The 115,343-nt window shown below is 31.8% G+C and carries 117 protein-coding genes, 1 other RNA gene and 2 riboswitches (1 of these 120 running past the window's edge); of the genes, 21 read left to right on the plus strand and 97 right to left on the minus strand.

The window, feature by feature from the left end; translation table 11 throughout:
* Positions 1-7,523, minus strand: a 7,523-nt coding sequence (locus tag ACO6VN_RS06500) for a YSIRK-type signal peptide-containing protein (protein WP_422404404.1), incomplete at its 3' end; no start/stop codon positions are given.
* A gap of 880 nt (positions 7,524-8,403) precedes the next feature.
* Between ACO6VN_RS06500 and ACO6VN_RS06505 the strand changes: the two genes are divergently transcribed.
* On the plus strand, positions 8,404-8,805 hold the full coding sequence (locus ACO6VN_RS06505) for a ribonuclease HI family protein (RefSeq protein ID WP_017000962.1): 402 nt from the start codon (positions 8,404-8,406) through the stop codon (positions 8,803-8,805).
* A gap of 317 nt (positions 8,806-9,122) precedes the next feature.
* Here the strand turns inward: ACO6VN_RS06505 and ACO6VN_RS06510 are convergent, their stop codons facing one another.
* A complete protein-coding gene (locus ACO6VN_RS06510; protein ID WP_064205416.1) occupies positions 9,123-10,007 on the minus strand; it encodes a 5'-3' exonuclease in 885 nt (294 codons plus the stop codon).
* An 11-nt stretch (positions 10,008-10,018) separates the two neighbouring features.
* Positions 10,019-13,447, minus strand: coding sequence for a dynamin family protein (locus tag ACO6VN_RS06515; RefSeq protein WP_422404405.1), 3,429 nt, complete (start codon positions 13,445-13,447; stop codon positions 10,019-10,021).
* 117 nt (positions 13,448-13,564) lie between these two features.
* Between ACO6VN_RS06515 and ACO6VN_RS06520 the strand changes: the two genes are divergently transcribed.
* The 4 genes from ACO6VN_RS06520 to ACO6VN_RS06535 all read left to right on the plus strand — a co-directional run bounded on the left by ACO6VN_RS06520 (position 13,565) and on the right by ACO6VN_RS06535 (position 16,937).
* Entirely contained in the window at positions 13,565-13,720 is a 156-nt protein-coding gene (locus ACO6VN_RS06520) for a hypothetical protein (RefSeq protein WP_228086189.1), read from the plus strand.
* A gap of 12 nt (positions 13,721-13,732) precedes the next feature.
* Positions 13,733-14,212 (plus strand): cytochrome c oxidase subunit II, encoded by a 480-nt coding sequence (locus tag ACO6VN_RS06525; RefSeq protein WP_174700876.1) that lies wholly within the window; start codon positions 13,733-13,735, stop codon positions 14,210-14,212.
* Positions 14,209-15,861 carry a b(o/a)3-type cytochrome-c oxidase subunit 1 gene (locus tag ACO6VN_RS06530; protein ID WP_422404406.1) on the plus strand — a complete coding sequence of 551 codons (1,653 nt, stop codon included), beginning with the start codon at positions 14,209-14,211 and terminating at the stop codon, positions 15,859-15,861. Before ACO6VN_RS06525 ends, ACO6VN_RS06530 begins: the two co-directional genes overlap by 4 nt.
* A 242-nt stretch (positions 15,862-16,103) precedes the next feature.
* Positions 16,104-16,937 carry a nuclease-related domain-containing protein gene (locus ACO6VN_RS06535; protein ID WP_422404407.1) on the plus strand — a complete coding sequence of 278 codons (834 nt, stop codon included), beginning with the start codon at positions 16,104-16,106 and terminating at the stop codon, positions 16,935-16,937.
* Positions 16,938-17,242: 305 nt separating this feature from the next.
* Here ACO6VN_RS06535 and ACO6VN_RS06540 read toward each other — a convergent pair whose 3' ends face one another.
* The 5 genes from ACO6VN_RS06540 to ACO6VN_RS06560 form a co-directional block, all read right to left on the minus strand.
* Positions 17,243-18,364 carry a THUMP domain-containing class I SAM-dependent RNA methyltransferase gene (locus ACO6VN_RS06540; protein ID WP_017000955.1) on the minus strand — a complete coding sequence of 374 codons (1,122 nt, stop codon included), beginning with the start codon at positions 18,362-18,364 and terminating at the stop codon, positions 17,243-17,245.
* A gap of 84 nt (positions 18,365-18,448) precedes the next feature.
* Positions 18,449-18,819, minus strand: an RNA gene (gene rnpB, locus ACO6VN_RS06545) — RNase P RNA component class B.
* A 47-nt stretch (positions 18,820-18,866) separates the two neighbouring features.
* Positions 18,867-19,181 (minus strand): cell division regulator GpsB, encoded by a 315-nt coding sequence (gpsB, locus tag ACO6VN_RS06550; protein WP_017000954.1) that lies wholly within the window; start codon positions 19,179-19,181, stop codon positions 18,867-18,869.
* Between the two features lie 13 nt (positions 19,182-19,194).
* Positions 19,195-19,755 (minus strand): DUF1273 domain-containing protein, encoded by a 561-nt coding sequence (locus ACO6VN_RS06555; RefSeq protein WP_422404408.1) that lies wholly within the window; start codon positions 19,753-19,755, stop codon positions 19,195-19,197.
* Positions 19,752-20,081 carry a DUF1798 family protein gene (locus tag ACO6VN_RS06560; RefSeq protein WP_422404409.1) on the minus strand — a complete coding sequence of 110 codons (330 nt, stop codon included), beginning with the start codon at positions 20,079-20,081 and terminating at the stop codon, positions 19,752-19,754. Before ACO6VN_RS06560 ends, ACO6VN_RS06555 begins: the two co-directional genes overlap by 4 nt.
* 168 nt (positions 20,082-20,249) lie before the next feature.
* On the opposite strand from ACO6VN_RS06560, the gene recU reads away from it, so the two are divergent.
* Complete coding sequence (gene recU / locus ACO6VN_RS06565; RefSeq protein ID WP_216683632.1) at positions 20,250-20,876, plus strand: Holliday junction resolvase RecU; 627 nt, start codon at positions 20,250-20,252, stop codon at positions 20,874-20,876.
* Positions 20,873-23,236, plus strand: a complete 2,364-nt coding sequence (locus ACO6VN_RS06570) for a transglycosylase domain-containing protein (protein WP_194201176.1) — start codon at positions 20,873-20,875, stop codon at positions 23,234-23,236. Before recU ends, ACO6VN_RS06570 begins: the two co-directional genes overlap by 4 nt.
* 269 nt (positions 23,237-23,505) lie before the next feature.
* Here ACO6VN_RS06570 and ACO6VN_RS06575 read toward each other — a convergent pair whose 3' ends face one another.
* From ACO6VN_RS06575 to cmk, 30 genes are all read right to left on the minus strand, one after another.
* Positions 23,506-23,847: a YpoC family protein gene (locus tag ACO6VN_RS06575; RefSeq protein ID WP_194201177.1), complete on the minus strand. Its 342-nt coding sequence runs from the start codon at positions 23,845-23,847 to the stop codon at positions 23,506-23,508.
* The gene (gene nth, locus ACO6VN_RS06580; protein ID WP_016999965.1) at positions 23,844-24,512 is read right to left on the minus strand and encodes an endonuclease III; all 669 of its coding nucleotides are present in this window, start codon (positions 24,510-24,512) and stop codon (positions 23,844-23,846) included. Before nth ends, ACO6VN_RS06575 begins: the two co-directional genes overlap by 4 nt.
* Positions 24,502-25,194: a DnaD domain-containing protein gene (locus ACO6VN_RS06585; protein ID WP_016999966.1), complete on the minus strand. Its 693-nt coding sequence runs from the start codon at positions 25,192-25,194 to the stop codon at positions 24,502-24,504. The genes nth and ACO6VN_RS06585 overlap by 11 nt, the downstream gene beginning before the upstream one ends.
* Positions 25,195-25,363: 169 nt before the next feature.
* Positions 25,364-26,656, minus strand: a complete 1,293-nt coding sequence (gene asnS, locus ACO6VN_RS06590; RefSeq protein WP_016999967.1) for an asparagine--tRNA ligase — start codon at positions 26,654-26,656, stop codon at positions 25,364-25,366.
* A gap of 62 nt (positions 26,657-26,718) precedes the next feature.
* On the minus strand, positions 26,719-29,412 hold the full coding sequence (locus ACO6VN_RS06595; RefSeq protein ID WP_194201178.1) for a helicase C-terminal domain-containing protein: 2,694 nt from the start codon (positions 29,410-29,412) through the stop codon (positions 26,719-26,721).
* 10 nt (positions 29,413-29,422) lie between these two features.
* Positions 29,423-30,391: a biotin--[acetyl-CoA-carboxylase] ligase gene (locus ACO6VN_RS06600; RefSeq protein ID WP_194201179.1), complete on the minus strand. Its 969-nt coding sequence runs from the start codon at positions 30,389-30,391 to the stop codon at positions 29,423-29,425.
* Positions 30,378-31,589, minus strand: coding sequence for a CCA tRNA nucleotidyltransferase (locus tag ACO6VN_RS06605; protein WP_194201180.1), 1,212 nt, complete (start codon positions 31,587-31,589; stop codon positions 30,378-30,380). Before ACO6VN_RS06605 ends, ACO6VN_RS06600 begins: the two co-directional genes overlap by 14 nt.
* 1 nt (position 31,590) lies before the next feature.
* Positions 31,591-32,712 carry an N-acetyl-alpha-D-glucosaminyl L-malate synthase BshA gene (gene bshA, locus ACO6VN_RS06610; RefSeq protein WP_064204572.1) on the minus strand — a complete coding sequence of 374 codons (1,122 nt, stop codon included), beginning with the start codon at positions 32,710-32,712 and terminating at the stop codon, positions 31,591-31,593.
* 1 nt (position 32,713) lies between these two features.
* Complete coding sequence (locus ACO6VN_RS06615) at positions 32,714-33,049, minus strand: nucleotide pyrophosphohydrolase (RefSeq protein ID WP_194201181.1); 336 nt, start codon at positions 33,047-33,049, stop codon at positions 32,714-32,716.
* A 670-nt stretch (positions 33,050-33,719) separates the two neighbouring features.
* On the minus strand, positions 33,720-34,409 hold the full coding sequence (locus ACO6VN_RS06620) for a zinc metallopeptidase (RefSeq protein ID WP_016999973.1): 690 nt from the start codon (positions 34,407-34,409) through the stop codon (positions 33,720-33,722).
* A gap of 53 nt (positions 34,410-34,462) precedes the next feature.
* Positions 34,463-35,056 (minus strand): DUF1405 domain-containing protein, encoded by a 594-nt coding sequence (locus ACO6VN_RS06625; RefSeq protein WP_194201182.1) that lies wholly within the window; start codon positions 35,054-35,056, stop codon positions 34,463-34,465.
* A gap of 192 nt (positions 35,057-35,248) precedes the next feature.
* Positions 35,249-36,037: a menaquinol-cytochrome c reductase cytochrome b/c subunit gene (locus tag ACO6VN_RS06630; protein ID WP_064204570.1), complete on the minus strand. Its 789-nt coding sequence runs from the start codon at positions 36,035-36,037 to the stop codon at positions 35,249-35,251.
* Between the two features lie 37 nt (positions 36,038-36,074).
* Entirely contained in the window at positions 36,075-36,749 is a 675-nt protein-coding gene (gene qcrB / locus ACO6VN_RS06635) for a menaquinol-cytochrome c reductase cytochrome b subunit (protein ID WP_016912349.1), read from the minus strand.
* Positions 36,750-36,762: 13 nt separating this feature from the next.
* Entirely contained in the window at positions 36,763-37,266 is a 504-nt protein-coding gene (locus ACO6VN_RS06640) for a ubiquinol-cytochrome c reductase iron-sulfur subunit (protein ID WP_016999977.1), read from the minus strand.
* A gap of 280 nt (positions 37,267-37,546) precedes the next feature.
* Positions 37,547-37,981, minus strand: a complete 435-nt coding sequence (locus ACO6VN_RS06645; protein WP_422404410.1) for a DUF2487 family protein — start codon at positions 37,979-37,981, stop codon at positions 37,547-37,549.
* On the minus strand, positions 37,981-38,520 hold the full coding sequence (locus ACO6VN_RS06650; protein ID WP_016999979.1) for a YpiB family protein: 540 nt from the start codon (positions 38,518-38,520) through the stop codon (positions 37,981-37,983). Before ACO6VN_RS06650 ends, ACO6VN_RS06645 begins: the two co-directional genes overlap by 1 nt.
* Before the next feature lie 13 nt (positions 38,521-38,533).
* On the minus strand, positions 38,534-39,772 hold the full coding sequence (locus tag ACO6VN_RS06655) for a tetratricopeptide repeat protein (RefSeq protein WP_194201184.1): 1,239 nt from the start codon (positions 39,770-39,772) through the stop codon (positions 38,534-38,536).
* Between the two features lie 15 nt (positions 39,773-39,787).
* The gene (aroB, locus tag ACO6VN_RS06660; protein WP_422404411.1) at positions 39,788-40,861 is read right to left on the minus strand and encodes a 3-dehydroquinate synthase; all 1,074 of its coding nucleotides are present in this window, start codon (positions 40,859-40,861) and stop codon (positions 39,788-39,790) included.
* An 8-nt stretch (positions 40,862-40,869) separates the two neighbouring features.
* A complete protein-coding gene (gene aroC / locus ACO6VN_RS06665; protein WP_064204569.1) occupies positions 40,870-42,036 on the minus strand; it encodes a chorismate synthase in 1,167 nt (388 codons plus the stop codon).
* A 118-nt stretch (positions 42,037-42,154) separates the two neighbouring features.
* Positions 42,155-42,607 (minus strand): nucleoside-diphosphate kinase, encoded by a 453-nt coding sequence (gene ndk, locus ACO6VN_RS06670; protein ID WP_194201187.1) that lies wholly within the window; start codon positions 42,605-42,607, stop codon positions 42,155-42,157.
* Positions 42,608-42,681: 74 nt separating this feature from the next.
* Positions 42,682-43,644: a polyprenyl synthetase family protein gene (locus ACO6VN_RS06675; protein ID WP_194201188.1), complete on the minus strand. Its 963-nt coding sequence runs from the start codon at positions 43,642-43,644 to the stop codon at positions 42,682-42,684.
* A 12-nt stretch (positions 43,645-43,656) separates the two neighbouring features.
* Positions 43,657-44,364, minus strand: a complete 708-nt coding sequence (locus ACO6VN_RS06680; RefSeq protein ID WP_026023674.1) for a demethylmenaquinone methyltransferase — start codon at positions 44,362-44,364, stop codon at positions 43,657-43,659.
* On the minus strand, positions 44,365-44,856 hold the full coding sequence (locus ACO6VN_RS06685; RefSeq protein WP_016999986.1) for a hypothetical protein: 492 nt from the start codon (positions 44,854-44,856) through the stop codon (positions 44,365-44,367).
* 131 nt (positions 44,857-44,987) lie between these two features.
* Positions 44,988-45,260, minus strand: coding sequence for an HU family DNA-binding protein (locus ACO6VN_RS06690; RefSeq protein ID WP_016912122.1), 273 nt, complete (start codon positions 45,258-45,260; stop codon positions 44,988-44,990).
* Between the two features lie 126 nt (positions 45,261-45,386).
* A complete protein-coding gene (locus tag ACO6VN_RS06695; RefSeq protein WP_422404412.1) occupies positions 45,387-46,112 on the minus strand; it encodes a hypothetical protein in 726 nt (241 codons plus the stop codon).
* Positions 46,105-46,311, minus strand: a complete 207-nt coding sequence (locus tag ACO6VN_RS06700; RefSeq protein ID WP_016999988.1) for a DUF2768 domain-containing protein — start codon at positions 46,309-46,311, stop codon at positions 46,105-46,107. The genes ACO6VN_RS06695 and ACO6VN_RS06700 overlap by 8 nt, the downstream gene beginning before the upstream one ends.
* A gap of 17 nt (positions 46,312-46,328) precedes the next feature.
* Positions 46,329-47,333: an NAD(P)H-dependent glycerol-3-phosphate dehydrogenase gene (locus tag ACO6VN_RS06705; protein ID WP_194201189.1), complete on the minus strand. Its 1,005-nt coding sequence runs from the start codon at positions 47,331-47,333 to the stop codon at positions 46,329-46,331.
* Between the two features lie 19 nt (positions 47,334-47,352).
* Entirely contained in the window at positions 47,353-48,663 is a 1,311-nt protein-coding gene (gene der / locus ACO6VN_RS06710) for a ribosome biogenesis GTPase Der (protein WP_016999990.1), read from the minus strand.
* Between the two features lie 184 nt (positions 48,664-48,847).
* The gene (gene rpsA, locus ACO6VN_RS06715; protein ID WP_016999991.1) at positions 48,848-50,005 is read right to left on the minus strand and encodes a 30S ribosomal protein S1; all 1,158 of its coding nucleotides are present in this window, start codon (positions 50,003-50,005) and stop codon (positions 48,848-48,850) included.
* Positions 50,006-50,083: 78 nt separating this feature from the next.
* Complete coding sequence (gene cmk / locus ACO6VN_RS06720; protein ID WP_064204564.1) at positions 50,084-50,737, minus strand: (d)CMP kinase; 654 nt, start codon at positions 50,735-50,737, stop codon at positions 50,084-50,086.
* A 74-nt stretch (positions 50,738-50,811) separates the two neighbouring features.
* On the opposite strand from cmk, the gene ACO6VN_RS06725 reads away from it, so the two are divergent.
* Complete coding sequence (locus tag ACO6VN_RS06725; protein ID WP_194201190.1) at positions 50,812-51,780, plus strand: asparaginase; 969 nt, start codon at positions 50,812-50,814, stop codon at positions 51,778-51,780.
* A gap of 49 nt (positions 51,781-51,829) precedes the next feature.
* On the opposite strand, the gene ACO6VN_RS06730 is transcribed toward ACO6VN_RS06725, so the two are convergent.
* The 5 genes from ACO6VN_RS06730 to ACO6VN_RS06750 all read right to left on the minus strand — a co-directional run bounded on the left by ACO6VN_RS06730 (position 51,830) and on the right by ACO6VN_RS06750 (position 57,488).
* On the minus strand, positions 51,830-52,816 hold the full coding sequence (locus ACO6VN_RS06730) for a YpdA family putative bacillithiol disulfide reductase (protein ID WP_194201191.1): 987 nt from the start codon (positions 52,814-52,816) through the stop codon (positions 51,830-51,832).
* 105 nt (positions 52,817-52,921) lie between these two features.
* Positions 52,922-53,560 carry a CBS domain-containing protein gene (locus ACO6VN_RS06735; protein WP_194201192.1) on the minus strand — a complete coding sequence of 213 codons (639 nt, stop codon included), beginning with the start codon at positions 53,558-53,560 and terminating at the stop codon, positions 52,922-52,924.
* Positions 53,561-53,584: 24 nt separating this feature from the next.
* Positions 53,585-55,081, minus strand: a complete 1,497-nt coding sequence (locus ACO6VN_RS06740) for a LysM peptidoglycan-binding domain-containing protein (protein WP_422404413.1) — start codon at positions 55,079-55,081, stop codon at positions 53,585-53,587.
* Positions 55,082-55,177: 96 nt separating this feature from the next.
* Positions 55,178-56,551, minus strand: a complete 1,374-nt coding sequence (locus ACO6VN_RS06745) for a RecQ family ATP-dependent DNA helicase (RefSeq protein ID WP_422404414.1) — start codon at positions 56,549-56,551, stop codon at positions 55,178-55,180.
* Positions 56,538-57,488: a helix-turn-helix domain-containing protein gene (locus tag ACO6VN_RS06750; protein ID WP_228086191.1), complete on the minus strand. Its 951-nt coding sequence runs from the start codon at positions 57,486-57,488 to the stop codon at positions 56,538-56,540. Before ACO6VN_RS06750 ends, ACO6VN_RS06745 begins: the two co-directional genes overlap by 14 nt.
* A 104-nt stretch (positions 57,489-57,592) precedes the next feature.
* Between ACO6VN_RS06750 and ACO6VN_RS06755 the strand changes: the two genes are divergently transcribed.
* A complete protein-coding gene (locus tag ACO6VN_RS06755; RefSeq protein ID WP_016999149.1) occupies positions 57,593-57,841 on the plus strand; it encodes a ferredoxin in 249 nt (82 codons plus the stop codon).
* Positions 57,842-58,109: 268 nt separating this feature from the next.
* Here the strand turns inward: ACO6VN_RS06755 and ACO6VN_RS06760 are convergent, their stop codons facing one another.
* The 9 genes from ACO6VN_RS06760 to ACO6VN_RS06800 form a co-directional block, all read right to left on the minus strand.
* Entirely contained in the window at positions 58,110-58,658 is a 549-nt protein-coding gene (locus ACO6VN_RS06760) for an ECF transporter S component (protein WP_016999148.1), read from the minus strand.
* 78 nt (positions 58,659-58,736) lie between these two features.
* Positions 58,737-58,868: riboswitch (FMN riboswitch) on the minus strand.
* A 77-nt stretch (positions 58,869-58,945) separates the two neighbouring features.
* Entirely contained in the window at positions 58,946-60,685 is a 1,740-nt protein-coding gene (locus ACO6VN_RS06765; RefSeq protein ID WP_422404415.1) for an ATP-binding protein, read from the minus strand.
* A complete protein-coding gene (locus tag ACO6VN_RS06770) occupies positions 60,685-61,392 on the minus strand; it encodes a response regulator transcription factor (protein ID WP_016999146.1) in 708 nt (235 codons plus the stop codon). The genes ACO6VN_RS06765 and ACO6VN_RS06770 overlap by 1 nt, the downstream gene beginning before the upstream one ends.
* A gap of 31 nt (positions 61,393-61,423) precedes the next feature.
* On the minus strand, positions 61,424-62,641 hold the full coding sequence (gene ccsB / locus ACO6VN_RS06775; protein WP_016999145.1) for a c-type cytochrome biogenesis protein CcsB: 1,218 nt from the start codon (positions 62,639-62,641) through the stop codon (positions 61,424-61,426).
* Positions 62,634-64,283: a cytochrome c biogenesis protein ResB gene (gene resB / locus ACO6VN_RS06780; RefSeq protein WP_194201197.1), complete on the minus strand. Its 1,650-nt coding sequence runs from the start codon at positions 64,281-64,283 to the stop codon at positions 62,634-62,636. Before resB ends, ccsB begins: the two co-directional genes overlap by 8 nt.
* Before the next feature lie 13 nt (positions 64,284-64,296).
* Positions 64,297-64,833 carry a thiol-disulfide oxidoreductase ResA gene (resA, locus tag ACO6VN_RS06785; protein WP_016999143.1) on the minus strand — a complete coding sequence of 179 codons (537 nt, stop codon included), beginning with the start codon at positions 64,831-64,833 and terminating at the stop codon, positions 64,297-64,299.
* Positions 64,834-64,947: 114 nt separating this feature from the next.
* Entirely contained in the window at positions 64,948-65,685 is a 738-nt protein-coding gene (locus ACO6VN_RS06790) for a pseudouridine synthase (RefSeq protein ID WP_016999142.1), read from the minus strand.
* Positions 65,685-66,242 (minus strand): SMC-Scp complex subunit ScpB, encoded by a 558-nt coding sequence (gene scpB / locus ACO6VN_RS06795; RefSeq protein ID WP_194201199.1) that lies wholly within the window; start codon positions 66,240-66,242, stop codon positions 65,685-65,687. The genes ACO6VN_RS06790 and scpB overlap by 1 nt, the downstream gene beginning before the upstream one ends.
* On the minus strand, positions 66,229-66,963 hold the full coding sequence (locus tag ACO6VN_RS06800; protein WP_422404416.1) for a segregation and condensation protein A: 735 nt from the start codon (positions 66,961-66,963) through the stop codon (positions 66,229-66,231). Before ACO6VN_RS06800 ends, scpB begins: the two co-directional genes overlap by 14 nt.
* A gap of 97 nt (positions 66,964-67,060) precedes the next feature.
* On the opposite strand from ACO6VN_RS06800, the gene ACO6VN_RS06805 reads away from it, so the two are divergent.
* Positions 67,061-67,564, plus strand: coding sequence for a DUF309 domain-containing protein (locus tag ACO6VN_RS06805; protein WP_422404417.1), 504 nt, complete (start codon positions 67,061-67,063; stop codon positions 67,562-67,564).
* Positions 67,565-67,657: 93 nt separating this feature from the next.
* Here the strand turns inward: ACO6VN_RS06805 and xerD are convergent, their stop codons facing one another.
* The 3 genes from xerD to ACO6VN_RS06820 all read right to left on the minus strand — a co-directional run bounded on the left by xerD (position 67,658) and on the right by ACO6VN_RS06820 (position 69,738).
* Positions 67,658-68,563, minus strand: coding sequence for a site-specific tyrosine recombinase XerD (gene xerD / locus ACO6VN_RS06810; RefSeq protein WP_016999137.1), 906 nt, complete (start codon positions 68,561-68,563; stop codon positions 67,658-67,660).
* 92 nt (positions 68,564-68,655) lie between these two features.
* On the minus strand, positions 68,656-69,096 hold the full coding sequence (locus ACO6VN_RS06815; RefSeq protein WP_194201201.1) for a transcriptional repressor: 441 nt from the start codon (positions 69,094-69,096) through the stop codon (positions 68,656-68,658).
* 99 nt (positions 69,097-69,195) lie between these two features.
* Positions 69,196-69,738 carry an NUDIX hydrolase gene (locus tag ACO6VN_RS06820; RefSeq protein WP_016999135.1) on the minus strand — a complete coding sequence of 181 codons (543 nt, stop codon included), beginning with the start codon at positions 69,736-69,738 and terminating at the stop codon, positions 69,196-69,198.
* Between the two features lie 76 nt (positions 69,739-69,814).
* On the opposite strand from ACO6VN_RS06820, the gene ACO6VN_RS06825 reads away from it, so the two are divergent.
* Entirely contained in the window at positions 69,815-70,726 is a 912-nt protein-coding gene (locus tag ACO6VN_RS06825) for an aldo/keto reductase (protein ID WP_016999134.1), read from the plus strand.
* Positions 70,727-70,821: 95 nt separating this feature from the next.
* On the opposite strand, the gene ACO6VN_RS06830 is transcribed toward ACO6VN_RS06825, so the two are convergent.
* Positions 70,822-71,571 carry an SDR family NAD(P)-dependent oxidoreductase gene (locus ACO6VN_RS06830; RefSeq protein ID WP_194201202.1) on the minus strand — a complete coding sequence of 250 codons (750 nt, stop codon included), beginning with the start codon at positions 71,569-71,571 and terminating at the stop codon, positions 70,822-70,824.
* Positions 71,572-71,711: 140 nt separating this feature from the next.
* Between ACO6VN_RS06830 and proC the strand changes: the two genes are divergently transcribed.
* Positions 71,712-72,533, plus strand: a complete 822-nt coding sequence (proC, locus tag ACO6VN_RS06835; protein WP_016999132.1) for a pyrroline-5-carboxylate reductase — start codon at positions 71,712-71,714, stop codon at positions 72,531-72,533.
* Between the two features lie 88 nt (positions 72,534-72,621).
* On the opposite strand, the gene rnz is transcribed toward proC, so the two are convergent.
* Positions 72,622-73,539, minus strand: coding sequence for a ribonuclease Z (rnz, locus tag ACO6VN_RS06840; protein ID WP_216683390.1), 918 nt, complete (start codon positions 73,537-73,539; stop codon positions 72,622-72,624).
* A gap of 199 nt (positions 73,540-73,738) precedes the next feature.
* On the opposite strand from rnz, the gene zwf reads away from it, so the two are divergent.
* The gene (zwf, locus tag ACO6VN_RS06845) at positions 73,739-75,223 is read left to right on the plus strand and encodes a glucose-6-phosphate dehydrogenase (protein WP_194201204.1); all 1,485 of its coding nucleotides are present in this window, start codon (positions 73,739-73,741) and stop codon (positions 75,221-75,223) included.
* Positions 75,224-75,251: 28 nt separating this feature from the next.
* Positions 75,252-76,112 carry a helix-turn-helix domain-containing protein gene (locus ACO6VN_RS06850; RefSeq protein WP_194201205.1) on the plus strand — a complete coding sequence of 287 codons (861 nt, stop codon included), beginning with the start codon at positions 75,252-75,254 and terminating at the stop codon, positions 76,110-76,112.
* 37 nt (positions 76,113-76,149) lie between these two features.
* On the opposite strand, the gene ACO6VN_RS06855 is transcribed toward ACO6VN_RS06850, so the two are convergent.
* The 3 genes from ACO6VN_RS06855 to ACO6VN_RS06865 all read right to left on the minus strand — a co-directional run bounded on the left by ACO6VN_RS06855 (position 76,150) and on the right by ACO6VN_RS06865 (position 79,823).
* Positions 76,150-76,320 (minus strand): hypothetical protein, encoded by a 171-nt coding sequence (locus tag ACO6VN_RS06855; RefSeq protein WP_194201206.1) that lies wholly within the window; start codon positions 76,318-76,320, stop codon positions 76,150-76,152.
* Positions 76,321-77,184: 864 nt separating this feature from the next.
* Positions 77,185-78,588, minus strand: a complete 1,404-nt coding sequence (gndA, locus tag ACO6VN_RS06860; RefSeq protein ID WP_017000276.1) for an NADP-dependent phosphogluconate dehydrogenase — start codon at positions 78,586-78,588, stop codon at positions 77,185-77,187.
* 119 nt (positions 78,589-78,707) lie between these two features.
* Entirely contained in the window at positions 78,708-79,823 is a 1,116-nt protein-coding gene (locus tag ACO6VN_RS06865; protein ID WP_194201208.1) for a M20/M25/M40 family metallo-hydrolase, read from the minus strand.
* 95 nt (positions 79,824-79,918) lie between these two features.
* On the opposite strand from ACO6VN_RS06865, the gene prli42 reads away from it, so the two are divergent.
* Positions 79,919-80,020, plus strand: coding sequence for a stressosome-associated protein Prli42 (gene prli42 / locus ACO6VN_RS06870; protein WP_017000274.1), 102 nt, complete (start codon positions 79,919-79,921; stop codon positions 80,018-80,020).
* Positions 80,021-80,128: 108 nt separating this feature from the next.
* On the opposite strand, the gene ACO6VN_RS06875 is transcribed toward prli42, so the two are convergent.
* The 9 genes from ACO6VN_RS06875 to ACO6VN_RS06915 all read right to left on the minus strand — a co-directional run bounded on the left by ACO6VN_RS06875 (position 80,129) and on the right by ACO6VN_RS06915 (position 89,600).
* Entirely contained in the window at positions 80,129-81,094 is a 966-nt protein-coding gene (locus ACO6VN_RS06875; protein ID WP_194201209.1) for an aromatic acid exporter family protein, read from the minus strand.
* Positions 81,095-81,111: 17 nt separating this feature from the next.
* Positions 81,112-81,549, minus strand: coding sequence for a BrxA/BrxB family bacilliredoxin (locus tag ACO6VN_RS06880; RefSeq protein WP_017000272.1), 438 nt, complete (start codon positions 81,547-81,549; stop codon positions 81,112-81,114).
* Between the two features lie 74 nt (positions 81,550-81,623).
* Positions 81,624-82,907, minus strand: coding sequence for a dihydrolipoamide acetyltransferase family protein (locus ACO6VN_RS06885; protein ID WP_194201210.1), 1,284 nt, complete (start codon positions 82,905-82,907; stop codon positions 81,624-81,626).
* Between the two features lie 11 nt (positions 82,908-82,918).
* Entirely contained in the window at positions 82,919-83,902 is a 984-nt protein-coding gene (locus tag ACO6VN_RS06890; protein ID WP_422404418.1) for an alpha-ketoacid dehydrogenase subunit beta, read from the minus strand.
* The gene (locus ACO6VN_RS06895) at positions 83,895-84,893 is read right to left on the minus strand and encodes a thiamine pyrophosphate-dependent dehydrogenase E1 component subunit alpha (protein WP_017000269.1); all 999 of its coding nucleotides are present in this window, start codon (positions 84,891-84,893) and stop codon (positions 83,895-83,897) included. The genes ACO6VN_RS06890 and ACO6VN_RS06895 overlap by 8 nt, the downstream gene beginning before the upstream one ends.
* A 15-nt stretch (positions 84,894-84,908) precedes the next feature.
* Entirely contained in the window at positions 84,909-86,321 is a 1,413-nt protein-coding gene (gene lpdA, locus ACO6VN_RS06900) for a dihydrolipoyl dehydrogenase (RefSeq protein WP_194201211.1), read from the minus strand.
* Between the two features lie 11 nt (positions 86,322-86,332).
* Positions 86,333-87,394, minus strand: a complete 1,062-nt coding sequence (gene buk, locus ACO6VN_RS06905) for a butyrate kinase (protein WP_064211252.1) — start codon at positions 87,392-87,394, stop codon at positions 86,333-86,335.
* Entirely contained in the window at positions 87,394-88,494 is a 1,101-nt protein-coding gene (locus ACO6VN_RS06910; RefSeq protein WP_194201213.1) for a Glu/Leu/Phe/Val dehydrogenase, read from the minus strand. The genes buk and ACO6VN_RS06910 overlap by 1 nt, the downstream gene beginning before the upstream one ends.
* Positions 88,495-88,709: 215 nt before the next feature.
* Positions 88,710-89,600 (minus strand): phosphate acyltransferase, encoded by an 891-nt coding sequence (locus tag ACO6VN_RS06915; protein WP_194201214.1) that lies wholly within the window; start codon positions 89,598-89,600, stop codon positions 88,710-88,712.
* 121 nt (positions 89,601-89,721) lie between these two features.
* Here ACO6VN_RS06915 and ACO6VN_RS06920 point away from each other — a divergent pair, with 121 nt between their 5' ends.
* Positions 89,722-89,997, plus strand: coding sequence for a DUF2627 domain-containing protein (locus ACO6VN_RS06920; RefSeq protein WP_017000264.1), 276 nt, complete (start codon positions 89,722-89,724; stop codon positions 89,995-89,997).
* On the opposite strand, the gene ACO6VN_RS06925 is transcribed toward ACO6VN_RS06920, so the two are convergent.
* The 13 genes from ACO6VN_RS06925 to ACO6VN_RS06985 form a co-directional block, all read right to left on the minus strand.
* A complete protein-coding gene (locus ACO6VN_RS06925; protein WP_422404419.1) occupies positions 89,994-90,719 on the minus strand; it encodes a sporulation initiation factor Spo0A C-terminal domain-containing protein in 726 nt (241 codons plus the stop codon). The two genes, ACO6VN_RS06920 and ACO6VN_RS06925, sit on opposite strands and share 4 nt — an antisense overlap.
* A 28-nt stretch (positions 90,720-90,747) precedes the next feature.
* A complete protein-coding gene (gene recN, locus ACO6VN_RS06930) occupies positions 90,748-92,418 on the minus strand; it encodes a DNA repair protein RecN (protein ID WP_017000262.1) in 1,671 nt (556 codons plus the stop codon).
* Positions 92,419-92,435: 17 nt separating this feature from the next.
* Positions 92,436-92,888, minus strand: coding sequence for a transcriptional regulator AhrC/ArgR (ahrC, locus tag ACO6VN_RS06935; RefSeq protein WP_017000261.1), 453 nt, complete (start codon positions 92,886-92,888; stop codon positions 92,436-92,438).
* 146 nt (positions 92,889-93,034) lie between these two features.
* On the minus strand, positions 93,035-94,906 hold the full coding sequence (dxs, locus tag ACO6VN_RS06940; protein WP_422404420.1) for a 1-deoxy-D-xylulose-5-phosphate synthase: 1,872 nt from the start codon (positions 94,904-94,906) through the stop codon (positions 93,035-93,037).
* Positions 94,907-94,949: 43 nt separating this feature from the next.
* Positions 94,950-95,828, minus strand: a complete 879-nt coding sequence (locus ACO6VN_RS06945; RefSeq protein WP_422404421.1) for a polyprenyl synthetase family protein — start codon at positions 95,826-95,828, stop codon at positions 94,950-94,952.
* Positions 95,809-96,030, minus strand: coding sequence for an exodeoxyribonuclease VII small subunit (locus tag ACO6VN_RS06950; RefSeq protein WP_422404567.1), 222 nt, complete (start codon positions 96,028-96,030; stop codon positions 95,809-95,811). The genes ACO6VN_RS06945 and ACO6VN_RS06950 overlap by 20 nt, the downstream gene beginning before the upstream one ends.
* A 2-nt stretch (positions 96,031-96,032) precedes the next feature.
* Positions 96,033-97,358: an exodeoxyribonuclease VII large subunit gene (gene xseA / locus ACO6VN_RS06955; protein ID WP_194201217.1), complete on the minus strand. Its 1,326-nt coding sequence runs from the start codon at positions 97,356-97,358 to the stop codon at positions 96,033-96,035.
* A gap of 17 nt (positions 97,359-97,375) precedes the next feature.
* Positions 97,376-97,765 carry a transcription antitermination factor NusB gene (gene nusB, locus ACO6VN_RS06960; RefSeq protein WP_194201218.1) on the minus strand — a complete coding sequence of 130 codons (390 nt, stop codon included), beginning with the start codon at positions 97,763-97,765 and terminating at the stop codon, positions 97,376-97,378.
* 58 nt (positions 97,766-97,823) lie between these two features.
* Positions 97,824-98,183, minus strand: coding sequence for an Asp23/Gls24 family envelope stress response protein (locus tag ACO6VN_RS06965; protein ID WP_017000255.1), 360 nt, complete (start codon positions 98,181-98,183; stop codon positions 97,824-97,826).
* Between the two features lie 12 nt (positions 98,184-98,195).
* Complete coding sequence (gene accC / locus ACO6VN_RS06970) at positions 98,196-99,554, minus strand: acetyl-CoA carboxylase biotin carboxylase subunit (RefSeq protein ID WP_017000254.1); 1,359 nt, start codon at positions 99,552-99,554, stop codon at positions 98,196-98,198.
* Between the two features lies 1 nt (position 99,555).
* A complete protein-coding gene (gene accB, locus ACO6VN_RS06975; protein ID WP_194201219.1) occupies positions 99,556-100,002 on the minus strand; it encodes an acetyl-CoA carboxylase biotin carboxyl carrier protein in 447 nt (148 codons plus the stop codon).
* A gap of 227 nt (positions 100,003-100,229) precedes the next feature.
* On the minus strand, positions 100,230-100,787 hold the full coding sequence (gene efp / locus ACO6VN_RS06980; RefSeq protein ID WP_194201220.1) for an elongation factor P: 558 nt from the start codon (positions 100,785-100,787) through the stop codon (positions 100,230-100,232).
* Between the two features lie 24 nt (positions 100,788-100,811).
* On the minus strand, positions 100,812-101,867 hold the full coding sequence (locus ACO6VN_RS06985) for a M24 family metallopeptidase (RefSeq protein ID WP_422404422.1): 1,056 nt from the start codon (positions 101,865-101,867) through the stop codon (positions 100,812-100,814).
* A gap of 99 nt (positions 101,868-101,966) precedes the next feature.
* Here ACO6VN_RS06985 and ACO6VN_RS06990 point away from each other — a divergent pair, with 99 nt between their 5' ends.
* Both ACO6VN_RS06990 and ACO6VN_RS06995 read left to right on the plus strand, forming a co-directional pair.
* Complete coding sequence (locus ACO6VN_RS06990; protein ID WP_017000250.1) at positions 101,967-102,557, plus strand: hypothetical protein; 591 nt, start codon at positions 101,967-101,969, stop codon at positions 102,555-102,557.
* Between the two features lie 55 nt (positions 102,558-102,612).
* Positions 102,613-102,825 carry an SA1362 family protein gene (locus ACO6VN_RS06995; RefSeq protein ID WP_017000249.1) on the plus strand — a complete coding sequence of 71 codons (213 nt, stop codon included), beginning with the start codon at positions 102,613-102,615 and terminating at the stop codon, positions 102,823-102,825.
* Positions 102,826-102,909: 84 nt separating this feature from the next.
* On the opposite strand, the gene ACO6VN_RS07000 is transcribed toward ACO6VN_RS06995, so the two are convergent.
* Complete coding sequence (locus ACO6VN_RS07000; protein WP_064205409.1) at positions 102,910-103,740, minus strand: lipoate--protein ligase family protein; 831 nt, start codon at positions 103,738-103,740, stop codon at positions 102,910-102,912.
* A gap of 120 nt (positions 103,741-103,860) precedes the next feature.
* Between ACO6VN_RS07000 and ACO6VN_RS07005 the strand changes: the two genes are divergently transcribed.
* A complete protein-coding gene (locus tag ACO6VN_RS07005; RefSeq protein ID WP_064205408.1) occupies positions 103,861-104,241 on the plus strand; it encodes a rhodanese-like domain-containing protein in 381 nt (126 codons plus the stop codon).
* A 96-nt stretch (positions 104,242-104,337) separates the two neighbouring features.
* Here the strand turns inward: ACO6VN_RS07005 and gcvPB are convergent, their stop codons facing one another.
* The 10 genes from gcvPB to comGA form a co-directional block, all read right to left on the minus strand.
* Positions 104,338-105,813, minus strand: a complete 1,476-nt coding sequence (gene gcvPB / locus ACO6VN_RS07010; RefSeq protein ID WP_017000246.1) for an aminomethyl-transferring glycine dehydrogenase subunit GcvPB — start codon at positions 105,811-105,813, stop codon at positions 104,338-104,340.
* On the minus strand, positions 105,806-107,149 hold the full coding sequence (gene gcvPA / locus ACO6VN_RS07015; RefSeq protein WP_422404423.1) for an aminomethyl-transferring glycine dehydrogenase subunit GcvPA: 1,344 nt from the start codon (positions 107,147-107,149) through the stop codon (positions 105,806-105,808). Before gcvPA ends, gcvPB begins: the two co-directional genes overlap by 8 nt.
* Positions 107,150-107,160: 11 nt before the next feature.
* Positions 107,161-108,249, minus strand: a complete 1,089-nt coding sequence (gcvT, locus tag ACO6VN_RS07020; RefSeq protein WP_194201222.1) for a glycine cleavage system aminomethyltransferase GcvT — start codon at positions 108,247-108,249, stop codon at positions 107,161-107,163.
* Between the two features lie 80 nt (positions 108,250-108,329).
* Positions 108,330-108,425, minus strand: a riboswitch (glycine riboswitch).
* On the minus strand, positions 108,412-108,930 hold the full coding sequence (locus ACO6VN_RS07025; RefSeq protein ID WP_194201223.1) for a shikimate kinase: 519 nt from the start codon (positions 108,928-108,930) through the stop codon (positions 108,412-108,414). (Overlaps the previous riboswitch by 14 nt.)
* 235 nt (positions 108,931-109,165) lie before the next feature.
* Positions 109,166-109,561 (minus strand): competence type IV pilus minor pilin ComGF, encoded by a 396-nt coding sequence (gene comGF / locus ACO6VN_RS07030; protein WP_228086194.1) that lies wholly within the window; start codon positions 109,559-109,561, stop codon positions 109,166-109,168.
* A 13-nt stretch (positions 109,562-109,574) separates the two neighbouring features.
* Positions 109,575-109,850: a competence type IV pilus minor pilin ComGE gene (gene comGE, locus ACO6VN_RS07035; protein ID WP_194201225.1), complete on the minus strand. Its 276-nt coding sequence runs from the start codon at positions 109,848-109,850 to the stop codon at positions 109,575-109,577.
* On the minus strand, positions 109,834-110,262 hold the full coding sequence (gene comGD, locus ACO6VN_RS07040) for a competence type IV pilus minor pilin ComGD (RefSeq protein ID WP_194201226.1): 429 nt from the start codon (positions 110,260-110,262) through the stop codon (positions 109,834-109,836). The genes comGE and comGD overlap by 17 nt, the downstream gene beginning before the upstream one ends.
* 59 nt (positions 110,263-110,321) lie before the next feature.
* Positions 110,322-110,579: a competence type IV pilus major pilin ComGC gene (gene comGC, locus ACO6VN_RS07045; RefSeq protein WP_422404424.1), complete on the minus strand. Its 258-nt coding sequence runs from the start codon at positions 110,577-110,579 to the stop codon at positions 110,322-110,324.
* 13 nt (positions 110,580-110,592) lie between these two features.
* The gene (gene comGB, locus ACO6VN_RS07050) at positions 110,593-111,633 is read right to left on the minus strand and encodes a competence type IV pilus assembly protein ComGB (RefSeq protein ID WP_228064610.1); all 1,041 of its coding nucleotides are present in this window, start codon (positions 111,631-111,633) and stop codon (positions 110,593-110,595) included.
* Positions 111,630-112,526, minus strand: coding sequence for a competence type IV pilus ATPase ComGA (gene comGA / locus ACO6VN_RS07055; protein WP_017000235.1), 897 nt, complete (start codon positions 112,524-112,526; stop codon positions 111,630-111,632). The genes comGB and comGA overlap by 4 nt, the downstream gene beginning before the upstream one ends.
* A 152-nt stretch (positions 112,527-112,678) precedes the next feature.
* Here comGA and ACO6VN_RS07060 point away from each other — a divergent pair, with 152 nt between their 5' ends.
* Positions 112,679-112,927 carry a DUF2626 family protein gene (locus ACO6VN_RS07060; protein ID WP_017000234.1) on the plus strand — a complete coding sequence of 83 codons (249 nt, stop codon included), beginning with the start codon at positions 112,679-112,681 and terminating at the stop codon, positions 112,925-112,927.
* Positions 112,928-112,991: 64 nt separating this feature from the next.
* Here the strand turns inward: ACO6VN_RS07060 and ACO6VN_RS07065 are convergent, their stop codons facing one another.
* Positions 112,992-113,624: an MBL fold metallo-hydrolase gene (locus ACO6VN_RS07065; RefSeq protein ID WP_017000233.1), complete on the minus strand. Its 633-nt coding sequence runs from the start codon at positions 113,622-113,624 to the stop codon at positions 112,992-112,994.
* A 97-nt stretch (positions 113,625-113,721) separates the two neighbouring features.
* On the opposite strand from ACO6VN_RS07065, the gene ACO6VN_RS07070 reads away from it, so the two are divergent.
* Positions 113,722-113,961 carry a DUF2759 domain-containing protein gene (locus ACO6VN_RS07070; RefSeq protein ID WP_017000232.1) on the plus strand — a complete coding sequence of 80 codons (240 nt, stop codon included), beginning with the start codon at positions 113,722-113,724 and terminating at the stop codon, positions 113,959-113,961.
* Between the two features lie 29 nt (positions 113,962-113,990).
* On the opposite strand, the gene ACO6VN_RS07075 is transcribed toward ACO6VN_RS07070, so the two are convergent.
* The 3 genes in view from ACO6VN_RS07075 to ACO6VN_RS07085 are tightly spaced (each overlapping or abutting the next) and all read right to left on the minus strand, a layout consistent with a single transcriptional unit that may run on beyond the window.
* A complete protein-coding gene (locus tag ACO6VN_RS07075; RefSeq protein ID WP_017000231.1) occupies positions 113,991-114,305 on the minus strand; it encodes an MTH1187 family thiamine-binding protein in 315 nt (104 codons plus the stop codon).
* Positions 114,305-115,276: an ROK family glucokinase gene (locus ACO6VN_RS07080; RefSeq protein ID WP_194201284.1), complete on the minus strand. Its 972-nt coding sequence runs from the start codon at positions 115,274-115,276 to the stop codon at positions 114,305-114,307. The genes ACO6VN_RS07075 and ACO6VN_RS07080 overlap by 1 nt, the downstream gene beginning before the upstream one ends.
* A protein-coding gene (locus ACO6VN_RS07085; RefSeq protein ID WP_017000229.1) for a YqgQ family protein crosses the window boundary here: on the minus strand, positions 115,273-115,343 show its end. Its footprint extends 121 nt past the window's final position; the window shows 71 of its 192 coding nt (coding positions 122-192); its start codon lies beyond the right edge, outside the window; it ends in the stop codon at positions 115,273-115,275. The genes ACO6VN_RS07080 and ACO6VN_RS07085 overlap by 4 nt, the downstream gene beginning before the upstream one ends.

The following is a 115,343-nucleotide window of genomic DNA, read 5'->3' on the forward strand; positions in this document are numbered from 1 at the left end:
TTCACACCATCGCCGTCGATATCTGGATCTTGGTTATCCGGTGTACCGTCTCCATCTGTATCTTTCGGCGTTGTGATATCAGGTTTACCATCTTTATCTTTATCTGTTGGTGTAGTTCTATTCGGATCTGATTCATCTTTGTTTGGAATACCATCATGATCAGCATCTTCATCGCCATCTGGTGTACCATTTCCATCAGAATCAGGATTCTTCGGATCAGTGCCTGCGGCTTCTTCATCTTTATTGTTCACACCATCGCCGTCGATATCAGGATCTTGGTTATCCGGTGTACCGTCTCCATCTGTATCTTTCGGCGTTGTGATATCAGGTTTACCATCGTTATCTTTATCTGTAACAGTAGTGCCGTTTGGATCAGACTCATCTTTATTCGGAATACCATCATGATCAGCGTCTTCGTCGCCATCTGGTGTACCATTTCCATCAGAATCAGGATTCTTCGGATCAGTACCTGCAGCTTCCTCATCTCTGTTGTTCACACCGTCACCATCGATATCTGGGTCTTGGTCATCAAGAATACCATCGCCGTCCATATCTTTCGGTTGTCCAGAACCATTATTGTTAGAGTCTTTTGGAGTCGTAACATCAGGTTTACCATCGCCATCTTTGTCCGTTGGTGTAGTGCTGTTTGGATCAGATTCATCTTTATTTGGAATACCATCATGATCAGCGTCTTCGTCGCCATCAGTTGTTCCGTTACCATCAGAATCAGGATTCTTTGGATCAGTACCTGCGGCTTCTTCGTCTTTATTGTTCACACCATCACCGTCGATATCTGGGTCTTGGTCATCAAGAATACCATCGCCGTCCGTATCTTTCGGTTGTCCAGAACCATTATTGTTAGAGTCTTCTGGAGTCGTAATATCAGGTTTACCATCGTTATCTTTATCTGTAACAGTTGTGCCATTCGGATTAGACTCATCTTTATTCAGAATACCATCATGATCCGTGTCTTCGTCGCCATCCGGTGTACCATTTCCATCAGAATCAGGATTTGTTGGGTCAGTACCTGAAGCTTCTTCGTCTTTATTGTTCACACCATCACCATCAATATCTGGATCTTGATCATCTGGTGTACCATCGCCATCTGTGTCTTTAGGTTGTTCAGAACCATTGTTGTTAGAATCTTTCGGCGTTGTAATATCAGGTTTACCATCGTTGTCTTTATCTGTAACAGTTGTACCGTTTGGATCAGACTCATCTTTGTTCGGAATACTATCTTTATCAGCATCTTCGTTGCCGTCTGGTGTTCCGTTACCATCAGAATCAGGATTTGTTGGGTCAGTACCTGCAGCTTCTTCATCTTTGTTATTCACACCATCACCGTCGATATCTGGATCTTGGTTATCAGGTGTACCGTCTCCATCTGTATCTTTCGGCGTTGTGATATCAGGTTTACCATCGTTGTCTTTATCCGTAACAGTAGTGCCATTCGGATCTGATTCATCTTTGTTCGGAATACCGTCATGATCTGCATCTTCATCGCCATCCGGTGTACCATTTCCATCAGAATCAGGATTCTTCGGATCAGTGCCTGCGGCTTCTTCATCTTTATTATTTACGCCATCACCGTCGATATCTGAATCTTGGTTATCAGGTGTACCATCGCCGTCCGTATCTTTCGGTGTTGTGATGTCTGGTTTACCATCGTTGTCTTTATCCGTAACAGTAGTGCCATTCGGATCTGATTCATCTTTGTTCGGAATACCATCATGATCAGCGTCTTCATCGCCATCCGGTGTACCATTTCCATCAGAATCAGGATTCTTCGGATCAGTGCCTGCGGCTTCTTCATCTTTATTGTTCACACCATCACCGTCGATATCAGGATCTTGGTTATCCGGTGTACCGTCTCCATCTGTATCTTTTGGTGTTGTGATATCAGGTTTACCATCGTTATCTTTATCTGTAACAGTTGTACCGTTTGGCTCAGACTCGTCTTTGTTTGGAATACCATCTTTGTCAGCATCTTCGTCGCCATCAGGTGTTCCGTTACCATCAGAATCAGGATTTGTTGGATCAGTACCTGCAGCTTCCTCGTCTTTGTTGTTCACACCGTCGCCATCAATATCTGGGTCTTGGTTATCTGGTGTACCGTCTCCATCTGTATCTTTTGGCGTTGTTACATCTGGTTTACCATCGCCATCTTTGTCCGTTGGTGTAGTGCCATTCGGATTAGACTCATCTTTATTCGGAATACCATCATGATCAGCGTCTTCGTCGCCATCAGGTGTTCCGTTACCATCAGAATCAGGATTTGTTGGGTCAGTACCTGAAGCTTCTTCGTCTTTGTTGCTCACACCGTCACCGTCGATATCAGGATCTTGGTTATCCGGTGTACCGTCTCCGTCTGTATCTTTTGGAGTCGTAATATCAGGGTTACCATCACCATCTTTGTCCGTTGGTGTAGTGCCATTCGGATTAGACTCATCTTTATTCGGAATACCATCATGATCAGCGTCTTCGTCGCCATCAGGTGTACCATTTCCATCAGAATCAGGATTCTTCGGATTAGTACCTGCAGCTTCCTCATCTCTGTTGCTCACACCGTCACCGTCGATATCAGGATCTTGGTTATCCGGTGTACCGTCTCCATCTGTATCTTTTGGAGTTGTTACATCTGGTTTACCATCGCCATCTTTGTCCGTTGGTGTAGTGCCATTCGGATTAGACTCATCTTTGTTCGGAATACCATCATGATCAGCGTCTTCGTCGCCATCAGGTGTACCATTACCATCAGAATCAGGGTTTGTTGGATTTGTACCTGCAGTATCTTCGTCTTTATTGTTCACACCATCACCATCGATGTCTGGGTCTTGGTCATCTGGTATACCATCATTGTCAGTATCCTTAGGATTTGTTACTACAACTGGATCTGAAGCTTCAGAAATATTCGGCGTTTCAGCTTTATCTGTCGCTTTCGCTGTTACGTTACCTTCTGGTAAAGGTTTTGTCGGTGTAATCACGACATTACCTTGATCATCAGCCGTACCTTCACCAATTTTGTTACCGTCCTTATCGAATAATTCAACTTTCGAACCTGGTTCAGCTTGAACTGTAACTGGGTCAGTTGTACCAGCTTTACCTGTTAAGTCTGTTTGGATGACAGGTTTCGCAGGTGGCGTTGTATCTGTTGCTTTCTTCGGATCAGAAACTTCAGAAATATTCGGCGTTTCAGCTTTATCCGTCGCCTTCGCTGTCACATTACCTTCTGGTATTGGTTTTGTCGGTGTAATAGTAGCGATACCGTTACCATCTGTTTCGCCTTCACCAATCTTATTACCATCTTTATCGAATAGTTCAACTTTCGAACCTGGTTCAGCTTGAACTGTAACTGGGTCAGTTGTACCAGCTTTACCTGTTAAGTCTGTTTGGATGACAGGTTTCGCAGGTGGCGTTGTATCTGTTGCTTTCTTCGGATCAGAAACTTCAGAAATATTCGGCGTTTCAGCTTTATCCGTCGCCTTCGCTGTCACATTACCTTCTGGTATTGGTTTTGTCGGTGTAATAGTAGCGATACCGTTACCATCTGTTTCGCCTTCACCAATCTTATTACCATCTTTATCGAATAGTTCAACTTTCGAACCTGGTTCAGCTTGAACTGTAACTGGGTCAGTTGTACCAGCTTTTCCTGTTAAGTCTGTTTGAATGACAGGTTTCGCAGGTGGCGTTGTATCTGTTGCTTTTATCGGATCTGAAGCTTCAGAAATATTCGGCGTTTCAGCTTTATCTGTCGCTTTCGCTGTCACATCACCTTCCGGTATTGGTTTTGTTGGTGTAATCACGACATGACCTTGATCATCAGCCGTACCTTCTCCAATCTTATTACCATCTTTATCGAATAGTTCGACTTTAGATTTCGGTTCAGCTTGAACCGTAACTGGTTCTTTCTTACCAGCTTTGCCTGTTAAATCAGTTTGAATCACTGGCTTCGCTGGCGCTGTAGTATCTGTTGCTTTCTTCGGATCAGAAGCTTCAGAAGTATTAGGTGTTTCAGCTTTATCTGTCGCTTTCGCTGTCACATCACCTTCCGGTATTGGTTTTGTTGGTGTAATGACAGCTTGACCTTGATCATTCGCTGTGCCTTCACCAATCTTATTACCATCTTTATCGAATAGTTCAACTTTAGATTTTGGTTCAGCTTGAACTGTAACTGGTTCTTTCTTACCAGCTTTACCTGTTAAGTCAGTTTGGATGACAGGTTTCGCAGGCGCTGTAGTATCTGTTGCTTTCTTCGGATCAGAAGCTTCAGAAGTATTTGGTGTTTCAGCTTTATCTGTCGCTTTCGCAGTTACATTACCTTCTGGTATTGGTTTCGTTGGTGTAATGACAGCTTGACCTTTGTCATTCGCCGTACCTTCACCAATCTTATTACCATCTTTATCGAATAGTTCAACTTTAGATTTTGGTTCAGCTTGAACCGTAACTGGTTCTTTCTTACCAGCTTTGCCCGTTAAGTCAGTTTGAATCACAGGTTTCGCAGGCGCTGTAGTATCTGTTGCTTTCTTCGGATCAGAAGGTACTGAAGTATTCGGCGTTTCAGCTTTATCTGTTGCCTTCGCTGTTACATTACCTTCCGGTAAAGGTTTCGTCGGTGTAATGACAGCTTGACCTTGGTCATTCGCTGTGCCTTCTCCAATCTTATTACCATCTTTATCGAATAGTTCAACTTTAGATTTTGGTTCAGCTTGAACTGTAATTGGTTCTTTCTTACCAGCTTTGCCCGTTAAGTCTGTTTGGATGACTGGCTTCGCAGGCGCTGTAGTATCTGTTGCTTTCTTCGGTTCTGAAGGAATAGAAAAATCTTCAGGTTGTTGATTATCAACTTTAAATGTTGCTATAGCTATTACATTACCTTCAGGGATTGGTTTAGTCGGAGTAATGGTCGCATTTCCATTATCATCTGCAACAGCTTTTCCTATTAAACTGTTATCTTTATTGAATAAATAAACTGTTGCTCCTGGTTGTGAAGTTACAATAATTGGATCTTGTGTACCAGGTTTTTCAGCTTTATTAGTTAAATCGGATTGTATCACTGGTTGCGTTGGTTTATCAGTTATTACTGCACTACTTAACTCAACAGGATCACTTATATTACTAGCTTCGTCAGTTACAATAGCTTTAATTTTATATGTTCCACTTTCAATAGGTGCATCGCTGTTTAAACTTATTTCATTGTCGTTTTGGTCGTAAACTTTTAGCGTTTTAACTAAGTGGTCGCTAGTAGAGAAATTATCTTTTCCTACTATTTTAGATACATTGCTTTCTATAAATTGTATCAGTTCTTCTTTCGAATTAAATCTATTTGGAACTGTTATAGCAGCTTTCGTTTCTTGTTCTAAAACTCGTGGTTTAGTAACATCAACTGGAACTACAAAGAAGTTTATTGCATCACGAGAAGTGTCAGGATTTAAGTTATTAAGGTATGATAAAGCTTTTAAACTTGCATATAATTGGAATTTATTAATAGCTCGGTTTTTACCTTCATTGATATTACGTCCTCCAGCACCAGCTGAATTGTCCTTTGCAATATCATTTGTTCCTTCAGCACCTCTAATTATACGATGATCAGAGAATGAAGCTGTACCAGCGCCATTATTGTGAGCAGCATCTATTTCAAATCCGGATACAACACGATTGTATTTATTTTTGTTAGTTACACCATCTTCTCCTTCTGCCGAACCTTCGATATTGATTACTCTACCACCGATTAAATGTTTACCATTATCTCCACCAACAGGTTGGATAATATCGAGTACAGGAACATTTTTTCTATTGTATAGATAATCACCTTCACGGTCTCCATTATTAATTCCTACTATACTGAATCCTGATTTACGATTTTCAGCTTTCTTCTTATCCCCACCATCTAAAGTTCTACCATTATTAGACTTAGGAGTTGCCACTAATAATTCAAGCAATTCATTCGTGTTTATATTATGATTAGGTCGTTGGCCTATAGCATATTTATAAATAAGTGTTTTACCATCAGGCGAAAGTTCAAAACCAGGGTCATCTGGTCTATTAGCTAAATGAGGACTCTTCCAACTAATATTATATAATTCTCTTAATGATAAAGGTCTAAATCTATCATTTGTGTTTATACTATTATTGTCAGAAGCCTCATATCGGTTTTCTACAAATCGTACATGGTTATGTCTAAAGTTAACACCAATATTTTTAGTTGCAGTACCAGTTGCAATATAGAATTTACCACCATGTCTTCTTAACCAATCTTTACTAACTGTAGCAGTCATTTTCGCTATATAAGAATTACGTCTGTGATTCAGTTGCTCATGTATATAGTAGAAATTGTCTTCGTCAGTTATTTTAGTTAAATTTTTATAGTAATCTCTCTCACTTTGGCTCATAGCTTGGTATACCATAGAATTAAGCTTGCTGCCACCAGTTACAACTGCTTGGTTTATCCATTTTTGCTTGGATCCAATTCCGGATAATCTTTCAACAGAACCAGGTGTAAGTGTTACCCCAGATGGTGCGAAGAAATAGAAACGTCCACGTGCATCAGGAGTTTGTCCTTTGTTAAAATGAATGACGTAATTAAATTGAACATTATTACCTCTTTCAACTTGTGAAATATGTTCTATTGATACAAAGTTTGGTACATCAATATCATGTGCATTTCTACCAAAAGCTTTATTAAATGAACCGCTATTTTGAGATCTTTCCTCAGTTGTTATGCGTGCTCTTAATGCTGAATTATCTGTACTTCTTAAATCTCTTCGTGTTCTACTACGTCGTTCTTCCCTTGGTTGTTCTGTTACTACACCAGCTTTATCAGGACTATCTGATTTCGATGGTTTTTCTTCAGTTTCTGTAGTTTTCGTCTCTGTTTGTTTATCTACCTTGATTTCTGGTTGTACTACTTCATTTGAAACTTGTTTGTTTTCTGTAGTTGCAGGTTGTTCTACCACTACATCATCTTTATTTGTATTTTCTTTATCTACTGACTTCTCTTCAGATTTTACAGTTTCATTTTTTGGTTGTTCTTCTTTAGTTGCAGGATTTTCTACTTTTGCTTCTTCTTCTTCTGCAACTTCTTCAGCTTTAGGTTTCTCTACATCTTCAACCTTATCTTCTTTGACAGTAGATTCTTTTTTATCTGCTGTTTCTTCATTGTTAACTGATTCTTCAGGTTTAACAGTTTCTTCTGTAGATACCGATTTATCTGCTTCTAATTGTTGTTTCTCAGTTTCTTCAGATTTAGGTTGTTCTGCTGTGTCTTCAGTTGTTGGTTGATTAATTGAAGTTTCTTCATTTTGTTGTTTATTTTCTTCTGTAGATTTATCAGCTTCTTCAACTGACTTATTAATTTCTTTCTCTTTTGCTGATTCTTCTTGTTTAGCTACATCTAAAGTATTTTCAGATGCAAAAGCATGGTCTGCTGGTGAGCCTAGGAATATGAGTGTTCCGATTAATATCGAGCATGTTCCAACAGCATACTTTCGAATACTAAACTTTTGTAATCGCCGTTGCTTATCCATTAGCAATCCCCTTTACAATTTAATTTTTTGGAGAGCAACTTAACTCATAAGGCGATTCATTTTTACTATTTAGTTTTATTTATTAGTCATGAGTTAATTATCTACTCTTAATTGAATCGTTGTTATATGAGTGAAGTGGCACAAATATATGTGAATTGAATAAATAAAATATAAGTTCTCCTTTCTTTTAAATTATTCACATATAAGATATGGAACAAATTGTAATTTGTTCTAAGTTAGTATACCACTTTTATTATGTATGTAAAATACTATTCTTTTAAAACTCTATAAAATATTTATATAAACTTGGTAAAATGTAATGAAAATTTTATTTTGAAGGATGAGATTTTTCATTTTAAGAATACATCTTTGAGATTAACTATGTGAGAAGTATTAATAAATAGAGTTTATATTTAATTGAATTAAAAAAGGAGAATGCAGTTTGCACTCTCCTCTATTTATATATTATTAAGAAGTGTATTATTCTTTGTCTTCAGATTTTTTACGTCTGAATAGTAATACTAATCAACCAAATAATGATGTGATACCTACTAAACCAGCTAGTTCACTTTCTTCTCCAGTGTCAGGCAATACTTTTGTACCTTCTTGTTCCATATTTGAATGAGCTTTGGATGATTGATCATGTCACTAGTTGCATTTTGACCATTAAAGTTAGTCATGCCATTATCGTTTGACAAAACATCGTCATTAGCAGCTACTTTTTACCAGCTTATTTTGTATGTAAATACTATTTTATAAAATTTATGTTTTATTTATTTAAATTTACAAAGATGTAAATAATCTTTGTTTTGTTTGAAGTATGGCCGGTGTTCGTGTAAGTTTAAAATATTGAATATTTAAATTGAAAGAGTTGAATATCATGCCACAAATATATTTTGATGCTGCTACTAAAGGTAATCCTGGAGAAAGTACTTGTGCTTCTGTCATCATTATTGATAATGAAAGATATCACTATACGGAGTATATCGGTTCATTAGATAACCATAGTGCTGAATGGGTAGCTTTTATAAAGTCTTTAGAGAAAGCTCATGAATTAGATGTAAAGACAGCATTAGTGTATACAGATTCTAAGTTGATTGAAGATAGTTTAAATAAGAGATTTACTAAAAACGCTTTGTTTAAACCGTATTTTGAAGCTTTTAAAAAATTAGAAACAAAATTTGATTTAGTATTCGTAAAATGGATTCCACGTGCTAAGAATAAGGAAGCGAACCAACTTGCTCAAACTGCTTTAAGAAAGCATTTGAAAAAATCTAAATAAATTAAAAACGAGTCTGGGACATAGTAAATGTCTCAGACTCGTTCATTATATTGGCCGAATTTGTTGTTATTATAAAAATTCTTAAATCATAATTTACTTTGGATTTACGGCTTAGTTAATCCAATAAAATGTGGTTTAGTTGGATTTTCTACCTCATTAATCCAATAAAAAGGATCTAGTTGGATTTACGGCTTAGTTAATCCAATAAGAAGTACTCTAGTTGGATTTTCTGCCTCATTAATCCAATATCAACACTTGATTCTTTATTAATCCCACCAAAAAAGAGCCAAGGATATATCTCCTTAGCTCGTCTTTCACTATGAGAAGTTACTCATCAAGTATTTACTTGAAACGAATAATTCATGTTCATTACAAATAGTAATAGAATTTTCTATATGGTGATTGTATTCCATTTTTGCCAATAATTCTTCTGTTTCAAGTGGTACATTTGTATGAATTGCTGCTAAACGTTTAGACATTTCTAAGTCAGCTTGATAAGTTGTAATTTTATTTTGTTGGCCTGGTGTTAATGTTTCTAGATTAGCCATAACATTTTCTACGGATTGATGTTCTTGTATTAATTTAATAGCAGTTTTCTCGCCTATTCCTTTAACACCTGGATAACCATCTGCTGTATCACCCATAAATGCTTTTACATCTACTAATTGTGATGGCTCTAAACCATATTCTTCTCTAAACCTGTTTAAATCATATTTATTATAAAGGTTAAATCCTTTTTTAGTTAACCATACATGTACATCAGTATCTATACATTGTAATAAATCTCTGTCACCGCTCACGATATATGTTTCATGTCCCTTTGCTTGTGCTTTTTTACTAATAGTACCAATTACATCATCTGCTTCGTAATTAGTAATACCTAAGTTACAGAAACCTAATTTTGAAGCTATATCTTTAGCTTTATCAAATTGAGGTACCATTTCTTCTGGTGGTGCAACACGATTTGATTTGTATGCTTCAAACATATCATTTCTAAATGTTTTTGAACCCATATCCCAACATATTGCCACATGGGTAGGTTTTATGTCGTTAACAGCTGTAAATGCGTGTCTTACAAATCCTTGAATTGCGTTTGTTGGTGTACCAGCTGAATCTCTCATAAATTGTTTGTGTACACTCGTCGCATAAAAGTGTCTAAATAATAAAGCCATTCCATCTATTAATAAAATTCTATTTGCCATTTATTTCGCCTCTATATTTCTTTTAAGATTTTTTCAATTCTTTCTATTAAATCATTATTAATATTAATAGATAAGTAAGAATCGATAAGTTTATTTATTTCTATATTGTATTCTTCAATGTATTGTTCTGCTTGTTCATCATAACCGTTTAAATTTTGTTTAATTTCATCATCAAAAGTTACTATTGGAGAATCAATTAATTCCATTGTATCATTTAGAATCCCTTTTTGAATCTCTTTAGCTTTAGATGTTTTTAATAGATCTTTTTTAGATATTGTTCGAACAGTTTTATCAGTTAAATCATTTAAATGGATACTGATTGCATGAACTGAAACTTTATTTTCAAAGTCGTGCTTGAATTTAGAAATTAAAATTGATGCTTCATTTAATTCTACTATTGTAGGTGTTAATAATTCATCAAAAGTTTTATTATAAAAATTCTTCAGTCTTTCAGTAATTAATGAACTTTCCAAACTTAACTTTTGGTTAATATCATCTATATATTGTTTCGTGCTCGTTTGTAATGAAGTTTTGAAATCATTTGTAACGGTTGAAGTATTAAAATGTTTTTTCACGATATCATTTAGCTGAATCATGAGTCTGTCTTTTAGATAATATAGTTGGTCATCTATTTCTTTATCTAATTGATGATGTGACTTCACGACAATTTGATTGTTAAAGTTTGTTTGATTTTTATATTTAAGTAAAGTATCTTTTCTTTTTTCGAATTGATCTTTATCTTGTCTATACGTAGTAACCATTTGTTCTAGTTCATTTTCTAATTGATTAATTCTAGATTCTACTTGTGACTGTAGAACTTGTTTACTTTCAACTTTTACAAAATGATCAAGCGCGTTCATAAATTTTGTGAAGTAATCGTCATATTCTTTAATAGCATTTTTACTTGAGACTGGGTAACACTCAGGTTTAATATTTAATGCATCTAAAGATGATTCTACATATGAAATAACAGCTTCTTTATCTTCTTCGGATTCAGCTAAGTCAATCGCATTAATTACGAATTTCAAGCCTTGAGATTGCTGCAAGTTATTCATGTCGCGCATATATGATAGAAATTCTGCATCTTTATCTGTAAATGCATGATTATAGTAGCTGACATAAATGATAAGGTCACTAGATGCAATGATTTGTTCAGTTTCTCTTGTATGACGTTGGTTGTTTGAGTTCAAACCTGGGGAGTCTATTATAACTTTATCTTTTAACCAATCCTCTTCTAATCTTAAATAAATCTTATGAACAAATGCAGCGTGTGTATCATTAGCTGTTAATTTTTCAAGTTCTTCTAGTTCAAATTGTACAGGTTTATTATTATTTAAGGCTTCTACGTATTCATAAAAGTTTGTTTCTATCGCCTCAAAAAATGCTAAGTGATTACTTGATAAGGATGGATGACTTTTAATGTTCTTGTCTTTAATAAATGATTCTATCGATTCATATGATTGATTAGCGAATTCCGTAATATGATTTATTTCTTCTAATAACTGATCATATGTCTTAAACAACACTTCTTGTGTATTACCATAGCTAATTTCTGTAATACTAGCTGTAGTTGGATTTGGTGAACTTAATAGTATCGGTCGTTTTAAGATAGCATTGATTAAACTACTTTTACCAGCACTAAATGTACCGAAAACAGCAATTTTTGTTATGTTTTCATCCATTCGCTCTATTTGATTTTTAATATTTGTTACTTCACTTTGATATATCGGTAAATCAGATAAAGTTTGCACTTTTTCTTTCAATAATGCCATGTTACTTTCTTTGTGTTCAATTATGTTCTCAGATGTCTTTTTAACTTTTGCTTCGTTGTTGTTAATGTTTAAGTCTTCTATTTTTACATATGTACGATCAATCAATTTATCTATAGATTCATCTAAGTGTATATAATAATGCTGGAAATTATTTGTTACGAGCGAAGTTAATAATTCGTTATATTCTATATATTCTTCATATAAGCTTAGTTGATCCGTATTTTCATTTGAATTTACTTTTACTTCACTATTTTGAACGATTTCTTCTATTATACTATTCGTTTCATTTCGAATTTGTCTTGTGATGATATCCGTAATACCTTTTGTATATATTAAGACATAGTCATTAGTAATGTTCGGTTGTTCTTGTACATGTTCAGGTAAAGCTTCTTTAGAAATTGTATATTTTTGATTAATTATTTTTTCAAACAGATTTGAGTCATTAATATATTTATTTAAATTTTCTAATGACTTAATCCATACTTTAGTTATTTCATCATGAATTTTTAAATCTAATTGTTCTTTAACTAAATCTAATTTTTCATTTTGTATGGCTTCTTTTTTCTTTTCTTTATTAAATAAGCCTTTAACCTTATATTCCTTCGCTGTTGTTTCTAAATATTTTCTAATTGTTTCTCTCATTTCATAAGGCATTAAATAAGCATTATCTAATATTTCTTTTCTCGTGTCTTTTAAGTTTTGTCTGAATTCATCTTTATTTTGTATAAGTGAATGCTCATTTTGTACGTTGTACTTTTCTTTGTAAGCTTTGTAATCTTCATCAAAAGTTTCTTCAGTAGAATCGATTTCGGATAGAATGTCTTCCATATTATTCTTAATATATTCTAGTTGATCGTTTTTAATATAATTTGTCACGCGTTCAATAAAATGTTGATGTTCTGTTCTATTTTTATCTAATTCGTGAATAAAATGATTAAACTTTTCTTTCTCGTTATATTTTGTTTCAAATTTAGAAACATAAAATACTTCTTCTACGTTTAAATTCCAATCTTTTAGTGCTTTATTCACACGATTTTTATAAATTTCAAATGAAATTTCTTCATCATCATGTTTGTCAATTTGATTTACGACTAGAATGACTGGTATATCAAGTTTGTTTAATGACTTTATAAAGTTAAAATTCATGTCTGATTGAACATGATTATAATCGACAGTATAAAATACGTAATTTGATGTTAATAAATATTGAAAAGCACTTTCTCTATGATTATCACTCATTGAGTCTACGCCCGGTGTATCTTGGAAAGTAAATCCTTTATTAAATTTATCAGACGTAAATTCAATTTCTATCGACTCTACTTCCCTATCCTCAGTATTTAACTTCTTTACGTCTTCTTGTTCCTGTACAACTGTATATTGATTATCATTTAAATTTACCGAAATGCTATTTTGATTAGATGCTATTAATTGTGCAGTGTTACTTGTCGTCGGTACTGGTGAACTCGGTAAAATATTCTGTCCAATGACATTGTTTATTAATGTTGATTTACCTGCAGAAAAGTGGCCGACAAAACTTACAGTATATTGTTTGTTATAAACTTTTTTTATCATTTCATTAATTTGCTTAATCAATGAAATGTTCGAAGATTTTTCGATTTCTTTTTTCAATTTATATAATAAGTCTAATGATTCTTGATTGCTTTTCATTATTAATCCCCTTTAAATAAGCGCAAATAATTTTGATAATGTGATTTAAATCACATATTTTTCTCAATCTCTACTCTATTATAAGTAATGAAGAGAATATAAGAAAGGATGAATCATATGACAAGGCAAAATAATCAAATGATTAAAGAAGCTGAACACCATTCACATGACGATTTAGACTTAAGTGGAACATTGTATTCAGTTTTTACAATAGGAGGTATTTTTGCAGTATTATGGGTAATTTGTTTCATTTTATATCTTGTAAGAATTTAAGGGGGGATTTACGTGCATAAGTATGAAAAAATCTGGCTGACAACTGGAATCAGTTCCTTAGTTCTATTTTTAGCGATATTAATCATTACGGCGTTACATAACGGACACACGCCAGCAGCATCAGGCAGAGAATACATTAACCCTGATAGAGTTGATGAAATTGAACCATTTAATAAACCAGGTTTGCACAAAGTTAGCGGGAAAGACTATGACTATGAACTTGTATTCGTAGCTTCAGCATTTAGCTATCAACCAGCAAAGGTTGAAATACCGAAAGGATCTAAAGTAAAAATCATTGCTACAAGCAAAGATACGTTACATGGCTTTAGTTTACCAGGTACGAATGTAAATATGATGTTAGAACCTGGACACATAAGTCAGTATGAAAAAAAGTTTGACGAAAAACGTGAATACCTCATTTTATGTAATGAATATTGTGGTATTGGACATGCCGATATGAAGTCGATGATAAAGGTTGTGGATAAGAAATGATAGAACGTTTAAGCAAAAAAGATAGTAAACTTGTTATGGCACATATGTACGTAGCAATTTGTTGTTTAATCCTAGGGGGACTCGCAGGTTTACTACAAACTTTTGTTAGATCAGGTTTATTACAACTACCTAAATCAATTTCATACTATCAAATACTTACTGTACACGGTATTGTATTAGCGTTAGTATTAACGACTTTCTTTATTATTGGATTTCAATATTCAGCAGTAGCGAAGACGGCAGGAAATCTGTCACCACTACAAAGAAAGTTAGGTTGGATTGGATTTTGGGTAATGGTTATAGGTACAGCAATGGCTGCAACTATGGTCCTTTTAAATAAGGCAACTGTTTTATATACATTTTATGCACCTTTGAAAGCACACGTTATATTCTATGTTGGAATGGCTTTAGTCGTAGTTGGTAGTTGGATTTCTGTAAGTGGACAAATTTTAAAATATGCAGAATTTAAGAAAAAGAATCCTGGTAAGAAATCACCATTATTAAGTTATATGGTTACGATTAACGATGTAATGTGGATTGTCTGCTCTTTAGGGGTAGCATCAACAGTTCTTTTCCAACTTATACCTTGGTCTTTAGGTTTAGTTGAAAGAGTCGACGTCTCATTAAGTAGAACACTCTTTTGGTATTTTGGACATGCACTTGTTTACTTTTGGCTTTTGCCTGCTTATATGTGTTGGTATGCTATTGTTCCAAAAATTATTGGTGCAAAAGCTTTCTCTGACAATTTAGCTAGAATGTCATTCATGCTATTCTTATTCTTCAGTATTCCAGTTGGGATACATCATCAATTAGTTGAACCAGGTATTGATGATATATGGAAATACTTCCAAGTTATTTTAACATTCATGGTTGTCGTACCATCATTTATGACAGCGTTTAGCCTTTTTGCAACTTTTGAAAATTATGGGCGTTCATTAGGATATAAAGGTTTATTCGGTTGGTTTAAATCTCTACCATGGAATGATGCAAGATTTGTATTACCGTTTTTAGGAATGCTAGCGTTTATACCAGGTGGTGCTGGTGGTTTAGTAAACGCTTCGGCACAAATGAATGGATTAATTCATAATACAATTTGGGTTACTGGACACTTCCATTTAACAGTTGCTTCAGCAGTAATATTAACGTTCTTTGGTATGATGTATTGGTTAATACCGCATTGTACAGGTAGAAAATTAACTAAGTTTACAAATAAATTAGCGATTATTCAAGGTTATACATGGGCAATTGGGATGACGGTTATGAGTGGCGCAATGCATTATATCGGTTTAGTTAAAGGGGCACCTAGAAGATCTGCATTTTCAACATACGGTGGATCTAAACAAGCAGCTGAATGGGTTCCATATCAAATACTGCAAGCAGTTGGCGGAACGATACTATTTATATCAATTATCTTAGTAGTAATGGTATTTATACATTTAGTTTTCCTTTCACCTAAAGGAGACGAAGAATACCCAGTAGCTGAAGCTTTAGATCAAGACGCACCAGTTATTAAATTCACAGAGAATTGGAGATTCTTAATCATTGTTACAGTATTATTAATCTTAATCGCTTATACCTTCCCTATCGGACAAATGTTTACCGACCCGCCACCAGGAGCAAAAGGAATGGGCGAAGGCAAGCTTTGGTAATTTTATAATTAGAACAGGAGCGGGACAGTTATGATGTTCTTTCCTGGACACAAAATAAAACATAACATCTCATTTATAACTGAGTAAATCAGTGAAATGAGATGTTATTTTAAGTTAAGATGCATGTTCCAAACTATTTTTGTAAGGAGAGAAAAATCAACGAACGAGAATATAAATTATATATCCAGTCGTTAGAAGGAAGAGTTATACTCAATAACGACCATCGTAAAGATTTATTATTTATGCAATCAGGAAATGATGGTGAAAAATATTTCAAAGCATTATTAGATACAACTGGCAATGTATGTTATTTTAGAAATTTAGAAATAGGAAATAATAATCATACACAAATAGATTTTCTAGTAATTTCTCAAAATAAATTAATCATATTTGAAATAAAAAACTTTAGCGGGGAATGGTATTTTGAAGAAAATTTTATGAAAAGTAAATTAGGTGCACAAATTCAATCCCCTTTTATACAAATGAAAAAAATTGAGCACGAATTAAGATATTTATGTAATAAGCTTGATATTAATGTAAATATTGAATCATATGTCGTATTTACAAACTCCTGCTTTATTTTAACGAACCATTTACAATTACCTTATCACAATTTTATACTACCCCATCAGTTAAATAGCCTATCTAAAATTATTCCCATAAAAAGTCCTAATAATGATTTTTTGATTTTAAATAAAATTAAACAACACGAAAAAACACATTCAAAATATTATCAACGAGAAAACTTTGTCGAATTTAATACCATTGAAAAAGGAATAAGGTGTCCAGTCTGTAAAAAATTAAATACTATCATTGTTAAAGATTTACAAAAATATAATTATTGTACTTATTGTGAGACGGATGTATTAAATAAAGAAATTTTGATAAATAATTTAAGAGAATTATATTGTCTAAAAAGAGCTCCATTTACAATTAAAGAAGCTATGGATTGGTGCAGTCCATTCAAAGAGAGAACAGTTAGAAGAATTTGTACTAAGTATTTTTTGCCAGAACAAAAAAGAAATATAAAATTTAGCTATAATATGAACTATGAATTTCATAAAGATAACAAATAGTATAAATTTTGGGTAGTATCATATTGGCTAACGAGCTTGTTTAATGTGACTTGCACGTTAGCCAGTGATTTTACAATATGTTATTGACACGTTTAGTGAGAAAAGACAACAAGGTTACTGTTATTGACACGTTTGGTGAGAAGCGTCAACAAGGGTACTGTTATTGACACGTTTAGTGAGAAGTGTCAACAAGACTATCGTTATTGACACGTTTGATGAGAAGTGTCAATAACTACCCCACCTACTACAAAAAATAGACAAATCAGCACGCATCTTCGCGTTTGATTTGTCTATAAAAATAATATTTATTTTCTTTTACCCCAATATTGATAATAAGTACATTCAATATAACCGTTAAAGAGTTTTCTTCGTTTTGTTGCTTTACGACCTATTAAATGTTCGAATTCTTTATAGCTTGTTAACATATAAAGTGAAACTTGATTGTTTTTATTTATAATTTCGCCTAAATGTTTATACATAGCTTCTACTTCGTTTCGCTCACCTATACGCTCTCCGTATGGAGGGTTACCAATTATAGATACTGGACCTTCTGGTACCGAAACATCGTGAACGTCTTGTACTTTAAATTTGATAACGTCTCCTAAACCTACTTCATCAGCGTTTGCTTTAGCTATTTCTACCATTTTAGGATCTATATCACTTGCCACAAGATTAATTTCTTTATCATAGTCAGCAGCTTCATCAGCTTCTTGTCTTAATTGTTCAAATAAACCTTCTGGTATAATATCCCATTCTTCACTTGCAAAACTTCGATTAAATCCTGGTGCTATATTTTGAGCGATTAAACAAGCTTCTATAGCAATTGTTCCAGAACCACAGAACGGATCGATAAATGGTGTTTCACCTTTCCAATTCGTTAAGCGAACAAGTGCTGCTGCTAATGTTTCTTTCATTGGTGCTTCACCTTGTGCTAATCTATAGCCTCTTTTATGCAATCCTGAACCAGAAGTATCAATAGTAAGGAATGCTTCATCTTTCAACATTGAAACTTCTACTTGATACTTACTACCTGTTTCATCAATCCAACCTTTTATGTTATATACATGTTTAAGTCTTTCAACAATTGCTTTTTTAACAATTGCTTGGCAGTCAGAAACACTGAAGAGTTTAGATTTTACACTTTTACCTTGAACAGGGAACATACCTTTAGCTCCGATAACACTTTCCCATGGTAATGATTTTGTCTTTTCAAAAAGTTCATCAAAAGTGGTAGCATGAAAGCGTCCGACTACGATTTTGACTCTGTCAGCTGTTCGTAACCATAAGTTTGCTTTCACTATTGCAGTTTCGTCACCTTCAAATAATACGCGACCGTTTTCTACTGTTGTTTCATAGCCAAGTTCTTGAACTTCTTTAGCAACAATTGATTCTAATCCCATTGGACTAGTAGCGAGTAATTGATACATGTATATACTCCTTTATATTAAATTTAATATTATTTCCAAATAAAAAGCTCTCCTACGTGGGAGAGCGACACTAGTAAGTGATAAATCTGTAAGCCATGTTCTGTCCTTTAGTACTTCAAACGTGTACTAGTTACACTCGTACGCCAGTGATAATCATCTGTCTGTATGTTTAACATACCTTCTTATTCCGTTCATTTCCGTCAAAGAAGTGCTCCTACCAATTTTGGATTGCTCACTCGAGGGGTTTACCGCGTTCCACCTTCTACATTTCTGTAGAAGCTACGTCACTGTGGCACTTTCAAACTACACTAACCATATTTAAAATAAACTTAGGTTATTTCGTTGCCGTCAATAATTGCCCTGGCTTATTGTTTCACCAAGCACGAACACTACATTCATCTCAGAATGTGTGAGCATGGACTTTCCTCTACTTTACGTAGCGATTACCCGAAATATCACTCAAAGAAGAATTATATCATAAATTATGATTAATAACTATCTTTTATTCACCAAATACAGCTTTTTCAAGATTTGAAATTCTCTTTAAAATATCTACATTATTAGAGCTGTATTGTTGAGAGCCTTGTGGTCTACCTGAGGCAACTCTAATCCTTAATTGTTCGATTTCTTTATTTAATTTACTATTTTCTTCAGTTAATTTAATGACTTCATTATTTAAGTCTGCCATTTTTTGATAATCAGAAATAATGTCATCTAAAAATGCATCGACTTCTTCAGTCTTGAAACCTCTTAGACCTCTTTCAAATTCTTTCTCGTAAATATCTTTAGCAGATAACTTCAAAGTTACATCAGCCATTTTTACACCTCATTTAATAAGATTCATTTCCATTATTATAATTAAATTCCATAAAATCCTGTAAATCCATGAATGTTATAACATTATAAGTATAATTTGTCTTTTCCGCAAAATCAACTAACTTAGTCTTAAAGTACTTTGGTGAAGCTTCTTGTTCGTCGTCATAAAATAAAATGGTCTTGTCAGTATTATCTAAAATGAAATCATTAGCTTGTTGAAATTGAAACGCGCCTTGATATTCACTTTGATGTATAGCGTTGACATAGTCAACATTCATGACGATATTTTGATACTTTTGCTGGTTTGTTTCATTCCATTTATTAAAATGATTTAGAAAAGGAGTTAAAACTGCGAGCTTTAAATCTGGGTATTTATTTTTTAAATCAATCGTAACTTCAGCGGTCCATAGTTCAAAACCAAGTTGTCCTGAAATAATAACCCATTCAAGCCCCTCTTCTATTTCATTTTCTATCAATTCTTTAATATAAGCTTTAATGACTTTTACTTCTGGTTGGTCATCTTTAAAAATATTTAACTCAAAAGGCTTATACCCTGTAAAATAAATAGAACTCATGACAAATCACCTAAATGTGTTTGTATATATTTTAAATCATGTTGAACAGCTTTATGTTTTTCTAGAAATAATTTTTTACTTGTACGTTTATAATGGCATTCTACTGATAACTCTTTATAGTTATCTATTAATAATTCGAACTTTTGTTCATTCATATATTGTAATTGTAATATTGTATTTTTATGTTGTATAAATTGTTCTAGACATTCATCGACATATTCAACAAAGGGTACAACATCTTTATAGAAATCATATTCATGATCATTTTTAGCGTTACTAAAAATTCCTTGCATTTCAGTAAGTTTATTTAAAAGTGTTTCAATCATTTTTATCCCTACTATCAATCAGTTTGTAATTTATAATACCTCACGATAAAATGATAACATAACTAGGTATGTTCTAGAATATATATGTTTCATAAAAAACTTTTGTAACTTATAATGAAATAAGGTATAATATTTAGAGTTTTTATGAAGTAAAGCTAGGTGATGTATTTGAATTATCCAAATGGTAAAAAAGTTTCAAAAAATACTTCTAAAGTCTCACGGCAAACCCAGACAAATTATAGTAAAATACAATATGGTAAACGTGGGATGAATTTAGAAGAGGAAATTGATAAATCTAATCAATATTATAGATTAGAAGAAATTGCAGTTATTCATAAAAAACCGACACCAGTGCAAATTGTGGATGTAGATTATCCGAAGAGACAAAAAGCTGTTATTAAGGAAGCTTATTTTAGAAAGCCTTCCACTACAGATTATAATGGTATTTACCAAGGATATTATATTGACTTTGAAGCCAAAGAAACTAAAAACAAAACGAGTTTCCCTTTAAATAACATTCATGATCATCAAGTTTCTCACATGAACCAAATTTTAAAACAAAAAGGCATATGTTTTTTATTGATAAAATTCAGCTACCATGATAGCGTATTTTTATTGCCTTTTAGGAAATTCATGGTATATTGGGACAGATATAAATCAGGAGGCAAAAAATCAATCACTAAACAAGAAATCGAAAGAGATGGTTATTTAATTCCTTACCAATATAGACCTAGAATAGACTACATAAAAATAGTTGATCAATTGATAAAAATAGAAAGTGAGGCGCTCAAATGAGTAAATCAAAAGCTTCTAATAGTAAAAATAACAAAGAACAACCTAAGAAGAAAAGGAATATCAAAAGAACAATAATCAAGGTGTTTGGTATCCTTGTTCTAGCATTTTTGGCAATGGTCATAGTAGGTGTTCTATTATTTGCATACTATGCTTGGAAAGCTCCTGCTTTCAATGAAAGTGCTTTGAAAGACCAATTACCAACTAAGATTTACGATAAGAACGATAACCTCGTAACCACCTTATATATGGGACAAAAACGTGAACACGTTAAATTTGATGATGTTCCAGACAAAATGAAAGATGCAGTATTAGCAACAGAAGATAATCGATTTTATGAACATGGTGCTTTAGACTACAAACGTTTATCTGGCGCTGTTATGAAAAACTTTACGGGCGGATTTGGCTCGCAAGGTGCTTCAACATTAACACAACAAGTTGTTAAACGCTCATTTTTAACAGATAAGAAATCAGTAGAGAGAAAAGCACAAGAAGCTTATCTTTCATACAGATTAGAACAAGAATACTCTAAAGATGAAATCTTTGAAATGTATTTAAATAAAATCTACTATTCAGATGGTATTTACGGTTCACAAACAGCTGCTAAATATTATTTTGATAAGAAGCTAAAAGATCTTAATTTAGCCGAAACTGCTTATTTAGCTGGTTTACCACAAGTACCTAACCAATATAATATATACGATAATCCTGAAGGTGCTGAAAAACGTAAAGATACTGTACTCTACTTAATGGAAAGACATGGTAGAATTTCTAAGAAAGAAATGAAAGAAGCACAAGATACACCAATAGATAAAAACTTAATCAAACGTACTGTAGAAGAAAGAAACGATGCAATGACTGAAACACCAGACAATGAATATGCATCATATGTTAACTACGTTAAACAAGAACTTAAAGAAAACAAAGCATTCAAAAAACAGTCATTAAATGATATTATGACAAGCGGACTTAAGATTTACACAAATATGGACAAAGATGTACAAAAAACATTACAAGATTCAATCGACAATGGTACATTCTATAAAAACGATGACCAAATTGCTGGTTCTTCAATAGTAGATACGAAGACTGGTAAACTTGTAGGTATTAGTGGTGGAAAGAATTATAAAGATGTTGTAGATAGAAACCAAGCAACAGATGCCCACCCTACTGGTTCATCATTAAAACCATTACTAGCTTATGGTCCAGCTATTGAAAATATGCAGTATGCTACAAACCATAAGTTCCAAGATGAAAATGAATATAATATTAACGGTAGCATATTTAAGAACTATGATGGTAAAGGACATGGCTCAGTAACAATGGCTGATGCACTTGCAAGATCTTATAACATACCAGCATTGAAAGCTTGGCAAGAAACAAACCAAAACGCTGGAGAGAAAGCTGTTAGAGACTTCGCATCTAAAGTAAACTTAAATTATAAAGATACAATCGGTCCATCAGAAGTACTTGGTGGTTCACAATCTGAATTCTCCACTACTCAATTAGCATCAGCATTTGCTTCTATGGGTAACGGTGGAACATACAACGAAGCTAAATCAATAAGAAAAGTTGTAACACAAGATGATGAAACAATTAAGTTTTCTAAAGAAAGCCATAAAGCTATGGAAGATTACACTGCTTATATGTTAACTGAAATGCTTAAAGGAACATTTGATCCTTATGGTTCAGCATACGGAATGGGTATTAGCGGACTTAACGTAGCTGCTAAGACAGGTACAGGTACTTATGGTGACGAAGTTTACACTGAATATAACTTACCTGAAAATGCAGCTAAAGACGTTTGGATTACTGGTTACACACCACAGTACACAATGTCAGTTTGGATGGGCTTCACTAAAGTTAAAGAATACGGTGAAAACTCATTCTTAGGACATGACGAACAAGTAAAACCACAAACGTTATTCAAAGATGTAATGAGTCAAATTTCAAGTTACGATGGCACTGACTTTGAAAAACCAGATTCAGTATCAGGTAGCGGCAAGAGCTTAAGTGTTGCTGGTAATGAGGATAATCAAACAACAACTAGTTCATCACCAGACACTGGCAACGAACAAGAAAACAATGACAGTTACAATTTCTCAAACAACAATAACAACGTAAATACAAATGAACCACAAACAACACAAAGAAACTCAACACAGAATTCAACACAATCTAATACATCTCCACAACAAGCACGTAATGAAGATGTAACAACGGAACAACCTACAACTGAAGAATCCTCTGACTCCGACTCTGATGGTGATGAAGATGATTCCTCAAGTGATAGTTCCTCTAATAGCTCATCCAGCTCTAGTTCAGCAGAACAAGCTGCAGAACAAGCAAAAGATGAAAATTAAAGAAAAATGGTAGCTCATATGAGCTACCATTTTTTTGTTTGATACAAAACAGTGTAGTTTAGGGCGCGGTTATTGTCATTTCTTATAAAACGTGTCAATAAGAGTACTCTTGTTGCCTTTTCTCATAAAACATGTCAATAAAAAATGTAAAATCACCTGCTAACGTGCAAGTCCATTCAAACAAGCTCTTTAGTCCTCCCATAAATATAAATTCCTCGTCCAATAAAAAAGTCTTTTCATTAGAATAATTTATCCAATGAAAAGACCTTTTATTTTTGTGAGTTTCGTTTTCTTTTTAGTTGCAATTGATATCTCGCATTCATCTTAATCAATTCATCTTTAAGTGTCACCATTTGTCTATATCCCATAAAGTGATAGATTCGCTGATTAATATATTGATATCTTTCTGAAAAGTTCATAGGTACTACTGGATATTGTTCTATATTACCTATATCAAACTCTTCTATTTCATTGATTTGTTTAAAATAGTCCATAATCAGTTTGTAATATTGATCTAGAAGTTGTCGTGCTTTATCAGTTTTTAATTGTTTTTGCTTTACTAACGGTTCTATTTGTTCTTCAAGTTCTATAAAGTCGTTTTTATCTATCATGCGCCATCAACCTTTACTAATCCCGCTCTTAATCGTTTTTGCCCTTCTCTACAATCATCTAATAACGGACATACTTCACATTTTGGTTTACGACTTACACAATGGTATCTTCCGAAGAATATAAGTTGATGATGACTTTTCGTCCAACGTTCTCTAGGGATAATGCTACATAGTCTATCTTCTACTTGTCGAACATTATCTTTAATTCTACATATTCCTAATCGTTTTGAAACACGTTCTACATGTGTATCCACTGCTAGTGATGGTTCTCCAAAAGCAACACTCATGACTACGTTAGCTGTTTTTCTACCTACTCCAGCTAATGATTCTAGTTCTTTATGTGTTTGTGGAACGATACCATCATAGTTATCTAATAATGATTGGCATAATTTCTGTATGTTTTTAGCTTTATTGCGGTATAAACCTATCGATCTAATATCATCTTGTAATTCTTCTAAACTTACATTTAAATAATCTTCAGGTGTTTTGTACTTTTCAAATAAAGATTTTGTAACTTTATTGACTAAGACGTCTGTACATTGGGCAGATAGTAATACTGCAATTGTAAGTTCGAAAGGATTATCATGTCTAAGTTCGCATTCAGCATCAGGAAACATCCCGTCAATTACATCAACCATTTCTAATGCTTTCTTTTTACTTATCATAAGGATTCTCCCCATTCACCCAATCAAAAGTTGGGATTAAATTAACATTATGTTTTACTTTTTTACTTTGATTAAATTTTTCACTTTCTTGTTTAGAAGAAGAAACTGTTGTGATGTTTTTCTTTTTCCAATTTAATAAAATTCTATCTATATATTTAAAACTCAATTTTTCTAAACTGTGTGCTTCGTTTAGAGCACTCATAATCAGCTCGTTAGAATGTTTGTCACTATCAATCCAGTGATTGAGTGTTTGTACTTCTAGAGGTGTTAAAGGTCTACCAAAAGTAGATTCAAATTCTTGGAACAAATTTTTGAATTGAATATTTAATTTTTCATTTTCATTTTCTTGAGTACTTTCGTTTAAAACTAAAGCAAGTTGTTCATACAATGGTTCGAATGATATAAACTCATTATATTTATGCTGTTCGTCTTTTTCGATTTTAATATCTATACATTTCAGCAAAGATAATTGGTTAACTATGTGACTAACTTCTTGTATAGATAAACTCGTTCCTTGTTGAACTTCTTCTAAAGGTGGTTGTAGACCACTGTTATTTTCTTTATCCAATAGTTTAATTAAAATAACAAATTGTTTTTCATTTAAACCTAAATCTGCGTAATGATTAAATAAAGATCTTTGTATTACAACCGGTTTTTCTTTTAACATTTGGCTTGTGTACATGTTTATTTCACCTACTTTGTAATAGAAGAGTCTGAGACATAAATAAATGTCCCAGACTCATTCATTATATTAGCCATAACTGACAGGATTGATAATACGCTCATATCAAGCTTTTCAAATCTAGTTATCCTGTCGAGGTGGGGTTTAAATGAGATTTCTGTCCCACTACTTATGGATATAAGCGATTTAATAATCTTGGGAATGGTGATGTTTCTCTTACATGTTCTACGCCACTTAACCAAGCTACTGTTCTTTCAAGACCTAATCCAAAACCACTATGAGGAACACTACCGTATTTTCTTAAGTCAGTGTAGTATTCGTAAGCTTCTGGATCAAGACCGTATTCTTTAATACGTTGATTTAATAATTCTAAATCATTAATTCTTTCTGAACCACCAATAATTTCACCATATCCTTCTGGTGCAATTAAGTCAGCACATAATACTGTATCAGGGTTTTCTGGATTTGGTTCCATATAGAATGGTTTAATTTTAGTTGGATAGTTCACGATGAATACTGGTTTATCGTAGTGGTTTGCGATAGCCGTTTCATGTGGCGCTCCAAAGTCGTCTCCCCATTCAATATCAGTAAAGCCTTCCTCAATTAAGAACTCAACTGCTTCGTCGTAAGTAATACGAGGAAAAGGTGTTGTAACTTGTTCTAATTTAGAAGTATCTCTTTCTAATAGTTCTAATTCTAATTGACAGTTTTTAAGTACAGATTTAATTATGTGATGTACATAGTTTTCTTGTACTTCTAAACTTTGATCGTGGTTCATGAAAGCCACTTCGCCTTCAATCATCCAGAATTCAATCAGATGACGTCTAGTTTTTGATTTTTCTGCTCTGAAAGTTGGTCCGAAACTGAATACTCTTCCATGTGCCATTGCAGCAGCTTCTAAGTATAACTGACCACTTTGTGATAAGAATGCATCTTCATCAAAGTATTTAGTATGGAATAACTCACTCGTACCTTCTGGTGCAGTTCCCGTTAATATAGGTGGATCTATTTTTGTAAATCCATTGTCATTAAAGAATTCATATGTCGCACGAATAATTTCGTTTCTAATTTTCATAACAGCATGTTGACGTTTAGAACGTAACCATAAATGTCTGTGGTCCATTAAGAATTCTGTACCATGATTTTTTGGTGTGATTGGATAATCATGTGATTCTGAAATAACTTCAATATCACTTACTTGTATTTCATATCCAAATTTAGAACGGTCATCTTCTGTAATTGTTCCTGTGATATATACAGATGACTCTTGGTTTATAGATTTTGCAGTTTGGAATACTTCTTCCGAAACTTCAGCTTTAACTACAACACCTTGCATAAAGCCTGTCCCGTCTCTTAATTGTAAAAACGCTATTTTACCACTTGATCGCTTGTTAGCAATCCAAGCACCGATTGTCACTTCTTGATTGACATAATCTTTAGCTTGTTTAATCGTTATGTTCATTATTATTTCTCCTATTCAAATAAATTACCTATTGTTATTTTATCAAATAATACATGGAACTGCTATCTGTTTGAATATTTTCTTAGCTTATCTGTAAATTTATCTATGTCGCCTTCTATAACAGGTATTTCTCCTAGAGCATTAATGAAAAATTTACTATAAGTACTATCTAAAATTCTTCTGTCAAAGCACACAAGTAAGCCTTGATCATGTTTGTTACGAATTAATCTGCCAATACCTTGTCTGAATTTTGTTACTGCATCAGGCAAAACAAAATCTTTAAAAGGATTTTCAAATTCATCTTTCATCAGATGATATCTTGGGTCGTCTTGATGTATAAACGGTAATTTTGTCATCATGACACATTTTATTCCGGCAGATTGATAATCGAAGCCTTCAAAGAATGACAAAGTACCTAACAATATCGTTTTATCAAACTGATTAAATTGTTGAACTAATTTATAGACGTGCGAATGTTGTTGCTGCATTAAAATGACATAATCACTAAACATTTCTAGTTCTTCCATATATCGATAAGCTTGATACAACATTGAATAATTGGTAAATAAAACTAAACATTTTTGATTGGTTTCAGTTACAAAAGCTGATAAATAATGCACGATTGTTTCAATGTATTCATCTTGGTCTTGGTATTGATATTGTGGCATGTTTTCTGGAACGAAACATGATGCTTGATTTTTTAAATCGTATATATCATTTAGGAAATAGCTTTTAAATGCTATATCATCTGGAAACATTGATTTAAACGAGTTAAATGATTCATTAACTGTTAAAGTCCCTGAAATAAATATATTACTATTAAACTGTTCTATGAATACTTCATTTAATAAATCTTTCACTTCTTCTTTTTTTACAAATAAAGAAAGTGTTGATTTCTGGGATAATTTTTTTATAGAAACAAACGGCACTTGCCCTGCTTTTATCATATTATAAATTTTAGTATATTGATGATAAATATAAATAAGCTCTTTTCTAAATGCTTTTATATGCGCATGTGTATAAGATTTGAATCTTGATAATATTTGATTTATTGTACTAATTTGCTTCTTGAAAATTTCGGAAATCTCATCAATTTCTAAATCGTAAAAGTAATGGATTTGATTGTCATATTGTTGTTGATTGTGATGCTTTTCGTTAATTTGATGCATTAAATTATCAAATAAATTTTCATTTTGTTCATGCAATAAATCTATATCTCGTTTAAGTTGGTAAATATCAATCGGTTCAATTGGGTATTGTTCTATAACTCTTCTGTTTTCTAATTTATCCAACCTCTTAAATAATTTCTCTTGTTCATTTTTACCTAATAAACCAAGGTGATATTTAATATGTTGATAGCTTAATACATCAGTTACTTGATTTAAAGCGTAGTCTTGTATTCTATGCGCTTCATCTACAATTATGTGTTTGAATAATTGGTATACAGTGTCTTCTGTACTATGTTGAAGTAAGTGTGCATGATTAGTTATCCCTATTTCTACATGATTCGCACTTTCCTTAACAAATTGATAGTAATGTATATCATTTTTAAAAGGTACATACGTTGTTCTTTTTTGTTCGAAAAATACTTTTTGTCCACCTTTTAAGTGCAATTGTTCGATGTCTCCAGTTTCAGTTTCAAGTATCCATACTAAAAGCTGCATTTTAAGAATGGTAGCTTCATAATTGTCAGTGTCATCTTGTAAAATATTCAAAATTAAACCTAAAGATATATAATGATCTTTACTTTTAATAATCATAGCTTTCAAATCAAGATTGAGCACATCTAATACTTTGTTAAATTCTTGTTCTAATAGTTGATTTTGTAATAATTTAGTATGTGTCGAAACGAGAATATGTTCGCCAGTTTCTAAATAATATAATAAAGATGCAAGAACAAAACTCATAGATTTGCCACTACCTAGAGGCGCTTCAATCAACGCATTTTCATTATGCAGTAACGAATCAAATAACTGTTGAACAAGTTGATATTGTTCTTTACGATAATCAAATCCAAACTTTTCTAAAATTCTTTCATACGCTTCATCAATAGAAATCGTATCTTTACTACTAGATTTCTTTATAGGTTTTTGCTTTAAATAATATATATTTTGATATTTTTTAATATTATGCAGTGATTCTTCTTTACCTTGAGAAGTTCTTACGATTTCGAAAAGCACGTCACTTAAGTTATATTTTAAAGATTTCGATAAATAATATAATTGTTTAATTGTGTCTATCGGTAATGATTCTATTTTTTCAATAGCTTTAATAAATAATAAGGCTGTTGCTTTCGCATCTTCATCAGCACTATGTGCTTGATTTAAATCTACTTCTAAAGATTGGCTTAATTCACTTAATTGATAACTTTCTTCTTGTGGGAAAGCAATTTTAAATAACTCCATCGTGTCTATCGCTAATTTTGGTTCAAATTCAATTTGATGTTTTTCAAAGTGAGATTTTAAGAAATTTAAATCAAATAAAACATTATGCGCAACAAATACACAATCTTTTAGCTGTGCGTAAAGGGATTTGCTAACTTCTTCAAAATAAGGTGCTTCAAATAAGTCTTGTTCTGTTATGTTCGTTAAAGCTTGTATAAAAGATGGGATTTCTAAATCTGTTTTTACATATGTATGATATGTATCCACGACTTTGAAACCTTCTACAAAAGTTATACCAATTTGTATAATCTCGTCATATTGTATTTGATTACCAGTTGTTTCTAAATCTACAACCGCGTATCTTTGTGCCATATTATCTCTCCTATATTTCGATATCTGCACTCATAAATTGATAAAGTTCACCATCTTGAGATATCACTGTTAAAAAGCCATTATCTTGAATATCAATTGCTCGCCCTTTTATTCTTTTCTTGCCTTCAGTATATGTCAGCTCACGATTCCAAATCATACTTTTACTTTTATATACCTCTTTTATATCGGTAAATTCCCCATTTAAAAATTGTTCATATTTATCTTCGATGGAAAGTAATAAGTTCTCTAAAAATTGATATGGCTCAATATGACTTTCTTTTTCAATATGTAAACTTGTTGCACGATCCTGCTTTGCCTTTTTAAAATCTTCTTCGGTTTGATTTAAATTTAAGCCTATTCCACATATAATTGCATTTACGCCATCAGTATCAGCTATCATTTCAGTTAAAAATCCACATGCTTTTTTTTCATTGATATATATATCATTCGGCCATTTGATTTTACTTGGCAACTGGTAATGCTCTTCAATAACTTCTTGAATTGCTAGACTAATAAATAAATTAAATGTCGACATTTTTTGAATTGGTATGTCTGGTCGTAATACGACTGACATCCATAATCCTTTGCCTTTTAATGATGACCATGGTCGATTGAAACGACCTCTTCCTTTCGTCTGCTCATCGCTCAATACTATGAAAGAACCATCATTTTTATTGAGTATCGACTTAGCTAAGATTTGAGTAGAATCAACTTGTGGTTCTACATATGCTTTATTTAATATTTTGTTATTTTGAATATCTATATTAACAATATCTTCTTGCCAGTTATCAGGAAGTTGATTGAGCTTATAACCTTTATTAGATATAGATTCTATTTCATATCCGTCATTACGTAATTGATCCATCACTTTTTTTACCGTTACTCTTGAACAGTCTAAAGCTTCAGCTATATGTTGACCAGATAAATATTCATTTTGTTTGTATAAATAACGAATTATTTCATGCTTATATTTCGACATGTTCTCTCATCCATTCTATTAATTCATACCGTTTATTGTTCACTTTATTTAATACAATAGCCTCTTCCAGCTGGTTTAAAGCATGTTTAATCCACGGTCCACCAGTTTTATTAAATTCGGTCATTAATATTTGGCCATTAATATTTAATTCCGATTTATTGTATATAGGTAGTTTACCATAGATTTCATCTATTAATATGTTATTCATAATAACTGGTTGATATTCAATATTTAAAATTTCATGATATTCTTTAATAAGATTTAAAATATTTTTGACTTGAACATCTCCATATTTATAAACGATTAAAGTTAATTGTTGTTTGCTAATATTCTTTTTGGAAAATGATTTAAGTAACTCTACATAAGCTATGATTTGTTTTCGTTCTAAATTACTAATTTTGAGTGTATTTAGTGAAGTTGTGTCGACTTTATAAATGAAGCATAAGGCTCCAATCCATAAGTCAAAGTCTGCGTCAGTAGGCATAAAAATTTCATCATTCTTAATTTGTTCAAAAAATGGTATATGGTGAAAAATTGATAAATAATCAATTGTTTTCTTTGTTTCTTTTATATAACTGCCAGAGATAAGCTTTTTTAACTCTACTATTATGCGTTCTATTGAAATGTTACTTAATAAATGAACAGTGTCTTTCATAGCATTTTGAGTGTCTATTTCAATATCAAAACCAGTTTGTGCTTGAAAACGAATACCTCTCATTATGCGTAATGCATCTTCATTCATTCTATCTAATGGTGTACCTACAGCTTTAATAATGTGATTTTCGATATCTTCTTTGCCGTTAAAATAATCATGTATACCATAATTTTTATCCATGGCTAAAGCGTTCATTGTAAAGTCACGTCTAGCAACATCTTCGTATAAATCTGTTACAAATTGAACTGATGTCGGTCTACGATGATCTACATAATCTCCATCTTTTCTAAAAGTTGTAACTTCATATTGTTGTTCATTACTTATAACCATAATCGTTCCATGTTCTTTACCGATTGGTAGTGTTTTGTCAAAAATAGACTCTACTTCATCTGGTAAGGCACTCGTTGTTATATCAACATCTGAAATTGCTTTATTCATTAAAAAATCACGTACAGATCCTCCAACAAAAAAAGCTTTATGGCCGTAATTCTCAAGTTGTTCGATTATCCATTTAGACTGTTCGAAAATTTTTGTGTCATTCATATTAATCTCCTAACATGTTAATATAACAATTTTCATATTGATCAGCGATAACTTTAGATGAAAATCGCTCTTTAACATCTTGTATCATAGCTTGTTGCATTTTGTTATACAATTCGCTATCAGTTAATAAATCAATCGCTCGTTTACTTGCTAAGTCAGTATCACCAACGTCTACAGTATATCCTGTAATACCATCTTTGATTACTTCTTTTATACCGCCAGCGTTTGTCCCTATAGGTAAAACACCAGTAAGCATAGCTTCTAGAAGTACGAGACCAAAACTTTCTTTTTCACTTAATAGAAGTGTAATATCAGACATTTGATAGAATGTGTTCACTTTATCTTGTTTACCTAAAAACAGTACATTATCTTCTATGCCCAATGATTTTATTTGCTCTTTAGCATCCTGAAGTTCCGGACCGTCACCGATTAAAAGTAACTTTGATTTAATTTCTTTATTTATTTTAGAAAATGTTTCTACGACATCATGCACGCGTTTTACTTTTCTAAAGTTTGATACGAACGTAATCACTTTTTCATCTTCTTTAATGCCATATCTAGATTTTAATTCTTTATTGTAAACTTGGGGGAAACTGTCTTCTTGAACGAAATTATAAATTGTTTTGATTTCTTTATCTGGTTGTATAATTTCATAAGTTTCCTTTTTCAAGCTGTTACTAACACTTGTAACGACATCACTTTTCTCAATGCCAAATCGGATTGCGCTTTGTAAAGAAGTGTCATATCCTAATACAGTTATATCAGTACCATGTAATGTCGTCATAATCTTAACATCTTTACCAGAAATTTGTCTTGCTAATATTCCACATATAGCGTGTGGTACAGCGTAATGCATATGTAAAATGTCTAAATCATAATCATTGATAACGTCTGCAATTTTAGCGCTTAATGTTATGTCATATGGAGGATACTGAAATACTGAATACTGATTAACATCAACTTGGTGAAAAGTCACGTTTGGCACAGGTTCTTTCATCCTAAAGGGCATATTAGAAGTGATAAAATGTATTTCATGTCCTCTTTTAGCCATTTCTAACCCTAATTCTGTGGCTACTATGCCAGAACCACCCATAGAAGGATAGCAAGTTATCCCTATTTTCATGTTAATCCTCCTTACTATTTTCATCTATGCGTTCAAAACGATTTTTATCTCTCGTATTAAATTTTTGCATTGTATTTTCAAAACTTTTATTTAAATCTATATCTAGAGAGTTAGCAAGACAAATTAAAACAAATAAATTATCTCCTAATTCTGCTTCTATTGTATTATCTTCTTCAGTAGATTTTTTCTTTTTCTCACCATGAGAATGATTAATTTCTCTAGCAAGTTCACCCACTTCTTCAGTCAAACGAGCTAAATTCGCTAATGGAGAAAAATAACCAGTCTTAAACTGAGAAATATATGCATCTACTTCCTTTTGCATTTCATGCATATCCATTGTACTTCCCCCTAATATTTATATTTTGTTTTTTTTTGAGCCCACTTAATAAAATTATAAAGGATTTATATACATAATGACAATGTAATAAACTTGGCATAGTAGAGTTTACCGCAAAATAGCACCGTATAAAGGTATAGAAAAACTTAGATTGAGAAGTGATTTGGATAGTGGATGAATTAAATTGCGGTTGGGTTCTGTTATTGGATTAAGAATGTCGTAAACTCACGAATTGTACTTTTTGTTGGATTAACTAAAGCAATAATCCAATTAGAACACCTTTTGTTGGATTAAGTAAGACAATAATCCAATTAGAACCCCTTTTGTTGGATTAACTAAGGCAATAATCCAAGTAGAACACCTTTTGTTGGATTAACTAAGGCAATAATCCAATTAGAACCCTTTTGTTGGATTAACTAAGACAATAATCCAACTAGAACACCTTTTGGTGGATTAAGTATGACAATAATCCAATTAGAACACCTTTTATTGGATTAACTAAGACAATAATCCAACTATGAAGTGCACCCCAAAAGCTGAACCAAAATAAATTTTTAGGGTGCGCTACATTATCAGATTAAATACCGCCTTTACCCGCGCAATACCGAAATTTATTATAATACTCCATATAAAAAAGCTAAGACAACTTAATGTCTTAGCTTCTTGTTAATTAGTCACCACTACGTGCTATTAGTATAAATCTAGCAAGTTCTGCTACTGCTACTGCAGTTGCTGCTACATATGTCATAGCTGCTGCTGATAATACTTTCTTAGCATGTTTGTATTCTTGTTGATTGACCATATTTAATTTCTCAATTTGTCGCATTGCTCGTTTACTCGCATCAAATTCAACTGGTAATGTAATAATTGTAAATAGTACAGCGAATGACATGAATACGATACCTACCCATAATAGAGTTGTACCAAATGTATTGCTTAATGCCGTTAATACAATACCTGCTAAAATAATGATATACGATAATGAACTTCCAAGGTTTGCAAGTGGTAATAATGCTGTTCTAAATTTTAAGAATGCATATCCATGTGCATGTTGGATTGCGTGTCCTACTTCGTGGGCAGCGATTGCTGTACCAGCTACAGTAGGCTTGTTAAAGTTATCAGGTGATAATACTACTCTCTTCTTAACTGGATCAAAGTGATCTGATAAGAACCCTTCACCTTGCAATACTTGTACATCATGAATACCATTTGCTGCTAAAATTTCTTCAGCAACTTCTCTTCCCGTCTTGCCACTAGTTGAGCGTACTCTAGAATATTTGTTGTAAGTTGATTTTACTTTATATTGGAAGTACATAGGGACAATCATAATGATTATGAAATATATAATAAATGAAAACAAATAACTTCCTCCTTTTTATCCCTCTTAAATTATATATTACGGAGTGAAGACCTTCACGTCAAATGTTTTGACCCTAATTTAAATGTTTTTTGTAAATATATTAATAGTAAGAATGGAATAATACTTAACCAGAAAGCTAAATATCCTATGTGTGCCTCGTATTGGCTCAACATACTATAAACTGGATATTGATGATATACATAATCTATCACATCATTATGGAAAACCCATATCATTGTAATGACAATATGCCATGTTTTGATTTCAAATAATGGATAAAACATAAATGCTTGTACAACCATAATGCCATGAGAAACCATTAACATGAGCGCCATTGGAACAAGTTGCTCATAATGTATCATCACAAATAAATTCATAAGTACTGCCCATGCTCCGTATTTAATTAAAGTAATAAATGCTAAACATTCAAAAAGCCCTAAATGCCGATTAAAATATATGGCTGCTATAGCTATTATTAGGAAGAATGTTGCTGTTGGGCTGTCTGGTACAAATGGCCAAAAGTACCATTTCGTCTCAGCAAGTTGACCACCATACCATATGTATCCGTAAACAGTTCCTAGTAGATTGGCTATAAAAAATGTGGCAAGCATTGGTTTTTGGCCCATTACGTATTTCCAAAATGCCATTTAAATTCTCCTTTGAAAAAAGAGGCTGGGACATAATAATGTCTCAGCCTGATTTATTATATTGGCAGTAGCTGACTGGTCTGAAAATGCGCTTTTATTAAGCTTTATTTCATTTCGAGTCATACTTTGCCGGGGTGGGACTAAGAAATCTTTTTAGTAAAATAAGATTTTTGTCCCTATCCCTTTAAATTATTATTTTTTCAATTCTTTACCATTAGAGTCTGTTTCATGTAAATCTGCAACATATTTTGAAACTTTATCTATTTCTTCTTTAGAAAGGGTATCTTTAAAGCTAGGCATTTTACCAGCCCCTTTTTCGACGAAACCTTTTACGCCCTCTTCAGGTAGTTTAGATTCGACTAGGTTTGGACCTTGCCCACCGGTCAACTCACCACCATGACAACTTGTACAGTTTGACTTGATGATGTCCGTATATACAGGGTCAGATTTATCTAAGTTTGAGAATACAATTTGACCTTGCTTAGCTTGTTGTTTCCAGTCATGGTAATAACTAGATTCCCAAGTAGTGTAGAACAAAATAGCAACTGCTAATAACATAAATCCAGATGCAAATGGTCTCTTTGTCCATTTACGTTCAGGTCCTCTATCTAACCATGGTGCTAATAGTAATGCACCAAATGCGATACCTGGTAAGACGATAGCACCAAAAGTATTATATGGACCAGATGCAAATGAATATTTAAGTATTTGATATAAGAATAAGAAATACCAGTCTGGTAATGGTGTATAACCAGTATCAGATGGATCCGCCACACGTTCAAGTGGCGATGGATGTGCAACTGTTAAACATAAATAAGCAATTAAGAAAACTGCTCCAGTCATCCATTCTTTAAGTAGAAAGTCAGGCCAGAAACTTTCAGTACGACCTGGAAATTCTGAATAATCTCTATTTAACTTTGGTTTGTCGTATGACTTAATTCTTGAGTCACCAACAAACTTCATCCCTTTACCGCGATGCATGTCGCATGACCTCCTTTTTCATTTATTCACGTTAATTTTATAGTGGACCTGAAATACCTTGTTTTCTGATCATTATAAAGTGTGCTGCCAGTAACGCGAATAGTGCAGCAGGAAGGAAGAATACATGAATCGCAAAGAAACGAGTCAGAGTTTGTGCACCAACTATTTCTGCATCCCCTGCCAGTAATGTTTTAACCCAAGGCCCTATAATAGGGACGGATTCTGCAATTTGTAAACCAACTTTAGTTGCGAATAGTGCTTTCATATCCCATGGTAATAAATAACCAGTAAAACTTAAACCAAGCATTACAAAGAATATTAAGACACCTACAACCCAGTTTAATTCTCTAGGCTGTTTATATGAGCCTGTAAAGAATACACGAAGTGTATGTAAAAACATCATTACTACTACTAGACTAGCCCCCCAATGGTGCATACCACGAACGATAACACCTGCAGCAACATCGTGTTGTAAATAGTAAACTGATTTCCAAGCGTTTACGATATCTGGTACGTAATACATAGTTAAAAACATACCTGATAAAACTTGGATAACTGTAATGAAAAACGTTAATCCACCAAAACAATATACGAAAGCTGAAAAGTGATAAGCAGGGTTAACATGCTCTGGCACTTCATGATCAGCAATATCTCGCCAAATTGGTGTAATATCAAGTCTGTCATCGACCCAATCATAGATTTTATCTATCATTGTTAATCCCTCCTTATTTAGCTAATTCGTTCTCATGTTTATTACCGATTTGAATAATGCCATCTTTCACTTTCACTTCATATTGATCTAATGGTGCTAATGGCGGCGTTCCAGGTACATTCTTACCATTTTTCTCATAACGTCCGTTATGACATGGACAGAAAAATTGATTTGGATTTGAATTGTCACCATTCCACTGAACTGTACATCCTAAATGTTTACAGACTGGTGATAATGCGACAATGTCTTTACCATCCTTGTATACCCAAGCGAATTCGGTAACTTCACTCGTGTACCAAGCATCTTCTTGCTCAAATTTAAAGTCAACTTTAATTGGCTCTTTACCAAGTTCAGACTCTTTTACGCCTGTAGCGATCATATCGCCTTTGCCCTCTGCTTTAAAAACAGGATCAAGCGCAAATCTACCCATAGGTAAAATCATACCAGCAGCCATAAATGACCCAACACCCATTAATGAATAGTTTAAAAATTGGCGTCGTGTGACACGTTGGCTCATTTAGATTCCCCCCTCTATTAATCGTTCTTTTATAACTAGGACAATTTAATTTTAGCCTATTATCTCAAGACGGTCAACGCTTTGTCACAATTTATATTTTTATTTCTTGTGGTTTTATTCACTATTTTTGAGCAAAAAGAAAATAGGCTTAGACAAATTTAATTGCCTAAGCCTAATTCGTTATAATAGTAGGAGTTAAGTGGATTGAAAATGCATTTAAATCAAGCTTTTCACTACTAGCTATTCTTAGAGGAAAAATTTCTTTCTTAATTTTTTCTATCTATTTCTTATTCCAAGTTTTTATTATAAATTTCATGAAGTTTTTAACTTCGTCTTCTATAAGTGTGCGTTTCATTTCCTCATCTAAGTCAGCCATTGGAATAGTATTAACAGTATATATTTCTTCAGTTTCAATATTTTCTATTTTATCACTTGTTAAAATAATAATATTAGTTAAACCATATTCTTTAAGACTTTGGATGAATGATTGTATATGCTTAGTATGAAAATCACTAGTAAAGAAAGCTGGAGTTAATAATAATCTACCTTTGAATTGCTTTTCAGTTAACATACCGACTAATTGAATCGTTTCACTTTGATCACAAGATGTAATTAATTGATTAGTCATATCTATATTTGAAACAGGGATAATCGCTGTGTCGATATATTCTAAATTATTTTTTAAATCCTTTAAATCTGCATGATTGAATAACATTACCAATTTTCCTCCAACTCATTAATGAATTGTAATATTTTAGTCATTTCCAAAAATGTTTCTTGATCATTATTATCTAATGCTCGATCAATTTCATTCCTAATTAATTGTTCCCAATGATAAATGCTATATTCTTTTGGGTTATCTTTAGAAAAATTAACATTTTCGTTATCGCTAAATTGATCAAATAACATTTGCAGTAACATTATTCTATTTAGACGATCATCTCTTTGATTTAAATAGAGAATCACATTTAAATGAGACTGATCTAATCTAATATCATGAAAAATCTGTCTGCCATCATCAATGCAAAATTTTTCTTTACAATACATTAGAGATAATTGATTAGATTGTTTAGTACTTATTGATAGAAATCGATCGTCTGTCATTTCTTTCGCAAATGAAATATTTGATAAGTATTTAGGGTTACTCTTAATTAAATTTAAAATCCATACACTTTCAGCATTTTTAAACTCATATTGATATAGAATATATTCAATAAAACGTTGCTTTTCATAAATGAGCCATGTATGTTCCATTGGAATAACCTACTTATTGTAATCTTTCTAATTCTTGGTCCCAGTAAGGATTTTCTGGGTCAATTTTACGAATAGATTCTAGAATATTTTTAGCAGTGGCAATTTGGCCAATTTCAATTAAGTAATGATAGCAGTCATTTAAGAAATCAATGTTTTGAGTTAAATCTGGATATGCTAAATCATAAAAATGTTGAGCTTCTTTATCACGCTCTTCAATGCCAAATGCATAAGCAATATGCCATGCTACTATTGGATCAATGTCATCTTCATCAATATAAGTTAGTAAGTTAATTAAACCTGTAGTATTATCTTTCTCTCGATAATAGTCCGCTAATAAAATAGCAGCTTCTGTATATGATGGATCAACAGTTAGAGCATCTTGTAATAGTAAAGCACCATGTTCATCATTTGTCGTCAACATTAAGCGTGCTGTGTCAGTCATTAATTCTTTGTAATAAGCGTTTAAACGTAGACCTTCTTTACCAATCTCAATCGCTTTTTTATAATCTTTTTCAGATTCATAAATTTGCAATAGATAATGATAAGCTTGCATGAAGTCAGGATCTTTCTGTAATAGTTTTTCAAGTTGCTTAATCGCTTCTTGTGTCAGTTCATTCTTCTGATAACTAATCGCTTGTTTGAAATAATCTTCCACAGTCATATCCATTTCAGATACGTATTCATAATATTTAACTGCTTCTTCATAAGCGCCACTTTGTAAACTGGAATCTGCCATTCTAGCGTAAATAGATATACCGTTTATAATATCTTCGCCTGTTTGAACAATTGATTCATAGTTTCTAATTGCTTTTAAATACTGACCATCATAATAATACATTTCAGCCAGAGCAAATGTAATAACCATATCGTCTGGTTCGATTTCTTTTGCTTCTATTAATTTTTCTATACCTACTTCGAACAATCCTTGTTGTTGATATAAATCAGCTTCAAGCATTAATTTTTCAGTAGAGGTTGGGCTATTAAATAATACTTCATGTGCTCTATCTAACTCATTTTGGTCAATTAGGCCTTCTACGTAATATACAAGCACTTCATTTTCATCAGGGTATAGCATATATAATTCTTCAAATATTTTTACACCTTGATCCACAATTCCGTATTTGTATAATGTTTCGCCAAGCATAAATAGCGCATCGTGATCATCAGATTGTAATACTCTATCTATCTTTTCGTCTAATTGGTTAATATTTTGCATATGAATATCATCTATAACTTTATATACATCTTCCATATTGTAGGACTCCTTCTAATCATTTATTAGCTGCTTAAGCTTTATAAATGAATCTAATACTTCTTCTTTAGAAACGGCTTCAATTGTAAACGAACCATCGCCCGTTTGTAAAACCATTTGAATAGATTGTCCAATATTTTTCTTGTCTTTTTTCATATATTCAAATATTTTCTCAATATCAACTTGATTTAAAATATTTAATGGATAGCCAAGTTCTTTTAAATAATTTATAAATTTAAAAATACTATCTTCGTTATCATAAGCAGTAATCTTTTGATTGATAATTTTTTGGAATAGTATACCTATCATGACAGCTTCACCGTGAGCTATTTTAGACAAATATTCTAAACCATGTCCAAAAGTATGACCTAAGTTTAAATGTTTTCTTACATTGCCTTCAAACTCATCTTGTATAACAATATCTAATTTAGTTTGAATACCCATTTTTAAAAATGCTTCTATGTCTTCTAAGTGTGTTAACTCTTTAATTGAGGGATAAGCAGCCATTAACTTATTAGCTTCTTCTTCGTTATTTAATATAGCGTGTTTAAATATTTCACCATAACCACTTCTAATCTCGGTGTTTGGAAGCGTGTTTAAAAAGTGCAAATCGAATATAACAGCTTTGGGACGATGAAATGCACCGATTAAATTTTTACCAACAGAAGCATTAATGCCTACTTTCCCACCGATAGCAGAATCATGTGCGAGCAATGTTGTTGGCACTTGTATAAAATCAATACCTCTTAGTAGTGTTGCTGCAAGAAAACCTACAAAGTCACCTGTAGCTCCTCCACCAATAGCTATTAATTGAGACTGTCTATTAATATTCATTGAAAGCAACTTTTCACTGATAGATTCAAAATAAGACATTTGTTTACACATTTCTCCACTTATGATTGTTAAATACTTAAGATTTAGTGAATCTAAATGGTCTTTTAAATAATCTTTATGAAGTTTGTACACATCTTGATCAATCAAAACGATATTTTGTTCATTTGGTTTTAAATATGATGAGAGTTCAGATAATGCATTATCTTTTAGTATGATTGGATAATTATCTTTAGTATAAGTTGTTTCAAATATCATGACATCACCTAGAAATTTAAATTCCAATCACGGTGTTGCTTAATAGCATCTTGTAATTGGTCGATATGGTTAGATTGATACTCTTCTGTAATAGCTTTAGCAATTTCGAATGCAATAACATGTTCACAAACAACACTTGCTGCTGGAACGGCACAGCTATCAGAACGTTCGATTGTAGCTTTATAATCTTCTTTAGTTTCAATGTCTACCGAGTTTAATGGTTTGTATAGTGTAGGAATTGGTTTCATAACACCATTTATAACAATAGGCATACCATTAGACATGCCACCTTCTAAACCACCTAAATGATTTGAAAGTCGGTAATATCCCTTTTCTGGATCGTATGCTATTTCATCTTGGATTTCACTACCTGGTTTTTCAGCAGCTTTAAAGCCTTCACCAAAACTTACACCTTTGAAAGCATTTATACTTACAACAGCTTGAGCCAATCTGCCGTCTAGTTTTCTATCATATTGTACATAACTACCGATGCCAGCTGGTAAGTTTTCCACTACGACTTCAACTATACCGCCAATAGAATCGCCTTCTTTTTTAGCTGCGTCAATTCTCTCACGCATTTTTTCTGCTACATCATCACTAATACAGCGTACATCATTATGATCTATGTTTGCTTTCACTTCATCAAGTGTATATTCATAGTCATCTTTAATGCCGCCAATTTCTATAACGCGTGAATAAATATCAATATCTAATTGTTTTAATAATATTTTAGAAACAGCACCAACAGCAACTCTAGCAGCTGTTTCACGTGCAGATGAACGTTCAAGAACATTTCTTAAATCTCTATGGTTATATTTCATACCACCTACTAAATCTGCATGTCCGGGTCTAGGTTTTGTAATAACACGTTTCATATTTTGAGCTTCTTCTTCAGTTAAAGCGTCTGCTCCCATGATTTTTCTCCAATGTTTAAAGTCATCGTTTGTTACGATAAGTGTAATAGGACTACCTAAAGTATAACCATGTCTTACACCAGAAACAATTTCTACTGAATCTTTCTCAATTTGCATACGACGTCCACGGCCATAACCGCCTTGACGCTTAAACATTTCTTCATTTATTTCATTTACATCGATTTTAAGATTAGCTGGGACACCTTCAATAATGATAGTTAATTGTGGGCCATGTGATTCGCCTGATGTTAAGTAACGCATATTATCTCTCCCTACTGTTAATTAAATATAAAATTAATCATATCATATTTAACGCGTTAAATTAACAAAAAGAAAGGATTAGTTTAACAAAAATTCGTTAAACTAATCCATATATTGATTATTCTTCATAAACCCATTTTTCATTGTTTAATTTATAGTCATTAAGTTCAGACTCATTAAACCATAAGTTAATCTCACGTTCTGCAGATTCATTTGAATCTGAGCCATGTATAATATTTCTACCTAAATCTAAACCGTAATCTCCTCTAATTGTACCTGGAGCAGCTTTAGATGGGTTAGTTTCACCTACAAGTGTTCTTGTAACTTCTACAACATTGTTTCCTTCAACAACCATAGCAAAAACAGGTCCTGAAGTAATAAAACTAACCAATGCGTTAAAGAATGGTTTATCTGTATGTTCTGAATAATGTTCTTTAGCTAATGCTTCATCAGCTTGAAATAATTTTGCAGCAACAAGCTTTAAACCTTTTCTTTCTAATCTAGTAACGATTTCCCCTATAAGATTTCTTTGTACCGCATCTGGTTTAATCATTAAAAAAGTTCTGTCCATATGTAATCCCTACCTTTGTTTTATGTAAATCCAAGATAAGTTTATCACTGTGGGACTCCACTTGCAACCGCTTTCTAGTGGTTTCTGTTACCTATTTTTTTAATAATTTCAACTAACATTTTTTGACCGGATTCATTTTCGAGTGAACTGATTAATTTTTCCGCTTTTTTCAAGTAGTTATTACTCACTTCTTTAGACTTTTGTAATTCTTCAGATTCAATAACTTCTTGTATAACAGCGTTAAATACTTCATCAGAACTATCTATACTTAGTTGCTGTATTTTATCTTTGAACTGTTTAGAATTTTTCATTCTAAGTAATACTGGTAATGTTAAATGTCCATTTCTTAAATCTGACCCTACTGGCTTACCAAGCTTCTTTTCAGTGCTTGTGAAATCAAGAATATCATCTATAATTTGATAACTCATACCAATATAATACCCAATTTTACCAAGCTTTTGAGCTGTCTCGTCACTTGTACGAGCACTATAAGCACCTAGTTCAGTTGATAATGAAATCAAAAGCGCTGTTTTTCGTTTTATTCGCCTTAAATAGTTTGTAATAGATTGATCAGCAACAAATTGGTCTTCAAATTGGAATAACTCGCCACGGCATACTTCTATTATACCTTTAGCTAATTGCTCGTGTAATTTATCGTGTTCTATTGTACTCACGACGTTTAATGACTGAGATAATAAATAATTTCCTGTAAGAACAGCGGTCTGGGTATCCCACTTCTTTGCAATGGTATATTTACCTCTCCGTTTATCGCTTTTATCTATTACATCATCATGAACTAAACTAGCCATATGTATTAATTCAAGTGTCGTAGCGACTGCTCTAACATCTTTTGACCCACTATCAGCAAATTGACTAGCAATAAGCGTGAAAAGTGGTCTAATACGTTTACCCCCAGAAGATAATAAATATTGGCAAGCTTCATTAACAGTACTTTGCTCACTATTAATATAACTGTTAAGAAGCTTTTCTACTTCTTTTACTTCTTTATTTAAGTTTATCTTTGTTTTGTCATACATGTGATCACCTTTTTATTTAGGTTTATAAGCTAAATGCATAGCCGCTACGCCACCAGTAAATCCTTTATATTTAATTCTTTCATAACCAACATCTGCAAACATTTGAGCAAGTTCTTTTTTACCTGGGAAGTTTTGAGTTGATTCTTGAAGCCAATTGTACTCTTGTAAAGATTTTGCAAATAATTTGCCGAATAATGGCATGATGTTTTTGAAATAAAAACTATATAATTGTTTGAATACTGGTATAGTTGGTTGACTCGTTTCTAAACATACTACCATACCACCTGGTTTAACAACACGTTTTAATTCGTTTAATACATGCTTGTAGTCTGGTACATTTCGCAAACCAAAACCAATTGTCACATAATCGAATTCATCGTCTTCAAAAGGTAGATTCATTGCATCGCCATGTATTAAATGGATATTAGCCATATTTTCGGTTTTCTTTTTACCTACTTCTAACATGTTTTCGCTGAAATCTAATCCTACTACTTCTCCATATGGGCCAACTGCGTGACTTAATTGAATTGACCAATCAGCAGTTCCACAACAAACATCTAGAGCTTTGCTGCCAGGTTTAACGTTCATTTCTTTCATAACGTATTTACGCCATCTTTTATGTTGTTCAAAGCTTATAATATTATTTAAAGTATCATATTTTCCAGATATATTTTGAAAAACGTGATGTACATGTTCTGATTTAGATTTATTGTCCACTATTTATTCAGTCCTTTGGTTTCTTTTATAATAGTATGCGTATATCTCTTCTTTTATAGATTCTCTATCTAATTCAATATCAAAGTAGTCTAATAAAGTTAAAATAAATATAGATTCAATTTCTTTTAGAGAATCAATATTATTTTGAGACTTGCTATCTATAAGAGTTTGTTTTAGTTCGTTTTGTTTACTAATTGCTTTAGTCATAATATCTAAAAATTGCAAATCTCTATGTAATGTAGCACATTTGTAAAAGTACGCACTTACAAGATCTCCGATTAGAATATCTTGATTGGATACACCAGGCTCTCCAATTCTATTTAAAAAGCGCATTGAGGCATCTATAGATATTGTAGCAAGCTTAGCATTTATATCAATATTAATATCATTTAATATATTTGCTATTATTGGATTGACTACTGGTATACGACTATTATTAACGCCTTTTAACAATTCAGCAACTTCTTTATTATAAATTTTTTCTATATTATCCATCTTATCACCTCAACATTATCACCTATATATCTTAACACTAACTTTATTGAAATGAAAATGCATATATTCAAAGAAATAAAAGAAATAAGACAAATAAAAAAAGCCCTTAAAAAGGGCTTAGACACAATTCATTATTTAACTGCATCTTTTAATGCTTTACCTGCTTTAAAAGCTGGAACTTTGCTTGCAGGGATATCAATTTCTTTACCAGTCTGAGGGTTACGTCCTTTACGAGCAGCTCTTTCGCGTACTTCAAAGTTACCGAAACCAATTAATTGTACTTTCTCACCATCTGATAAAGATTTTTGAATTGATTCGAACACTGCATCTACAGCAAGACCAGCTTCTTTTTTAGTTAAATTAGCTTTCTCACTTACTGAATTGATTAATTCTGTTTTGTTCATTTCAAATTCACCTCCCAAAAGGTTATCTAATGATATGTATAATACCATTATGATAAGACTTTAACACAACAACCTGTGTCACTGCAACGATTTACAAGCTATAAATGCACTATTTTTCGAATTTTATTAATAATTTTTCACTTTTGATTTAAAAACGGGTTCTTTCTCACTATTTATTGTAAATTCGGGCGAATAAGCTGGTAGTACTGGCGAATCTTCATACAATAATTTTCTGATGTCCGTTCCTGGTTTCGGAAGGTCTTTTCGTTTTTTAATTTCTTTAGATAAATCTAGTCTATAATCAATAATAAAATCATTTCCACCATTCATATATACTGGTAATCTTTCATTGCTATATGGGCTTGGTACAGTTGGTTTCTTTTTAAAACCATACTTCTTATAATCAATTTCATAAACATTTGGTGCTACTTTATCACCTAACTGAAGTGGTTCACCGCTAGCATCTATGCGTATTCTAATATCTTTTAATACTTCGGAAGTTCTTAAATCGATTAAATAAACAGTAGGATCTTTATCTACATCCATAATGACGTATTGATAAATACCACCATTCTCAAAAGAATTACCTGGTAATTGAGATATAAATTTAGGTTTTAATTTATTGAAGTCAACTGGATGTTGTAGGTAAATCGAGTAGCTATCATCTCTTTCTTTGATAGGTAATAAACCATCATTGGCTTTCTGATATTCATCTACAGCCGTTTGGACGATGCTTAATTGATCTTTAGCAGGAACTTGATTTTCTGCCTTTTCTTTATCAGGAAAAGCACATGCTGATAACAACAACACACAAGTAAATAATAATATGTAAATACGCTTTTGTTTATCCATGGCTTGACCCACCTAAAACGACAATCATTAAGACGCCTGCCAATATAAGTGATATTACCGCTAGAAACATCGTAATACCACTTATGATTCTATTACTAAATTTAAACCTTGATAAATATACAAGTACTATTGCTAATATCATAAATCCAATTGAATAAAAAGATACCCACATTAAATCCATTCTTGAAATATCAAACATTTCACTACCCCACTTGCTTAAATATTCTCAGACTTCTTATCTCGTTCCATCAAATCTCTAACCCCATCTGGTACAGGATAATCTTCGAATAATACTTTATATAGACTTGATGTAATTGGCATTTCAACGTCATACTTTTGAGCAAGATGATAAGCAGCTTTAGTTGTACGAACACCTTCTACTACCATGTTCATTTCTTCTAAAGCTTCATCTAAAGTTGCTCCTTGACCTAGCATATTTCCGCATTTCCAGTTTCTAGAATGTACAGAAGTACATGTAACGATTAAATCACCGATACCGCCTAATCCTAAGAAGGTCATAGGATCTGCGCCCATTTTAACGCCTAATCGTGTGATTTCTGCTAATCCTCTTGTTATAAGTGCTGCTTTTGCATTATCGCCGTAGCCTATTCCATCAGTTATACCTGAAGCCAGTGCGATTATATTTTTTAAAGCCCCACCAATTTCAATTCCAACTAAATCGTTGTTCGTATAAACTCGGAAATAATCAGTCATAAATAGATCTTGAGCTAGTCTTGCTACTTCTTGATTTTCAGAAGATACAGATACTGTAGTAGGATGTTTAATTGCAACTTCTTCTGCGTGACTTGGTCCAGATAGTACAGCGATACCGCCGTTAATTTTGCTGTCTATTGATTCATATATCATCTCAGATATTCTCTTGAATGTATCAGGTTCAATTCCTTTAGATACATGAATAAAGATTTTCTTTCCATATGCAATATCGTTAATATTTGTAGAAACTTCTCGTATCGCTTTTGTAGGTACAGCGATTATATAAATTGATGAATGATGTACAGCATCCTTTAAGTCCATCGTAGATTTAATGGATTCATTAATTGATATATCTTTTAAATATTTATGATTGCTGTGTTCTTTATTTATTTCGTTTACAGTTTTTTCAGTTTTGCCCCACATTAGTACGTTGTGATTATTATCTGATAAAACGTTAGCTAAAGCAGTTCCCCAACTTCCAGTACCAAATACAGTAATATTTGACATAGTTATCCATCCTTTTTCTTTAGTTTCTTTTTCTTGAAATTAAGTGGATAGGTGTTCCCTCATATCCAAAAGCATCTCTAATTCGATTCTCTAAAAATCGTTTATAAGAGAAATGCATTAATTCAACATCGTTAACAAAAATAACGAATGTTGGAGGTTGTATAGCAACTTGTGTCGCATAGAATATATTCAATCTTCTACCATTATCAGTTGGTGTAGGATTCATTGCAACAGCGTCTGTAATAACCTCATTAAGTGTCGAACTTTGTACACGTTTACGATGATTTTCATCAGCCATTTGTATGAATGGGAATAATGTTCTTAGTCTAGATTTCTCTAAAGCTGATACGAAAGCTATTGGTGCATAATCTAAGAATTGGAAGTTATCTCTAACTTTCTTTTCGAATTTCTTCATAGTATTTGAATCTTTTTCTACTGTATCCCATTTATTAACTACTATTACAATTGCTTTACCAGCTTCATGTGCATAACCAGCTACTTTTTTATCTTGTTCGATTATGCCTTCTTCAGCATCAATTACAACGAGTACTACATTAGATCTTTCTATTGCTTTTAATGCTCTTAATACTGAATATTTTTCAGTGCTTTCATATACTTTACCTTTTTTCCTCATTCCTGCTGTATCAATTAATACATATTCTTGATCTTCATAATTGTATACAGTATCGATAGCATCTCTAGTTGTACCAGCGATTGGCGAAACGATAACACGTTCTTCACCTAGAATCGCATTGATTAAACTTGATTTACCAACATTAGGACGACCAATTAAAGATAATTTAATTGTTTCATCATCATATTCAGGGTCTTGTTCAGTTGGGAAGTGTTTAGCCGCTTCATCCAACAAATCACCTAAACCTAATCCATGGGAGCCTGATATCGGGAAAGGTTCTCCAAATCCTAATGAATAGAAGTCATATATTTCACTTCTCATCTCAGGGTTATCAATCTTGTTCACTGCTAATACAACTGGTTTATTAGACTTATACAAAATTTTAGCAACCATTTCATCAGCTTGAGTGACACCTTCTCTACCATTTACCATAAAGATGATGACATCCGCTTCATCAATTGCTACTTCTGCCTGTGCAGTTATTTGTTTTTGGAAAGGTTCATCACCTAAATCTATTCCACCAGTATCTATTAAGTTAAAGTCATGTGTTAACCATTCACCACTAGAATAAATTCTATCTCTTGTGATACCTGGCGTATCTTCAACTATTGATACTCTTTCACCAATAATTCTATTAAAAATTGTAGATTTCCCTACGTTAGGTTTCCCTACAATCGCTATAATGGGTTTTGTCATAAACCGTCTTCCTCTCATTCATAATCCTTTTTATTTTAACATATCATCGCTATTTAGCCTATGAAATATAAAAAGAGCTTTAATTTAATAATTTATCATATCATGTAATGTTGTAAAAAATAAAAACGACTGCTAATAAAGGTCTACTTCCTCTAATAGCAGTCTCATGTCATATCCTATAATTTTATAGTTTGAAATTCTTTAACTTGTCTCCGAAAACATCACCTAATGTAGGGTTATCTTCATCTGAATCTGATTGATTTAAATATGATTCATCATAGTCAGTTTCTTGTTCGATTGTATCTTTAATAGATAATGAAATTCTTTCTTCGTCTTTATCTATACCTAAGATTTTCACTTGAACGTTTTGACCTTTTTCTAATACTTCCTCAGGATTGCCAATGTGTTCGTGGCTAATTTGAGATATGTGAACTAAACCTTGTAATCCAGCAGCAATTTCAACAAAAGCACCAAATTGAGCTAAACGCACAACTTTACCTGGTACAATATCGCCTACATTAAATTCTGATTCGATTTGTTCGAATGGACTTGGTAAAGTATCTTTAATTGAAAGCGAGATTCTTTCCGCTTCACGATCAACAGCTCTTACTTTAACTTTTACATTATCTCCAACTTGAACGACTTCATCAGGCGTTTTAACATGATTATGTGATAATTCAGAAACGTGCACTAATCCATCTACTCCACCTAAGTCAATAAACGCACCGAAGTTAGCAATTCTAGCAACTCTTCCTTCTAGAATGTCTCCTTGAGAAAGATTGTCTAATAACGCTTCTTTTTTAACGTCTAATGATTCTTGTTCCACTTTCTTGTGGCTTAGAATCACTCTGTTATTAGTTTGATCAAGTTCTTCTACTTTTAATGTTAAGACTTTTCCTAAATAGTCAGAGAAGTCTTCGATATAATGAACAGAAATTAAAGAAGCAGGTATGAAACCTCTTATACCAGCATCTACTACTAGTCCACCTTTAACTACTTCTGTTACTTCAGCCTCAATTGTTTCATCATTTTCTTGGATTTTTTGAAGTTTGTCATATGATAAATTTTCATCTAGTTTACGCTTAGATAATATATAATGACCGCTTTCTTCGTTTTGTTCAATTTTAGTTACGAAAGCTTCGATTTCATCACCAATATTGACGACTTCATTAGCTGTTTCGATGTGTTGAGTTGACAGTTGGCTTATTGGAATGATGCCATCAAATTTACCACCATCAATGTGTACAACTACATGTTTGTCTTCAATTTGTTGCACCGTACCTTTTACTTTGTCACCTTCTTGCACTTCATTTATCATGGATTCGTTGAATTCTTCCGTCATCAAAATTGCCTCCTTAAAATAAATATCTTAATATTAACTTCTTATAAAGAAGCTAAATTGTCAAGAAATTCGTACTATTTACACCATTTTGACTTTTGCCAAATTTATAATTTCATTTGTCACTTCGTCAATGGATAAACCTGTTGTATCAATACTTATTGCATCTTCCGCTTTCACAAGCGGTGAGATTTCACGATTCATATCAAATTGATCTCTTCGCTCAATGTCAATTTTTAAACTTTCTAAATCTGATTCAATGCCTCTTAGTTCATTATCTTTTAATCTTCTTAAGGCACGTTCTTCTACAGATGCTATCATGTATACTTTTAACTCTGCATCCGGTAATACTGTTGTCCCTACATCTCTACCGTCCATCACAACATTTTTTTCTTGAGCTAACTTTTGTTGTTCCTCTACTAAAAATGTTCTAACAGGTTCTTGTGAAGCTACATGAGAAACTTTTTCTGTAACATCATTCTCTCTAATTCTTTCTGATACATCAACATCGTTTAAAATGACACGCTGACCATTTTGTAAAACAATTCTTAAATCGATGTTTTGAACAAGCTGGCTAAAATCTTCTGTCTCTTGTTCGATATAATAAAGCGTAATTGCTCTATACATAGCACCAGTATCTATATAAATCATATTGAAATGCTGTGCTACTAATTTAGCAATGGTGCTTTTTCCAGCAGCTGCTGGTCCATCTATAGCTATATTTATTTTACTCATTTCCTTAACCTCTCTTGTTCTTTAATCTTATATATTTTATCATAAATTATAAACTTATGAACAGGAGGAAAGATATGAAGCGAATTTTAGTAATTCATACTGGTGGAACAATTAGCATGTCAGAAGATAAAGATACAGGTAAAGTCGAAACAAATGAAGAGCATCCAATGCATAGGCATCAAGCTTTTATACAATCACTTGGAGACATAGAAGAGATTAATCCTTTCCAAGTTCCTTCTCCACATATGAACAATGATTATATCATCATTTTAAAAAATATTATTACTGATGCTATAGAAAAAGATGCATATGATGCTTTCGTTATTACGCACGGTACAGATACTTTGGAAGAAACAGCATATTTGTTAGATTTAACAATAGATACATCATTACCAATTATTTTAACTGGTGCGATGAGATCTTCAAATGAAATTGGTTCTGACGGATTATATAATTATGTTTCAGCATTAAAAGTAGCTTCAGAAGACGAAGCACGTAATAAAGGTGTCATGGTCGTCTTTAATGACGAAATTCATACAGCTAAAAATGTTACAAAAACGCATACGTCAAATACGAGTACTTTCCAAAGTCCTAACTATGGACCAATCGGTAGTGTAACTAAGACACATGTTATATTTCATCATCAACCTTTTCCTTATAAGAAATACCCTGAAATTAACTCAAATACCAAAATTGGCTTAATCAAAGCACATATGGACATATCTAGTGATATATTTAATTTCTTTGTAGAACATCAATACAATGGTTTAGTTGTTGAAGCGCTCGGACAAGGTAATTTACCCCCAACTGCTCTAGATGGCTTACATAAGTTAATGGATGCGCATATACCAGTAGTAGTCGTATCTCGTTCCTTTAACGGAATAGTAGATGGTATATATGCATATGAAGGCGGAGGTTCACAACTTCAAAATATGGGCTTAATTTTCTCAAACGGCTTAAATGGTCAAAAAGCACGATTAAAATTGTTAGTCGGTTTAAGTAATCATTTAAATAAAGAACAATTGAAAACATATTTCGCGTAAAATAAAAAATCCTTTTTATGAGTGTATTACTCACAAAAAGGATTTTGTTTTATGATTCCAGTGGTGTTTGCTTTTTTCTAGCTATTTCTTGTGCGATTGTACCACCATGATATTTACCATTTTCAATAAAGATTGTGTTGGCATCATTACCAGCTGCTATTACACCAGCTATAAATAGATTTTCAACATTTGATTCCATAGTATCTTTATTGTATGAAGGCGCTGTACCAAATTCATTAGTTATTGTATCAATACCACATGATTCTAAGAACTTATAATCTGGGTGGTAACCAATCATTGCAAATACAAAATCGTTCTTAATTGTATATGATTTACCATCTTGATTATACGTTAAAGTCTCTTCGTCAATGTGCTCAACTTCACTGTTGAAATGCATTGTAATCTTTTCGTGATTTACCAATGATTCAAAGTTAGGTAAAATCCAAGGTTTTATACTTTTAGAGTATTCTGATCCACGATAAATTACTGTTACATTTGCACCCGCTTTTTCTAACTCGATAGCAGCATCTACTGCAGAGTTTTTGCCGCCTACGATTACAACGTCTTGATTAAAGTACGGATGTGCTTCTTTAAAGTAATGCATAACTTTATCTAACTCTTGGCCTTCTACATCTAATTCATTATGCTGACCATAATATCCTGTTGCTACAGTTAAAAATCTAACTTTATAAGTTTGTTTAGTTGTTGATACTAAAAATCGGTTATCAACTTTTTTTACAGTTAATACTTCTTCAAATGTTCTTACATCTAATTGATGATGTTTAACCACTTCTCTGTAATAAACAAGTGCTTGGTTTCTTTTAGGTTTTAAGTCTTCAACGATAAAAGGTACATCACCGATACCAAGTTTTTCACTTGATGAAAAGAATGTCTGATGCGTAGGGTAATGATATATAGCATCTACAACGTTCCCTTTTTCAATTACTACAGCGTTTATACCTTGACGTTTTTGTTCAATGGCTGCACTTAAGCCACATGGTCCACCACCAATTATTAGGCTTTCAAATTCTTGCATTTATTTCACTCCTTATAATATACCTTGATAATTATATCAATAAAGAGCTATAAATAAAATAAAATGAGCCCAAGACATAAATAATTGTCCTGGGCTCTATTTTTCTTAGTCTTCAGTTACATCTAGAACTTTGAATCCGTTTCTAGATAAATACTTAATGAATTTTTTAATGTTATCTGTCTTTTCAACTTTAATAATCATACGACGATACATTTTGTCTGTTTCATCGAATGTTACAAATGAAATAGTGTTTAATTTATATTTTGCAATAATATTAGATAGTCGCTTAATTCTACCTTCAGCATCCACTGAAGTAATCGCAATTCTTACCCCTTTTTGCTTCATACCGAATGCTGACTTAAATTGTTCCATTACATCATATCTTGTCACAATTCCAAGGAAGTCTTTATCATCGTTAACTACAGCAATAATCGGAAAATCTTGCAAGTTCAACAATGCTTCTTCAACGACTAAGTTTTCATTAAGTGAATGCAAGTCAATCGTCAGTATATCTTCAATTATTGTATCATCAATGAAATCATCTCTTGATACATTTTCCTTTTTAAAAAAGTAGTGTCTAAAAATACTGTAACGTGTAATCATCCCGATATACTTGCCATGTTCAACAACTGGTAGACCGTCGATACCATGATGTTCTAACTTATCTAATGCTGAATGAATCGTATCTTTTGGATGTGCGATGTAACATTTTTCTTTAGGTATCATAATATTTGATAAATACATAAATCCATCCCCTTTAATTGATGTCTATGGTATTACTAAATCTTGACCTTGAGAAATACTATTTCCAGAAATACCATTTGCTTGTCTAATTTTTTCAACGTTTTCAGCTGAACCGTCACCATAATATTGTATAGCTATTCGGTACAAGTTCTCTTTACCAGTTACAGTATGAGATTCTTGGCCTTGACTTTGATTAGACTGATTGTTTTGGTTATTTTGGGCGTTTTGACCATTTTGATTGTTCGCTGCATCATCAGCTGCATTTTGAACATCATCATTGCTTGAATCTGAATTTTGACCGTATTGATTTACGTTTTGATCGCTATTTTGGTCTGGTTGTGAAGCTTGGTTGTTATTAGAAGCGTCATCACTAGCATTTTCATTACTGTCACTATTATCATTATTCGAATTGCTATCATCATTTGAACTATTAGATGATTTATCACTAGATTGTTTATCTTCATCTGATGATTTATTAGATTTATCGTCTTCTTTATTTTTTCTATCTTTTTCAGCTTGCTCGTCAGCTTTTTTCTTAGCATCGCTATTTGTTTGAGATGTCTTTTCTGCTAATTCTTTACCATTATCATTATTTGTACCGTTTAAATATGTGCCTAAGAATATGGCTAAAGCACCAAGTATCAATATCGCTGCAACGATTGGTATAATGGCTTTTTTAAACTTGTTTGAACCATCACCATTTCCATTACCGCTGTTTCCGCTTCCACCGCTTGGAGGTGTTCCTCCACCACCAGATGCTCCACCTCCGGCTGCACCGGCTGCGCCTGTCGCTCCTGCGGCTCCAGCTGCTGCACCTTTCTTCTTATTAGAATGATCTTTATTATCTTTATTAGAATCTGTTTCAGCAGCACTATTTTTTTTAGAATTAGTTGCTAAACCTGCCGCTCCGGCACCTACAGCAGCCGCTCCAGCTGCTTTTTTCTTATTAGAACCTTTATCTTCTTTATTTGTATCTTTAGATGCTTCGTCTTTATCCTTTGGAGAAGCATTTGCAGATTGAGAAGATGTAGCTGCGCCAACCGCTGCTGTTCCTGCAACTTTACCTTTTTTGTTTTGTTTGCTTTTTTGATTTTTATCTTCTGTATCTTTTTCAGGTTTATCTGTTAAAGATTTTTTAGAATTTTTGTTTGCATTTACAGCGCCTGTTGCTCCTGCAACTCCAGCAGCGCCTGCTGCTGCACCTTTATGATTCTTATCTTGCTTTTGTTCAACTTGATCAGTGCTTTTATCTGTTTCTTTAGGTTGTGAAGCTTGTTTTTGCGCTTCTTCTTTTCTTCGTTGTCTTCTTAACGCGCCTCTTGGAGGATACTGTTGTTTGTCTTTCTTTTGCTGTCTATTTTGTTTTCTGCTTTCTTTCCGAGTAGCTTGATTATCTTGATTATTTTGATTCTCTTTAATATCTTCTTGAGAATCATTTAGTTCTTGATCTGCTTTGTCTTCAGTTCGCTCTATCGGTTGACGACTTTTCTCGAATTCGTCTTTGAAATTATCTTTAGACAATAAACTCACCTCTTCATTATCTTTTTAAATTTATATACTTAATATTTAGTATACTTTATTATATCCCTGTTCAACTTACCAAGTAAAGCAATCCTATTAAAATATTGCATTTAATCTTTCTTTGAATGTGGTCTTCTGTTTTACTTCTTTTTTGTTTGGTTCATTTAGCAATTCAATATTCTTACAATTGTCACAACAATGATTATCTTGTTTCACATACTCATCAAAATACTTTAATAAATATATTCTTCGGCATGATTCTAGCCTTATATAATTTAATATGTAACGATAAGCATTAAATTTTTGTTCTTGTTCTTTTAATATTTTTTGCTTTAATTGTTCCATAGGATATAACTCTAAAAGGAACTGAATATTTCTAGAAAGTTCCTCATTTATTTGATACCCTTCTTCAAACAAATTAAGCACATCAATATCTAAACTATTTTCATTTGCTAAATGGTTCAATATCATTAAATCTCTATCTGTATATAAACTGATTGCTTGAGATGGTCTACCATCACGTCCAGCTCTTCCCACTTCTTGTACATATTTTGAAGGAGAAGTTGATAAATGATAATGGATTACCGTTCTTACATCTTGCTTGTTAATCCCCATTCCAAAAGCGCTGGTAGCGACAATAATTTTAATATCATTATGAATAAATTGTGATTGTACAGTGGTTCTTTCTTGATAATCCAAATCCCCATGATATATCCCTGTTAGATAACCTGCTTTATAAATTTTTTTAGCAAGCTCATGACATTTTTTCTTTGAAGAAACATAAATAATAGTTGGCCCGGTTTTTTTTATTTCTTTTAACAACCAATTCTCTTTATCGACTTCGCTCGAAAAATTAAAATGATGATACATTATATTTTCACGATTTAAACTTTCTTTGTGTAACTTGAACTTTCTATTTGTGATTTTTTCAATGTCGTTAAACATCTTATCTGTTAATGTAGCCGTTAATGCAATTACTTGAGCATCATTGAAATAATTTGTAACTTTTGAGATTAATGCATAGTGAGGTCTAAAATCGAATCCCCACTCACTCAAGCAATGCGCTTCGTCTATTACAATATATTTCAAAGATAAATTTTTAAAATGATTAAAATTATGATCTTCACATATAAATTCAGGACTACAGAAAATAAATTGATATTTGTTTAAATCGCGAAATACTTCGTCTTTTTCTTCTTTAGAAAGTGCTGAATGAATGGCAATAACCTTTTTTTCGCCATTTATTTTCATTTGAGCAACTTGATCATCCATCAAAGAAATAAGGGGTGAAATGACAAGTACACTACCTCCAGTAATATAAGCGGGCAATTGATAGCATAAACTTTTCCCTGCTCCTGTAGAAAGTATGCTTAATACATCATGTCCATCTAAAATATATTGTATCGTTTCTTCTTGACCATTTCTAAAATCATCATAACCAAAATATTTTTTCAGTTCATCTTTTAACATAGATTTCCTCCATTGCATAAATAACGTACATTAATTTAATTTCAAAGTAACTTAAATTTTCAAGTTTCTCATAATAATATTTTAAATTTTGGTTGGGCTTTTCTTCAAATACTTCTATAAAATTGACGTAAGTTTCGTCATCTATGTATAGAGATTTATCGATTAAATAACCTTTAATATACATTTCAATAATGTGGTCGTGTATTGTATGGGTCTTCACGTTTTTTAATTCTGCTAATCTTTCGATATTCGTTGTCTGATTTAATAATTGAAAAGTTGTTAAAGTTTGATAATTTAAATTAGCTTCAAATTTAATTTTCGATAAAATCGGATATTTCTCGCTATTTTCTAAACACTTTTGAATATATTGAAATTCTTGTATTAATTGTGATTTTAACTCTAGTACAGGAATATGTTCAAGAAGTGATATTTGTTCTATTGTGTAGGGCGTTTCACCAAATCCCGTCAATAAATAATGTACGTATACGATATTAAATTCATTTTCTATTTCTTCTAATAATTCGTAAATTTCATTTATAAATAAATCGAATTTATCATTTTTAATAAATGTGTATAATTCTTTTGCCTTGAATTGAATAGATTTATCATTGATAATTGGTTGATAGAAGGAATGGTCATGCTTTTTATGACTAACCATTTGTATAACCAATAAAATCGTTTGAATTGTTTGATAAGCTTGTTCATAAAAAGTGTTGGCTTTAATTGGCTTATATTGTGAGTATGATCCATTTTCTATAATCGATTCAAAGTGATGATATTTTAAATTTGGTAAACAACCATAATAGAGTTTAAGATGTTCGATTGTAGCATCAAAATATGTTTGATGAGACTTTTTACCGATAAGAATATTATAAATACTTTTATTAGTTTTGAGTTCGTGTTTCATAGAGAGTGTTTTCATTATTATCTCTTGCAATTAAGTCACCTCATTTAATATAAAAATGTTGAAAAATATACATGTAATCACTAAAATAGTTATGTATAATAAGTGTAGCATGTTTTTTAAAGGAGGCGAAAATTTTGGCTAAATACACTATAGTAGATATGGATACATGTATTGCTTGCGGTGCATGTGGTGCAGCTGCCCCTGATATATACGATTATGATGATGAGGGTATCGCCTACGTAATATTAGACGACAATAAAGGAATCGAAGCTGTCCCAGAAGAATTACTCGAAGATATGGAAGATGCTTTCGAAGGTTGTCCTACAGATTCAATTAAAATAGCAGACGAACCGTTTGATGGAGATGCGCTTAAATTCGAATAATATATAAGAGTATAAGACTTAAATGTCTTTCTCAAAAATAAATGAACTTAGGATAATAAATCCTTACTCAAAATAAAGTTCCTAACCTGTTTTCGTTAACGGGTTAGGAACTTTTATTTATTTTATTGAATTAGGGTTATCCAACAAGGAGCGTCTAAGCTTCTCACAAATTTCTTACACATTAGAACCGTATACTATGGGACAGAAATCTCCTATTAGTAAAAAAGCTGAGACATTTATTTCTGTCTCAGCTTTTCTTATTTGTTTTCTATCTTGTTATTGTTTTCAATTTATCAAATATCAATATATAGATGATTGCTATGATGACACCTTTGATGATATTAAAAGGTATAATACCTGCTGATACGATTGCTTTTAAATTGTGTGCTAAATCTGCAAGGTTCATTATTTGGCCATATAGTGGCAATAATACGAAGTAGTTCAATACGCTCATTAATATCGTCATCAATATGACACCTATTGCCAAACCGTACATCATGAATAATTTAGATTTTTTCATCTTATAAAAATAGTAAGTTGGAAGTATTAAACATACAGAAGCTAAAAAGTTTGCTGTATTTCCAATTGGTTCATGAGATACAATTAAAAAGTTAAAAATATTTTTGAATAGTGCAACTAAAATTCCTGAAACCGGACCGAATGTGAATGTCGCCACCAAAACGGGAACATCACTAAAATCCATAGTTAAATATGGTGGTAAAAATGGTAAAGGAAATTTTAAAAACATCAAAATAAAGCTAATTGCGATTAGCATACTTACCGTTAGTAAGCGCTTAGTTTTGTTATCGTTAGACATAATAACTCCTCCCATTCATCTCGTTAGAATAGGAGGAAAAGCAATAGCTAAATAAACCTAGCGCGTGCTAGATTATTCCTCCATCTTCTCCCATCCAGACTTTTACTGTCGGCCTTAGATTTACACTAAGTCAGCCAATATGAAATTAATCACATTGGGTCGCGGGCTATTACCGCCGGTATGGAATTACACCAAACCCCGAAGATGAATTTTTTATTTAATTTTATTTTACGATTATATCTTAGCACATTGCTAAGGGGTTTTCATCAAATTAACTCATAAATATTTTATTTTGGTAAAGTGATTGTAAATTCTGTCCCTATTTGTTCTTTACTTTGCACATCTATACTACCTTCATGGGCATCTATTATTTTTTCAACAATAAATAATCCAAGGCCAGTTCCGTATTTACCTCTCGTACGAGAAGTATCCACTTTATAAAAACGATCAAATATTTGTTCTAAATGTTCTTTTGCGATACCGACACCTGTATCTTTAACCTTGATTTGTACAGAGTCTTCTAGACTATCATCAAATATAACGTCGATGCTATCTTCTTCGTGTGTGTACCTAATAGCATTATCTATTAAGTTAGTTAAGACTTGTTCTATTCTATCAACATCGCCATACCAAGTGTTGCCATCACCTACATGCTTAACTGAAAGTTTTAAATTATTTTCAATAGCTTGAGGCTTGAATTTTGTATCTATTTTATTAATTAATGTCGTGATGTTAAAGTCAGCCAATGAAACTTTAATACCTTCTGCGTCCATTTTAGCTACTTCTAATAATTCATTAACTAGACGGCTTAATCTTTTCGATTCATCTAAAATAATATACAAGAAATCATCTACATCTTTTTTCTCTGTTACAACACCATCTACTATTGCTTCAGTATAGCCTTGTAACATAGATATAGGCGTTCTTAATTCGTGTGAGACACTTGCTATAAAGTCTTTCTTCATTTGATCCATATGATGTTCTTCTGTCATATCTCTAATGATAATGACGATACCTGATGACCCATCAATTTGAATACTTTCAATATAAGTAGATATTACGACATAATATTTATGTCCTAATTCATATTCAAAAAATTGAGTGTTCTTCTCTTTAAAAGTAACATTTCTTTGTTCACTCATATCTTTGTTTTCAAATTCTTTTAATTCATTTAAGAATACGTCCGCTTTTGAGTTTGAAATAATAACTTCATTTTTATCATTGATACCAATGACACCATCAATCATTGAATTGATTAATTTTTCTTGAATATTGTTTTTAGACTTTACATCTTCTATATTTTTTCTAATATCTTTACTCATCTTATTAAATGCTAAACCTAGTTCACCTATTTCATCTCTCGTATAAATAGGTACTTTTTCTGTGTAATGACCTTTCGCTACTTTAAAAGCAGCATATTTAAGTTGAATAAGTGGTTTAGTAATTCGAGTTGAAAGGAAGAATGCAAATACTGTGCTGACAATCAATAATATGATAGCAGCTATCAATATACTTAACGTAATCACTTTTTGAGTTTCTTTTATTGAATTGATGTCTTGGAATAAAAATATACCCGCATTATCACTTTGAAATGCTTGAGAAGGATAACCTAATAAGATATAACGATGGTCTTCACCGTTAACAGTTAGCTTAATCTCTTTTAAAACATGTTCATTGCTACGAAATACTTTGTTGAATGAAGGGTTTTTTCTTATTTCATTAATCATTACCCCTTTTAAAGGATCTTCAGATTTTTCTTGTAAATCTTTTTTGTTTTTAATGATAATGAGTCCTGCTGGGTCTTCTACAAGCTCTCTTGCATAATCAATCGTGGAATCTTTTTCATGTGTATTTAGCATTAGTCGTTCAATTTTAGCTGCATTATTATATAAGTTTTCACCAATATTAGAGGTGTTGTAAGATTGGATAAATGTGATTAAAAAGCCACTTAATAAAAGTAAAACTGTCGTTACTATTAATATAATAGATAACCACAGTTTTACAACGACACTATTCAGCCGTCTCATTATTCAGGCGCCTCAAATTTATATCCAACACCCCATACAGTATGAATCATTTGAGCAGCTTCTTCAGATACACGATTTAGCTTTTCGCGTAATCTTTTTACGTGTGTATCTACAGTACGTAGGTCTCCGTAAAATTCATAATGCCATACTTCTTTAAGGAGTTGCTCACGATCGAATACTTTATCAGGTGATTTCGCTAAATATAATAATAACTCATATTCTTTAGGCGTTAAGTTCACTTCTTTTTGATCTGCTAATACACGATGAGCATCATTATCTATAACTAGATTTTCAAATACGATAAGGTCTTTAGCAGTATTTGATTGATTGACTACGGCATGATTAGTTGTTCTTCTTAATAAAGCTTTAACTCGTAAAACTACTTCTCTTGGCGAGAATGGTTTTACAATGTAATCATCTGCTCCAGATTCAAAACCTTCGACTCTATTATTTTCTTCACCTTTAGCAGTTAGCATAATAATAGGTGTAGATTTAGTTTCTCTTAGTCGTTTACATACTTCAATACCATCTAATTCTGGCAACATTAAATCTAGTAAAATACAATCATAATCTTCGTTTAAAGCTTTATCGATTGCGACTTGACCATTTTCTGCTTCATCTGTTTCGTACCCTTCTCTTTCAAGGTACATTGTTACTAATTTACGAATTCTATCTTCGTCGTCTACAACTAAAATACGGTCTGTCATTCTTACAAAACTCCTTTCTAGTCTAGCAATATTATGCGTAAGAATGTAATCCTGCTACGATTAAGTTAACTGCGATTACATTAAATAGAATGATAGCAAGGCCGCCAACTGCTAGCCAAGCAGATTTTCTGCCTTCCCAGCCTTTACCTAATCTTAAGTGTAGGAATATTGCATAATACAAGAATGTAATGAGTGCCCATACTTCTTTAGGGTCCCAACCCCAATACCTACTCCATGCCATTTGTGCCCAAATACTAGCAAATAATATACCGCCTAAAGCAAATAACGGGAAACCGATTATAACTGAGCGATAACCTATTTCATCCATAAGCGATAAATTAACGCGCTTGGTTAATGGTTTTATTAAGCTAAATAAAGTTCGACCTTTGAAAATCAATCTTAGTATACCATAAAGGATTGTACCTATAACAATAGACCATATTACAGTGTTTAATTTTTGAGCATTAATAACTGCAGGTAGTTCAATTTTAGACCATTTTAATATATCTGTACGCTCTTTAGGTTCATAATCACTACCGGATACATGATCAACTAGCAAACTATCTTGTTGTGTAACAAAAGCTGGAAGATGATAATGTTGCACTGAATTACTATCATTCTTATCAATAAAGAAATAAGTGTCATCATAACCAGCAATATCTTTCATGACAACAGTTGTTAAAATAAATCCAATAACAATAACAACGAAATACATAATGACTTCAACAAAGAAACTATGTATAGATTTTTCTTTTGGACTTACTGCTGCTAACAAGTATATTAATCCTGCTACACAGCTAATGGATAAAATACCATAAGATATAGTTACCGTAATAACGTGTATAGCTAACCAACTTGATTGTAAAGCTGGTATTAATGGAGATACGTCTCTTGAGAACATACTTGCATAAGCAATAAGCAACATTGCAATTGGTAATACGAACAATGCAAGAACAGGCGTTTTATAAATAGAATAAATGACTAAGAAGCCACCTACCATCATAATGCCAAACATCGTCAAGAATTCGTACATGTTACTTACTGGGGCATGTCCTGCTGCTATCCATCTCGTTATAAAATAAATGATTTGTAACACAAATCCTACTATCGTTAACGTTACACCAATCTTTTCAGCTCGCTTTTTTGAAGAACGAACTGAAAATGAAAATGGCACAACTGCAACAAGATATAAAATAAATGCTGAATATAAACTGATATTACTTATATTTAATATTAAATCTTTATCCATTGTTTGCCTCCTTGCTTTCATGTGAATCTTCTTTTGTATCAACTATATGTTGAATATTATGTTTGTCTAGAACTTGATTGATTTCTTTACTAAATCCATAATAGTTCTTATTTGTATGGCCGGCAATATTAAATTCACCGTCGTTAGCGCTAAGCCATACACGTCTATGGTTAATATACGAACCAACTGCTAAACCAATTAAGAATATGATGAAACCAGTTAAGAGAATAGGAAGCGTTAAGTCTTTTTTAACAGCTAATACTGTAGCCCATTGATTAGTAGCATTAGCAAATTTTACTTCGTATTGATTATTCTCAGAAATATCTTGAGACTCTTTAATTCTTAAGAAACTAAATTCTGGTTTCTCACCTTTTTTATTTACTTCAAACACAAAAGCAGGATTGTTTGGATTTGGTGTTTTCGTTGCTAGTACACCATTTTCTATTTTTTCATAATCTGGTGCATAACTACGTAATTTAACTGTATAGTCATTGCCTACTTTATATTCTTTCTTAGGATTATCCAAATTAACAGTGAATGATTCACCTAATTCTTTTCCTTCTTTCGTTTTTAAATTGAACGTCATTTCTTTAAGCAATGAATTATCAAAACTACTTTGATAAAACTGTAAATTATCGTAAGTCAACGGATGGTTTACTTTGATAGAATCTGATTTAACTTCTTTTAAGTTTGCATCTGAGCCTATAACATCCTGTTTACTATTTTTATATAAAGTAGCTTTAGTTTCATAATTTTTCGCTATTTTATTTAGACTTGGATCAATAGATTCAGGATTTGAATTTGATTGAGATTTTTGGTCGTATTCTTCATAGATAAAGTCGTTGTTTTTCATATAATATTCTCTATCTGTACCTGGGACAGGTTTTGTTTCACCTTCTTTAATGTAGACCATCTCATCTAAATAAAAGCCAGGTAAGAAGCGGAGCATTGCACCGAATAATAATATGATTAACCCTAGATGGTTAATATATGGACCGTATCTTGATAGACGACCTTTTTCGAGCAATAGATTATCGCCATCTCTTTTTACTTTGTACCTTTTTTCATTAAAAGATTTGCCTAATGCATCTAAATCAACTTTATCTTTAGTAGACATGTATAATCTTTGGCGTTTAAAGAAAGTAATATGCTTCTTAGTTCGTTGTTTTTTTAATGATTTATGTAATGGGAGGCCTCTATCTATACTTGAAGTTATGATAGAGAATGCAACTAAGCCCAGTAATATTAAAAACCACCATGAACTGTATAAATTATGAAAACCTAATTTATAGTATAGTAAACCTAGTGAACCATAATGTTCATAATAATATTGTTCGGGATTTACGTTCATTGGGATAAAATATTCTTGTGGGAATATCGTACCTATTGATGCTGCAATCACGGTAATAACTAGTAATGTGACCCCTGTTTTTATTGACGCGAAGAAATTCCAAACGCGATCCAATAACGTTCTATTTTTAGTTTTAGACCTTATGGCTTGTCCATCGTATCTCATAACGTCTGTCGTTTTTTTCTTATCGTAGTCGTCGTTAATTAATCGACCACAGTTTAAACAAAGCTGAGTTCCTTCAGGATTTTTGAACCCACACTCACAAACGATTTGCTTGTTACTGTTACTCACCTTTAATCCCCCTCTACTTCACTTTGACCGATTCCATCTCTTTAATGATTTGTTTTTTCGAAAGTTCACCAGTATGTTTTGATTTCACTTTACCATCTTTATCAACTGTTATTGTTGTAGGAAGTGGGTTCACACCGTACGCATCAGTAACTAAATTATCGTTATCCATAGCGACATTAAATGTTGGTGTTTCTTTTAATGAACTTAAATATTGTTTAATTTGTTGTGGATTGTCTCTAACGTGAATAGCTACTACTTCTACGCCTTTATCCTTATATTCTTTATATTGATTTTCTAGCTCAGGCATTTCACGTTTACATGGTTCACACCATGTTCCCCAAAAGTTTATTAAAACTCCCTTACCTTTAAAATCTTCAAGGTTAACTTTTTTACCATCAACTGTTTCTAGCTCGAACAACGGCGCATCATCACCTACTTGAGCCACTTTATCTTTATCTTTTGAAAGACTAGACCATACTGTAAAAACGATTGCTATTAATATTAGAGCTGTAATAACAATTTGCAGTATTTTCTTTTGTTTCCTTTTCATTTAAAAATCCTCCCTAACACAATAAAAAACCATACATATAATATGTTATGGTGTTTTGTTTAGTATATCATGACTAAATACTAGTTTAGTGGCATAATTGTGAACGTTTTCAGCTTATTTACCATCTTGCGCTAGATGTCTTAATACTTTAACCTCATGCGGTGTCAAGGTTCTGCCCTGGCCAGCATTTAAACCTTTTAAATTTAAAGGACCGTACTCTACTCTAGATAATTTAGTTACTTCATGTCCGAAATGACTAAACATTCTTCTAACTTGTCTATTTCTACCTTCAGTTATTGTGATTTCTACATGTGTAACATTTCGGTCTCTATCTTGACTCTTAACTTTTATTAATGCTGGTTGAGTCATACCATCTTCTAACTTAATACCTTTTTCTAACTGTTTAACCTCTTCTCTTAAAAGGTATCCTTTAAGTTTAGCTATATATTTTTTCTTTATTTTATATCTTGGATGAGTCATTAAGTTTGTGAATTCCCCATCATTAGTCAGAATTAATAAACCTGAAGTATCGTAATCTAATCTTCCAACAGGAAAAATTCGTGTTTTTAAATCTTTGAAATAATCTGTTACAACAGCGCGCCCTTTATCATCAGAAACGCTTGTAATAACTTTAGTTGGTTTATGGAATAATATATATAACTTATCTGGCATTTCAAGAGGAATCCCCTCAACTTCAATGTGATCAGTTTCTTTCACTTTAGTACCAAGTTCTGTTACACGTTCATGGTTAACTGTCACTAAACCTTCTTCTATTAACTTTTCAGCTTTTCTACGTGAAGTATAACCGCTTTTTGCAATAACCTTTTGTAATCTCTCTAATTCTTCGCTCATTATGATTGCTCCTCATTTTCTGATTCGTTCATGTTACTAAAGAATAAATCCATTTCTTCTTGTTCGTTTTCATCATTTGTTGTCTTAGGCAAATCATCTAAAGATGTTAAACCGAAAACATTTAAAAAGTATTCAGTTGTATATAACAATTGGCTTCTTGATTGTTCATTATGCTTTGACTCTATTACACCTTTAGCGATTAACGTTTTTACTGAAGCATCAGAATTCACACCTCTTATCACTTCTATATCACTTCTTGTAACAGGCTGATTATAAGCAATAATCGAAAGTGTTTCTAAAGCTGCTTGTGATAATTTTGTGTTTACATTATCCAACATTAATTGCTCTAAATATGGATGCATAATTGTCTTCGCTGTTAATATACACTTGTTACCATAAAAAATAATTTGTAATGTTTCTCTCTCATATTCGCTTGCTAAATCTTTAAGTTGTGACGGTGTAATTTCTAATAACTCACATAATTGATTAACTTCAATTCCTTCATCACCTAAAGAATATAACAATCCTTCTAATAATCCTAATTTACTCACTGACATAATTGACGCCTCGATTTATTGTTATTTCTCCAAATTGATGTTGTTGAAAAACATCAATTTGTCTTAATTTCATCATTTCTAATACTGCTAAAAACATTGTGACTAATACCGGTATTGATAAATCTGTTGGTAACGATTCGAAAAAATGATAACTTTTCTTATTTGAAAGTTCTTCTCTTATTTTAGAAGTTGCCATTTCAATTGTATAAGAATCTTCGTTAACTGTAACATTTTGTGGCTGGTTAAAACGTTGTCTCTTTTTAGTCCGTTGATATGCAATGATTAAATCTGTCATATTTAAATCTAACGGCGCTCGTTTATCATGAACAGCTTCAAATTTCGATAAATCAGCTGGCTTCTTCACAAAAATTTGTTCTCTATCATTTTTCTTTTCATTCAACAATTGCGCATATTCTTTAAAGTTTTGATATTCAATCAATTGTCTTACTAAATCTTCCCTAGGGTCATCTTCTAATTCATCAATATCGGATGGAGGTGTTGGTAATAATAATTTACTTTTAATCATTAATAATTCTGAAGCCATTACTAAATATTCACTTGCTACATTTATTTCTAATATTTTCATTTGATGGATATAATTTAAATATTGCTCTGTTAATTCCTTCATTGGAATATCATAAATATCTATTTCGTATTTTTGTATCAAATGAAGTAATAAATCTAAAGGACCTTCAAAGGCATCGAGTTTTACTTCATACATTTAAGACTTCCTCTTTTCTATTCCTTTTACGTGCATAAACCTAAAAATTATTATAACATGATTACGTATAAAGATTCTATGCTGTGAGGGATTTATGATGGAAACAAATATTATGGAATTTCATTATCATTTCCATGTGTTAAGACATTATTTTGAGTGTCACGATATTTTAGAAGAACACTGGAAAGAACAAGATCAATTTAGTAAAAATGACCCAATCGTAAGTTTAATATTATTTTCAACGGCTTGTTACCATTATCGCCGCGGAAATGTTAAAGGTGCACTTAAAACTTACCAAAAATCTTTACAAATAGCAGAACTAAATGATCAATTCGATCATTTAGGAATAGAAAAAGCACAATATATATCGGTTGTTAATTCTCAAATATTGCGCATCCAACAAAACAAATCATATCAAAATATACAATTGCCTCTAACTTCTGCTTGTTATCAAGCGCTAGAAAGTGCGTATGATGATTTCACATTTAATTATAATGATCAAATATCAGATTATATTAAACACTATCATTTATTAAGAGATCGTACAGAAGTTATTAACAGTCGTAAGTTAGCATATGAAAATCGACATGCTAAACGATAAATAACCAGTATACGCTCCCCCATATAAGAATAAAGGCAACTAAAATAATAAGTGTTATGTACTTATTAGATTCATTATTTTTATTTTGTTTACTCAATTTTCATTCTCCTTTTTAGCTCTTGGGTGATAATTTAAATACATGTCTCGTATTTGCTTTTTAGAAATGTGTGTGTAAAGTTGCGTAGTAGATATGTCTGAATGGCCCAACATTTCTTGAACCGCTCTTAAATCTGCACCATTTTCTAATAAATGCGTAGCAAATGAGTGGCGTAATGTATGTGGTGTTAAAGTTTTAGTAATACCTTTCTCTAGTCCAATTTTTTTAAGTATTTTCCAAAAACCTTGTCTTGTTAATTGTGTTCCGCGTGCATTTAAAAATAAAATATCTGTAACTTGTTTTTTCAAAAGGTTAGGTCTTACTTCTTGGATGTAAACACGCAATAATTCCATTAAATGCTTACCGAGCGGAACAATTCTTTCTTTATTCCCTTTACCAAATACACGTATAAAGCCCATTGTAAGGTTAACATCTTCAACTTTTAATTCTATTAATTCTGTTACTCTGACCCCAGTACCATAGAGCAGTTCTAACATTACCCTATCTCTCTCATCTCTAGCATTTGTTATATGACTAAATGTTAGCAGTTGATTCACTTCTTCTTCACTTAACACATCAGGCAATTTTTGTTCATATTTTGGGGTCTCTATTAATATCGTTGGATCTTTTACTGCGTATTTTTCTCTAATTGCGAATTGATGGAAGCTTCTTATTGTCGCAGCTAATCTCGCAATTGTTTTAGAAGATTTACCATCTTTCTTTAATTCCGCGAAATATTTTTGTATGACGATACGATCTATATTATCTATATGACTAATTTTATGTTCATTCAAATATTCATTATACTGTGACAAATCTCGATTATAAGATTGTATCGTATTTTGGCTTAATCCTTTTTCTAATCTAATAAAATCTATAAATTCATTGATAATTTGCTCCATGTATTCACCTCATTGTTGAACTTATTTTACCATAAAAAAAGACATCACTAAAATTTGTGTTAAACACCTTTTAGTAACGTCAGCTTAAAAGATTAATCTTTTTTACATCTATGGCAAATACCATGAAAAGTTAATCTATGATCTAAAATTTTAAAGTTGAATTCTTTCTCTACACGTTTTTCTACATCTTCTAATAAATCTTCTTCAATTTCATCAACTGCTCCACATTCCATACATACCATGTGATGATGGAAATGCTTCGCTCCTTCTTTCCTTAAATCAAATCTTGCTACCCCGTCCCCAAAATTAATTTTGTCGACTACTTTTAATTCTGCTAATAATTCAAGTGTGCGGTAAACAGTAGCTAAACCTATTTCAGGCGCTTTATCTTTTACTTTAAGATAAACGTCTTCTGCGCTTAAATGATCAGATTCATTCTCAAGTAATACTCTAACAGTCGCTTCTCGTTGTGGCGTTAATTTATAGGAAGCTTTGTGTAATTGCTCTTTTACACGTTGAATACGTTCTTCCACGGTGACACCTACTTTCTTAAATAAAATCATTATCAATTAGAAACATTTCGTATACTAAATTACCAATAATTTTATAAAAAAGCAAGCGAAAACTTTGTATTATTTAGAATGATTATAATTTAATAATAAATATTGAAACGCAATCATTGTTTTTGCATCTTCAATTTTTTGAGATAGCAATAAATTTTTAACTTCTTCAATTGTATATTTTTTAATATCTAGAAATTCATCTTCATCTAACTTCATTTTTCCTTCAGATAAATTATCAGCTAAATAGATGCTTATTTTTTCATTACAGAATCCAGGGCTTCCGTATACTTCACCTATTAATTCTAAGTCTTCTGCAATATAACCAGTTTCTTCTTCTAATTCTCTCAATGCAGCACTTTTTCTTTCTTCACCTATCTCCAATTTACCAGCTGGAATTTCTATTAAAACTTTTTCCATTGCTTTTCTAAATTGTTCTACGACTAATACTTCTTTCTCAGGTGTTATAGCTAACACAGCTACAGCTCCATTATGTAAGACAACATCTCTTGAGCTCGTTTCACCATTAGGTAATTTGATTTCATGTTTTTCTACTTTAAAAATCTTACCTTCGTAAATTAATTCTTTACTAATTGTATCTTCTGTTAACTTCATTCAAGCGTGCCTCTTTTCATTTAAATAATTAATCTGATAAACTTAATATATAAAGTGTAGCGAAAGGAGCTTCAATATGCAAAAAAATACTTTAAAAAGTGGTATAGAAATATCAGAAGTTGGCTTAGGTTGTATGAGTTTAGGTACAGATGTTGAACATGCTGAAACAATTATTGACGAAGCAATTAACCAAGGAATAACTTATTTTGATACAGCAGATTTATATGATTATGGTGAAAATGAAAAAATAGTTGGTAGTTTGCTGAAAAAATATCAAAATAACAGTGATATTGTTATCGGCTCAAAAGTAGGTAATCATTTTGATAAGGAAACAAAAGAACATCATTGGGACCCTTCTAAAGAGCATATAATGAACGGCATTAAAGATACATTGCAACGCCTAGACGTAGAACAGTTGGATTTATATATGTTACACGGCGGTACAATAGAAGATAACAAAGATGAAACTATTGAAGCGTTTGAAAGGTTAAAAGAACAAGGATTAATAAAAGCATATGGTATTTCTTCTATTCGACCAAACGTCATTGATTATTATTTAGAAAATAGTAACATCGAAACAATTATGATGCAATTTAGCCTTCTAGATAATAGACCAGAAGCTCTGACAGAAAGAATCAACGATAAAGATATTAAAATATTAGCTAGAGGGCCTGTTTCTAAAGGTTTATTGACTGATAAATATAATAAAGTTTTAGAAAATAAATTCAAAGATGGTTTATTAGAATATAATGCAGATGATTTAACAGAAACAGTTACAAAGTTAGCAGAAGAATTTGATAATCTATCAGCTGTTACTTTTAACTATTTAAAATCATTCGAAGCATTAGGTTCTATTATCACAGGTGCAAGCTCTAAAGAACAACTTATTACAAATATGCAACATTACAATGAAAGTCTTTCAGAAGACCAAATTAACCATGCAAGATCAATTGTTAAGAACTTAGAATATACAAATCATTTAAACTAATAATCTAGCTTATGAACGTATATCTCTTATTAAAATTAAACGCCTCATCCGTTAGTTTTACTTCTCGGATGGGGCGTTTTCATTATAAAAATCTATTACATCTTACTTAAAAAAACTTTTTTAAATATTTTTTCTATTGTTCTTGGCGCTAACTGATAAAATCTAAGTCCAATATCCATCCACTTAGGTTCATTTATTTCTATCGTTTTATTAATCATACCTTTAATAATTTGGTTTGCTAAAACATCAATATCCAATTGTAGAAATTCAGTAGATTCATTGTACGAACCAGATGGATCGGCTTTTAAATGAAATGACGATTTAAATGGACCTGGATTTACCGTTAAGACATGTAAATCTGGTCTTTCTAATCTTAAGGCGTTTGAAAAGTTTATTAAACCTGCTTTAGAAGCGGCGTAATGGCTTGCATATGGTGTTGTTACTTTTCCTGAAATAGACGCGATATTTACAATTGATGCCCCTCTTTTCATGTTTGGCAACAATATGTTTTGTAATAAAATTAGGTTGACCAAGTTCGTGTTGTATATAGCCATAATATCTTCAAAAGTATGATTATCATTAGATTTAAAATAACCTAATCCGGCATTATTTATGATGCCATCGTATTTATGATTTAAACTATCCATATTAATAATTTCATTTGAATTATTTAAATCTAATATGATTGTATCTTCAATATTATTATATTTATTTTGTAAAATTTGAGCTTTTTCTTTATTACGAACTATTATTGTAGCTTTTGCGCCGTATAAATTTAAATAATGAATTAGACTTTCTCCTAACGAACCTGTAGCACCCGTCACAATAAAATGTTTACCTATCATAGTTATCACCTTTTTATATGTATTATTATAAATGGTAACACACCTTCTAGTAATTGATTAATACATACCGAATCATTTTTGACATAAAAATTAATTACTTTATAATGAAAATGAAATCCTACGGAAGTGAGTGATTAATAATGAAAATTGTTTTTTATGGTTCAGGCAACATGGCTAACGCAATTTTTACTGGTATTGTTAACAGTAAATCAATTGAGCCGGAGAATATTTTTTTAACAAATAAATCAAATCAAGGAGCTTTAGAAGACTATCATAATTCATTAGGTGTCAGTTACAGTTATGATGACGCTGAGTTATTAAAAGATGCTGATTATGTTTTCTTAAGTACTAAACCTTATGACTTTCTAAAATTAGCTGAGCGTATTAGACCTCATATTAATGCAGATAACAAATTTATCTCTATCATGGCAGGGTTACCTATAAACTATATTAAAGAACATTTACAAAATGATAATCCTATCGCTAGAATTATGCCGAACACGAATGCTCATGTTGGTCATTCAGTAACAGGTATTAGTTTCTCCTCAAACTTCGGCCCTACTTCTAAACAAGAAGTTTTAACGTTAATTGAAGCATTTGGAACTGCTTTAGAAGTAAAAGAAGATCATTTACACCAAGTAACAGCGATTACTGGTAGCGGCCCTGCATTTTTATATCACGTATTTGAACAATACGTTAACGCAGGAACTAAGCTTGGTATCGAACAGTCTCAAGTAGAAGAATCTATAAAAGAACTTATCATCGGTACTGGTAAAATGATAGAACGCTCTGACTTAAAAATGGATCAATTGCGTAAAAACATTACATCTAAAGGTGGAACGACACAAGCAGGATTAAATGCTTTAAGCAATCACGATATAGAAGCAATTTTCACTGATTGTTTAAATGCTGCTGTAAAAAGAAGTATAGAATTAGCTGAAGCAGATGAAGATAAATCTTAAAGTGATAATTCTTTAAAAAACGCCAATTCGTTAGTTCATAACTTAACTAACGAATTGGCGTTTTTAATTACTTTATGTGCGTGAGAGCTTATACTTGATATGTTTCATAGTCATTAACAAAGTTAAATTTATGGTGTGTTATTTTGTTAATTTCTTCTTCGATTTCTTCGATTTCTTCTATCTCATATCTATTTGATAAATGTGTGAACAATGCTCTTTTTACATTAGCTTCAGTCATTAAAGATAAGACATCATCTATGTGGCTATGATAATAATCATTAGCTAGATTCTTATCACCTTCTATATATGTTGTTTCATGAACAATAACATCTGCATCTTTCGCTAAAATCAATTCATTTTCACATGGCATCGTATCACCAAAAATTGTGATGACTTTACCTTTTTTCTTTGGCCCTTTAAAATCTTTAGATTGATAAGTTTGGTTGTTATAAATAAAGGTTTCATTAGCTTTAACTTCTTGATATAACGGACCAGGCTCCATACCGAGTTCTTTCAATTTATTTACGTCTAGCTTACCTTCTATATCTGGAGCGGTAATTCTATATCCGACTGATAAAATGCCATGTTTCAATGGTAAAGCTTTTATGTGAAAACCATCGACGTTTAAATCTGTATCAGTATTAAATTCATTAATCGTTATTTGATAATTTAAGTGGGATTGAGAAATTTCTAATACTGTATTTATAAATTTAGATATTCCTTTAGGACCTATTATCGTAAGAGGTTTATCTTTTCCACCTTGGAAAGATCGACTTGTTAATAGTCCAGGTAGACCAAATATATGATCTCCATGTAAATGTGTAATAAAAATATGACTCACTTTACCTAGCTTAATACCTGTATGTAATATTCTATGTTGTGTAGCTTCGCCAACATCAAATAGCCATATTTTATTTTCTTCAGGTAGGCAATTAAAGGCAATAGATTGCGTATTTCTCTCTTTGGTCGGTAAACCAGCACTTGTACCTAAAAATGTAATCTCCATCGTCTTCCTCCTAACGACATTATTATAACACGTCTTTTAAATTTATATTTATAAAAAAATAATTTCGAGTATACTAATATGTATAGTAATATTTCAATTATAATTTTGATAGTTCAAATTGAAGAATATCAAGAAGTATCATGTTATAATAAATGATATTGCATAAAGATAAAAAAGTCAGAGAATCGAGGTAATCAAATTGGCAACTGAAACTAAAAATATACCATGTTTAATTACAATATTTGGGGCGACTGGCGACTTAAGTCACCGTAAACTTTTCCCATCTATTTTTCATTTATATCAACAAAATCAACTAGACGAGCATATTGCAATCATAGGTGTTGGTCGTAGAGATTGGTCTAATGAAAAGTTCAGATCAGAGATTAAAGCTTCTGTTCAAAAGCATGTTCAAGACACAAACAAATTAGATGAATTTATGGAGCATGTATTTTATCAGTCCCATGATGTTAATGATGCTACAAGTTATCAAGAGCTTTTAGAATTTGCGAATGACCTAGATTCACAATATGAACTACAAGGAAATCGTTTGTTTTACTTAGCAATGGCACCTCAATTCTTTGGAACAGTTACAGATTTCCTAAAATCTTCAGGTTTAACAGAAACAGATGGATTCAAAAGACTTATCATTGAAAAACCGTTTGGTAATGATTTAGCATCTGCTGAAGATTTAAATGAACAAATAAGACGTTCATTCAAAGAAGAAGAAATATATAGAATCGACCATTACTTAGGTAAAGATATGGTTCAAAACATAGAAGTTTTAAGATTCGCTAATGCGATGTTCGAACCATTATGGAATAATAAATATATATCAAATATTCAAGTTACTTCATCTGAAGTACTCGGCGTTGAAGATCGCGGTGGATATTATGAAGACAGTGGTGCATTAAAAGATATGTTCCAAAACCATATGTTACAAATGGTTGCTTTACTAGCAATGGAACCCCCTATTAGTTTAAATAGTGAAGATGTCAGAAATGAAAAAGTTAAAGTCCTTCGTTCTATTAGACCTTTAGACGAATCAGAAGTTAAGCAAAACTTTGTTCGTGGACAATATGATAGAGGACAAATAGACGGAGAACAAGTTAAGAGTTATCGCGAAGAAGATAAAGTAGCCGATGATTCAAATACCCCTACATTTGTAGCCGGTAAATTACTAATTGATAATTTCAGATGGGCTGGTGTACCATTTTTCATAAGAACAGGTAAACGTATGAAGAAAAAAGGAATACAAGTTGTAGTAGAATTTAAAGAAGTCCCAATGAATTTATATTATCAAAGAGATTCACAACTTGAATCTAATTTACTTGTTATTAACATTCAACCAAATGAAGGTTTATCATTACACTTAAATGCTAAAAAACAAGTTCAAGGTATTGAAACAGAACCTGTTCAACTTTCTTATTCGATGAGTGCTCAAGATAAAATGAACACAGTTGATGCTTATGAGAATTTAATTTTTGACTGCTTAAAAGGTGATGCAACAAACTTTACGCATTGGGAAGAATTAAAAGCTACATGGAAATATGTGGATGTAATACAAAATGTATGGGACAATGATAAAGCCCCATTCCCTAATTATAGAGCTGGCACAAATGGCCCAATTAAGAGTCAATTATTGTTGTCAGTCGATGGATTTAAATGGTGGGACGATATAAATTAATCTTTCTACCCACAGGAGTGACTGAACTTTGGAAGTAATTAAAGATTTACAAAGAGTGATTGTTTACATAGAAGACCATTTATTAAGTGATATTAGTTTACAAACTTTAAGCGATTATGTAGATAAATCCCCTTTTCATATAAACCAAACTTTTACTATGATAGTAGGTATGACGCCTTTAGAATATCAATCAGCAAGAAGAATGACCGAAGCGGCCAAGGATATTTTAAGTGGACACACAAGGATATTAGATATAGCTATGAAATATGGTTATCGTGATGCAAACTCTTTTGCACATGATTATAATGCTTATCACGGTATCAGCCCACTACAAACAAAGACACATCAATCTATGCTTAAAATTAAAAATCGAGTCTCTATCAAACTTACAGCTACTGAAACAGAACCTTTAAATTATACTTTACAATATAAAGATGATTTAAATTTAGTAGGTAAAAATTATCATTATCAAGCGAGCGAATTAGATAACCATTTTCTTGTACCGGATTTATTGGAAATGTTAATTGAAAATAAATATGTCGAAGATTTCATTAGGTATAATGACGTTAAACCAAATCAACTTTTTATTATACGAAGACCACTTCTAGATGGTTTAGAAGTTTTCGTCGGTGTACCAAGTGATCGTTATCCAGGCCATTTAGATAACTATTACTTACCTAGTCATCATTTTGCTACTTTTAATTTACAAGGCGAATTGGATTTCGTCGTAAGTGAAGCGTGGCACCATATTGAAAATCAATGGCAATTAAAAATGCCTTATTTACATGATGACTTTTATGTTGAAGTATACCCACTAGATGTTAACTTTGAACAAGAAAGTACTAAAGTACAATTATGGATACCTATTGATTACGAGAAGTTAGATTAAATATAGATAAAGAAAAGCAGTGAAGAAAACCCTATTATTATAGGAATTCTCCACTGCTATTTTTATATAATGTTATTGGATTAAAATTAAGTACGACGTATACATACGTACGTAACTTTTTATGAGGTGCAGCAATCGTTATTGGGTTTTCTACTTCATTAATCCAAGTAAACACCCTCTTATTGGATTTTCTACCCCATTCATCCAAGTAGACACCCTCTTATTGGATTTTCTATCACATTAATCCAAGTAAACACCTTCTTATTGGATTTTCTATCTCATTAATCCAAGTACATGCACCTTTATTGGATTTTCTACCTCATTAATCCAAGTATATGCACTTTTATTGGATTTTCTACCTCATTAATCCAAGTATATGCACCTTTATTGGATTTTCTACCTCATTAATCCAAGTATATGCACCTTTATTGGATTTTCTACTTCATTAATCCAAGTACATGCACCTTTATTGGATTTTCTATCTCATTAATCCAAGTACATGCACCTTTATTGGATTTTCTATCTCATTAATCCAAGTACATGCACCTTTATTGGATTTTCTACCTCATTAATCCAAGTATATGCACCTTTATTGGATTTTCTATCTCATTAATCCAAGTATATGCACCTTTATTGGGTTTTCTATCACATTAATCCAAGTAAACACTCTCTTATTGGATTGTCTTCCTTATTAATCGAAATACATACCCTCTTATTGGATTGTCTTCCTTATTAATCGAAATACATACCCTCTTATTGGATTGTCTTCCTTATTAATCGAAATACACACCCTTTATTAGGTTTACTAAAGCGTAAACTCACGTTATTTAGTAGTAGTGTTATTTGATACATATTATAATTTTTATAACGATTTTGTAAAGTGCTGACGCCTGAGGGAATAGTATGTGTGAGAGACTACAGGCTTGAACCATACCCTAGATAAGCATGCACTAACAAAATCATAGATTATATAAAAATAACATCTCATTTCTAACTGAATAAATCAGTGAAATGAGATGTTATTTATTTTGAGTTGGGATTTATGTCCCAGCCTCTTCACTATAACTCTTAATTACTTAGTCCATTCTGTATGGAAAATACCTTCTTGATCTTTACGTTCATATGTGTGAGCACCGAAGTAGTCACGTTGTGCTTGGATTAAGTTTGCAGGTAGGTTTTCTGATCTATAACTATCGAAATAGTTAATTGCTGATGAGAAACCAGGTGTAGCAATACCAGCTTTAATAGCTGTAGCTGCAACTTCTCTTAATGAACCTTGGTATTTAGAAACGATATCGTTGAAGTATGGATCTAATAAAAGGTTTGTTAATTCTTTATCATTATCATAAGCTTCTTTAATTTTTTGTAAGAATTGTGCACGGATGATACAGCCTTCTCTCCAAATCATAGCAAGTTCGCCTAATTTTAGGTTCCAATTATTAGTTTCACTAGCTGTCTTCATTTGAGCAAAGCCTTGTGCATAACTACAAATTTTACTCATATAAAGCGCCTGTCTAATTTGTTCTAAGAAAGCTTCTTTATCTCCATCAAATTCTGTAACTTCAGGATTAAATGCTTGGCTTGCTTTCACTCTTTCATCTTTAAATGAAGATATGAATCTAGCAAATACTGATTCAGTGATAATAGTTAATGGGATACCTAATTCTAAAGCATTAATAGATGTCCATTTACCAGTACCTTTTTGACCAGCTTTGTCCATGATTTTTTCTACTAATGGAACGCCATCTTCATCTAATTTTTTAAAGATCTCGCCAGTGATTTCGATTAAGTAACTTTCTAATTCACCAACGTTCCAAGATTTGAATGTTTCTGCGATTTCATTATGGTCCATGTGAAGAACACGTTTCATTAAGTCGTAACTTTCAGCAATTAGTTGCATGTCAGCATATTCTATACCGTTATGTACCATTTTCACATAGTGTCCAGCACCATCTGGTCCTACATACGTTACGCAAGGTGCGCCATCTTTTGCTTTAGCAGAAATACTTTCCAATATAGGTGCTACAAGTTTGTATGCTTCTTCTTGTCCACCTGGCATGATAGATGGTCCAGTTAATGCACCTTCTTCTCCACCAGATACACCTGTACCGATAAAGTTAATGCCACTTTCATCTAGATATTGGTTTCTACGAATAGTATCTAAATAGTTAGTATTACCACCATCGATTAAAATATCACCTTTATCTAATAACGGTAATAAACTATCGATTGTTTTATCAGTTGCTTCACCAGCTTTAACCATTAATAAAATTTTTCTTGGTTTTTCTAATGAATCTACAAATTCTTCTATAGAATAATTCGGATATATATTTTTACCTTTTGACTCTTCAACCATTTGTTCTGTCTTTTCTTTAGAACGGTTAAATACTGATACTGAGTATCCACGTGATTCAATATTCCAAGCTAAGTTTTTACCCATTACAGCTAAACCGACTACACCTATTTGTTGTGTCATGAAATTTACCTCACTTTTTATCGTTTTCATATATATTTTAACATAATTCACAACCGTTTCGCGTCTATGAAAGCTTAATTTTCTTGAAAAACGAAATGAATACGTTTACATTTATAAAATTACGCTAATTCTGAAATTGCTATAATTTGTTCTGTAATTTTTTGTAATTCTTCAATAGGCATACGCTCATTTTTAGTATGGATATATTCATAGCCAACTCCTAAAATAACTGTAGGAATACCGAAACCACTAATTACGTTTCCGTCTGAGCCACCACCTAATTTAACTAATTCTGATGTTCTACCTATTTTTTCAGTTGCTTTTACAGCTAACTTAACAACATCTTCTTCTTCACTTAAATTAAAGCTAGGGTACATTATATTGACTTCTACATCAGCGGTACAACCAAATTCTTCAGCAGTTTTTTCGAAAGCTTCTTTCATATGTTCAACTTGTTGTTTCATTTTTTCATCATTTAAAGAACGTGCTTCAGCTAAAATATATACATGGTCACTCACGATATTTGTAGCAGTACCACCTTCAAATCTACCGATGTTAGCTGTAGTTTCTTCATCGATTCTACCTAAACTCATATGACTTATTGCTTTAGCAGCAATATTTATAGCTGAAACACCTTTTTCAGGTTCAAGCCCAGCATGTGCAGTCTTCCCTTTAATTGTAGCTTCGATTTTAGCTTGTGTAGGCGCTGCAACAACTGTCGTTCCAACTTTACCAGGAGCATCTATCGCATATCCAAATTTAGCTTTAATATCATCAGGATTTAATGCTTTCGCTCCAACAAGACCTGTTTCTTCCCCTACTGTAATAATGAATTCAATATCTCCATACTGAATTTCATCTTCTTTCATTACTTCAATTGCTTCTAAAATAGCTGCAAGACCAGCTTTATCATCAGAACCTAAAATTGTTTCACCATTAGAATAAATATATCCATCATCACGTATTTCTGGTTGAATATTATTACCTGGTGTTACAGTGTCCATATGACTCGTAAAATAAATAGGTGTCTTACTTGTATCTTGTCCGTGTAACGTACAAATTAAATTTCCAGCACCGTATCCCGTTTCATCTTGAGAGTCATCTTCTTTAACATCTACACCTAGTTGAGTGAATTTTTGTTTCAATAAATCTGCAATCTTTCTCTCATTAGAAGATTCAGAGTCGACTTTTACTAATTCTAAAAATGTGTTAATTAAGCGTTCTTCATTGATCATGCTTGTCCCTCGTTTCATTTATTTAATTATCTCACTTTCTAGTGTATAATAGTTGATAAATATATACAAAACTAATGTTCAAAGCGAGGGTAATCATGTTAAACAAAAATGTACGAAAAATTATTATTATTGTAATGTTAGTTGCTATCGTAGCTTCATTAATATTATCGGGCGTATTGCCATTCTTATTATCATAATAAAATAACTCAATAATAATATTTCATAGCAATGGACAAGAAAGTCCTAGAAGCAAAAAGCCGGAGAAAAAATCTTTCTAAAAAGAATTTTCTCCGGCTTTCATTATATTATTTTTTCAAACTTCCGAATTCAGATTTAATATGCAAGTATTCTTCAATTTCATTTAATAATTGGAATACAGAGGCTACACTTTCTAATTCTATATGATTTTTAGGCAAATCAATCGTTTGTAGTTTAATTCTAATCGCATATAAATCATGTAGTCTCATTAATGAATAATCATTACTTTGAACATGTTGCGATACATCTAATAGTAATTTGCTGCAGAGTTGATGTGCATGCTGACTATGTTGCATAGATTCTATTAGTTTCTTCATCCGTATAAGTAAGGTTAATTGTTCTTGTCTCATATCAAAATAATGATAATAGGAATTTTCATTTCTTACAAAATGATTTTTTACATCTCGAAAAGCTAGAGATTTTGCTTTCTTAATATTATCTTCAACTTTATCAAAAGAAGGTATATTAAGTTCTTTATTTGGATCTAATAACGCTTGGCTAAAGACAAAAGTTATTAAAATAAAGTCATCTTCAATTTTACGTTTATAATGATTAAGTTTTGTATCTAGACTTGGCATAAACATATTCATAATAAGCGCGATGCCTATACCAATTATCAATAATAATACTTCATTAATAATTAAGTCTAAATCAATTTTAGGTGCTAAAAATAAATGTAATATAATAACGCAACTCGTTACAATACCTTCTTGAACACCTATCATGACAGTAATAGGAATGAATAATAATACCATAATCCCAAGAACTACAGGATTAGTACCTAAGAATGTAAAGAATAATGATGCTACTAGAATTGCAATTAAACATGCTATAAATCTGTACATAGCCGCTTCAACTGATTTCACTCTTGTATCTTTAGTACATAACACTACTAAAATAGCGCTTGAAGCATAATTATCAAGTCCTATTAACTTAGAAAGGATGACAGCTAATGTCATCCCTAATGCGGTCTTTAATGTTCTATACCCTATTCTATACGGTCTTATTTGCATGCCTCTATACCAATCCTTTAGATTTCATCACAATGTTCTTCGAATAAAGCTTGAATATTTGTGATAACACTCATAGGGTCATGCCCTTCGATTTCATGTCTTTCTATCATTTTTACGATTTTACCGTCTTTAAGGAAAGCAAATGACGGACTTGAAGGTGGATAACCTTCAAAATAATCTCTTGCTGTTTCTGTTGCTTCTTTATCTTGTCCAGCAAATACTGTAACTAATTGATCTGGTAATTTATCATAATGTAAAGCATGTTGCGCAGCTGGTCTTGCGATTCCACCAGCACAGCCACAAACTGAATTGACCATAACAAATGTTGTACCTGGTTTATTAAAAGTTTCTTCTACTTCTTCTTTTGTTGTTAATTGTTTATATCCTGCTGCTTCAATTTCATTTCTTGCAGAGCTTACAACGTCATTCATATATAAATTGAAATCCATTTCCATAAGAAAAGCCTCCTGTAATAATAGTTATCTTTATTTTACAGGAGATTTCTAGTTAAAACAATGCGTAGGTGTTATTAATATATAGATGTATTTTCAATCGTCATACTTTGTATACGTTCTTTAACAAAGTTTAAAAACTCGCCTGCTAATAAGCCATCTAATATTCTATGATCAATAGATAAAGATAAATTAACCATATCACGAATGCCTATCATGTCATCAATTACTACAGGTCGTTTAACAATAGATTCAATTTGTAATATAGCTGCCTGTGGATGATTGATAATACCCATAGATGATACTGAACCAAATGAACCTGTATTATTAACAGTAAAAGTACCATCTTGCATATCTTGAGATGTTAGTTGATGTTTTCTACCTCTTGTAGCTAAATCATTAATTTCTTTTGCAATTCCTTTAATTGATTTATCATCAGCATTTTTAATAACTGGTACATATAATTTATCTTCACTTGCTACAGCTATAGATATATTGATATCTTTATTAATTTTGATTTCATCTTCATGCCAACTACTATTAAGCATTGGATACTTTTTCAATCCTTCTGCTACTGCTTTTACAAAAAATGCAAAGAAAGTAAGATTATATCCTTCGTTTTGCTTAAACGATGTCTTATGATGTTGTCGCGTTTTAACTAAATCAGTTGCATCTACTTCAATTTGCATCCAAGCATGCGGTATTTCTTGTACACTTTGCAACATTTTATTTGCAATTGCTCTTCTAACACCATTAACAGGTATTGTATCGTGACTTGAATTTGAATTATGCTCTATAGCTGCACTTTCAGATTGTGGGCTTTGCTCTGCAAGAGTTGTATTCGCAATAGGCTCGCTTTTTTCTGTATTTCTTTTATTTTCTATTGCTTTTACAATATCTTTTTTAGTGACTCTTCCTAAATTACCAGTACCTTCAATACTTTCTAAATTAATGCCATTTTCGCTCGCTAATTTAAACACTACAGGTGAATACTGTCCATTATTTTTAGGTTTGTTATGAGATTCGCTTACAGACTGGTTATCATTTTTAATATTTTCTGATGTTTCTTGAATAGATTCATGATTTTCTTGTTTATTATGATCTGAATCATTTTCTTTCTCAACTTCACCTTCTACTTCCATAGTGCAAATAACGGTCCCTACATCAATCGTTTCTCCCGCTTCTACTTTAATTTCTTTTATTACACCAGTATACGAAGAAGGTACTTCTGCTGTGACTTTATCTGTAATAACTTCACAAAGTGCGTCATATTCTTCGACATGATCGCCAGGTTTAACTAGCCACTGTTCAATTGTGCCTTCGTGGACGCTCTCCCCGAGTTTCGGCATTTTTACTTCCATTTTTTTACCTCCTAAAATTCAGCTAATGTTCTCATTTTTTGTTCTATTTTTTCTGGATTCATCATAAAGAAATCTTCCATTGGTGGTGAAAATGGCATAGCTGGAACATCAGGCCCTGCTAATCTAGCAATCGGAGCATCTAAATCAAATAAGCAATGCTCTGCTATAATAGCTGATACTTCACTCATAACACTACCTTCAAGGTTGTCTTCTGTAACAAGTAATACTTTACCTGTTTTCTTAGCACAGTTAATTATCGTTTCTTTATCTAATGGATATAAAGTTCGTAAATCTACTACTTCTACATCTATATCTTCAGTAGATAGGATTTCTGCAGCTTGTAATGCATAATTCACGCATAGTCCATAAGTAAACACTGTAATGTCTGAACCTTCACGTTTTACGTCTGCTTTGTCGATTGGTACCGTATAATATTCTTCAGGTACTTCTTCTTTCAATAAGCGATAAGCTTTTTTATGTTCAAAATATAATACAGGGTCATTCTCTTCAATAGACGCTAGTAATAAACCTTTTGCATCATAAGGTGTTGATGGAATAACAACACGTAGACCTGGTGTGGAACAAAAAATACTTTCAATACTTTGCGAATGATATAAAGCGCCATGTATTCCTCCACCAAAAGGACTGCGTATTGTCATCGGACAATCCCAATCATTATTTGAACGGTAACGAATTTTTGCTGCTTCATTAATAATTTGATTTGTAGCAGGCACGATATATTCTGCAAATTGAATTTCTGCAACTGGTCTTTTCCCTAACATTGCTGCACCTATAGAAGCACCTACAATATTTGATTCAGCTAATGGTGAGTCTAGAACACGAGTTGCACCATATTTATTAAACAGATTTTTTGTTGCTCCGAATACACCGCCTTTAAGACCAACATCTTCGCCGATAACAAAGACATTATTATCTTTTTCCATAGCTTGATCCATCGCTTGATTAATCGCGTCTAGATAAGATAATTTAGGCATTTGATTCGCCTCCTTGATCATATACATGTGTTAAAGCTTCTTCAGGTCGTGGATAAGGTGCTTTTTCTGCATTTTTTGTCGCCGTATTAATTTCTTGTTTAATTTCTTCTTCTATCTGATTAAACCACTCTTCATCTGCAACTTCATTTTCAATCAAATATTCTTTGAATTTGATATTACAATCATTTTCTTTTTCTTCTTTTAATTCTTCGGCTGGACGATAGTTATCATTATCATCTGAAGAATGTGGTGTTAAACGGCTACAAATTGCTTCAATTAAAGTTGGACCTTCTCCATTTATTGCACGTTCTCTCGCCTTTTTAACAGCTTTATATACTGCTATTGGGTCATTCCCATCTACCTGTTCACCAAAAGCGCCATACCCTTCAGCTCTTTTAGATAAATCATCTGTCGCAAACTGTAATTCAGTTGGAACTGATATAGCATATTTATTATTTTCTATTATGCAAATATAAGGTAGTTTGTGTACACCAGCAAAGTTCATCGCTTCATGGAAATCACCTTGACTCGTACTGCCTTCACCTAGAGTTGCGAGTGCTATGTTCTTTTTATTATCCATTTTTAAAGATAAGCTTGCTCCAGCTGCGTGTAATACTTGTGTAGTTACACATGAACCCTGAGTTAATATATTTAAGTCTTTCTTGCTGAAATGTGAAGGCATTTGCTTACCACCACTAGAAGTGTCTCCTTCTTTTGCAAAAGCAGCTAGCATCGATTCTTCTGCAGTTATGCCTCTAGCTGTAACTAAAGCTAAATCTCGATAATATGGTGCTAATACATCATCATCTTGTAATGCATAATAAGTACCGATTTGGGTTGCTTCTTGACCTTGGCAACTAATAACAAATGGAAGTTTACCCGCTCTATTCAAAAGCCACATTCTTTCGTCGATTTTTCTACCGAGCAACATCCATTTATATATTTCTTTTAAATCTTCATGTGTTAAACCAACAGTTTTGTAATCTAACATTTCGTCACTCCTTTTTTAGACGTGAATTGCACGGTTTTCTGATTTTAATCCTAATTCCATTAATACTTCTCCAATTGAAGGATGAGCATGTACTGCTGTTGCTAATTCTTCAGTAGAACCATTCATAAAAGTAAATAAAGACACTTCATTAATTAACTCAGTTACTTTAGCACCAACCATATGAATGCCTAACACACGGTCATTTTCCATGTCTTTTATTAATATGCATTCTCCTAATCCATTGTTTTCTATAACAGATTTACCTATGGCTTTAAAAGGTACTTTGAATTTCTTATAATTTATATTTTCATTTTTAGCATCTTGTTCTGTCATACCAATCGAAGCTACTTCAGGATTTGTATAAATACATCTAGGCACCGTTAAGTAATCTAACTGAATTGGATTTTGATCAAACATGTTTTCCACAGATATGGTTCCTTCTTTAGTTGCAACATGAGCTAATTGATAATTACCTATTACATCACCTACTGCATATATATGTTTGTCTTCTGTTTGATATACATTGTTTGTAACGATATAGCCTTTATCATCTGTTTTAATCTTTGTATTTTGAATTCCAATATCTTCAGTATTTGGCTTTCTGCCAACAGCTACTAGTACTTTATCAAACGTTACTTCATCATCTCGTAATTGTACTTTAATATTTTGGTCAGTAATTGATATATTTTCTTCGGTTAATGGTAAATCTTCATAGATTTTAATACCACTTTCTTGAAAATCCTTTTTGATTATTTTACTAATTTCTTGCTGTTCATTTGGAATAATCGAAGCCCCTGCTTCTACTACTGTCACATCTACCCCTAAATCGTTGAGTAAAGATGCAAACTCAAGACCTATAACGCCACCGCCTATAATTAAAATATTATTAGGTAAAGTTTCCATATTCATCATGTCATCACTAGAAATGATTGTTTTATGATTGAACTTTAAGAATGGTAATTCCACAGGTTTAGAACCTGTAGCTATTAAAACATTTTGGTTAACAAGTAATTCAGATTCACCATTTTCTAATTCTACTGACACAGTGCCAGCTTGTGGTGAGAAAAGTGATGGTCCAAGTAATCTTCCATTTCCTTGATATACATCAATTTTATATTTTTTCATTAAACTTTGTACACCTGTGTACATAGCTGTAACGGTTTCATCTTTTTTAGCGACGACATCTTGGATATCAAAATCCGCGGAAGCTTGTTTGATTCCATATTGATCTGCATGATTAATATATCTTAATATTTCAGCGGTTTTTAAGTAAGATTTAGTAGGTATACATCCTTTATGTAAACATGTACCACCTAATTTATATTTTTCGACAATTGCGACTTTTTTTCCAAGTTGAGCAGCACGAATAGCAGATACATAACCTGCCGTTCCACCGCCTAGAATAACTAAATCGTATTCTTTAGACATAGTATTACTCCTTATTCATATGACTTGGTACTAATTTTACCTTGTAAAAGGTCCAAAATGCCAACATTTAGGGCTTGCATTTCTTTTTCTCCTTTGTATATCGTAACATTTTGTAGCCAAGATACATATTTTTTTACTTTATTTACTAAATATTCAGAATAACTTAATCCACCAGTTATAATGATTTGATCAACTTCACCTTCTAATGGTACAGCGCAAGCACTGATTGATTTTGCTATTTGGTAAGCCATAGCATCTAATACTAATTTGGCTTCTTTGTTTCCTTCGTTTATCATTCTTACTACTTCTCTACAATCATTTGTCCCAAAATATGAAAGTAAACCAGATGATTTACTGAGTTGATTATTTGCTTCTTCAACAGTGAAGTTGTTTTCTTTCACCCATTTAATTAAAGCATCATTGGGTATTGAGCCGGCTCTTTCAGGACTAAATGGTCCTTCTCCAAGTAACCCGTCATTTACTTCAACGACACGGCCTTTCTTATGTGCCCCTACGCTAATACCACCACCTAAATGTGCAACGATAACATTTATATCATCGTATACTTTATTATTATCTTCAGCATATTGTTTTGCAACAGATTTTTGGTTTAATGCGTGGAAAATACTTTTTCTTTCTATTCCTTTAATACCTGTTATTCTTGCCTCTGGAATTAATTCATCTACAACAACAGGATCAACTATGTATGCTTTAATTTTGAACTTTTTAGATAATTCATAACCTATCAAACCACTTAAGTTAGATGCATGAAATCCATATTTAAACGTCTTTAAATCTTCTAACATCTTTTCATTTATAAGATAAGTACCACCTTGTATAGGCTTCAACACACCACCTCTACAAGCAATAGCGTCTATTGCTTGTAGAGAAACATTGTGTTGATTCATAGAATTCTTGATACTTTCAAGTCTATATGGAACTTGATCAATTAGTGGAAGATTTGTCACATTCATATCATGTCTTATAACATCTTCGTATAGCATTTCATAATCAGTAAATACTGCTACTTTAGATGAAGTGCTTCCTAAATTAAGTACAAGAATATTTTTCATTAACGTTTACCTCTAGATAAAATAGATTTTTCTGTACTTAAGTAAGTACTTCTTACATTCATCATTTGGTTAATACGTTCTTCAGCTAAAATTTCAGCAGCTCTAGCCGATGTAATTTTATCACGCTTGCTTATTTCAAATACTTTATCCATTTGATCATAAATTTTTTCAATATTAGCAATTGCACGCGCTTCGTTATAGCCATCTAATTCATCAGCAACATTGATAACACCACCGGAATTAGTAACAAAGTCTGGTGCATATACTATACCTTTATTTTCAAGTTGGTCAGCATGTTTATCAATATCTTCTAATTGGTTATTTGCACTACCGCAAACAACTTTAACTTTTAATCTGTTAATTGTGTCGTCATTTAATACTCCACCTAATGCACAAGGTGCAAATACGTCAGCTTCAACATCATAAATTTCATCGATACCTACACTTTTAGCGTTAAAATCATTTACAACTCTGTCTACAGCTTCTTGATTAATATCTGTAACGACTAAATGAGCACCTGCTTCATTTAAATAGCGACAAAGTTCGTAAGCAACATGACCTACACCTTGAACTGCTACAGTTTTACCTTCTAGATCATCTGAACCGAAAGCTTCTTTAACTGCACGTTTCATTGATACAAACACACCTAAAGAAGTTTTCGGACTTGGATTACCACTTGAATGGTGACTTTCTGATAAACCAACAACATAATTTGTTTCTTCAAAAATAGTATCCATATCCATTTCCGTAGTGCCCACATCTTCTGCAGTGATATATCTACCATTTAAGCTTTCTACATATCTACCTAATGCTCTAAATAATGCTTCTGATTTATCTTTTTTCGGATCTCCGATCACAACTGTTTTACCTCCACCAAGGTTTAAACCGGCAGCAGCATTTTTATATGTCATACCTCTTGATAAACGCAGTGCATCGTTTATCGCTTCTTCTTCATTTTCATATGGCCACATTCTACAACCACCTAATGCAGGTCCTAATGTTGTATCATGAATAGCAATGATTGCTTTCAAACCTGAACTTTTATCATGACAAAAAACGATTTGTTCATAGTCATATTTTTCAATTGTTTCGAATAACATAATAATCCCCTTTTCATTCTATATATAATAAACTTCATCTTTAATTTTACAGCAAATGTTTTATTTATCAAATAAATTCATGCAAATGATAGCGCTTACAAAAAAGTAAAAATTTTTAGAATATTCTAAATAACTTGGTATCTATAGATTGTAATAACTTTCCAGTTATTCTAAATTAAAGCATAATTAACATTTTATTATTTAAATATACTAAATTATACTAATGTTAATGCACAGCAAATTGAATGAAATTTATCTTTAGATGAATCTGAACGAGAAGTTAATATGACAGGAACTTTAGCACCTACTATTACTGAAGCAACATCAGCATTAGCTAAATACACTAGAGACTTATATAATATATTTCCACTTTCAATTTGTGGAACAATAGCAGCATCAATATTCCCAGAAACATTTGAAGATATTTTTTTTATAATAGAAGCTCGTTTGTTAATCGCAGCATCAAAAGCTAATGGGCCTTCAATTTCAACATCTGTATTTTCTTTTTTAATATAATCTACTATTTCCTTTGCATCAACTGAAGATTGCATTTTAGAATTAACTGTTTCGATAGCAGATAACACAGCAATTTTAGGTGTATTAATGCCTAATTTTTTTAAATTTGATATTACGTTTTCAGTAATTTCTATTTTTTGATTTACATCAGGTGCAATATTCATTGCAACATCTGAAATAGCTAACATTTTATGATATGTTGGGATTTTGAAGAAAGATAGGTGACTAATTCTCTGAGTCGTTTTTAAAGAATATTTATCTTTAAGTATTTCTTTTAAAATTTCTGACGACGATACTAATCCTTTCATTATTAGATTTGCAGTGCCTTCATTAACCGCCCTAACGCATTCTGAAATCGTATGTTCATAATCTCTTGTTTGAACAATTTTAATCTTTTCGAATTCCTCATGACTTAAATTAAAAGAACGTATTAATTCGTCTTGTGGTTCTTCATCAAATAAAATAAATTTAGCTCTTGTCTGTTTAATACATTTTATAATCGCTTTAATAATACCTTCATCATTTGATTTGCAAACTGCTATAGTAGCATCTATATTTTGACCTTTATTTATCATTTCATTAAATTGCATATAAACCCCTCCTAATATTAATCATAATCAAATTTCACCGATTATTCCATCTTTTCCTTGTTTACTTTCATTCATCATCTCATATATAATATAAGTTATTAATAAATAGGAGTTTTCAATTATGCAAAAATATATTGCATTAATCATTTTAGTTATTCCGGGAATTTTAGCAGGCTTAGGTATTAAATGGATGCGAGATGCTGTCTTTGGAGAGCTCGTCCCCCAATTACAATTTATATGGCTACAGTTTTTACTAGGTCTTATATTTTTTGTGTTTGGTGTTGTTTTCATCGGTGGATATATATTGCATAGAGAAAAGAAAAATAAACGCGCTCAAGAATACTTTTTAAACAAAGATAATCAAAGGAAACAATCAAAAAAAGCTGACAAATCTTAAATAGATTTATCAGCTTTTTTAATTTGATCGTCTTTATATAATTGATATAAATGAATAATAAATTCACCATTTGTAGGTCTTACATATGAATTTTCTTGTTTATACCAATATTTTTTTAAATCTTTATCCCACGCTAATTTAATTGCATGTCTAATTGAACGTTCTACATTATTCGATTGTACATTAAAATATTCTGATATACGTGGATACAATTCTTTTGTAAGTTGCATATTATGTGAGTGTTCTAGCATTATTTGTACGCCATATTTGATATATTTATAACCATTAAGATTATAAGAAAAACCTATTTTCTCTAATAATAAATCTATAGCATCTATTTCAGCTATAATAGGTTTATTATTATTAAGAACACGTTGAATTGTATTAAGTAATACATCAAATTCTACCGGTTTGATAAGAAAATAATCTACGCCTAAGGAAACAGATTCCTTTAATAGGTCATCACTGACAAATGCACTCATACAAATTACTTTATACTTTTTATTAGGTTTTATATATTTTTTTAGCAAAGTCATGCCATCAATATGAGGTAAAATTAAGTCTAATAAAAGAACGTCGAAAGTATCTGTATTAAGAATCTCCAGTGCTTCTTTACCATTGTAACCTATATTAACTATTTCAATATCATGTGTTTTCAAATAATGAGACACTTCGCTCACATAAGCTTTCGAATCCTCTATTATCGCTACCTTAATACTCATATTTAACACCCTATCAAATCATACTATTTTAATTTTTATTTTGAATTATCATTTCTTTAGCATGTTGTTTTGTTAATTCTGTCACTTCAACACCCGAAATCATTCTAGCTATTTCATCTATTTTATCGTCTCCGACTAATTGTTTGATAGATGTAATCGTCCGATCGTTTACAGTTTCTTTAGTAATGTATAAATGATTATCACTAATCGCAGCGACTTGTGGTAAATGGGAAATACATATCACTTGTATTGATTGAGATATTTGATACATTTTTTCTGCCATTTTTTGAGCTACACGACCAGAAACACCAGTATCTACTTCATCAAATAAGATTGCTGTCTGACCTTTATTAGATACAAATATGCTTTTTAATGCTAACATTATTCTTGATAATTCACCACCTGAAGCGATTTTATTTAAACTTTTCAGTGGTTCACCTTTATTCGGACTGATTAGAAATTCAATTTCTTCTAAACCATTTTTACCTGGTGATGTTTCAGTAAATGCTATTTCAATATTAGCATCTTGCATATGCAAGTTTTGAACTTCATCAATAAGTCTATCTCTTAACTTCAATGCGATTTTTCGTCTTTTTGTAGATAATAACTTTCCTTTTTCAAGAACTTCTTCATGTAAGCTTTGAATTTCTTCTCTTAGTTGAGTAGTACTTTGTTCGTAATTTTCAATTTTGAAAATTTCATCATCAATTTTGTCACGATACTTAATAAGCTCAGGAATACTTTTACCATATTTCCGATTTAAATCATTTAAAACATTTAATCGAGATTCGTATTCATTTAATAATGATTCATCAAACTCATTATTTGTTAAATCATTATATAATTCATGTTTATAATCTTCTAACGTATAATACATTTGATCTAATTCTTCACTAAAAGCAGTATATTTATCTGGTATTATATCATTAATATTTTGAATTTCTTGATTAAGTTCATAAATTTTATCTGGTATATTTTCTTCACTACTTAAAAATAAATGAGCTTTATTTAAACTTTCGCTAATTTTCTCATGATTTTGTAGCTTTTTAATTTCTTGGTTTAAAAAGTCTAATTCATCTTCTTTTAAATTAGCATCATGTAATTCATCACGTTGAAATTTTATCAAGTCTAATCTTTGTAGTAAAGCCTGGTCTTGAGATTCTAACTTCTCTAACTCTTGCTTTTTAATTCTATAAGATTCATAAACATTAATATAATTATCAATTTCTTTTTGGTATTTACCATCAGCATAATTATCTAAAAGTGTTAAATGATATTTGGGCTTTAATAGAACTTGTGTTTCGTGCTGTCCATGTATATCCAACAATTCTTGCATAACTGTTTTTAATTCAGCTAAAGTTACATTTTGGTTATTTAATTTACAAAGACTCTTACCTGATGCGAATATTTCTCGTTTCACAAATAGAAAATCTTCATCAACGTCAATGTCTAAATTTTGAAGGATTTTATTGACGTTTGGAACATTATCAATGTCAAACACACCTTCAATTGTTGATTTTTGTTCACCATGTCTTACAAAACTTTGTGACGCCCTCGCACCTACTAACTGACCTATAGCATCTATAATAATAGACTTACCTGCACCCGTTTCACCACTTAGTACAGTTAAACCATTTGAAAAATTTATTTCTAAAGATTCAATTATTGCGAATTGTTTGATTGTAAGTGCTTGTAACATAGTTTATTAAATCTCCTTTAAAGCATATTGAAAATTCTATCTGTAATAATTTCTCCAGATTCTTTGTCTTTACAGATAATTAAGCACGTGTCATCACCACAGATTGTGCCTAAAACTTCTTTCCAGTCAATTTGATCTATAATAGCACCGATTGATTGAGCGTTCCCGGGTAATGTTTTTAGTACAAGTAAATTATCTGCACCATCGATTTTCACAAATGAATCCATTAAATATCTACCTAGTTTATCAATTGGGTGATATTTTCTATCTCTAGGTAAACTATATATATATTGACCTGATGGAGCTGGAACTTTGATTAATTGCAACTCTTTAATGTCACGAGAAATAGTGGCTTGAGTGATGTTTAAATCGAGCTCGTTTAACCTTCTAACTAATTCTTCTTGTGTTTCTATTTGTTCGTTTGAAATAATTTCTCTTATTTTAATTTGTCGCATTGTTTTATTTGCCATTTATAACACCTCAACTAATGAATATTTATACAATTATAATAGCATAAAATTTGTAAAATGAGTAATGTAAGCGCTATTAAATATTTAAAAGACGCTTTATTATTACTAAAGCGTCCTTTTTATCATAATTATTCATCTGTTTATAATTATTTTTTTATTATTGATTTAGCAACTGATTTTATATTTGCTTTGGAGATACCTATATCTTCTAATAATAAATTAACATCTCCATGTTCTATATATTCATCATTTATACCGATTCTTCGCAGTTTATTTTCATAATCGTTTTCTATAATGAATGTTGCAATTTGTGTACCTAAACCACCAGTTAACATAGATTCCTCTATCGTAATAAACGGTATACCTTTTTCGCCTAGTTCATGTAACAACTCTACATCCACCGGCTTAATAAATCTAGCATTTACTACGGTAGCATTTATTCCTTCTTTCAATAATTCATCGGCTACTTCAGTAATTAATTCTAAAGTTGGACCGTAACTTATTAATGTTACATCATTGCCTTCTCGTTCCTTTGTCCAACTTCCTATGGATAATACTTTTATTTCTTCTCTATCTTCTACTGCTGGTGCATTACCTCTAGGATATCTAATCGCCATTGGACCATGTTCGGTTTCAAATGCAGTTTTAAGCATGTCCTTTGCTTCATTACCGTCTTTAGGCATCATAATCGTGAAATTAGGAAATTGATTTAAAAATCCTATGTCAAAGACGCCTTGGTGTGTTTCTCCATCTGCACCAACTAAACCAGAACGATCAACACCAAATAAAACGCCAAGGTTTTGTCTATCAACATCATGTAGTAGCTGATCATAAGCTCTTTGCATGAAAGTTGAATATATAGCTACATATGGTTTCATACCTTGAGTCGCTAATCCAGCAGACATTGTTACAGCGTGCTGTTCTGCAATACCTACATCAAAAAATTGTTCAGGTAGTTCTTGCTGAAACTTCGTTAATTTTGAACCAACTGGCATTGCTGGTGTAATAGCTACTACACGTTTATCTTGTTTCGCATAATTAAGTACTTCATTGCTCATTAAAGCACTCCAGGCAGGGCCTTCTGCTTTTCCTTTAATCACTTCACCAGTTTCAAGTTTATATGGTCCTAAACCATGCCAAGTGCCTACTGTATCAATTTCTGCGGGTTTATAACCTTTACCCTTTTTAGTGACAACATGAATCAATACAGGTTTATTTATTTGTTTAGAAGCATTTATAGCTTCGTCTAATTCTTTAAAATTATGACCATCTACTGGACCAATATATTTGATACCTAACTCTTCAAAAAATATACCATCAACGACTAAATATTTTAAACTGTCTTTAATTTTATCAGCTGAGTCCCTCAATTTATCTCCACCTGGTAATCTTGTGATAAAGCTTTCAGCATCAAATTTAAAACGATTATAATTATGATTTGTTCTAATTCGTCCAAACATATTATGCATCGCACCTACATTGGGAGCAATACTCATTTCATTATCATTTAATATAATTGTTAAATCAGTTTTGTCGTGACCGATATGATTTAATGCTTCTAAAGCCATACCGCCTGTCAAAGCACCGTCTCCAATAACTGGAACGATGTGATTTGTGTTTCCAAGAATATCGCGTGCTTTTGCCATCCCCATGGCAGCTGATAATGAAGTGGAACTATGTCCTGCTTCCCAAACATCATGTTCAGATTCTTTCATTTTAGGAAAGCCACATAATCCTTTATATTGCCTTAAAGAATCAAACTCGTGTCCTCTTCCAGTCAAAATTTTATGGATATAAGCTTGATGACCAACATCCCAAATAATTTTATCAGTTGGGCTGTTAAAGTGTTTATGTAAACTCAGTGTTAATTCAACAACACCTAAATTCGCCCCGATGTGTCCCCCAGTTATAGAACATGTTTCAATTAAAAATTTTCTGATTTCTGCGCTTAATTCCTCAAGTTCAGGGTTTGATAATCCTTTTATAAAGGAAGGATTTTTTATTTTTGAAACATCCATTATTTTACCACCTTTAGCCCTATTACCTATAAGTTTGAGATTATTACTTTTCCCTATTTGCAAATAATTTAGTTAACGATTTAAGTTCTTCAGTATTATAATCTTTATCTAATTGCTCGAGTAAATATAACGCTTGTTTAACATGTTGCTCGAGAGCGATTTTTGTATTAGTTGTCCCAAGTATACTTATATATGTACTCTTATTGTTTGTTTCATCACTTCCAACAGCTTTTCCAATTTTATCAAAGTCACCTTCGATATCTAATAAATCATCTTTTATTTGGAAAATTAAACCTAATTCTTGGCTAAATGAATCTAATAATAAAAATGTTTTACTATTTACTTTAGCAATTGTACAAGCTGCAACAACAGAAAAACGTATAAGCGCTCCAGTTTTATATCTGTGAATTTTACGTAGAGTATCTAATGAAATATCTTTATTTTCACTATCCATATCGAGAATTTGGCCACCTACCATACCTTGATGCCCAGCTGCTTCAGATAATAATCTTATTAATTTAACTTTTTCTTCAGATGCTAACTCTTTATCTTTAGAAATAAGTTCGAATGCTTTTGTTAATAAAGCGTCTCCTGCTAAGATAGCTGTCGCCTCGCCAAATAACTTATGGTTTGTCTTTTTACCACGTCTATAATCGTCGTCATCCATTGCAGGTAAATCATCATGGATTAATGAATACGTATGTATCATTTCTAGAGCTTTGGCAGTTTCCATACCTTTATTTATGTCAGTCTTCAACATAGATAACGTCATTAATAATAAAACAGGTCTAATTCGTTTACCACCAGCAGAAAGAGAATAGCGCATACTTTCTTCTAATTGAGTCTCAACTATAGGGATAAGTTTGGTGTTATTGAGTGATTCATTAAATTTTTCAACATAATTATTCATTATTTGATTCATTAGAATCACCTTCTTTTTTTACTAGCTTGTTAACTTTTTCTTCAGCTTCTTTAAGTTTTGTTTCACATTTACTGCTCAATTCAATGCCACGCTGATAAAGTTCTATAGATTCTTCTAATGAAATATTCTCTTCATCTAATTTACCTACAACTTTTTCAAGTTCTGTCATCATTTCTTCAAATGTCTGTTCTTTAGTCACAATCATCACCTAATTTCTTTAACATTAGCTTTTATTTTACCATCTTTTAAGTTAACCGTAATTTCATCTTCTACACTTAAATCATCTTTACTTGTGATTATTTTATCATCTTTCTCAATAATAGAATAACCTCGTAACATTGTTTGTGTAGGACTTAAAGTATCTAATTGTACAAGCTTATTAGCTAATAGTTGCTTTTTATCAGTCAAAATACGATTAATCAGCTGATTCTGTTCATATTTCAAACGATCAAAATCTTGTCTGTATTGAAAAATTCTATTGGAAATTGGTCCAATTCTTAATTTATTCTGTAATATATCCATTCGATGTTTATATCGAAGTATTGTTTGCTCGAGATTTCTATTTAATTGCTTTTGATAATCATCTAGTAATTGAGTTTCCTGATCATATAATAATGATGGTGTTTTCAATTTATAGTAAGACGATAACTGATTCAGCCTTTGTTTTTCTCTTTGAATATCTTGTGTGATATGTTTCGTCAAATATTGACGTGCATTCTGAATAAGTTGATACAACGCATTTATATCTGGCGTTGCAATAACAGCGGCTTGTGTAGGCGTAGCAGCTCTAACATCACTCACAAAATCACTTAATGTCGTATCAGTTTCATGTCCTACTGCAGAAATAATAGGAGTAGAACAATTATATATAGCTTCAACTACTTCTTTCTCGTTAAAACTCCATAAGTCTTCAATTGATCCACCACCACGGCCAACGATAATAACATCAACACCCATAGAGTCCGCCTCTTTAATATTGTTAATAATATTATCCTTAGCTCCTTTACCTTGAACTAAAGTACTTATGAGTACTTGTTCAGCAAGCGGGTAACGCTTGTCTAGGGTAGAACAAATATCTCTTATTGCTGCACCTGTTGAAGCAGTTAAAACTGCTATCTTTTTAGGATATTTTGGAATACTTAATTTATGATCGGCATTAAAATAACCTTTCTCAGCAAGCTCTTTTTTAAGTGCTTCAAATTTCTCATAAAGCAAACCAATACCGTCTAATTGCATAGTTTGAACATAAATTTGATATGAACCTCTTGATTCATAAACGCCTATACGTCCCTCAATTAAAACTTGATCGCCTTCTTTTGGCTCAAATGATAATTGGTTAGCATTGGATTTAAACATCATTGCGCTTATTACACCTTTATCGTCTTTTAAAGCAAAATAAAGGTGCCCGCTTGAATGTCTTTTGAAATTTGATATTTCTCCTTTAATAAATACATTTTGGAGATGCGGGTCTTGGTCAAATTTATATTTTATATATTTTGTTATAGCTGTAACTGTTAAATACTTATCCATTTAATTATCACTCTTTATTATTTTGATAGGCTGCTTAGTACACCATTAATAAATTTATAATGATCATCATCACTATAAGTTTTTGATATTTCTACCGCCTCGTTGAATACGACCTTTTCAGGTGTATCTGTATATTCTAATTCATATGTGGCCATTCTTAAAATAATTCTATCTGTTTTCAGTAATCGTTCAAGCGTCCAATTTTTCAAATGTGGTTTGAAAATATCATCTAATTCGTTAGATTTTTCAATAACTTGATTGACATAGTTTTTTACATATAAATATTGTTCACCTTTAAAATCTTCAACTAAATAAGAAATAGCTTCTTCTACAGTTAATTCAGTTTTGTTGTTTTCTAATTGATACAAAGCTTTGAACACGATTTCTCTTAATTCTTGTCTTTTCATATTCTTCTCCTTCAAAGAATAAGAGGATGCACGCATCCTCTTAATTAATCATTGTTTATTATTGAAAGTGTATATTGACGATATGAACATTAACTTCTTTAGGCGTTAATGCAGTCATTGTATTTAATGCTTGTTTAATTTCTGATTGGACTTTTCTCGCTGTTTCAGAAATTTTTGTTCCGTAGTCAAATGTACAGTAAACATTAATATAAATACCATCTTCTTTTATATCGACTTTAATACCTTTACCAAAATTCTTTTTCCCGAATTTTTCTAAGGAATTCTTATTAAAAACGGATTGCATGTGAGAGACACCTTTGATATCTGTAGTTGCTATACTTGCTATTACCTCAATTACTTCTGGCGCGATCTCTATTTTACCTAAAGAAGGCTTTTCATTTTCAATTGTTTTAGCCACTTGAATCCCTCCTTAATTATCTTCATTATTTATAATATCATGAATCTCGAGGAAATTGGTATTAAAATCACCTGATTTGAAAACATGATTTTCTAATAATCTTAGATGGAAAGGGATAGTTGTATCTATACCAGTTACTAAAAATTCTGTTAAAGCTCTTTTACCAATTTGTATTGCTTCAGTACGGTCTGAACCATATACAATTAGCTTAGCAACCATGGAATCATAATAAGGCGGTATAGTGTAACCTGCATAACAAGCTGAATCTATACGTACACCAAATCCACCAGGTGTTAAGTATTGATTGATTTTACCAGGTGAAGGCATAAAGTTTTTAAATGGACTTTCTGCATTGATTCTAAACTCAATAGCGTGACCTGATAAATCTACATCTTCTTGCGTCAATGGTAATGCTTCACCACTTGCAACTTTTAATTGTAATTTAACTAAATCCATACCCGTTACCATTTCAGTAACAGGATGTTCTACTTGGATACGTGTATTCATTTCCATGAAATAAAATGTATCTTCATCTAAATCATAAATGAATTCAATCGTACCTGCATTTTCATATTCAACGGCTTTAGCAGCTCTGACAGCTGCCTCTCCCATTTCTTTTCTCATTTCCTCTGATAATACAGGTGAAGGTGATTCTTCTACTAATTTTTGCATACGACGTTGAATCGTACAATCACGTTCTCCTAAATGAATCACGTTTCCAAATGAATCGCCTAATACTTGAATTTCAATATGTCTAAAGTTTTCTATGAATTTTTCTAAATAAACGCCTTTGTTACCAAACGCTGTTTCAGCTTCTTGTTGAGTCATTCTAAATCCAGTAACAAGCTCTTCTTCATCGCGTGCTATTCTAATACCCTTACCGCCGCCGCCAGCTGTTGCTTTAATAATTACTGGATAACCAATTTTTTTCGCGCATTTTTTTGCGATTTTAACCGTGTCTACTAACCCGTCACTACCTGGTACAACAGGTACATTAGCTTTTATCATTTCCTCTTTAGCAACATCTTTAATCCCCATTTTTTGAATGGATTTGTAACTAGGGCCGATAAATTTAATTTGGCAAGCTTCACACATTTCTGCAAAGTCGCCATTTTCAGCTAAAAAGCCGTATCCAGGATGTATGCCATCACAACCTGTAGATTTAGCAATTGATAGAATGTTAGGTATGTGTAGATATGAATCTTTAGATTGTGTTGGACCAACACAATATGCTTCATCAGCAATTTGAGTATGTAATGCTTCTTTATCTGCTTCAGAATAAATGGCTACTGTTTGTATATCAAGTTCTCTACAAGCTCTGATAATTCTTACGGCTATTTCCCCTCTATTTGCTATTAATACTTTTTTCATATTATTTCACCTTGAACAACGGTTGGCCATACTCTACCATTTGTCCGTCTTCAACTAATATTTCAGTTATTTCACCTGATACTTCAGCTTGTATTTCATTAAATAGTTTCATAGCTTCTAATATACATACAGTAGTATCGGACTCAACTCTAGATCCAACTTGTACATATGGGCCTTCATCTGGTGATGGAGATTTGTAGAAAGTACCTACCATTGGTGCATTAATAGTGATGCTATTATCTACTTCAGTTTCAGGGGCAGGTTGTGCGTCAGCTTGATTTGTAACCGGTGCAGGCTCTACTACACGTGTAGGTTCTTGATTATAGATAACTTCTTGTTTAATTTCTTTTTTTAAAGTCAGTTTAAATTCTTTATCATTAATGTCAATTTCAGTTAAAGAAGAATTGTCTAGTACGTCAACAAGCTCTTTAATTTGTTTCAAGTTCATGTAAAAAAACTCCTTTTAAATTCAAATTCATGATACTTCATACATTTTACTTTAGTGGTCATACCAATTCAAGCGATTTTAATATTTAATTAAAATTTGGGAGTGTCATACAAATTTTGAATTTTAAAAAGCCCTATATAAATACATTTACAAAACAGTAGCACACTATCCATATAATAATTTAGGCTGAGACACTTATTTATGTCTCAGCCTAAATTGTTTAAATATTATCCTCTTGATACGTAACTTCCATCACTTGTATTAATAACAAGTTGGTCACCTTCGTTAACGAATAAAGGAACATTTAAAGTATATCCTGTTTCTACAGTAGCTTGTTTAGTAGCACCAGTTGCTGTATCACCTTTAATACCTGGTTCAGTTTCAGTGACTGTTAAAGTAACTGTGTTAGGCATTTCAATACCGATTGTTTCACCTTCGTACGTTTGAATATGAACTTCCATATTTTCTTTAATAAATTTAAGTTCATTTTCTAAAGTGTCCCCAGGTAATTCTAATTGATCATATGTTTCGTTATCCATAAATACATGGCTGTCACCATTAGCATATAGATATTGCATACGGCGGTTATCGATTTGTGCTCTTTCTACTTTTTCACCAGCTCTAAATGTCTTTTCTTGAATGGCACCAGTTCTTAAGTTTCTTAACTTAGAACGAACAAATGCTGCACCTTTACCAGGTTTAACGTGTTGGAAGTCCATAACTTTCCAAATACCATTATCTACTTTAACTGTTAAGCCTGTTTTAAAATCGTTTACTGAAATCATTCATTTTCCTCCTAATTATCCTTCTTATAAAATAATAAGGTCTTTTGTGGATTTAGTAAAGCGCTGTAAGCCATTTTTTGTTACTAATACGTCATCTTCTATTCTTACACCACCAAGTCCTTCTACATATATACCTGGTTCTAATGTAACACACATATTTTCTTCAAGAACTATATCTGATTTTTGTGATAATGCAGGACCTTCATGTACTTCTAATCCTATACCGTGGCCGAGAGAATGTCCAAATTGCTCGCCGTAACCATAACTAGAGATAATGTCGCGTGCGATAGAGTCTGCTTCTTTACCAGTCATACCTGGTTTAATTTGCTCTAATGCTGCTAATTGTGATTCTAATACAATATTATATATTTTTTTCATTTCTTCTTTAGGTTCACCAATAGCAAATGTTCTCGTAATATCACTAACGTAACCTTCATATAACGCACCAAAATCTAAAGTAATCATGTCACCTTCTTCAATTACTTTATTACTTGCAACACCATGAGGTAAAGCACCACGATGTCCAGATGCTACTATTGTATCGAATGAAGAGCATGTTGCACCTTTACTACGCATGAACATTTCCATTTCATTATTTACTTCGTTCTCAGTCATACCTGGTTTAACCCATTTAAGAATATGTTCATATGTTTCATCGACGATATCAGCTGCTTTTTGGATTTGTTTAATTTCAAAATCATCTTTAATCATACGAATTGTTTCAATTACACCTTCAATAGAAGATAATTGTACTTCGTCTGTATTTAAAGCTTGATATTCATTATACGTAATTAAATCTGCTTCAACACCTACATTTTTATAATTACCGTGTTGAATTAATTCATTAATTTTATTAATCATAGGACCATTTTGATTAATAATTTCAAAATCTTCAGCTTGCGAATTCGCTTGTTGTATATATCTGAAATCAGTAATTAATTGTTTCGTATCCTGGGTGATTAATAAACTCCCGCTTGTACCAGTAAATCCAGAAAGGTATCTTCTATTGTATGGCGAAAGAACAACAATAGCATCTAACCCTTTTTTTTCCATTACTTTTCTTAAGTTTGTAAATTTCATATTTATCCCCTTTCTATTTGTACAATAAATCTATATACATTAAAATAATATCATACATAGTTTAAATTTTTCAGAGTAAAACATTGGGAGTTAAAAAATATGAAAAAAATAATAACAATATTAATGACGAGTACAATCATATTATCAGCATGTGGTAATGATAAAATAGATCAATTAGAACAAAAGAAATCAAAATTAAAAAAAGAAAATAGAAAAGCTAAACAAGAAATTACGAATCTAGAAGATAAAAATCAAACATATAAACAAAAGGAAAAAACATTAGAAAATTCTATTAAAAACAAAGAAAGCCAAGTAACATCACAATTTTCTATTACATATTTACGTTCTTCTACTCAATTTATAAATGAAACAAGATCGAACATATCTGAATATAATAAAATAAATGATGATATTAAGAAAAAACTTGGAGACGAAAATATTAAAAATAAAATAGAAAATATATATACGAATCAAAAGACAATTTCAAATGAGTATAAAAATGAGATGAAAGGCAAAACCATTCCAAAAGATTTTAAAAATTTACATGAAAATTTGGAAAGTCTATCTAAAAATATAGAAAATGTTTTCAAAGATTTAAAAGACGCTTACGAGAAAAAAGATAAAAAGAAAATAGAAGAATCTATTAATAAATTAAATGGTTTGAAGGATGAAATAGGTCAAATTAAGTGAGGTATTATCTGAAATATGATATATTAAATAGACTAATAAACTAAGGTGAGATTTTATGAAAAAGTTTTTGTTTTATTTAATTATAATAATTGCATTGTTTGGATTAATTATGAATCTTGATTTCTTTATTATGGGATTCATTAGAATGGTTATTTCATTAATCATATTTGGTATTATCATTTATTTAATTTATTATTTCTTCTTCTTAACACCCGATCAAAGAAAATACAAAAAAGCAGTTCGTAAAAACAAAAGAAAAAATAGATAAATATGAAATCGGGAGATAAATTCCCTTCTCAATATTAAAATCCCAATCCGTTGATTTTTTTACTTCGGATTGGGATTTTTTATTTTATTTTCTATACGTCCATTCTTCTGATCGATATTTATCTTCTAAGTGTTTTATTTCTTCTTTTTGAGATTCTGTGAATTCTAATGGTTTAAATTCTATATTTAGTCCTTTTTTAAAACCTTCATAGAATGCTGTTTCCATTTCTTCTAATGTAATGTGACGATCTGAAATATCATTTATAGCGATTGCTTTATCCATAAATGCAGCTTTCATTTTTTCTTTTAATCTATCATTTCTATATGTAAACATATCGAACAATTCATCTACATTAATATCTTGAAGAATCGAACCATGTTGTAAGATAACACCTTTTTGTCTAGTTTGGGCGCTGCCAGCTATCTTTCTACCTTCAACTACAAGTTCATACCAACTCGGTGCATCAAAACAAACTGAGCTTCTTGGACTTTTTAACTTTTCTCTTGCTTCTTTAGATTTCGGAACCGAAAAGTAAGCTTCAAAACCTAATGCTTTAAAACCTTCGAGCAACCCTTCAGATATAACTCTATATGCTTCAGTTACAGTCTGAGGCATGTTTGGATGCGACTCTGGTACGATAACACTATAAGTTAATTCTTTGTCATGTAAGACACCTCTGCCTCCTGTTGCGCGTCTTACTAAACCAAACCCTTTTTCTTTAACCTTTTCAATATCTATTTCTTTAGTGAGTTTTTGAAAATAACCGATTGATAAAGTTGCTGGATTCCAAGTATAAAACCTTATTACAGGATCAATTTCCTCCCTGCTTACAAAATTCATAAGCGCTTCATCAACAGCCATATTATAAAACGGATTGCTAGATTTTGTATTTACAAAATGCCAAGTTTCTTTCACAATAAAAACTCCTATTCGATAAATTCTATATACTTTATTATTTTAGCAAATATATTTTGATAAATCTCACAATAAATCTTATAATAGTAGTTATAGAGTTAAATTGGGAGGAATTAGACCATGAATTATTGGTACATCGCGCTCATCGTCCTAGTTTTGATTATCATTTATATGGCAATAAACTACACATTAAATAAGCGCGCAGTCACAGAATTAGATCAAAATGAGTTTCACAAAGGATTAAGAAAGGCGCAAGTCATAGACTTAAGGGAAAAAGCCGATTTTGACTATGGTCATATCGTTGGTGCTAGAAACATACCAATGAGTGTTTTCCGCACAAGATATCAAGGGTTACGTAAAGATCAACCTATATACTTTTGTGATGCCAATGGCGTAGCAAGTTATAGAGCCGCAAAAATGATGAAGAAAAAAGGTTACACAGATCTTTACATGTTAAAAGGCGGATATAAAAAATGGACAGGAAAAGTTAAATCTAAATAGATTAAAAACGTCCAGATTAAAAGCTTTAATATTTAAAAAATAGCAGTGAAAAATTCCGTTGTTATGGGATTCTTCACTGCTATTTTTATTTTATTATTATACCTTTTCTTCTTTTAAAAGTTCGAATTTTAATACTGGTTTTCTAGCTGCTTGAGTTTCATCTAGTCTACCAATAACAGTTGTATGAGGTGCATCTAATACCAATTCAGGATCTTCTTCAACTTCTTTTGAAATTTGAATTAATGTATCACAGAATGCATCTAGTGTTTCTTTTGATTCTGTTTCTGTTGGTTCAATCATCATACATTCCTCAACATTTATCGGGAAGTAAATTGTAGGTGGATGGAAATTGAAATCAAGCAAACGTTTTGCCATATCTAAAGTTCTTACACCTAGCTTTTTCTGTCTTGAACCACTAATTACAAATTCGTGTTTACAATGTTGCGTATATGGTGTATCAAAATGATCTTGTAATCTTCTCAACATGTAATTAGCATTTAATACTGCTGCTTCAGATACTGCTTTTAGACCATCAGGCCCCATAGTTCTAATATAAGTATAAGCACGTAAATATATACCAAAGTTGCCGAAGAATGGTTTTACTCGACCAATAGAATTTGGCATATCATGTTCAAATTTATATACATCATTCTCTTTAATAACAGTTGGTTTTGGTAAATATGGAATTAAATCAGATTTGACTCCAACCGGACCTGAACCAGGACCGCCACCTCCATGAGGACCAGTAAACGTTTTGTGTAAGTTTAAATGAACAGCATCGAATCCCATATCTCCCGGACGTACTTTACTCATAATTGCGTTTAAATTTGCGCCATCATAATAAAGTTTACCGCCTGCTTTATGAACAATTTCTCTTATTTCAAGTATATCTTCTTCGAATAAACCTAAAGTATTCGGGTTCGTTAACATAATAGCTGCAGTATCATCACCTACAACCTTTTTCAAATCTTCTATATCGACTAATCCTTTATCATTAGATTTTACAGTGACAGTATCAAAACCTGCGACTTTTGCAGAAGCTGGGTTCGTGCCATGAGCAGAATCTGGTACGATAACCTTCGTTCTATTATAGTCACCGTTTGCTTCATGATAAGCTTTAATCATTAATAATGCAGTCCATTCACCATGTGCACCTGCTGCTGGTTGTAATGTTACTTCATCCATACCTGTAATTTCTTTTAAGTGTTCTTGTAAATCATAAATGATTTCTAAAGAACCTTGAACAGTTGCTTCATCTTGAAGTGGATGAGCATTTGCAAACCCAGACATTCTTGCTACTTTTTCATTAACTTTAGGATTATATTTCATCGTACATGAACCAAGTGGATAAAAACCTGTATCAACCCCATGGTTTTTATTAGATAGCTCAGTATAATGTCTCATTAAATCCAATTCACTAACTTCAGGTAACTCGGCTTTTTGTTTTCTAGTGAATTTATCCCCTAAAATTTCTTTTATGTTTTGATTGTCTACTTCTTTTTCAGGTAATGAATATGCAAATCTGTCTTCTCTTGATCTTTCAAAAATTAATTCACTTGATGGTTTACGCATTATATTCACCTACTTTTTCAATAAATGTATCTATTTCATCTTTCGTTCTTAGTTCAGTTACAGCAATTAACATATGATTTTTTAAATTGTCATCTACAAATCCTAAATCAAAACCACCAATAAAGCCATCTTGCAATAGATTTTCATTAATTTCTGCAATAGGCTGGCTAAATTTAACAACAAATTCATTAAATGAAATGCCTTCTAAAACTTCAAAACCATTTTCTTTTAATTTATTTTTCATATAATACGTGTTTTCCATGTTCATTTCAGCCATTTCATAGACGCCATTTTTGCCTAATGCACTCATACATACTGAAGCTGCTAATGCGTTCAATGCTTGGTTTGAACATATATTAGAAGTTGCTTTATCTCTTCTAATATGTTGCTCGCGAGCTTGTAATGTTAATACAAAACCTCTATTCCCGTCATCATCTTGAGTTTGTCCAACTAATCTACCTGGTAATTTACGCATTAATTTTTTAGTTGAAGCAAAGTAACCACAATGAGGTCCTCCATATTGAGCTGGAATACCAAATACTTGTGCATCACCGACTACAATATCTGCACCAAAATCTCCAGGAGGCGTAATTAAACCTAAAGCTAATGGGTTACTAGAAACAATAAATAAAGCTTTTTTGTCTTCAATTAATGTTTGGATTTTTTCTAAATCTTCTAAAGAACCAAAGAAGTTTGGATACTGAACACAAACTGCTGCTGTATCATCATCTATTGCAGCTTCTAATTTCTCTAAATCCGTAACAGTACCATCTAAATCTATTTCTACAACATCAATATCTTGAGCTTTCGTATATGTTTTAAGTACTTCGATAGATTGATAATGTACAGATTTAGAAACAATAACTTTTTTCTTTTTTGTATGACCAGCTGCTAATACAGCCGCTTCTGCAAATGCTGTCCCGCCATCATACATTGATGAGTTTGCAACATCCATACCTGTAAGTTCGCAGATTAATGTTTGGAACTCAAAAATCGCTTGTAACTCGCCTTGAGAAATTTCTGGTTGGTATGGTGTATATGCAGTGTAAAATTCCGATCTAGAAATTACATGGTCAACAACCGTAGGAATATAATGATCGTATACGCCTGCTCCTAAAAATGAAGCATGTGTTTCACTCGTAATATTTTTATTTGCTAGTTGAGACAGTTCCCTTAATAAAGCTGTTTCTGATTTCTTTTCTTTAATATTTAAAGGTTGATTAAACCTAACTGACTCAGGGATGTCAGTAAATAATTCATCTACTGATTTAATACCAATTACATCTAACATTTCTGATTTATCCTTCTCTGTTAAAGGAATATAACGATGACCCATTTTTTTCACTCCTATGATTTAAATGATGATTTTTTAACAATTTTAGCTTTAACTTGTCTTTTTCTTACTTGAATAAGTAGTTCTTTATCCAATTCAAACTCTTCTTTTTTAATTAAGCCCATAGCAATTGATTTACCTGTAGAAGGTGATTGAGTACCTGATGTTACATAACCTATTTCATTACCATCAGTATCTAAAATTTCATAATCAGTTCTTGGTATACCTTTATCAATCATTTCAATTCCAATTGATTTTCTGTCAGCACCATTTTCTTTTTGCTCTTTTAAAACTTCTTTTCCGATAAAGTCATCTTCAATCAATGGCTTTACAGCAAAACCTATCCCGGCTTCATATGGTGTAATATCTTCAGATAAATCTTGTCCATGTAATGGTAGACCCGCTTCTAACCTTAAAGTGTCACGTGCACCAAGACCACATGGTGTTACACCTTCTTTTATAAAACCATCCCAAATTAATTTCGTATCTTCAGAATGACAATATACTTCAAAACCATCTTCACCTGTATAGCCTGATTGAGAAAGTATAACTTCTTTATCAAATATCGTTACATTTTGTTTGAATTCAAACATTTTCATTTCACTAATATCAACGTCTACTAGTTTTTGAACAATTGATCTAGCTTTAGGTCCTTGAATCGCTAATTGACCATAATCTGATGATTTATTTTCTACTTTTGCGTTAAATCCTTTTATTTCTTTCAACCATTCGTAATCTTTATCAGTATTACCAGCGTTAACAACTAATAAATATACAGAATCCTTCAGTTTATAAATCACTAAGTCATCAATAATACCGCCTTCTTCAGTACAAAGGGCTGTATATTGAGCTTTAGAATCGTTAAGTTTTGTAATATCATTTGTAAGTGCATATTGTACAAAATTAGACGCTTCTTCCCCAGTTACTAAAATTTCTCCCATGTGACTAACATCAAAAATACCGACTTCATTTCTTACTGCATTATGTTCTTCCTTAATACTTGTAAATTGGACTGGTAAAGCCCAACCTGAAAAATCAATCACTTTTGCACCTTGATCAAGATACGTTTGATATAACGGTGTCTTTTTTAATTCATTAGCCATTATTTTTCTTCCCTTCTTGTTATGTATAATAAAAAAACAGGGTAGCTTAAGCTACCCTGTTGAAGTACTCTTCAGGAATGCGTCACAAAGTTATCCTTTTGCCTGAGAGATTCACACTAACATGGCTTGCTCCTTCGGCGATGAATTATTCATTCATTCTCTCTAACTTTGATCATTCGCAAATATATCTTTGTCCAGAGAATTAATAATCTCTGTAACAACTACTTCTTTAGGTCTATCTGCATCAATATGTATGAATGCGATATCATTATAACTTGATTCTCGTTTTGAATACAAGCTTTTTAAATCTTCTAGTGATTTTCCATTAGCATTTGGTCTGTTTGGGTCATGATTAATTCTCTCATAAACTGTATCAACATCGCATTTTAACCAAATGTTATGAGGGTTACCTTTCATAACATTTCTTGATGCTTCAGACTCAATAATACCACCACCAGTTGAAATAATAACGTCTTTATCAATCCATTCTTCCAGTGATTTTTTTTCCAAATTACGAAAATGTGATTCTCCATACTTAGCAAAAATTTCTGGAATTGATAGTTTAGTTGTTTCAACGATATAAGTATCGATATCAACTAAAGGTTTGTCATAATGTTCACCTAAATAATTACCGATTGAAGTTTTACCTACGCCCATAAATCCTATTAATACTACTGACATTATATCGACTCCTTAGTTGCTATATTCCAACTTAAACTATATTCTATCTCATTATTCAGAAAATAAAAAGACTATAAATCATTTATTTAAAATAATTTTTATTTCGTTTTTGTAGTATTCTTCTAGATGATTATAGATTTTCATTTTATAACTATATTGAACGAGATAAAATGATAAAAAAGCAGAATAGACAAATAATATACTAAGAAGAAATGGTAAAATAAATCCATTGTTTTTAAATAAATATCGTTTCACGAATTGTGATTCTCCCCTTAATGATTTCTAAGTCAATCTGTATATTACCATTATCGTTTTTATTGATTTTAAAAGATTTAACTTTATTTAATAAAGTTATATTTCCTCTGCCATTTATACTTTTATAAATTTTAGAATTTAATAAGGTATACTCAGAACTCGAGTGTTTATGGGTAAAAATTATTTTATTATAAACCTGGTTAAGTTTGATTTCAGCCTCTTTGCTCTCTTCTATAATATCTTTTCTAAACATTATTAATTCATATTCACTATGATTAAAAGCATTTTCTTTCAGAGCATATATACTTTGAATTAAGAATGGTATTAACGCTAATATAATCATTAAAAATGATAAAGATAATAACATTTCTAACATCGTAAACCCTTTGTTATTTCTGAACACAAACTTTTTCATAACTATACACGTCTTCCAAGCATATTTTGTCATTCAAATGACTTAATTTCATTTTAGTAGTATCGTACTTTATTTGTTTGGATTGTACTGATTGATATAGAATTTGATAAAGCTTAATTTGTTTCTGTTCACTTTGTATATGTTTATTTAATGTATGAACTATCGGTAATAAAGTGCCTCCTAACAATACGATAATAAATATAGATAACATTAAATCTATAAATACATAACCATTATTTTTCTTCAACAATTCTATACCTCCCTTTTTCAATACGAAATATGACAAGATAACGTTTATTATTAAACTCTAGTTTTAATGTTCCAAATTGATTGATATTACCTTCTCCATCGTAAACTAATGTAGTGAATTTATTATCTTTAGATATTTTTCCTTTATATAGATTAATTGAATGTATATTTCCGTTATTAATTTGATATTGTATTTTGGTTGAATTTGGTTTAAACCATACAAGTATAGGTTGTTTAGTTGATAAAGATTTGGTTTCTAAATATTCTAATTTTGTTTCAAAATCATTAATGCCACTTGTTAAACCAAATTTATCTACAGAATTAATTGAAATGTATATTGTTATGAGAACAATAATACTTAGAATACTCAACACAATTACCATTTCTATTAACGTGAAGCCTTTATTATTCATTATTGAGCTACTACTTCTCCGTTATTTAAAACAATGTTCTGACCAGATTTACAAGTCAATTAATTCTCTTTTATGAACCCATCACTTACTAAATCATTAATTGAATTTGGCTTAGCATCGTGTTTTAATGTATATGCTTCTACTTGGCTAGCAACCATTTTAACTTGTGCCTGACAACCAGTACTTTTCACGGTTTCAGACTGCTTGCTTATGTTAGGGATTATAATTATAAGTAAAATACTTATAATTAATAATACGATTAACATCTCAATCAACGTGAAGCCTTCTTCTTTTTTAAAAAACTTTATATTTTTCATTTATTTCATCCTTTCATTTAATGCCATCAACCATTTGTAGCATTGGTAAAATAATAATTAAATATAATGTGACGATTAGGAATGCCAAAGTTCCAAAGACGATAGGTTGTACCCACTTTAAATGTTTGATAATAGATTTTTCTAGTTTCTCAAGCATATATACACTAAAATAATATAATTCTAAGTCTAATTTAGATTTATGTTCTCCATGTGTAATATATTGAATCAGAGTACTATCAAAACAATTCAAGTTATTAATCGCTTGGGGTAAGGAGTCTCCTGATTTCATTGATTGTTGAATAAATAATCCGATATATTTTAATACATCGTCTTTAGTCTGCATAATATAAATTTCAATTATTTTATGAAGCGGTATGCCATTTTGAATAAAAAATGAAAAGTCTCTAGATAATCTATATGAGCGATACATCGAAATATATTGATTCAAAATAGGAATTTTATTAAAAAAGTAGATTTTCTTTGATACTTCTATACCTATATAGAAAAAATAACCTAATAACAATGTGAGAATTGCGATTAAAAATATAATTAATAACGAAGTTGGTAAGTAAGAAAATATTGTAGATAATACTTTTAATGAGGTAGAGACATTTATGTTCATTGATTGATAAATTTCATTGAATTGAGGGATAATCGTGTGATTAACTGCGGTTAGTAACATGAAAAATATAAAAAATAAAAGTGTTGGATATTGAATCGTTTTTATAAATTTTTGTTTCACTTGTTCTATCTTTTTCAAATACAAAATTGAGTGATCTATAGAATCAATCATATTGCCATATTGTTCACCAAAATAAATTTGAGTGATAATAACTTGAGGATAATTTAAAAATGAAACAACTTCATGAAGTTGACCAGTATTTTTTACTATTTCAATAAGCTTTTCCTTAATACGTAACCTTGATAATTGCGAAAATTGATCAGTTAGTAATTGTACTGATTCCATTAATGTGAAACCTTGCTTTAACATATCTGATAAGCGTGTTAAAAATAGTATTTGGTCTTTCTTTAATATATTGCCTTTCTTCATCATGATTTATTTTCTAAATATAGATTAATTTCATGACTAAATATATAAGTCATTTGTCTATATCTATTTCCTAATTGGTCATTTAAAAGTCTTTGATTGGCTATACATGCGATACCTTGTTTTATTTGCTCTTTAGATATTCCAAGTTCTAAAAGTCTATAAATAGCCCCTAAATTATCTTTCGCATGCATTGTAGATAATATTAAATGACCACTTAAACTTGCTTGTATAACTTGCTTGGCTGTTTCTTCATCTCTAATTTCTCCTATCATGACAACATCTGGATCACATCTTAAAATGGCTTTAAAAGAATTATGATAATTTATGTTTGCTTTTTCATTTACAGAAACTTGTACTACACCATCTAAAACTTGTTCAACTGGGTCTTCAATCGTAATAATATGTTTATCTTTAATTTGTTGTAAGTCATATAAAAATTGGTACATAATCGTCGATTTACCCGAACCGGTTGGTCCTGTGAACAAAAATAAGCCTTCGGAATTAAACATTTCTTCTTTAATTATTTTATAATTGTCATCAATATTATGGTCAATATATTCTTCGAAATATTTAGGCGTTAACCTAATTGAGCAAGACTCAATTCCTAGACTTAAAGGTAAAGTGGATATTCTTAAATAATATTTATATATATCATCAAATATATATTGACCACTTTGAGCTTTATTCCTTTCACTTACATCTAGATGAGCAATAAACTTCATATAAATTAATAAACGGTTATATAAAGCGTTATTAATATCACAATCATAAATCGTATTCTCACCACTTATCCTCAACTGAACTTTGACCCGATCCTCTTTCACTGGAATAAAATGAATGTCAGTTGCTTTCAAAATAATAGCATCTTTGATAATTGTCTTAAATAAAGTTTCCATAATCGCCTCCTAATATATATAAACGTAATGAAAACCTTGTTTTACTTACTATATACTTTATATTTTGTAGTAATGCCTATTTACTTTTACACATAGTAACTTTATAATTGTAAGTGACTAAGAAAGTAAACACAGAGGGGGTTCATAAGAAGATGGATAAAGTTTTTAAAACTCTAGGCTTCTGGACTGCTATATTTGCTACAATGTTTTATGTTGGCGGTATGAACATGATGGCTTATTTCTTCGTAGCTCAAACAGGATTTTTCGTATTGTTGGGATACTTAAAATTAACTGAAAGAATGTATATGTATATATTCGCACTATATTTAGTTGTATGCTTTGTTGGATTTACATATTATTCAACATTCTTACTAGAGCCAAGTTTCGGACATCATGGTTAATAGAAGTTTATCTCAACCTAAAAACACCAATTCGTTATTTAACGAATTGGTGTTTTTTATAGCTTTAACTAAAACCATTTAAATAAGGATTGCTCATTTCTTCTTGTTCTATTGTAGTATCTGGACCATGGCCAGGGAACACGGTTGTATCTGGATTTAAAGATAGAAGTTTATCTTCAATAGAATTTAATAAAGTTTGAGTATCTCCTTTATATAAATCTGTTCTACCTATTCCACCTTTAAACAGTGTATCTCCAACGATTGCAAAGTCATCAAAAACAAACGTTAAACTGCCTGGTGAATGACCAGGAGTATGCAGAGCTTCAAACTCAAACTCACCTATAACATGATGTCCTTCATCAATCACTGTTGGTATTGTTTTTTGTACTACTTGAGGTAACTGATATGCTTCAAACTTTTTAGAACCATTTTTTACAGTATCAGTTAACCAAGATTTTTCTTCATTATGAACATAAACTTCAACGCCCTGCTTGTTGACCACTGCATCTATTCCACCAATATGGTCAAAGTGTGCATGTGTTAATAATATGGCAGCTAATTTTTTATTAAATTTTTTTATACGTTCATTTATAAATTCACCGTTATCACCTGGATCGATAACTAATAGTTCACTTTCACCTTCAATTATATAACAATTTGTTTCAACTATTCCTAAAGAATAACTATGGACTTTCATTTTCTTTCCTCCTCTTGTAAAAAGTATCTCGACAAAACACAATATTAATTATACAATTAATATGATAATAAAAGAAAAATGTATTGGGGGTAATGGAATGCCATTTATCGACACAGGGGAACTATTTGAATTATTCGGAGTAAAGATACATATCGGTGTTAATATTTTCTCATTGTTAATGCTAGCGGTATTTATACTCGGAATATTCGGTTTGATTTCAGCATTCAAAAACAAAAATGTTTTAGGCATTCTTTTTGGTGCGATTACAGTAGTAGCATTTGGTTTCTTTTCACTTGCTACAATATTCACTTATGGATATCCAATATTAAGTCATTAAAGAAAGACGAGTTAAAACTCGTCTTTTTTTTATTTGTCTAAATGTCTTTGTACTGAATCTAATTTTTCATTCATTTTTCTCGATTTATCTCTTCTATCATCAATCCTAATATTTGTACAAACTCTATCTAGTCCTTTATTAAATGGACTTTCATGAATCTCTTGTACAACTTCTAATAAATCTTTTAAGTCACCTTCAATTAATGTGTTCATTGGTGTTAATTGAAAATCTATTTTACCAGCTTCTTTATGTTTTTCCAAAATTAATTGAATATCAGCGATATACTCACTTACACTTGGTCCTTCAGTCCCGACTGGAATTACTACGACATCTACAATTGCCATTATGCATTCTCCTTATCTATTACATATGTTTTAATCAATCCTGCTGCACCAATAATCCCTGCATCATTACCTAAACTCGCAACAACAATTTCTGTGTCTTCTTTAGCAGGCTTGAACGTCATTTTTTCATAATGCTCTTTGATATATTCAATTAAAATATCACCGGCTTTACTAACGCCTCCCCCAATTATAATATATTTAGGGTTACTCATGACACTCATAATACTTGCCGCATACGCAATATAATTAGCGACTTTATCAATTATAAATAAACTAAACTCGTCTCCTATTTTTGCTGCATCAAAAACATCTTTTGCTGAAACATTTTTAGTTGTGATTAAGTCGTGGATACTAGATTTAACACTCATATTTGAATAATAATAGTGTACTAAATTAATAACACCAGTAGCAGAAGCTACAGTTTCTAAGCAACCTTTCATACCACAATTACATCGGAACCTTTTTTCATGATCTACTACGAAATGCCCAATTTCAGCTCCCGAACCATTATGTCCATGAACTAATTCATCGTTAGAGACGATTCCACCTCCAACACCTGTTCCTAATGTGATGCAAACAACATCACTTTCGTTTTGTCCGCCACCTTTAAACTTCTCTCCTAAAGCAGCTACATTAGCATCATTATCTACATAAATTGGGCCATCAAAATATTGTTGCATGATTTTTCTAACTTCAATTTTACCTGTCCAATTTAAATTGACCGCTCCATGAACTATGCCATTATCAAAATCTATTGGCCCAGGTACTCCAATTCCCATTCCAAGTACATCTGATAAAGTAATATCATGTTTTTTTAAATGTACGTTGAAAGAATCGGAGATATTCTCTAATATTCCTTCCCCTGCTTTATTAGTCGCTATTTCCCATTTTTCAACTATGTCTAATTTTTCATCGAAAATCCCTAATTTACAAGTAGTTCCGCCAATATCAGCTGATAGTATATATGTCATTTATTTTCAATCCTTCTCTGATTTATAATTAATCTTGCTTGTAAAAATGTTTCCTTCGAAATTAACA

This window comes from Mammaliicoccus sp. JADD-157, assembly GCF_049310805.1.
Classification (GTDB): Bacteria; Bacillota; Bacilli; order Staphylococcales; family Staphylococcaceae; genus Mammaliicoccus; species Mammaliicoccus lentus.

Bases quoted from the DNA above. Each gene is read 5' to 3' on its own strand.
- asnS (WP_016999967.1), bottom strand. From the start codon at position 26,656: ATGAACATAACGATTAAACAAGCTAAAGATTATGTCAATCAAGAAGTG.
- ACO6VN_RS06890 (WP_422404418.1), bottom strand. From the start codon at position 83,902: ATGCCTAAATTATCTTATCTAGACGCGATTAATCAAGCGATGGATCAA.
- proC (WP_016999132.1), top strand. From the start codon at position 71,712: ATGAAAATTGTTTTTTATGGTTCAGGCAACATGGCTAACGCAATTTTT.
- comGA (WP_017000235.1), bottom strand. From the start codon at position 112,526: ATGGAAACTTTATTTAAGACAATTATCAAAGATGCTATTATTTTGAAA.
- ACO6VN_RS06885 (WP_194201210.1), bottom strand. From the start codon at position 82,907: ATGGAAGTAAAAATGCCGAAACTCGGGGAGAGCGTCCACGAAGGCACA.
- lpdA (WP_194201211.1), bottom strand. From the start codon at position 86,321: ATGTCTAAAGAATACGATTTAGTTATTCTAGGCGGTGGAACGGCAGGT.
- ACO6VN_RS06915 (WP_194201214.1), bottom strand. From the start codon at position 89,600: ATGCAATTTAATGAAATGATAAATAAAGGTCAAAATATAGATGCTACT.
- ACO6VN_RS06985 (WP_422404422.1), bottom strand. From the start codon at position 101,867: ATGAAATTTACAAACTTAAGAAAAGTAATGGAAAAAAAAGGGTTAGAT.
- ccsB (WP_016999145.1), bottom strand. From the start codon at position 62,641: ATGGATAAAGATTTAATATTAAATATAAGTAATATCAGTTTATATTCA.
- ACO6VN_RS07075 (WP_017000231.1), bottom strand. From the start codon at position 114,305: ATGGCAATTGTAGATGTCGTAGTAATTCCAGTCGGGACTGAAGGACCA.
- ACO6VN_RS06865 (WP_194201208.1), bottom strand. From the start codon at position 79,823: ATGATCAATGAAGAACGCTTAATTAACACATTTTTAGAATTAGTAAAA.
- ACO6VN_RS06920 (WP_017000264.1), top strand. From the start codon at position 89,722: ATGCAAAAATATATTGCATTAATCATTTTAGTTATTCCGGGAATTTTA.
- ACO6VN_RS06700 (WP_016999988.1), bottom strand. From the start codon at position 46,311: ATGTTTGATATTTCAAGAATGGATTTAATGTGGGTATCTTTTTATTCA.
- aroC (WP_064204569.1), bottom strand. From the start codon at position 42,036: ATGCGTTACTTAACATCAGGCGAATCACATGGCCCACAATTAACTATC.
- gpsB (WP_017000954.1), bottom strand. From the start codon at position 19,181: ATGGCTGATGTAACTTTGAAGTTATCTGCTAAAGATATTTACGAGAAA.
- ACO6VN_RS07025 (WP_194201223.1), bottom strand. From the start codon at position 108,930: ATGTCAGTAGTATTAATAGGATTTATGGGCGTAGGTAAAACTTCAATC.
- gndA (WP_017000276.1), bottom strand. From the start codon at position 78,588: ATGACACAACAAATAGGTGTAGTCGGTTTAGCTGTAATGGGTAAAAAC.
- bshA (WP_064204572.1), bottom strand. From the start codon at position 32,712: ATGAAAATAGGGATAACTTGCTATCCTTCTATGGGTGGTTCTGGCATA.
- ACO6VN_RS06510 (WP_064205416.1), bottom strand. From the start codon at position 10,007: ATGGCAAATAGAATTTTATTAATAGATGGAATGGCTTTATTATTTAGA.
- ACO6VN_RS06770 (WP_016999146.1), bottom strand. From the start codon at position 61,392: ATGACAGACCGTATTTTAGTTGTAGACGACGAAGATAGAATTCGTAAA.
- ACO6VN_RS06805 (WP_422404417.1), top strand. From the start codon at position 67,061: ATGGAAACAAATATTATGGAATTTCATTATCATTTCCATGTGTTAAGA.
- nusB (WP_194201218.1), bottom strand. From the start codon at position 97,765: ATGAAAAGACAAGAATTAAGAGAAATCGTGTTCAAAGCTTTGTATCAA.
- ACO6VN_RS06685 (WP_016999986.1), bottom strand. From the start codon at position 44,856: ATGGATAATATAGAAAAAATTTATAATAAAGAAGTTGCTGAATTGTTA.
- ACO6VN_RS06995 (WP_017000249.1), top strand. From the start codon at position 102,613: ATGAAAAAGTTTTTGTTTTATTTAATTATAATAATTGCATTGTTTGGA.
- ACO6VN_RS06600 (WP_194201179.1), bottom strand. From the start codon at position 30,391: ATGTCGAAATATAAGCATGAAATAATTCGTTATTTATACAAACAAAAT.
- ACO6VN_RS06745 (WP_422404414.1), bottom strand. From the start codon at position 56,551: ATGTTAAAAGATGAACTGAAAAAATATTTTGGTTATGATGATTTTAGA.
- gcvPB (WP_017000246.1), bottom strand. From the start codon at position 105,813: ATGCGTAAACCATCAAGTGAATTAATTTTTGAAAGATCAAGAGAAGAC.
- ACO6VN_RS06650 (WP_016999979.1), bottom strand. From the start codon at position 38,520: ATGGAACATACATGGCTCATTTATGAAAAGCAACGTTTTATTGAATAT.
- rnz (WP_216683390.1), bottom strand. From the start codon at position 73,539: ATGGAGATTACATTTTTAGGTACAAGTGCTGGTTTACCGACCAAAGAG.
- ACO6VN_RS06790 (WP_016999142.1), bottom strand. From the start codon at position 65,685: ATGAGCGAAGAATTAGAGAGATTACAAAAGGTTATTGCAAAAAGCGGT.
- ACO6VN_RS06570 (WP_194201176.1), top strand. From the start codon at position 20,873: ATGAGTAAATCAAAAGCTTCTAATAGTAAAAATAACAAAGAACAACCT.
- der (WP_016999990.1), bottom strand. From the start codon at position 48,663: ATGACAAAACCCATTATAGCGATTGTAGGGAAACCTAACGTAGGGAAA.
- aroB (WP_422404411.1), bottom strand. From the start codon at position 40,861: ATGATATTTGAAACAACTTATACTAAAGATAATTATCCAATCATACTA.
- dxs (WP_422404420.1), bottom strand. From the start codon at position 94,906: ATGGATGTTTCAAAAATAAAAAATCCTTCCTTTATAAAAGGATTATCA.
- ACO6VN_RS06690 (WP_016912122.1), bottom strand. From the start codon at position 45,260: ATGAACAAAACAGAATTAATCAATTCAGTAAGTGAGAAAGCTAATTTA.
- ACO6VN_RS06675 (WP_194201188.1), bottom strand. From the start codon at position 43,644: ATGTATGACAAAACAAAGATAAACTTAAATAAAGAAGTAAAAGAAGTA.
- ACO6VN_RS07065 (WP_017000233.1), bottom strand. From the start codon at position 113,624: ATGAAAGTCCATAGTTATTCTTTAGGAATAGTTGAAACAAATTGTTAT.
- ACO6VN_RS06730 (WP_194201191.1), bottom strand. From the start codon at position 52,816: ATGCAAGAATTTGAAAGCCTAATAATTGGTGGTGGACCATGTGGCTTA.
- scpB (WP_194201199.1), bottom strand. From the start codon at position 66,242: ATGTCAGTGAGTAAATTAGGATTATTAGAAGGATTGTTATATTCTTTA.
- ACO6VN_RS07005 (WP_064205408.1), top strand. From the start codon at position 103,861: ATGAATTATTGGTACATCGCGCTCATCGTCCTAGTTTTGATTATCATT.
- xseA (WP_194201217.1), bottom strand. From the start codon at position 97,358: ATGGATAAGTATTTAACAGTTACAGCTATAACAAAATATATAAAATAT.
- ACO6VN_RS06540 (WP_017000955.1), bottom strand. From the start codon at position 18,364: ATGTATCAATTACTCGCTACTAGTCCAATGGGATTAGAATCAATTGTT.
- comGF (WP_228086194.1), bottom strand. From the start codon at position 109,561: ATGTTAGAAATGTTATTATCTTTATCATTTTTAATGATTATATTAGCG.
- comGB (WP_228064610.1), bottom strand. From the start codon at position 111,633: ATGATGAAGAAAGGCAATATATTAAAGAAAGACCAAATACTATTTTTA.
- ACO6VN_RS06825 (WP_016999134.1), top strand. From the start codon at position 69,815: ATGCAAAAAAATACTTTAAAAAGTGGTATAGAAATATCAGAAGTTGGC.
- ACO6VN_RS06535 (WP_422404407.1), top strand. From the start codon at position 16,104: ATGCAATCAGGAAATGATGGTGAAAAATATTTCAAAGCATTATTAGAT.
- ACO6VN_RS06910 (WP_194201213.1), bottom strand. From the start codon at position 88,494: ATGTTATTCGAAACAATTGAAAAATATGACTATGAACAAATCGTTTTT.
- comGC (WP_422404424.1), bottom strand. From the start codon at position 110,579: ATGAAAAATATAAAGTTTTTTAAAAAAGAAGAAGGCTTCACGTTGATT.
- resA (WP_016999143.1), bottom strand. From the start codon at position 64,833: ATGAAAAGGAAACAAAAGAAAATACTGCAAATTGTTATTACAGCTCTA.
- ACO6VN_RS06655 (WP_194201184.1), bottom strand. From the start codon at position 39,772: ATGGAAGATGTATATAAAGTTATAGATGATATTCATATGCAAAATATT.
- accB (WP_194201219.1), bottom strand. From the start codon at position 100,002: ATGAACTTGAAACAAATTAAAGAGCTTGTTGACGTACTAGACAATTCT.
- ndk (WP_194201187.1), bottom strand. From the start codon at position 42,607: ATGGACAGAACTTTTTTAATGATTAAACCAGATGCGGTACAAAGAAAT.
- ACO6VN_RS06925 (WP_422404419.1), bottom strand. From the start codon at position 90,719: ATGAGTATTAAGGTAGCGATAATAGAGGATTCGAAAGCTTATGTGAGC.
- rpsA (WP_016999991.1), bottom strand. From the start codon at position 50,005: ATGACGGAAGAATTCAACGAATCCATGATAAATGAAGTGCAAGAAGGT.
- qcrB (WP_016912349.1), bottom strand. From the start codon at position 36,749: ATGATAGATAAAATCTATGATTGGGTCGATGACAGACTTGATATTACA.
- recN (WP_017000262.1), bottom strand. From the start codon at position 92,418: ATGTTACAAGCACTTACAATCAAACAATTCGCAATAATTGAATCTTTA.
- ACO6VN_RS06530 (WP_422404406.1), top strand. From the start codon at position 14,209: ATGATAGAACGTTTAAGCAAAAAAGATAGTAAACTTGTTATGGCACAT.
- ACO6VN_RS06515 (WP_422404405.1), bottom strand. From the start codon at position 13,447: ATGAAAAGCAATCAAGAATCATTAGACTTATTATATAAATTGAAAAAA.
- ahrC (WP_017000261.1), bottom strand. From the start codon at position 92,888: ATGGCAAATAAAACAATGCGACAAATTAAAATAAGAGAAATTATTTCA.
- ACO6VN_RS06765 (WP_422404415.1), bottom strand. From the start codon at position 60,685: ATGAGACGGCTGAATAGTGTCGTTGTAAAACTGTGGTTATCTATTATA.
- ACO6VN_RS06605 (WP_194201180.1), bottom strand. From the start codon at position 31,589: ATGAATGACACAAAAATTTTCGAACAGTCTAAATGGATAATCGAACAA.
- ACO6VN_RS06560 (WP_422404409.1), bottom strand. From the start codon at position 20,081: ATGATTGAAACACTTTTAAATAAACTTACTGAAATGCAAGGAATTTTT.
- ACO6VN_RS06945 (WP_422404421.1), bottom strand. From the start codon at position 95,828: ATGAATCAAATAATGAATAATTATGTTGAAAAATTTAATGAATCACTC.
- ACO6VN_RS06615 (WP_194201181.1), bottom strand. From the start codon at position 33,049: ATGGATATGCATGAAATGCAAAAGGAAGTAGATGCATATATTTCTCAG.
- ACO6VN_RS06575 (WP_194201177.1), bottom strand. From the start codon at position 23,847: ATGATAGATAAAAACGACTTTATAGAACTTGAAGAACAAATAGAACCG.
- ACO6VN_RS06640 (WP_016999977.1), bottom strand. From the start codon at position 37,266: ATGAGCCAACGTGTCACACGACGCCAATTTTTAAACTATTCATTAATG.
- ACO6VN_RS06800 (WP_422404416.1), bottom strand. From the start codon at position 66,963: ATGTATGAAGTAAAACTCGATGCCTTTGAAGGTCCTTTAGATTTATTA.
- ACO6VN_RS06630 (WP_064204570.1), bottom strand. From the start codon at position 36,037: ATGCATCGCGGTAAAGGGATGAAGTTTGTTGGTGACTCAAGAATTAAG.
- nth (WP_016999965.1), bottom strand. From the start codon at position 24,512: ATGATAAGTAAAAAGAAAGCATTAGAAATGGTTGATGTAATTGACGGG.
- gcvT (WP_194201222.1), bottom strand. From the start codon at position 108,249: ATGGCTAATGAATTAAAAAAGACACCGTTATATCAAACGTATCTTGAT.
- ACO6VN_RS06520 (WP_228086189.1), top strand. From the start codon at position 13,565: ATGACAAGGCAAAATAATCAAATGATTAAAGAAGCTGAACACCATTCA.
- cmk (WP_064204564.1), bottom strand. From the start codon at position 50,737: ATGAGTAAAATAAATATAGCTATAGATGGACCAGCAGCTGCTGGAAAA.
- prli42 (WP_017000274.1), top strand. From the start codon at position 79,919: ATGTTAAACAAAAATGTACGAAAAATTATTATTATTGTAATGTTAGTT.
- gcvPA (WP_422404423.1), bottom strand. From the start codon at position 107,149: ATGGGTCATCGTTATATTCCTTTAACAGAGAAGGATAAATCAGAAATG.
- ACO6VN_RS06760 (WP_016999148.1), bottom strand. From the start codon at position 58,658: ATGTCTAACGATAACAAAACTAAGCGCTTACTAACGGTAAGTATGCTA.
- comGD (WP_194201226.1), bottom strand. From the start codon at position 110,262: ATGAATAATAAAGGCTTCACGTTAATAGAAATGGTAATTGTGTTGAGT.
- ACO6VN_RS06645 (WP_422404410.1), bottom strand. From the start codon at position 37,981: ATGTTATTCAATCATGCAGATTTAAAGGATTTAAAAAATAATTTAGAA.
- ACO6VN_RS06895 (WP_017000269.1), bottom strand. From the start codon at position 84,893: ATGTTAGATTACAAAACTGTTGGTTTAACACATGAAGATTTAAAAGAA.
- ACO6VN_RS06830 (WP_194201202.1), bottom strand. From the start codon at position 71,571: ATGATAGGTAAACATTTTATTGTGACGGGTGCTACAGGTTCGTTAGGA.
- ACO6VN_RS06820 (WP_016999135.1), bottom strand. From the start codon at position 69,738: ATGAAGTTAACAGAAGATACAATTAGTAAAGAATTAATTTACGAAGGT.
- ACO6VN_RS06555 (WP_422404408.1), bottom strand. From the start codon at position 19,755: ATGAGTTCTATTTATTTTACAGGGTATAAGCCTTTTGAGTTAAATATT.
- accC (WP_017000254.1), bottom strand. From the start codon at position 99,554: ATGAAAAAAGTATTAATAGCAAATAGAGGGGAAATAGCCGTAAGAATT.
- ACO6VN_RS07060 (WP_017000234.1), top strand. From the start codon at position 112,679: ATGGATAAAGTTTTTAAAACTCTAGGCTTCTGGACTGCTATATTTGCT.
- efp (WP_194201220.1), bottom strand. From the start codon at position 100,787: ATGATTTCAGTAAACGATTTTAAAACAGGCTTAACAGTTAAAGTAGAT.
- ACO6VN_RS06880 (WP_017000272.1), bottom strand. From the start codon at position 81,549: ATGGAAATGGATTTCAATTTATATATGAATGACGTTGTAAGCTCTGCA.
- ACO6VN_RS07080 (WP_194201284.1), bottom strand. From the start codon at position 115,276: ATGACATATATACTATCAGCTGATATTGGCGGAACTACTTGTAAATTA.
- ACO6VN_RS06725 (WP_194201190.1), top strand. From the start codon at position 50,812: ATGAAGCGAATTTTAGTAATTCATACTGGTGGAACAATTAGCATGTCA.
- ACO6VN_RS06505 (WP_017000962.1), top strand. From the start codon at position 8,404: ATGCCACAAATATATTTTGATGCTGCTACTAAAGGTAATCCTGGAGAA.
- ACO6VN_RS07070 (WP_017000232.1), top strand. From the start codon at position 113,722: ATGCCATTTATCGACACAGGGGAACTATTTGAATTATTCGGAGTAAAG.
- ACO6VN_RS06585 (WP_016999966.1), bottom strand. From the start codon at position 25,194: ATGTACACAAGCCAAATGTTAAAAGAAAAACCGGTTGTAATACAAAGA.
- ACO6VN_RS06695 (WP_422404412.1), bottom strand. From the start codon at position 46,112: ATGGATAAACAAAAGCGTATTTACATATTATTATTTACTTGTGTGTTG.
- ACO6VN_RS06990 (WP_017000250.1), top strand. From the start codon at position 101,967: ATGAAAAAAATAATAACAATATTAATGACGAGTACAATCATATTATCA.
- ACO6VN_RS06735 (WP_194201192.1), bottom strand. From the start codon at position 53,560: ATGTATTTATCAAATATTATGATACCTAAAGAAAAATGTTACATCGCA.
- xerD (WP_016999137.1), bottom strand. From the start codon at position 68,563: ATGGAGCAAATTATCAATGAATTTATAGATTTTATTAGATTAGAAAAA.
- buk (WP_064211252.1), bottom strand. From the start codon at position 87,394: ATGAAAAATATTCTTGTACTTAATTTAGGAAGCACTTCATCTAAAGTA.
- ACO6VN_RS06705 (WP_194201189.1), bottom strand. From the start codon at position 47,333: ATGTCAAATATTACTGTATTTGGTACTGGAAGTTGGGGAACTGCTTTA.
- ACO6VN_RS06625 (WP_194201182.1), bottom strand. From the start codon at position 35,056: ATGGCATTTTGGAAATACGTAATGGGCCAAAAACCAATGCTTGCCACA.
- ACO6VN_RS06875 (WP_194201209.1), bottom strand. From the start codon at position 81,094: ATGCAAATAAGACCGTATAGAATAGGGTATAGAACATTAAAGACCGCA.
- ACO6VN_RS06595 (WP_194201178.1), bottom strand. From the start codon at position 29,412: ATGGCACAAAGATACGCGGTTGTAGATTTAGAAACAACTGGTAATCAA.